Origin of the sequence: Candidatus Thiodiazotropha endoloripes (assembly GCF_001708965.1) — a bacterium.
GTDB classification, from domain to species: domain Bacteria; phylum Pseudomonadota; class Gammaproteobacteria; order Chromatiales; family Chromatiaceae; genus Thiodiazotropha; species Thiodiazotropha endoloripes.
Map to the genome: position 1 here is coordinate 115,344 of NZ_LVJW01000007.1, position 115,343 is coordinate 230,686.

A 115,343-nucleotide genomic window follows, 5' to 3' on the forward strand; every position below is an offset into this window, starting at 1 on the left:
TCTGCTCATCGCCATGGCAGGTCAGGCAGCGTTCGTTGGAGATGATACGTTCACCGGTAACCGGATCAAATCCTTCCGGGGGTTCTTCACCGAGGATGTTGATGGCGGGCTCTGTGGCCCCGTGAACGGAGTGTACAACCAGAATCAGAAAGAATGGAATGAGCCAGGTAGCAAGCCTGGAAACAGTGTTAGGCATGTCGCCTTCCCCCTTTTTTAAATTCTTTTTCAAACACACAACCGATCCATCGACGACGGGGCGTGTACTGTTTGTGCTACTACTTGATTGATCGCATGCCGGGTTGATTCTAGTTAGGGCCTATTGGATTAGTGTTAACAGGCCCTAGTAAAAGGTGAGCGATCCGTTCCACCCAGGGAATCGTTTGTTCGGCATTTATACCATGCCTGAACCTCATAATCGCCAAAGAATAACAATGCAGTTGACGATTATCAATGAAATCAGTGTTGTTATTTCTGAAGCATTATTCGGGCTCTTTTTGCATTTTCAGTTATTGCACTGCAACAATCGATTCGGCACCAACTGCTGGGAATTCCCCTTATCCCGACTCGCTGAATTGTTCTCATAAACACCTCAAGTTTGTTCAATTTATTCTCTGCCCGGATTGAAAATCCTTGCTATCCAGTGATCTGTTTTCAGGGGAACAATCAGTCCCGGTTATGGAGATGTTATATTCCTCCGGGAGTGGGTCTCCTTCCAGGGTGAAGGTCTATGTTGAGCTTGAACGAGCGGCAACTGTCAATCGATATGTGAGGGAGATGATTTGAAGCAACAACTTCTCGGTGTGGATCTGGCCTGGCATAGCGACAGCAATCCAACGGCTTTGGCCAGTGGAGAGTTGGTTGAAGGTGTGCTCAAGCTGCGGACAATCGAGGTCGGCCTGTTTCCTGTCAATCAACTGATGAGACATCTGAGCGCTATTGACGGTTTGTCGGGAGTCGCCATCGATGCCTCGCTGATCATCCCCAATCAACATGGCCAGCGGCCATGTGAAAAAGCCCTTTCCAGAGTCTACGGATCCAGAGGGGCAGCCTGCCATGCCTCCAATACCACCCTCTATCCCCAAGCGGATAGCGTGGCGTTGTCCAGTCAGCTCAGTAGAGAGGGTTTTCAACATTTAGGGCAGGCCAAGTGGCAGATTGAATGCTACCCCCATCCTGCGATGATCGAGTTCTTCGGGCTCGACCGTAGACTGCTCTATAAGAAAGGTCCTGTGGCACAAAAACGGGCCGGTCAGAAACAGCTGGCGGAACTGATAGGTCGCCTGATCAGCAGCCCGGTGTTGCCACTCGAAATCGATCCGGATCTGCACAACTATTTCGATCCGGCAGAGATCGATCAGCTTGCAGGCAGGTCATTGAAGTCCAATGAGGATGCTTTGGATGCGGTGATCTGTCTCTATATTGCCGGTCTCTATGCGCTCAACACCCCAGGCTTGGTTTTCGGTGATGTGGAAACGGGCTATATCTGGGTACCTCAGGGAAGCAAGCTTGCGGATCAATCCGCTTTGTAACCCCATGCGGCATAGACAGGGTCGGAGCAGGGCGTCTGACCTGCATAGATGTCATTGGCAGGTCGTGGCCAGCCTTGGGCTGAGAAGGTATTGAGATTGTTATAGCCGGCCTGGCGCAACCACTGGGTTACCATTCCAAGCCGTTCAAACGCATGCAATTCGCTCCATATCCTGATCGCCTTGGTGGGAAACCATCGGTTGCTGAAGCTGACCAGCAGAATGCCACCGGGTCGTAATACCCTCAGGGTTTCCGCCAGTATTTCGGTGGGTTTTGTCAGATATTCGATGGCTGCTGTGCAGAGGATGGCATCAAGGCTGTCGCTGTCAAACGGCAGATATGGCTTCCGGTTCAGATCCTGTGCGATTCGGGTCTCTGCAAGCCGGTTCTGCGACAACTCCTGTTCGTTCATCCCCAGCAGGTGCAACTTGCTCAGATCGGCTCCCTGCAGATGGGAATCAAAGCTTGCCATCAGGTCGAGTACCTCGGCCCGGGGCGGGATAAGTCTCCGGTAGAGTGCATTGAGATGCTGACGCGCCAGGGAGTCAAGATGTTGGATCAGGCGGGGTGTGGCGTAGAATGCTTCATCCGCTCTCTCATCCATGCGTGTCAGGCCGTTGGCATCATCTCCGAAATCAATATCCTTTCCACGCTCCAGTGGTGTTGTCAGACCCGGATATTTCAGTAACTCATCCAGGAGGCTGTCACAGCGACCGCTCCGTTTGTCGTACCCCGGCTGGACCCTGTCGATACTAAGTTGCAGTTTGATGCGGGTTCTGGCCAGAGGGTGGTTGAGATCCAGCTTCATCTGCTCTTTGCTCAGTTCGATGATCCTGGCTGGTTCGGCCGCTTCACTGTAGATACCGGCGACCCCCTTGAAAAAACCTTGCGGGTAGAAGCGTCCCAGTCTGGGTGTGACCTCGAGTCCCGGGCAATGGTGGCGATCGAAATAGGCTGGATTGGTGACAATCTGGCGTGTTAATTGCCAATTCTCCACGACATCGCCGGGGTGGATAGGGGCTTCAAGGCGGTCTCCCTGCTGCAGCCCGCAAAGATTCCAGGCGATTGCCGGCGGTAGCCTATCCACCTCACGCCAGATACTGAACTTCTCAACATGAAACCTCTCCACATGGGATGCCTGCTCATCAGACCAGTGGGCTGTCAGAGTGACTGAGGCCAATCCCTGACCTTCCAGGACCCGGGGTGGCTCTGTTTGTTTGGTCTGCTGGTTCATGGTTCTCCACCGGTAATACCTTGATTTCCGATGGTACAAATATTAGGTCAAATACTTGTACAAAACAAACTAAAATGTACAATTATTGTCATAGCCTGAAAGAGAACAACGCCTGTGCCAAGTGCAGGAGGGTATTTTCAATGAATGGTTTGGATCCCTATGCCGATCTACAACAGGTATGCAAACAACTCGACTCAATAACCGAGCCTCTGCAGATCGAGAGGGTTGAGCATGGAATTGGCTATCTGTTGGAGGTGATTGCGTCTGAATCTCTGCATCTTGCGGAACCATTTTCGAAGAGTTACACAGGAATTTGGCAGAATGCCAATGATCGGTAACTCATCAGTCAGTTGCTACGGGTTACGTCGTTTGAATCCGTTTCTGGGTGTTCTGCAGATCATCGAACTGGATGGTGGACGGGCCTCAACGACCAACGGCAGGGTGTGGCATATCGAGTTACAGGTTGTCCGACATGGCGGTTGGGGAAGTCTCAATGCCCATGCATCGATCAATAACTGGCAATTGGTCGGTCTCTGGTCTGAAAAGGAGGGTTTGATCAAAGCACCGATGATAACCGGCGATTGGCATGACGATCTGTGTAATCTGCTGATAAAACAGATCCTGCAACACCATCATGAACTACCCTTTCCTTTAACAGACCGGCGTGAGTTATGGTTACTGGATCAGACAGATCTCAAACCGCTGGCGCTGCTGATGTCAATGCTGCCAGGACCCAGACACAGCAATCACAAACCCCGCTTCTGGCGAGGCTGTCTGGAGCGTTCCAGGGTTGGCGGAGACCACCACTTTACGGAAATCGATCGGTTGGAGAGGCTGGTCAGGAAAAGAGCGGGTTTTCATGTCAATCACCTCTGGGTGACCTGGGATGTGGATCGTCAGTATGCCGAGACCGACCAGGGTGAGCGGATCGACCGGGCCGGTTTACCAAGCTTTGGTCTGACAGAAGATTGGCCGGACGATCAGAGTCGTGCCCTGGTGCAACGATATGTGGATTGGATCGCCCCCGCGCTGCTGACCCTGCCAACCCTGCAGGAGGCAGAGCGGCGTCGGCTGGAATCGAATCTGGGACGGCGAGCTTCCCAGATTGAGTACTATTGGCGACTCTATCCGGAAATACTGGATCAGGATAAAATCATGACTCCCAGGGTGCAGACCAGATTGACAACAGATAACAGTGGGATAACACGATGATCGAGCTTGGCCATGTGGCGCTCTATGTGAAAAATCTGCAGGCTTCAGTAAACTTCTATTCAGCAGCGCTGGGCCTGCAGGTACAGGGTCAGATCTTTGGTGGCAAAGGAGTCATGTTCAGTGGTGGACGTACCCATCACGAGTTATTGCTGATTGAGGTGGGAGAGGCGCCCGGTCCACTTCAGGGTCGCCGAACCGGTCTTTATCATATTGGCTGGAAAGTGGGTGATCAACTGGCTGCGCTGAAACAGGCCCTCGACCGACTCAACGAAGCCGGTATTCAGATAGCCGGTCTTTCTGACCATACGGTCAGTCAGAGTATCTATCTTGTAGATCCGGATGGTAATGAGATCGAACTCTATGTGGATGATCCGTCCATCGATTGGCAGCAGGACAAAAGCTGGATCGATGACCCGGTCAAACCCCTCGACCTCTCCTCATGAACCGACTGTTGGTGACTAGCCTGATTGTTCTGTTATCGGTCGCGTCGATGGGCTGTGCACAGAATCCATCACAGTTGATGACTGTTTCCAGTGTGGATTTGCAACGCTACCTTGGCAACTGGTATGAAGTTGCCAGACTACCCAATCGCTTTCAGAATCATTGTGCCGGTGAGGTAACGGCAAACTACAGACAGCTTGAGACTGGCGATATTCAGGTCATCAATCGCTGTCGGGATCAACAGGGCGGGATGGATGAGGCGAAGGGTATCGGACGTATCGTGGATAGTCGTTCGAATGCGAAACTGGAGGTCAGTTTCGTTTCCCTGTTTGGCTGGAATCTGTTCTGGGGTGACTATTGGATCCTGGGACTTGGCAATGATTACGACTACGCCGTGGTTGGCATGCCGAGCAGAAAGTATTTGTGGGTATTGTCGCGGCAACCCAAAATCACCACAGATAAATGGCAACTGGTTGAGCGTATTGTTCAAGCTTCCGGCTATGATCCGGCCAAACTGTTAAAAACGAAGCAATAGACGCCAAATCCTCCACACGCCCCAGCCCAAGCAGCACCCCAGGGACACTCCAGCTTGTGTCAGAAAGTCCTTCTTACTGAACTCTTCCGCTGTTTTATAGATCAGTAATTTGTCACAAAGTAGCAGTGTCAAAGATCACTTCAGAGATTATTTAAACGACTATTATTTAATTAACTTACTGAATAAAGCAGGCTTACAGTTTGGTAAGTCACCGGTTTCGGTGGAGGAATCCCAGGTTGGTCAGGGTGGAGTCTGTAGAGATTAGAGTGGCTGTGATCGTTTCAGACAGGGTTAAAAAGTCCAAACAAGAATGGATTGCAAACAGAGCGGGGGAAGTGACATGTTGACTGATAATGAACTGCTTCCAGGCATGGATGATACCAGGCCGAAACAGAAAGGCTTCCGGCATATGGTCAAACAGACCTCTGTTCGTGAGTTGGAGGTAATGGCCGTTCGCTTGCGGGATGCGGGTGATGAGAAGGGGGCCGAATATCTCGAACGTCAGGCCGTGGCCCTTCTGGATAAAAAAATATGCCGTAGGGTTTTGACTCAGAGTCGCCAGTCAAAAGCCGGAATTGACGGTAAGGAGATACCTCTGATTGAAAGCCTGGCCTAGCTCCTTTTGGATTTGTGTTTAAGGATTCCAATAACCCGGTGAGTCTCGCCTTGATCAAAGGTCTGTTTTAAGCCCTTAACACGATTGACTCGGTCACTGGGATAATAAAGCCTGAAAACTCTAAAGTATCTATTCAGCAGGCCGCTGTGTGAGAGCAACAAGGATTCTATGACGGACTCCATATGACAATGGATTGATAGTTAGAATTTATGTACTTGGGATAGTTTTAAGTTGTAATAACTACGTAGCAGTAGAACGTGGTGGTAATGGAAGAGTTAATACAGCAGTATGTAGACCACGCCAAGAACGGTTTCTATTCCGTTCACTTGTCAGAGATCTCTAGTAAGGGAAACCAGGCGTTTACCACATCCGATATCCACAATGATAAGGGTGTACTGCTGGCGCCTAAGGGCGTCAATATCGACCAGGGTGTACGACAGCAACTGATCAAGCACAAGTTGCTGAAACCTCTGGACAATCATATCGGTTTGGAACATCAGGCGGATACTCAGAGCCTGATCAGTGAATACAGGCTTCTGTTAGATAAGTATCCTGATCTGCGTCGGATGAACGAGGCCCTGAATTATGGCCCTGAGTTCGAGAAACTGCTTCAACTGGAAAGACTTCATCCTCTATTGACTCAAAAACTGACCGTGCTTGAGGCTCAGATGCATACGGAGTTTGAAAAGAGCATTTTTGCTGCCTGGTTGTCTACCATGATTGCACGGGAGATGGGGCTGAGCATGGATCAGAGGCGTGACACCCTCGTCGCGGCCCTGATACACGATATTGGTCTGCTTCATTTGGATCCTGAAATTGTCTGCAGCAACAGAAAACTCTCCGCTGAGGAGTGGAGGACCGTACGTGCTCATGTCATTATTGGTAAGATTATCGCTGACTCTGTGCCATGTATCTATCCAGAAGTTTCCCGTGCTGTGATAGAACACCATGAGGACTGCTTTGGAGCTGGTTATCCATTTGCTTTGAATGAGGAGCAATTAGGCATACCTGGAAAGATCTTAAACATGACCGACAGCATCCATTCCATCCGCGTCAAATCCTTTCGAAACAGTCAACGGACCCTTGGTGATATCAAACCCTATCTGCAACTTAATCCTACCACCAATGGTTATGAAGTATATCGAGCGACGATGTCTATTATCAAAAAGTCAGGCCTGCAGCCGGTCAGACTGAAAGCTGAAGACTGCCCGCAGGATTATGCCAAGAATCTGGGGAAACAGATCGATATTCTTGGAGAGGCAAAGCAGGCCCTTGATGATATTCACGAGAATCTCTTGGAGCTCAGTGACAGAATAGACCAGCATGATGCCAAGCAACTATCCGCATTAGCCGCAGTCACCCATAGAATACGTTCCACTCTGCATGAATCCGGGCTGTTGAGTAATGAAATTGCTGCTTGGCTGCATAAGGAAAGCGAGTTGTCCGGTGTTGATCAACAGATCATGGGGGAATTCAATGAGATTGAGTTGCTGATCAAAGAGCTAACCTGGCAGATTCGTAATACTGTCCGGATGTTTCATAGTTACAGCGATTCAAAGGCAACTCGTGACACTATGATGCTGGAACACATTGAGACATCGATACAATCGATTCAGGAAATCTTTGATCGGCTGAGTTAGGAGAGGCTGCAAATGGGTGTGGTTGCTGCTCAGATCCTGTGTATGGAAATGTTATTAAACTCACGTTGATGAAAGATCTACACTCAGCATCAATATGCGCTCAGTGATTTTTGGCTTGGTTTCATCTTCTGCTGTATATCACGTAGAGGGTGTAATCAATCTTATCTAAAGCAGAACAACTCTCGCTTAACTGAGCTTTTTATATCAATTGTCGGTAATTCCAAGCCGCTATCGAATGGTACTGTTATGAGAGACGACGCTCGTAATCGTGATAGCTGAACTGTTTGATGATTTCGATGTTACCCTGTTCATGACGAATCGCGATGGCCGGATGTGGGACACCGTTAAACTGGGTGGTCTTGACCATTGTGTAGTGAATCATATCTTCAAAGATCACCCGCTCACCCAACTGCAGTGGTTGATCAAAGGCGTAATCCCCGATGATATCGCCGGCCAGACAGGTAGGGCCGGTGAGTCGATAGGTATAAGGCCGGCTGCCCGCTTCAGCACCATGGCGAACTTCTGCCCGGTAGGGCATCTCCAATACATCGGGCATATGCGCGGTAGCAGAGACATCCAGCAATGCGATGGCGACACCGCCCCGCTCGATCAGATCCAGTACCGTTGCGACCAGCGGGCCTGTATCCCAGGCGATGGCTGAGCCGGGTTCAAGCACAATATCCAAATGTGGATGGCGTTGCCGAAAACCTTTTAACATCTCGATCAGAGCCGCTACATCGTAACCCTTGCGAGTCATCAGATGGCCACCACCCAGATTGCACCACTTCAGCTTCGGCAGCCAGTGAGCAAACTTCTCTTCCACCGCCTGGATCAGTCTGAAAGTCGCATTGGAGTCGGATTCGCACAAGGCGTGTACATGCAGGCCTTCAATACCGGGTGGTACCCCCGCTGCGGCCTGTTCCACTGAGATACCCAGCCTGGATTGATTATCACACGGATTGTAGAGGTCGGTTGCCACCTCATTAATGGTTGGATTGACTCGCAAACCGCAGGACTTTTCTGCGGCCAGTGCCTGATCACCGAATCGTTGCCATTGGGAGAGGGAGTTGAAACTGATCCGTTCGGCCAGTGGCAGCAACTCGGGAAACTCCGTTTCAGAGTAGGCTGGGGCGTAGAGATGAACATGCCCGCCGAAGTGGGTTTTGGCCAGCCGCGCCTCATTGTAGGAACTGGCGGAACAGCCCGACAGATACTCACGCACCATGGGGAAGGTCGACCACATGGCAAAGCCCTTCAGTGCCAGAATGATATGGCAGCCAGATGCCTTCTGTACCCGATCGATCAGTTGGAGATTTTGTCTCAGTTTGGCAGCTTCGAGCAGGTAGCAGGGCGAGGGCAGTGATTCAAATTCACTACTCATCAACAGGCAACGTGTCGATATCGATGTCAAATTCCTGGTCCTGCCAGGGCAGGCCATAACGGTTGAGATCTGCCATGAAGGGATCCGGATCGTACTGCTCCATATTCCACACACCGGGCTTGCGCCACTTGCCTTGCAGAATCATCTTGGCGCCGATCATTGCCGGTACACCGGTGGTATAGGAGACACCCTGGGCCCGGGTCTCCCGATAACAGGCCTGATGGTCACAGACATTGTAGATATAGCGGCTGACAGGCTGGCCCGCCTTTTCACCCTTGATGATGCAGCCGATATTGGTTTTTCCTTTGGTGCGGGGCCCCAGGGTAGCCGGATCCGGCAGCAGTGCCTTGAGAAACTGCAAGGGTACGATCTGCTGTCCCTGAAACTCGATCGGCTGGATGCTGTCCAGTCCAAGGTTCTGGATCACTTCGAGATGTTTCAGATAGCTTTCACCGAAGGTCATCCAGAAGCGCATCCGCTCTACCGGAATATGTTTGGTCAGAGATTCCATCTCTTCATGGTAGAGCAGGAACATCTTGCGCGGGCCGATCTGCGGGAAATCGAATACCCGGGAGATCTCCATCGGTCTGGTTTCAACCCATTGACCGTTTTCATAGAAGCGACCGTTGGCGGTGACCTCCCGGATGTTGATCTCCGGATTGAAATTGGTGGCGAACGGATAGCCGTGATCGCCTGCATTGCAGTCGAGAATATCCACCTGATGTATGCGGTCGAAATGGTGTTTCAGCGCATACGCAATGAACACGTTGGTGACGCCGGGATCGAAACCGGAACCGAGCAGGGCGGTCAGCCCCGCCGCCTGGAATCTCTGCTGGTAGGCCCATTGCCATTTGTACTCGAACTTCGCTTCGTCCGGTGGCTCGTAGTTGGCCGTATCGAGATAGTGCATGCCGGTCTCGAGACAGGCATCCATGATGGTCAGATCCTGATAGGGCAGAGCGACATTGATGACAAGCTGGGGCTCAACCCGTTTGATCAGTTCGACCAGCTCCGGCACATTGTCCGCGTCCACCTGGGCGGTCTGTATCGTCGTGGAATCGATCTCACTGGCTATCTGATCACACTTGGAAAGGGTTCGGCTGGCCAGCCAGATTTCACTGAAAACCTCAGTGACCTGGGCACACTTGTGAGTGACGACTCTGCCAACGCCGCCTGCACCGATTATCAAGACTCGACTCATGGTTCAACTTCCCGGAGAGATTAGGAATATGTGCGGATTTTAGTCCCAGATTATGGGTTTTGTCTTGTGCTTTTTTTCAGCCTGCAGAGTTTAATAAAACTAGAACTATCTGAATATTCCATTGGCCGCGAATGAACGCCAATCACCGCAAATGGAAACAAAAAAATGCAATTGACCTCTGCTGTTCCGTTAACTTTGATCGATATGATACAACGAGTTAATTTCAGTAGGTTTCACTAGTCTATAGAGGTTTGTGACATGAAAAGAGATAACCAAGCAGAAGATTAAGACTAGAAAATGCACCAATCATCAGTGTACCTCTCAGGGAGAGAATAGCTCCCCTCTCACCTTGCGGGAGAGAGGCTGGGGGAGAGGAACTTTTATGCATCTCCTTGGATGATTTTGAGTTAACGGTACAGTAGTGATCGCCTGTGATTGTTTTGCTGCAATTGGTGTCCATTCGCGGACAGAAAACTAAGGCACCCGTCGGAACATCCACCAGGCCAATCCCATGAAGAACAGCAGCGGTAAAGCGGTGGCGAACAGGGCATTAAACGAGTAAACCACAGCCATATAGGAGAAGGCCCGGTTGAGCAGGTAGAACACAATCCCCAGCATCGCTCCGACGAATACCCGCTGTCCCACACTGACACTGCGTAGAGATCCGAACACGAAAGGGATGCTCAGCAACAGCATCACCAGGGTGACCAGAGGTGCGGCGAGCTTGCCCCAGAAGGCAACTTCATAACTGACCGATGCCTGCCCATTGTTTCGCAGATAGTCGATGTAGCGCCACAGGTCCCAGGCAGCGAGCATATGGGGTTTCACCGTCAATACATCAAGAGAAGCCGGTTCCAGTTGGGTCTGCCAGGTGAGCTTTTTTTGCTGGCTGACCTGGATGCGTTGATCGCTAAACCGACTTACCGAGACAGCATGCAAGACCCAGCCGTCAGACTCATAGCTTGCCCGTTCAGCATAGATCGCACGGAGTAGGCGGGAAGCACCGTCGTATTCATACAGAGAGACATCGGCCAGTTGCGCATCCGGCAACACCTGACGGATGTTGATGAAGGTGTTGTCGTCACGGGACCAGAACCCGTAGCGGGTCTTCAGACTGATTTGATCGGAGAGCGCCTCCATCTTCATGCGTTGCGCTTGCTGTTCCGTGAGTGGGGCCAGATACTCGCCAACCCAGATCACCGCGGCAAGAATCAGCAATCCTGCCTTCAATACCGATGAGACGATCCTGGCGATGGAGATCCCGGCGGCGCGCATCGCCATCAACTCCGAATTACCCGCCAGAATTCCCAGCCCGATCAGGCTGCCGAGCAGGGTCGCCACCGGAAACAACTCATAGATGTATCGGGGTAGTCCCAGAAACACATAGCTGTAGGCCTTGCCGGTGGTATAACCACGCTCAACATCCTCCAGCTCGGCCACTACCTCAAAAAAGCCGATCAGCACCAGCAGCAGTAACATCACCGCCAGCACACCGGTGAGTACCGATCTTCCGATGTAGCGATCCAGGGTAGTGATCATCCTAGAATCCGTAGTTGGACAGGGTGAAGTGTGCGCTTGTGGGGGGGGAGGGCTAGGCGCAGCGACGCGCAATAACCCGCTAGTGCAAGGAGTTGCAATGCCGCCATACGCCGCCATAAGCGCGCAATTCGCACTGTAGCGTGACTCACCCGGTTAGGGATACCCTCTATCGAAACTTTTTTCATCTCATTCAATAACTTAGCAACATAATGGAGCGGTCAACTGCGGAATCTAGGATCATGCCGGCTGACTCCTAAGACGGCGCCGCAAACGGCGAATCGGCGGCGTATCGGGCAACAGCATCAGCAGGCCGACGACCGCCAGAGTCAGATGGACCCACCAGATACCCAGCCACTCCGGTGTGCGGGCATGGATCATCCAGTTTTCCGCAGCGCCCTGCAGGCTCAGGTAGACGGTGTAGAGCACAAAGGCGAACACCAGCCGGCCAAAGGGGCCCTGTCTTGGCAGAGTCCGGCTCAGGGGGAGGCTCAACAGGGCAAACACCAACAGACCCAGCACCTGGGAGAGGCGAACCTGGAATTCAGCCCGATCCTTGATTGAATCCGAGAGGAGCAGATCGTAACTGGAGAGGGATCTGCGGGTCACTTTCGCCTCTCCACCGGATGAGGCCTTGATCAGCAGTGCATACTCATCAAACTCACTGACCTGATAGTCAGCCTGTCCAGGTATGCCGGCATAGCGCAGCCCATCCTCCAGCACCAGATAGCGGTCACCGGTATTATTGTCGATCCGTTGATATCCCCGTTTCGCGCTCACCAGGGTCAATGCACCCTCCCGGCGCTGTTGTACGAAAACCTTCTGCATGCGGCGCTCATCACTGTCCAGGGATTCCACATAGAGCACCAGATCTCCCTGACTGTATTCGTTGAAACGACCGGCACTGATCCCGGCCAGCTCCATCGCCTGCCCCTGCTGGCTGCTGAGCAGTTCGGCGCTCAGGCGGCCGGCCCAGGGAGTGACATAGAGCGAGAGCCAGCCGGTGATCAGTGCCACCGGCACGACCACCAGGACCATGGATCGGTAGATCCGCATGCCACCGATGCCACAGGACTCCAAGGCCACCATCTCGCTGTCCCGGTACATTCTGCCCACCACATAGAGCACGGCAAAAAAGAATGCCGGCGGGATCAGTCGGGAGAAGTAGACCACCATTTGCAGTGCCAGGGCCTGAGCAAGCAGTTCCGCATGCAGCTCGCCTGTGGCGACCTCCTTGAGCAGCTTGATGAAGCTGTTACTGGAGAGGATCAGGGTCAACACCAGCAGGATCGCCGACATCGCCTTCAATACCTCGCGCAGCAGATAGCGATCGATCAGTGTGATCAAGGTGACTTCCCGTCGGTGGTGTGTATTTCAGAAATCATTCATTCAATTCAGGCTGTTCCGCCGCAAATCCTCGCAAATCAGGCTTAAGTCCGCAAATGGAAACAGCTTTTAACTGACAGCAGAGAGCTCTGGATGGCTGTTTGGCTGGTTGTTATCTGTTCGGACCGGCTAACGGGATCAAATTCCACATGGCCTTATTGAAATACGATCCCCACTGGATAGAACAGATCAGACACTTTTCTATCCCTTCGATTTTCAGGTTGTCGGCTTCTCTTGCCTCCCATAAGATGTGTCACTATAAGTGAGAAACGACTAGAAGAGGCCTTTGACTTCATGGAATACAGCATCAAAACCGGTGACCTGACCAAACAACGCACTGCCTGTTTGATTCTGGGGGTATTTGCCAAGCGGCAACTCTCGCCTTCAGCACTGCTGGTGGATAGAGCCAGCAAAGGCCATCTCAAGGAGATTCTCAAGCGGGGAGACATGAATGGTGAGAGCGGTCAGCAGTTGATGCTTTATGATGTACCGGGGATTCAAGCGGAGCGGGTACTGCTGCTCGGGCTGGGTAAAGCATCCGAGTTGAATCGCAAGCGCTATATGAAGGCTCTCACAGCCAGTATAAAAAGTCTCAATGATGGGCATGCCATCGAGGCTGTCTGGGGTCTGTGCGACGTTGCGGTGAGTAATATCCCCGAGGCCGGTATCGTGCGCGAAACCATCATCCAGTCTGAAGAGAGTCTGTATCAGTTCGCAGAGACCAAAAGCACCGTCAAAAAGCGCCAGAGGCCACTCAAACGGCTGGCTGTCTGGCTCGCTGACAGACGTCAGCTGAAAACGGCGCAGAAGGGCCTGCAGCAGGGTAAAGCCATTGCCAAAGGCATCAAACTGACCAAGGATCTGGGCAATCTGCCCGGCAACTACTGCACTCCCACATACCTGGCGGATCAGGCGAAAAAACTGGGCCGCTCCCATGCCAAGCTGAAGGTGCAGGTGCTGGAAGAGAAACAGATGGAGAAACTCGGTATGGGAGCCCTGCTTTCCGTCTCTCGGGGCAGCCGTCAGCCTGCGAAACTGATCATCATGAACTACCAGGGCGGTAAAGCGGATGCCAAGCCGGTGGTACTGGTCGGCAAGGGACTCACCTTCGATGCTGGTGGCATCTCGCTCAAGCCGGCAGCGGCGATGGATGAGATGAAGTATGACATGTGTGGTGGTGCATCCGTCTTCGGCACCATGATGGCCTGCCTTGAGATGGATCTGCCGATCAACCTGATCGGGGTGGTTCCCAGTTCCGAAAATCTGCCGGATGGGGATGCCAACAAACCGGGGGATGTGGTTACCAGTATGTCCGGACAGACCATCGAAGTGCTCAATACAGATGCGGAAGGACGGCTGATCCTCTGCGATGCTCTGACCTACAGTGAGCGTTTCAATCCGGCCACAGTCGTCGATATCGCCACCCTGACCGGTGCCTGTATCGTTGCCCTGGGCAATCAGGCCTCCGGTTTGATGGCGAATAACGAGGCGCTGGCGGAGGAGTTGCTGGATGCCGGCTCATCCTGTGGTGACCGGGCCTGGCAACTGCCTCTCTGGGATGAATACCAGGAGCAGCTCGACAGCAACTTTGCCGACATGGCCAATATCGGCGGCAAGGGTGCCGGTACCATTACCGCAGCCTGTTTTCTCTCCCGCTACACCAAGAAGTTCAAGTGGGCTCATCTGGATATCGCCGGTACTGCCTGGCGTTCAGGTGCAGCGAAAGGGGCCACGGGTCGTCCGGTTCCCCTGCTGACACGCTTTCTGATGGGGCGTTGCGGATTATGAGTCCGATCTTGAGTTCCGGCTTGACCGGTGTGCTGGATAGTATCCATGACACAGATTGACTTTTATGTACTTGATGAAGGCTCCAGGGGTAATCGTTTCACCTTGACCTGCCGGTTGTGTGAAAAGATCTATCACCAGGGACGCCGTATTCTCATCCATACTGAAAGTGAAGATGAGACAAGACACATGGAGCGTCTGCTCTGGACCTTTCGCCAGGGCAGTTTCGTGCCCCATGGAATTGCCGAGCATTGTGATCACCGTGTCACTCCGGTCATTATCAGTCATCAGCAGGAAGCTGGAGAAGAGCAGGATGTATTGATAAATTTAGGCCGAGAGGTGCCAAACTTTTTCAGCCGCTTCCAGCGGGTTGCTGAAATCATCGACCAGGAGCCACCCGTAGTGACGGCGGGCCGGGAGAGATTCAAATTCTACCGCGACCGGGGTTATCCGTTGAACAAACACGATATCAGATAGATGAGCGACGAAGAGAAAAAGCCGGAAGTTGATGAAGCCATACCTCTGCTGGAGGATGTCGTCGAACCTGATGAGCTCGCTTCAGAATTTCACACCTTCACCAAGCTGCCTGAAGCCTCGGAGGATAGTGGGATTCCCGAGTACGATGAAGTTCTGCTGGCGATGCGTGATGAGATTGCAAAGCAGCTGCAGGATGACCTCAGCAAGATGCTGTCAGAGGTACTCGAACGTGCCATCGAGGAAGCCGGGGAACAGATTACAAGAGCCCTGCACGATGAACTGGATACGACCCTCGAGCAGAAGATCCGGTATCACATCGACCAACGCCTCGATATGGAGTTCGGTCCAAGGGGACAACTCGACCCTGAGCAGGATTGAGCGCCAAAGGATTCTATCCCGATTCAATTTAACTAGCCTTGCCTGTCGGTCATGAAAATCATCCAACTCGACCATCTGGTACTGACCGTCAGAGATATCCAAATGAGTTGCGACTTTTACACGCGCATATTGGGTATGCAGCTGGTGGAGTTTGCCGGTGGCAGAAAAGCCCTCAGGTTTGGATCACAGAAAATCAATCTGCATCAGCATCATAAAGAGTTCGAACCCAAAGCGGCCTTACCAACACCAGGCTCAGCCGATCTCTGTTTTCTGACCGATGTGCCATTGAATGAAGTGGCTGCTCATCTGAAGCAGAATCAGGTTGAGATCATCGAAGGGCCGGTGGAACGAACCGGCGCTGAATGGCCAATTCTATCAATCTACCTGAGTGATCCTGATGGCAATCTTCTGGAGATTGCGAACCGGAAATGATACTGCTGCCTGGTAGTGCGTGTATATTCTCAGGGACCGGGGGTTATTCTCAATTTGGTATGAGTCTTGAGTGGTTGCTAATCAGCATGAAAACGTCACTACGGGATAAGGCTGCGAATTCTGCAAATGAAGGAGAATTTAGCTGTTAAATGGAAGAAGTGTTCTGATTACTATTCGATCAGTCTGTTGGGGCAAGCAAACTTCTGCAGTTTGAATGAGATCAAACAAACGAAGGTTCTGCATCTATCCAGGTTTTTTTTTCTAAGTAAGCCTCCATCTCACTGACCGGGATGGGCTTGGAATAGAAGAATCCCTGGAAAACCTCACAACCGTTTTCTACCAAGAACTCTATCTGGTCTATGGTCTCGACGCCCTCGGCAAGTATTTCCAGGTCAAGACTTTTAGCTAAGGCAATCACCGCTTTAGAAATCGCTTTATCCTCCGTGTCATTAGGCAAGTCTTTGATAAATGAGCGGTCGATTTTGAGTTTGGTGATTGGAAGTCTCTTTAGATACGAGAGGGACGAGTAGCCTGTACCGAAGTCGTCCAGTGCCAACTTGATGCCGATGCTATCGATTTTACTTAGAACTTTTATGGCCTCTTCCGGATTTTCCATTACATGACCTTCGGTGATTTCCATTTCCAACCATTCGGGACTACAATCGGCTCCCTCTAAACTCGCCAGGAGAAACTCCACCAGATCTTTTCTTTGGAGTTGTCGCATGCTCAGATTGAGCGACAGCGTGCCAGGCTGCAGACCTTTACGATACCATTCTGAGAATTGCGCTACGGCCTTTTTCATGACCAGTCGGTCGATTTCCACGATCAATCCAGTCGATTCAGCAATCGGGATGAACTGAGATGGGAAAATCAGGCCCAGGGAGGGGTCTTGCCAGCGCACCAACGCCTCCATGCCTACAAGTCTGTTGCTCACGCCGTTAAACTGGGGTTGATAAAAGACCACGAATTCATCGTTCTCTATTGCCATGCGCAATCTGGTCTCCATTTGTACTCTCTCGAAGGCCTGCGCAGTCATCTCGGCACTGTAATATTGAAAATTATTCCGCCCTTCGCTTTTTGCCTTATACATGGCGGCATCGGCATTCTTCAGTAGGTCCTTGGATGTCTTTCCATTGTCGGGATAGATACTGATACCGATACTGATGGTGATGTAGAGTTCATGGTTATCCACGATTATTGGATTTGACAGCTTGTGTTGAATCTTTTCAGCTAGCCTGGAAGCGTCCTGATCTTGTTTAAGGTCTTCAATTAGAATAGTAAATTCATCTCCACCGAGCCTTGCGATTGCATCCTTAGCACGAACTGTCTGTTTAAGGCGAAGCGTAACTGTTTTCAGGACTTCATCGCCTGTCCTATGCCCTAATGAGTCATTGATTTCCTTGAAATGGTCGAGGTCGATAAACAACAGAGCAAGCTTGGAGTTGTCACGAACCGCCTTATCAATACCCTGCTCAAGCTGGTAGGTAAATAAGGTACGGTTAGCGAGGTCTGTCAAGGCATCATGGCTTGCCTGAAATTGTAGAGTATCTCTTTGATGCCGCAGTTCTTTTTGCTGCATTATGAGTTTGGTGATATCCGTGTTGAATCCAACAAAGCGTACGGCAGTTCCTGTCTCATCAAACAGCGCTTTTCCGCGTCCTGTAATCCAACGCCAATCACCACTTTTTGTTCGCATACGAAATGTGTTTTCGTATCTTCCTTCTCCTTTAGTGCCAAGGTACTCTTTAACCCGGCGATGAGCCTGTTCGGTATCTTCAGGATGCAGTAACTCTGACCAGCACTCAATTGAATTGGGCAGTTCGCCGACCTGATATCCAAGCATGGTCTCGAAACGGGGTGAATGGTATACCTCATTGGTCTTGAGGTTCCAGTCCCATAGGCCATCATTGGCACCATCAATTGCCAATTTGAACCGCTCTTTCTCTTCTTCCAGTTCAGTTTGCTTGGTTATAAGTTCCGATCTCGAATTTCTGATCGTATCGATCATTCTATTCATTGTCTTCGACAATGTTGTGATCTCCTGAGGGCCTGCACAGGGAACGTTTTCATGCGGTATACCCTCTTTGTCTGCATGACTGATGACCTCTGCAATCTCAGCTATCGGCTTTAGCAAGCGGAGTCGAATGGATACAAATAACGAAATGATCAGCAGAAGGGAAATTGAGATTGTATTGACTAGATTGCCGACTACGATTTCACGCAGTTCCATCCTTAATTCATGATCGGAAATGTAGATGGTTATCGCTCCCAGCTCTTCGCCTCCCGGGCTGACAATGGATTGCCGAAATGAGTAATAAGCTTGTTCAAGCTTTCTGTTCTGTTGTGTGCTGTTCGGATTGAAGTCAGTAGGCCGCCACTGGTCATCTCGTATTTTACCGCTTACATAGGCTTTCACCCCCATGATGGTGCCCATATTGTAATCTTCAACGACTATCGCGAAGCTGTTACGCCGTTCAAGCTCATTTGTGACGAGCTTCTGGTACTCGTTTACAGCATAGGATGAGAGATAGGTGGCGATATTCTTATTCAGGGAGATGATACTGCGCTCAACACTCTCTCTCATTTCGTTCTCAATTCGATGCTTGGTCGAGAGATAAGAGTAAGTTGATTGCAAAACCGATATGATAGCTACGGCTGAAATAATAATGATGCCAAGCGTTACATAAATTGGATGCTTGTTGATCAGCGCTTTCATTTAATCCATGCTAATGACTTTCTATTCCCAGTACATTCCGCCGAATAGTCGGCAGTTTTTCGCTTATGTTTTCCTTTGATATTGCTAGAACAGGAAGCTGCTTCTCCTTTTCGACCATCTCGCCATTGAGGTGTCTGTGCATTGTAGTGACCGCTTCTTCTCCCATCAGATAGGGCTGTTGCATGGCGGCACCAATGAGAATCCCTTGGGGAATCAGATCCAGGAAAACAGGTTCTGCATCAAATGTGGTCAGCAGAATTTCTTCTGTCTTTCCCGTATCGGCAATCGCATCGAGTGCACCCTTGTACCGGTCAGATCCCTGTAGCCAGATCGCTCGCAAGTCTGGGTATTTCTCGATCATCTGTTTGCTGTAATCGTAGGTCTCCCGGTAGGAGAAGGTGACCTGCTGTTTAATGTCAGCGCCTTTGATGCCCGCCTCACTCAGGGCTTGCATGAATCCCGCAGTCCTGGCCCGACCGTTTTCCCTCATTTGTGGGATAGCGATTATCCCAACGCGGCCACTCTGCCATCCTGCACCGGCTAACTTCCTGGTCAATATCTGCCCGATTTGGTACGCTCCATCATGATTGTTGGATGAAATATATGAGACGTATTCGCCTCCATCCGTACCGATATCTGAAATTACAACTGGAATACCTGCCTGCTTGGAAAATTTCAAAATGGTTTCACAGGCCGATGAATTAGTGGGTGATACAATGATCCCAGATACATTATCTTTCAACACCCTGACTGTGAATTCCAGTTCCCGTTTGGCATTGTTCTCTGCACTATAAACCTCTACGGCATAGCCTAAAGAAGTGGCGCGACTCTTTATTCCACGCCACATGATGTCCCAGAAGGGAATTCTGAGATCTGAAACGAGGTAGACAAGTTTTTTGTTGCTCATCTGGACTGTGCTGTTTGCATCTGCTGCTTCAATGTTGTCTGTGCAGCAAAGGCAGCCCAGGAAGACCAGACTGAGGAGGGAAAACAGTCTGGAGAGGTGTTGGTAGCGTATCGTATGGCTATTCATATTTATACAGTAGCACCAGTATTAACTCATTGTTAACAGGTGCTGATTTGAACTTTGTCAGAACACGCACGATTCCGATCTGAATCACTCCGGACCACACACAGCATTTGGTGTGAGGTATAGCTCCCTAAACCTGTTGTATATAGCGGACTTACGGTACGATAGTTTAGTACCCATGCCGTTGCTCTCTCAGTCAATATCAACACTCAGAAACCAAAGGCGTCTATTTCGGCTTATTAATGTGTCGGTCTAAAAATAACCGGGTGGAAGTAGACAACTATCGCCAGTGAACCGTTAGCTGTAATCCGAGATAGTCGTTGACCAGGGGGTCGATACGTTGTCGGTAGGGGCTGTTCCAGTCAGTATCGTCGTAGATGCCGAAGCTGGGGCTGCGGTAGAAGGAGCGTAGCTCAAGTTCACTGTCGGTCTCGATCCAGCCATCCACGATGGTGTTGAGGGTGCCCAGAGGATCGGTAAGGACGAGCACGGTCTTGTCCCAGAAACTATAGCTCGACTGACTTTTGATCTCTCGGCGGGTGTCTTCGAAATACCAGCCGAGTAGCGAGCCGAGGCCGGGTGTGAAGATCATGTCCTGAATCGAGACAGGTTCGAACAGGGCTTCCAGGCCGAACTCATAGATCGAGGAGAGGGTGAATGAGTACCAGAATGCGCCGGTCTCACTCAGGCCCCGCTCTCTACCCCTTGTGTAGTAGGTCATGCCCCAGTAAGGGTGAAGAATGTAGTTGATGTACCACTCGTCGGGATCCCAGCGGGGATGGGTGACATTATCCCACCACTTATTGACCGTGTACTCCTCTTTCTGCTCGTCGGTCCAGGCGGAGATCTCTTCCGGAAGCACATACAGCAGACCGACAATAAAGAACTGGTAACCGAAAAAGTATCCCGCATCCTTGCGCAGTCCAGGATAGTCTGCCGGGCTGGTGTCTCCAAGCTCTCTGCCGAAACCGTAGGGACGTTCAACTGCCGGTTCGCTGCTATCGAGGACAACACTGCCGGTCAGCGTGGATAGGCGAGTGGAATTGAACAGCGTACTGCGTTGCAGTTCAGTCTCATAGAACGAAACCGGGCTCTCTGAAAGCCATTCTGAACTGTTTGCCACACCCCAGGAGAGCAGGCTAATGATCAGGATAATCAGTCGACTCATGGCACCATTCATGTCCGCTTGTCTGATTGCACTCTGCATAGATGCCAGAAATCCTTGTAACACCCGGAAAATCTAATACAACCTGGATCCACACCAATCACCCGGCTCAACCGTGGATGTCATTGGCTGTTTTTGGCGACCAGTCCATGCAGTCCAGCCAGTCTGTCTCAAAAAATGACTATCCGCACCTACGAGCAACTATTCATCGGCGGCCACTCCGATTTCTAAACCACCAGCCCTGAAATCCGGATTTGAGAGGGTGATGGAAAGGATCCCAGAGAGCGGCGCCTGGATCGTCAAAGCGCGCGATTATAGCGGATTGGTGGGCGGTCGCCCACTGCTATTGCAGGGTTTTGAGGGTCAGTTGGTTTTGCGCAGGTTTTCCAGGTTGTTCAATACCCGTTGGGCGCGTTGAATCTTCTCCCGTGCCCGCAGATCCTGGGGATCGAGGGCGAGTGCTGCCCGCCAGGTCGCCTTGGCGCTTTCGATTTCACCATCCCGGTAGAGCCGGTCCCCGGCGCTCAGCAGATTGTCGATATATCGCTGCAGCTGCCGGTTGACCTTCGCCAGCATCTCACTGGCCCGGCTGTTTTTCGGCACATCCTTGAGAATTTTCTGCAGCGCGTGTTTGGCATCCCGCAGCTGGCCGCTCTCCAAGAGTCGGTTGGCTTCCGCCAAACGCTTGTCCAGTTTCTCTTTCCAGCGTTTCTGGCGGGCGGATTTCTCTTTTTTCTCCAGCGCCTGCTTGTTTTTGCTCTGCTCTTTAAGCAGGTGGTCCATCAGGTTTTGATCAGATTCGTCCAGCTTCAGTGAGAGGGCGATACTGAGACAATCCTTGGCCAGCGCATTGTTCCGCTTGTAGTGTCGCCAGCCGCAGTCTGACAAGGCAAGACGCATGCTTTGCAGCTGTGCCTGGGTCTGTTCCAGTAGCTGCAGGTATTGGGGGTTGTCGCTGGATTTGGTCAGTTTCACCAGGATTGGCAGCTGGTTTTTGAGTGCCGAGGTGTTACTGATCAGCAGCTGGTCATTCAGCTCCTCCTCGACGATTTTCTGCTGTCCCCGCAGACTCTTCAGTTCCTGGATATAGGTTTGATTATTGTTTTTACCCACACTGGCCTGATTGAGTAGATGGATGGCTTCGCTGTAGCGCCCTTTGGCGACCAGCTGTCGGCTGTATTCGAGGGAATCGTCTTTGACAGGCGCGGGGGTCTCTCTGGTTTGCAGCAATTGACATCCGCTCAGCAGTAACTGACAGATACAGACTGTTATAAGGGTCAGAGAAGACTTCATCCAGGGTGTTTGTTCAGAATATAGGCCATGGTGCGCATCAACCATTGACCAAATTCTCGCGACGGTGTTCCCGCGATGGAGGGAGAAACCCGATTTTTTTTGCCTCTGATTTTCAATTCCGGCTGTCGGTGCAGCTCTACCATCTCCTTGACTCCAGGAAACTCCGCAGTGGTCTCACTCATCATAATGCCATCAGCCGGTGCGGCACCACAGAGTCGGGAGGCCAGATTGACACTGTCTCCGACCACGGTGTACTCCAACCGGTCGGGGATGCCGATATTGCCGGCCAGCATGACGCCACTGTTGATTCCGATACGAAGCATGATCGGCTCTTTACCCTCTTGCCGGCGCTGTTTGTTGATGTGGCGGACCAGGGCCTGGATCAGCCAGGCGCAACGAACCGCCTGTTGACCGTGCTCGTTGTCCGCTTCGGGGACGCCAAATAGGATCATAGCACTGTCACCGATGAATTTATCGACCACACCCCGGCATCGATGAGCCGCATCGGCAATCGCACCAAGATAGAGGTTGAGCAGTGAGGCAACCTCATCCGCCGGCAGATCTTCCGACAGCTGGGTGAAGCCTACGATGTCACAGAACAATACACTGCCTTCCATCTCCTGATTGGCGAGTCGGGGCTGGGAGAGATTGGAGAGGATCTTGTCCGCGACCACCGGTGAGACATAGCGGGAGAGGGCATCCTCCACCTGACGCTTTTCCAGCATCCCGGCCGACATGCGCTCAAAGTGGGCGTAGACCTGTCCGATCTCATCCTTTCGGTCTTCATCCCCCTGAGAGATCAGCATCCCCGCTTCCGGTTGATGGCCGGCCTGGGCCAGCAGAGTAATCGGCCGGCTAAGTCGTTTGCTCAGCACGTAGGAGAGAATTGCGGCGATCAGGATCAGGCCGATGGTGGCGAAACTGATAATACGAATGGTCCGTTTCTGGTTGCGGTCGAGAAAGGCCCGATCCAGGGTGATCACGGCGTGACCGGCGATAACATCCCGGAAATGGATCGGGCTGAAGAAGGTAATCGCCGGATACCGTCTGTTATCCTCATCCCGCCAGGACCAGATCATCGGGGTGAGCTCATCCGTGGTTGGCAGCTGATGGGGTACATTGCCCGAGATCACCCAGGGCTTTTCTGATGGTACGATGGCCGCACCCACCACATTGTTGTTCTGCGTCTGACGACTGACCAGACCCTGCAGGTTGAACTGGTCATCCGCCAGCAGGGGTTCACTGGCCGAGTGGGCCAGCTGTTCAACCAGTACCTCTCCAAATCCCCGGACTTCGCGCATATGAAAGCTGGTCTGCTGGGTGATCAGAAACCAGCCGAGAATGCCCATGACCATGGTGATCAGGGTACCGATATAGATCGTCCACTTGATGGAGATCGGAACAGGTGCTTTACGAAATAGTTGAACCAGCCAGTTTAACAAGACGATAATCCAATATAGTCAATGGAATGGGGGTGTTTATATTGGTTTTTATATCAGGATTTCAGGGCAATCCGGGAGCGAGATTATAACCCTATTTCCGCACGCTGTCGTAGACTCTGTCGATATTCTCTATATGGCCCGGTAGCGGCGCCGGAATATTCGGTCAGGCGACCCGTTTGATGTGTTGAATCAGTCTCGCCGAGATCTCCTCGATCGACATGGAGGTGGTCTCGAGATAGGGGATGTTATAGTGCTTGAACAGGCCCTCAGCCAGTTTGACCTCCATTTTACACTGTTCAAGAGAGGAGTAGCGCCGGTCAGGGCGTCTCTCCTGGCGGATACGTTGCAATTGATGTGGGTCGATGGTCAGACCGTACAGCTTATCCTTGTAGCCGTTGAGGATCTTCGGCAATAGATCACTGTGCAGATCGTCATCGGTGAGTGGGTAGTTGGCAGCCAGGACACTGTGTTGCAGGCCAAGAAAGAGGCAGGTAGGGGTTTTGCCACTACGGGAGACACCGATCAGAATCAGGTCAGCTGTCTCATAGTTCTTGGTAATTGCACCATCGTCATTGTTGAGGGCGAAATTGACCGCGTGGATACGCTGGTCATAGGCACGACCGTTCTTGGTGGTATGGAATTGCCCCAGGGCATGGGAGGAGGGAAGACCCAGCTCCTGTTCCAGGCGGGTCGTGAAAGTTTCGAAGAAATCCATGACCGGCACATCCAGGGTTTTGAAATAGTCCCGGATCGAGGGATCCACCAGGGTGGTGAAGACAATTGGTTTCTGTCCCGACTCCATGGTTGTCTGGTTGATCCGCTCAGCCACCCGGCGGGCCTTTTCCAGACCGTCTATGAAAGGCCAATGCACGGTCTCATATTCAAAGCTGTCGAACTGGCTCAGCAGGGAGCGCCCCATCGCTTCGACAGTGATACCGGTATGGTCAGCCAGAAAATAGACAGTACGTTTCATTGGGATTTCAGTTGACTCTAACTTGTGTCCGAAGGGCGGCGGGGAGACCGGTAGTCTCCCCGCGACACTTTAGTCACTCAAGCCGGTCAACAGCCTCCAGGTATCGACAACCGTGTCAGGGTTCAGGGATACACTGGTGATCTTCTGTTCTACCAGCCATTCGGCAAGATCGGGATAATCGGATGGCCCCTGGCCACAGATACCGACATACTTACCCGCCTTGTTACAGGCCTGTATGGCCATGCTGAGCATCCGTTTGACGGCCGGATTTCGCTCATCGAAGCTATTGGCAACCAGCCCGGAATCCCGGTCCAGCCCCAGGGTTAACTGAGTCATGTCGTTGGAGCCGATGGAGAAGCCGTCAAAGTACTCAAGGAACTCTTCCGCCAAAACGGCATTGGATGGCAGTTCGCACATCATGATCACACGCAGATCTTTTTCACCCCGTTTCAGACCATTCTGTTCCAGCAGGCTGATCACGCCGGAGGCTTCGTCCAGGGTGCGGACAAAGGGGATCATGATCTCCACATTGCTGAAGCCCATCTCTTCCCGAACCCGTTTCAGGGCGCGGCACTCCAACTCAAAGCAGGGTCTGAAGCTCTCGGAGATATAGCGCGAAGCACCACGGAAACCGATCATCGGATTCTCTTCGGAGGGCTCATAGAGCTTGCCACCGATCAGGTTGGCGTACTCATTCGACTTGAAGTCGGACATGCGTACGATGACCGGCTTGCCCTCGAATGCGGCCGCCAGGGTGGAGATACCTTCCACCAGCTTCTCCACATAGAACTCCACCGGATCGTCGTAACCGTTCATCTGGCTCTGTGCGGCCGCCTTGATATCCTCAGGCAGCTTATCGAACTCCATCAGTGCGCGGGGATGAACACCGATGGTGGTGTTGATGATGAACTCCAGTCGGGCCAGGCCGATACCCCCATTCGGGATCCGGCTGAAGGCGAAGGCGCGACTCGGATTGGCCACATTCATCATGATCTTGGCCGGTGCTTCCGGCAGACTGGTGACATCACCCTGGGTGACTGAGTACTTCAGCAGGCCCTCATAGATGAAACCGTCATCACCTTCCGCACAGGAGACCGTCACCTCCTGGCCTTCCTGAAGTTTTTCAGTCGCGTCATGACAACCGACCACGGCCGGGATACCCAGTTCCCGGGCGATGATCGCCGCGTGGCAGGTACGGCCGCCCCGGTTGGTGACAATCGCCGAAGCTTTTTTCATCACCGGCTCCCAGTCGGGATCGGTCATGTCGGTGACCAGCACATCGCCGGCCTCAACTTTGGCCATCTCACTGGCATCGGCAATCACCTTCGCGACACCACTGCCGATCCGCTGACCGATGGCACGGCCCTGAACCAGCACGTTGCCGTCTTTCTGTTCCAGCTTGAAACGCTCGACGGAGGTGGTATCGACCCGGCTCTCAACGGTTTCTGGACGCGCCTGCAGGATGTAGAGCTGACCGTCGGTGCCGTCCAGACCCCATTCGATATCCATTGGACGCTGGTAGTGTTTCTCGATGGTAATCGCCATTTGGGCCAGGCTCTCGACCTGCTCACTGGTGAGTGAGAATTTGGCTTGATCCTGTGGCTCTACATCGACCGTCTTGACCCGATCCTCACCTTCCTGGCCGTAGACCATCTTGATCGCCTTGCTGCCCAGGTTGCGGCGCAGAATGGCTGGTCTGCCAGCTTCCACATTGCCTTTGTGGACATAGAATTCATCGGGATTGACAGCACCCTGTACCACAGTCTCACCCAGACCATAGGAGCTGGTGATGAATACCGCATCTTTGAAACCGGATTCGGTGTCGAGAGTGAACATGACCCCGGCTGAACCTACATCGGAGCGCACCATCCGTTGGATGCCTGCAGAGAGTGCCACATCCTCATGGGCAAATCCCTGGTGAACACGGTAGGAGATGGCCCGGTCGTTATACAGAGAGGCGAATACCTCTTTGATCGCGATCAGAACGTCTTCCAGACCCTGCACGTTGAGAAAGGTCTCCTGCTGACCGGCAAAAGAGGCATCGGGGAGATCTTCCGCAGTCGCTGAGGAGCGCACAGCCACGGAGGGCACTTCTGCGGCATCGCCTACCAGCTTTCTGTAAGCGGCGGTAACCGCGTTCTCCAACTCTTCCGGAAACTCGGCTTCGACCACCCATTCACGGACTGTCTTGCCCGCTTCCGCAAGTGCCGTGACATCACTCACATCGAGTTGCTGTAACAGCGGGTCGATTCGCTCTGCAAGGCGGTTGTGTCGCAGAAACTCACGATAGGCGTGGGCTGTGGTGGCAAAGCCGCCGGGAACGGAGACGCCCGCATCGGCAAGACCACTGATCATCTCGCCAAGCGATGCGTTCTTGCCGCCGACCTGATCGACATCATGCATTTTCAGGTTTTCAAACCAGATTATTTGTTCATTCACCGCTTGCCCTCGGCTTTTGGATTGATTGGATGGATCAGTCATTGTTTTAACCTCTGAGGTGGTCTCCTTGACGTTGGCAGCTGTTTCCGCTGCACAGACAGCTTTTACCACAGCCTGTGCCCTCTTCCTTATGAGGACCAAACTCAGGATGTAGTTTAGAAAAGCGTCGGGTGATGGACTGGATGATCAACCAGCCCAACAACAGAATCGGTATCACGGTCATGGCGATGAGAAAGTCGAGCATCGAATCAACCTCCGAGTCCGGCAAAGCCCATGAACGAGAGTGAAAGCAGACCACCCAGCATCAGACTCACTGCGGCACCCTGGGTGATGCTCGGCATGGTCGAAAGCTCCAGCTTCTCCCGCAGACCGGCCATCAGCAGGATTGCCAGGATAAAACCAACGCCGGCGCCCAGTGCATAGACCAGGGATTGCAGGAAACTGTACTCTTTGAATGTCTGGAACAGGGCCAGACCGAGGATTGCACAGTTGGTGGTGATCAACGGCAGAAAGATGCCCAATGAGCGAAACAGGGCAGGGGTAAATTTTTTCAGGGCCATTTCCACCAATTGTACGGCACTGGCGATCACGGCGATATAGGCGATCAGGCGCAGGAATTCGATCTCAAAGGCCACCAGGACCTCATTGATCAGAAACGCGCAGACTGAACTGACCAACATCACAAACAGGGTTGCCAGGCCCATTGGCAGGGCCGTATTGATCTTTCCCGAGACACCGAGGAACGGGCACAGGCCGAGAAACAGGGCAAGTACAAAGTTATTTGCCAGTACAGCGTTGAGAAATATAAAGCTTAGGGTTTCTGTCGCCATCGTGGTCACTTTATGATGTTTAAGGAGAACAGGCTGCAACGACCTGTGGGGATCCGAACGAAATTCACCTGTGAGATCCTGATGTTCATGATTCTGCCGCCGGATCCAGTTCAGTCTCGGATTTCCGCTGCTTCAGCCACTCAAACAGCAGCAGCCAGGCACCCAGGACCAGAAAGCCGCCGGCAGGCAGTACCATCACTACCCAGGGTTCGAATCTGGGGCCGAACAGGTCGATGCCGAACAGGCTGCCGGCACCCAGGATCTCGCGCACCACACCGAGACAGAGCAGGGCCAGGGTAAATCCCAGTCCCATGCCGGTGGCGTTGATGATCGACTTCAATGGCGGATTCCTGGAAGAGTAGGCCTCGGCCCGACCCAGTATCATGCAGTTGGCAACGATCAGCTGGATAAAAGCACCCAGCGCATTGTAGAGGTCCAGGGAGATCGCCTGGATGGTGTAGTCGACAATGGTGACGAAGGTGGCGATGATGACGATATAGGTGGCGATGCGCACCTGCTTGGGTATGCTGTTGCGAAGCAGCGAGATTAAAGTTCCCGAGGCGAGCAGTACGAAAAGTGTGGCAACACCCATCGCCAGGGCATTGATCGCCGAGTTGGTCACTGCCAGTACCGGGCACATGCCCAGCAGCATGACAAACACAGGGTTTTCACGCCACAAACCTTCACTGAAGGTATCCCAGGTGATGGTGTTGTCTTGTTTTTTCGCCATGGTTATCTGTTAGGGTCTGTTAACATGAATCCAATTGGCCCTGCTGTGACTATTTTTTCGCCCAGCAAGGCAGAATGAGCGAAGTGTCGTCACTCGACATGAGCGAATGATAACGCCGCTGGGCGGAAAAACAGCCTCAGCCCTTCGGGTTGCCCCTGAAAAAGCGCCACTCGGCGTTGCTCGTCGTTCATTTGGAATCACCAAACCTCTCTCCTCGCGCCTTGATTGGCGCTTTTTCAGGGGCAACAGGGCCAATTGGATTCGTGTTAACAGGCCCTAGTTCAAATCAGTTATTGTCAATCAATTGGACGCTGTCTTACTTTGCGCATGATCAATTAAATCAGGCATTATTCACTGTGTCCCGCTGTCCGGAGTTTCAGGCTCGCTTGGCGGCGGTGGCGCATTGCGTATTACATCGATGTGCGGCATCAGCTGGGGCAGCAAGAGCTGAGTAGATTGATTCAGCGCTTTGCCGACTGCCTGTGAGGAGATGGTCGCACCGGATATGGCGTCGATCTCCCAGGGGTGCTGTTTGGTGCCCGCTTTGACGGTCACGATCGCGTTTGCCAGTTTATCCCCGCTTGCATTCAGCTTTGCCTCCAGTGCATCGAAGTTGGCGACAAAATTGGCATCAGTGATGATCTTGTCACCCAGTCCCGGGGTTTCGGCCAGTTTCAGCACTTTGATACCACGGATGCATTCACAATCCGGATCATAGCCATACAGCAGGTGGATCATATCCGCATAGCCCTGAGCTCCGGCCTTGGCGGCGACACCTTTCAGGTTGCCCTGCTGATCGTAACCCGCATAGACCAGTATGCCCTCTGTGGGAGCATCCGGGGTGACTGCCGTCACGGCCGATTCAGTGACCAGGAAGTCACGCCGGGCAACCGCACCGGGGATTACCTGAAACACCGCAGCCTCGATGGCACGTCGTTGGTTTTCAGCAATGATCGGTTTGGTCAGCTGGTAGGTGAGTACCACCAGAAAACCCGACAGCATGGCGATTCCCATCAGGGTGCGGATCATCGGGCCCGTCGGGGTGGACGGTTGGATGGCTTGAGCTTCCGGTGTACTCATTTGCCTGCCCTCTGCTCTCCGAAAACCCTGGGTTGGGTGATCTGATCGATCAATGGTGTGGCGGCATTGCCCAGCAGAATGGCATACATTACCCCCTCGGTAAGGCCGCCGAAGAGTCGGATGATCACCGTGATCACGCCAATCATCAAGGCATAGATCACCACCCCCAGGGGGGTAACCGGTGAACCGACCATGTCACTGGCCATGAACCAGGCGCCGAGCATCAGGCCGCCGGACAGCACCACGAACAGCGGGTCCGGATATTTGACCGGATCGATCATGTAGAAGATTCCGGCGGTCACCGCGGCACCGACCAGGACCAGTACCGGAATGCGCCAATCGAGCATCCGTCTTGCCGCCAGATAGAGACCGCCGGCCAGAATCAGCAATGCGGATGTTTCACCGGCGGAACCGGCGGTGGTGCCGAGCAGCATATCCAGGTGATCGGTGACCACCCCTTCGAATTTCTGCAATGCCAACGGTGTGGCGCCGGAAAAGGCGTCCACGGTGACTTCCGAGACCCAGTCCGTAACCCCAGGGGGTTGCAGAAACGGCGGGGTAAGTGTGGTGGGGATGAACTGGCTGAAGCGGCCATCGAAAAATGCCGGGGTCCAGGTGGTGATGGCAACCGGAAAGGCCGCTTGTACGAACGCCCGCCCGATCAGTGCGGGATTCATGGCGTTCATGCCCAGACCGCCGAACATCGCCTTGCCCAACGCCACACCGACGAAGGCGGCTACCGCACCCATCCAGAGGGGAAAACCCGGTGGCAGGGTCATCGCCAGCAGCAGTCCGGTGATGGTGGCAGACCAGTCTCCCAGGGAGCTGGACTTGCCGCTGAGTGCATTGAACAGGCGTTCACTCAACAGACAGGTGAGGGTGACGACCACCAGCAGTGCCAGTGCACTGATGCCGAATTGCCAGACAGTGAATGCACAGATCGGTAGCAGGGCGTAGACCACATTGCGCATGATAACGACCACATCCTCCCCGGCATGGGCATGAGGTGAGGTACGCAGTTCAATGGTGGATTTTTTACTCATGTTTGTTTTTCAGCTATACAACATAGGCCTTGGGATTAAGCAGCCTGTTCCCGATTGATCGCTTTGGCGATCCGAAAATACTGCACCAGGGGAATATTCGAGGGGCAGACATAGGAGCAGCAGCCACACTCGAAACAGTCGGTCAGATGATAGTCTTCAGCCATCTCCTCATATTTACGCTTCGCTGCCAGTTGTCCGAGCATCGAGGGATTGAGATGCATGGGGCAGGCACTGACACAACGGGCACAACGGATACAGGGCCAGATCTTATGGCTCTCATCCTCAATGGAGGGTTCATTGAGTACCAGTAGTCCGGAGGTTCCCTTGGTAATCGGAGTATCCAGTGCGGAGACGGCTGGCCCCATCATCGGACCACCCAATATAAACTCAGTACGGGCACCCTCGTAACCCACATAGTCGAGAATATATCGGATCGGGGTACCCAGAGGCACCAGGTAGTTGGCCGGTTTGGCGATGCCGGGTCCTGCGACGGTGATTACCCGCTCGATCAACCCCCGTCCTTTCGGCAGCAGATCCCCCAGGCCGGCCAGGGTGCCCACATTATTGACCACCACGCCCACATCGGCGGGCAGGCCTCCGGTGGGTACCTCCCGATCCAGGGCCGATTTGATCAGCATCTTTTCAGAGCCTTGAGGGTACTTGGTCTCTACCGCCTTGACCTCAACCGGGCTGCCATTGGAGAGGTGGCTCTTAAGCAGTTCCACCGCATCCATTTTGTTGTCTTCGATGCCGATGATCGCCTTTTCCGTACCGGTAGCGCGCATCGCATAGCGAATTCCACGCAGCAGGGCTTTGGGGTGTTCCAGCATGATCCTGTGATCACAGGTCAGGTAGGGCTCACATTCACAACCATTGACGATCAGTGTATCGACCTGCTTGTCTTCCGGGATGGCGAGCTTCATATGTGACGGGAAGGCCGCGCCGCCAAGTCCAACCATGCCGCTATCCTGGATCGCCTGGATGATCTCCTGCGGCGATAGTTCACTCATATCCCGTGGCTGTTCCCACAGCACTTCCTGGGTCGAGCCCTCATAGACATCGATAAGGATGGCATTGGTCTTCGGACCCTTGGGAGTCGGCATCAATTCGATACCTGCAATTCTGCCTGTGGCAGGGGCATGCAGAGGAACTGAAAAGTTACCGTCCGCCTTGGCGATCGGTTCACCCCGAACCACCTCCTGGCCTTTGACGACCAGGGGTATCGCCGGTTTACCGATATGCTGGTCCAGCGGCAATACCAATTGCGGGGGGAAGGGGAGACGGCGGATCGGTTTGTCCGCCGTATCCTTGTGATAGGGCGGATGGATGCCGTGTGTAAAGCCTTTCTGCCCAAACAGCAGGTTGAACAATCCCATAGTCTCTCTGATCTCGTTTAACCTTAAGTTCGCAATTGAACACGGTGTTGTGGGAAATCCATTATCGGGTTTGCCATAACAGGATCCATGCGCCGGATCGTAGCCATAAATTGCAGAATCGAGATTTAACCGGCGGAGCCGAAGCTCCGCACACTGTTAGCCTCATCGACCATGCTGGTTGAGCCAGATGGTCGCCGTGGATTTACTGAAATTTCGCTGCACGTTTGACAAACTTTTCCAGGTCTTTTTCAGTAGCGTTCCAGGGTGTTCCAGGATGGATGCAGGCAGCCGTACACTTCTCTGCAGCCTTCACGATATCCTTGAACTGACCACCCTTTGGATCGGCGATAATCGCTTTCTTTTCGTCGTTGTAGGCGAAAATTTTCGGATTGATCTCGATACATTCATCACAGGCTGTACATTCCGGGGTTTCGATCCACACCGGTTCGTAGTCCCCTGCGGCAGCACCATTGCCTCCTGCCGGGGCATTGCTGCCATTGGCAGAGATCGAACCTGCCAGGGCGTCTGCATTGCCGCTGGCGGCCATTGAGAGCAGGGTGGAACTGAGGCGGTTGGCCATATCGACTTTGGCCTGATCGACCAGGGCATCCACATCCACTTTGTTCATCTCGCCGGCGACACCCTTCAGCTGACGCCAGAACTGTCGGCGCTCTTGACAGGATTTGGCGATCTCCTGTGCACAGATGATACGCATAAGACGGTTCTTGCTGTCCACACCCCAGATGTAGGGGAATTTGCCTTCCCGGTCATCTTCATCCATCTCCAGGAACTCATCCATGGCGACCATGTCATCGTTCCAGGTCTCCGGAGGCGCCATGCGGAACTGCTTACGGAAACGCCCTTCGGTGACGGCAAAGTCGGCGAAGGTCATGGGCACTTCCAATTTACACGCTTCACCTTTGTCGTCCAGATAGTCGATGGTGTAGGTTGGCCAGTCATCGTCCAGTGAAGGATTGCCATCCAGATCGATACAATCTTCGATGGTCTCACCGGCATCCGGATCGTATTTCATCAGTGGGTAGGCTCTCGATTCCACAGCCATTTTCGACTGTTTGAAAGCGATGTCGTCGCCAACTCCATGCTCCGGAGGACAGACCGCATAGATGTTGAACAGTGCCGGATGGCGGCTGTTCAGGCCATCGATGTAGCCTTCCAACAGGTGGGTGGTGTTACTGATGGTGCCCTGCAGGACGTAGGTTGTTCGATGGGCGATGCCGATCAGTGAGACCTCTTTACGAATCTCTTCCTTACCTTTCCAAGCCTTACCGTAGGGACTCATATCCGCAACCTGGCCGATGTAGCCGGAGGTACAGGCCTGACCACCGGTGTTGGAGTAGACCTGGGTATCGAGTACCAGGACTTTCACCGGCATGCCGGAGGCGAGGACACGGGAGAGGTTTTGGAAACCGATGTCATACATCGCGCCGTCACCACCGACCGATACGACCGGCGGACAGAGCAGCCACTCCTCTTCGCTGAACTGCTTCCAGTTGAACTGTTGGAAGAAGGCGCCGTGCTCGACGGCATTGTACTTGCCCGCCAGTTCCAGTTCCGCTTTACGGATGGTGGCGAAGCCGTTCGCCATCTTACGCATGTGACCTTCGAAAAGCCCCATCGCAACGGATGGGCTGTCCTGGAACAGGTGACTGGCCCAGGGGAACGGATAGGGATTGAAGGGGTAAGTGGAGCCCCATACAGAGGTACAACCGGTGGCGTTGACGATACCCATCTCTGCACGACCGTTATTGGTCTCACCCTCGGTGTAACGCCATTTCAGATCTCTCAGTTCATCCAGTAACCGGGTTGTGGACTGCAGCCACTCACGATCGATGACCGTCTTCTCGTGATCACTGTCCAGATTCTCGCTCAGTCCGGAGAGGGTCAGATCACTCTCTTCACTTCCGGACATCGCTTCCGAGATGGCTTTCGAGCTGCTCAGATCCACACCTTCGGCCAGTTTCAGTCGGATGTGCTGTTCCAGCTGTTCGATCAGTTTGTCGATCTTCTCGATCTGCTGTTTCACCCGTGGCTGCATCAGGGCCGTGACGGTTGAGGTGAACAGATGGATGATCGTCTTCTCACCACAACCCAGGCAGGCACCGTCGCCACAGGAGAGGGAGTTGTAGTTCTCCTTGTCCATCAGCAGGGTCTGCAGTGCGCCGATCTTTTCATCCAGGTCGTCGATGCGGTTGAAGGAAGGATCGCTGGTTGGCAGATCCAGCCAGAATTTCCAGTCGTCGCGCAGACGGGCAATGGCCGCTTCATCCTGATGGGTAGCCACCAGTGCGTCGTCTTCACAGATGGTGACACACTCCATACAGCCCTTACAGGTGTATGGATTGACGGTAATGGAGAAGAGGCCACCGCTGTTTTTGCTCTTCTTCTCCATGTTGTTCCAGTAGGGCTTGGTCACGGAGAACTCGAATTCACCCAAAGCCTGCAGAAACAGACCGAACTCCTCTTCCAGGGTAGCCCGCGCATCCTCTTCAATCTCGGCGGCACCGATGGTCTCGAGTACGGCCTGATCCAGTACGCTGCGCACATTGGCCGCTTCGCCGGCCTCTTCGAGCAGTTCACGCAGGCGTTTCTCCACGTTGCGGCTCTCTCTGCGCAGGTATTGGGTCGGACGGCCAGCGGTTTCGATGCGATTGATCGCAGTGGCGAAAACATCGCTGACCTTGTTGACCAGGCCGGGGATCGCGCTGTCGGGACAGATGGTGTAGCAGTCGCCACAGGCGGTACAGTTTTCTGCGACCCATTTCGGGTAGTCGAAGCGGATCTGGGTCATGTCGCGGAAGACACCGGTGGAGGCCGGCATCAGTGACAGAGCCTGGTAGGGGTCGGCCAGATTCTCATTGCCCTTACCGGTGGCATAGAAGCTGCCGGTCTGTTCCCAGAAACGGTGTACATCGGAGATGCCGCCTTCCGCTTCAGGCAGTTGCTTGAGCATCACCGGCATGCCGATCTCTTTCTTCACCGGCAGCTGAGCGCTGCTGCCGATGACTTTGTTGGTGATCTCATGGATCTCATCGAAACCACGGCGAACAACCCGCAGGTTGTCTTCAACCACCCGGCGGCCCTTGCTGCCGAACTTGGCTTCGAGCTGACTCTCGATGGCACTGAACAGTTTCTTCTCGTCCAGCCCTGCCATCTCCATCAGCGGAGAGCCGGCAAAGAAGGCGCCCTGGAAAGCGTTACCCTGCATACGCAGTTGCAATTCAGCGTCGGAGGCCTCCTCTTTGGCGATCTTGAAACCATCCACATAGAAGACATGGATCTCGTTGTCGATGATCTGCTGCTGCATCCAGCGGGGGAAGGATTCCCATACCTCATCCGCCGAATCCAGGTACGACTGGATGATCAGGGTACCGCCCTGTTTCAGACCGGCCAATGGGTTGGAGTGACTGAATACGTTCGGGTCCGGGCTCAAGACCACATCCACATAGTGATACTCACAGTTCAGCGGAATCGGTGTCGGTGCTGCAGAGAGGTAGTAGGTGGTGGGCTGACCCTTCTTTTCGGAACCATATTTCGGATTCGCTTTGATCTCGTAACCGAGCAGATCATAGAGGGTCATGACCAGGTTCTTGCCGGTGGTGATGGCGCCCCAGCCACCTACCGAGTGCATTCTTACGGTAATCGAGCCTTCCGGCATCAGGTTCGGGTTTTCGGAACCACGCAGTGCCATATCACCGATGTTCGGATAGGCTTCGAGCAGTTTCTGGATATGGATCTCCTGCTTGGGCGTATCCGCATCGCGTACGAAATCGATACCCAGGTAGAAGAACTTACGCTGACTGCCGTCAGGCAGCATATTCTCAACTGCGGCGATCAGCGCCTCAGGTTGCAGGTCACGGGAACCCAGGCCATAGGCGCCGGAATAGAGGTGAGGGGCATCGGCAAAGCTGCTGTAGCATTCATATTTTGCATAGGGCAGTTCCAGTTTGCCCGCTTTTGCCTGACCGTTTTCGATACATTTGGAGACCACCGAGCGGACTTCACGCATCAGTGGCAGATCTTCCGCCAGCGGCTGGTCGGTACGCTCCAGTACGCAGACACCCTTTTTACCCTTCAGGATCTGACCCAGCAGATCGCCCGGGAAGGGACGGAACATGGTGATATCGACCACGCCGATCTTCAGTTTACGGGTCTTTTCCAGATAGTCGGCCAGACCGTGTGCCTGTACGATCATTGAGCCCATACCGACGATCAGATAGTCTGCCTTCTCTGTTTTATAGGAGCCGATACGCTCGTAGCGGCGACCGGTCAGCTGGTAATACTCTTCCATCGCCTGATCCGCGATCTCCGGGATATGCTGGAAGAAGTAGGGCCGTTGCGCAGCGGTGGTCTGCATATAGGCATCCTGGTTCTGCACCGAGCCTGAGAGCATGGGATTGTCCACATCCCAGATGGCCGGTACCCGGCGACGGGTCTCACCGAACAGCAGCTTCTGTGCCGGGGTGGGGCATTCGATTTCATCATCCGGACGACCCAGATACTCAGCGATCAGCTCCCGTTCAGGCACCTGCAGGGGTTCGATCAGATGGGTTGTCAGAAAGCCGTCCTGGGCTACAGCCGCTGGAGTCAGCGACAGCTCAGCGATCTTGCGGCCGATCAGGTTCAGGTCGGCGGCACCCTGAGCGTTGTTGGCGAATACTTGGAAAAAGCCGGTATCGTCAATACAGTGGAAATCGTCATGGCCGCAGTGTACGTTGAGCGACGCCTTGGTGATTGCCCGGCAGCCAATATTCAGCACATAGGGGAGGCGCTTACCAACTGCCGCATAGAGGGATTCATGCATGAATGCGATGCCCTGGGCAGAGGAGAAGTTGGTGGCGCGCAAGCCGGTCATGGACATACCTGCGGTAACCGCGGCGGCCGCATGCTCCGACTCCGGTTCGATAAAGATCAGTGACCGATCAGAAACATTGACATGCCCTTTGGCGGTCTCTTCGGCCCAATATTCACCCATTTGGGTAGATGGGGTGATGGGATATGCACCAGCGGCGTCAGAGGCTTCCCTCTCACACATAATGACTGCCCCGTTACCGTCCATTGCCATACGGATACCAGGGTATTTGAAGCTCTTCTCTTCTTTCTTACCGAACATGGAAACTTCTCTTTGCTAGGTTTGCAATTTACTTTCCGCCACTATATCAATGATGATCTGTATAGAGGAAACAGAAAGCGTAGGCTTATGGTTTTCACTGCCAACATCAGATAGGCAGTGCTTCTTTACGTACTATGCGCTTGGCTTGTTGTCCTTTGAGGACTCCCAGTGTTTCATCAAGCCAAACAATTGCCCCGGTCGGGCAACGCTCAGTAGCAATAGGGGAGGCTAAACTAATCTTGTTATAGTCGATCACAGCCAAATTGTCTTGAATACTAATCAATCCTTCCGGGGAGTCCTTGACACATCTTTCGCAGGCGGTGCAGGCGACTTCGCAATCGTTTTCTGCGGTATCACCGTGCTCCAGATTTTTACAGGCCACCCACAATCGATGGGCAGCGTCCTGAATTGAGAACAGATCCTTGGGACAGATATCGACGCAATCGCCACAGGCTGTGCATTTTGCGTTGTCCACGATGGGCAATCCGTTGAGGTCCATGGTGATCGCCTCGAAATCGCACACATCGGCGCAATCGGCCAGACCGATACAGCCCCATGTACAGCTTTTTGGGCCACCGGAGACAACGGCGGCTGCACGACAGCTCTCCAACCCTTTATACTGGGCACGCATACGGGCGACATGATTGCCTCCGGCACAGGCCAGACGGGCTACCCGTTTCACCACGTCACCACTCTCCACGCCCAGGTAGTCGGCGATGTCCTCGATCGCCTCGGCATTGCTGACGGTACATTGTGCGGGGGTAACCTCGCCGGAGATCAGTGCCTCGGCGAAGGGTCGGCATCCGGCACTGCCACAGGCGCCGCAATTGGTGGCGGGCAGCATGCCTTCGAGATCATCGATTCGGGGGTCTTCAAAGACCCAGAGTTTTTTGTTGGCGATTACCAGCATGGATGAGAGCAACAGTCCAAGAATGCCCATGAAGAGGATAGCGGTCGTGACGTTTAGTGCGATCTCAATATCCATTTCCAATACCCGATGTCATGCGTGTGAAACCTAACTGAAACCCTTTAGAAACCTTACATAGTTTAATGTTGGGGTTAGTATTGGTCTATGGAATGGGTTAAATAGAAAGTATTAATTTTTATAAATACTCTAATTGCATTGAAAAAATTAATGATCACATAAGTGCCCCGATTGATTGATGCCAATCTCTACACTCAACTCTATACCCAAGGCATAGGATTTCAACCATGCTGGCCTATCAGAAAAAGTATCGGCAGAGTGGGCTGAAATTTAACCTGACAAAAGTGGTGTTATAGCAATCCCAACCTCTGATGCAAGTATCCCTCACATTGACTGGCCTGAGTGCTTCGGTGATTGGCTTGGTGAATCGCGTCGAGGACTCAAAATGGCCACCATCCGGAGCCGCTTTCCAGTTTGCTCCGGCAGCTCGCAATCTGTTGACGATAACGTTTGGCATTACTCTCGACCCGGCGGGCTACCTTGGTCAGCCAGGGTTTTTTCTTATAGCTGCCTTTTGCGTAACCGCCATGCCCCTCATGGTAGGCCAGATATTGCCGGTATGGATCCCATTTCGAGATACCGAGTTTGCTGTGAGTCGTTTTCACATACCAGCCGATGAAATCCACCGCATCATCGTAATCATCCCTGTCCGCCCAGCGGTTACCCGTCTTTTCCCGGTACCAGTCCCAGGTGGAGTCTTTGACCTGGGCATAACCATAGGCGGAGGATTTACGAAACCAGGGGATAAACCAGAACAGCTTCTCTCTGGGTGGTTTGGCATCATGTCTGAACCTGGATTCCTGATGGATGAATGCCAGTTGTAAATGAATCGGTACACCCCATTTTTCAAACGACGATTGGGAGGCTTCGTACCAGTCGCTCTTTTCCTCAAAGATATGGCATGCGTCAGCGGTGTTTTTAGGAGGCGAGCTCGAGCAGCTGTTAAGCAGTAAGAGGGAGGCCGAAAAAGCTACTGTAAGTCTTTCTTTTTGCTTAAAAATAACTTAGTTCCTCAGGTTCTGCGTGAGTTGCTGGCCTATCCTGCAGGACTGCCGGGTTGTTGTCACGTATAATAGCGCCGGTTTTGACCATGGGCCGAGTGTAAATATCCCGTTATCGGGTGTTTTTGTGCCGGCCTTAACAACAAAAACACAATTTTAGAAAAACAACTTTCAGGAGCGATCAAATTATGAAGCTGATACTTTTAGGTGCGCCCGGTGCGGGCAAGGGCACAGTTGCCAAGGAATTGACCAAGCTGGACGGTTCAGTACAGATTTCTACCGGTGACATCTTACGTGGTGCGGTCCAGGCCGGTACAGATCTGGGCAAGCAGGCAGAGGCCTTCATGAAGGCGGGTGATCTGGTCCCTGATGATCTGATCATGGGTATCATGGAGCAGCGTCTGCAGGAGCCGGATTGTGAGAAGGGATTTCTGTTGGACGGTTTTCCCCGGACTATTCCTCAGGCTGAGGCCCTGGGCGAACTGCTGAAGAAAATCGATGTGGATCTCGACTTCGCTGTAGAGATCGATGTGCCCAGGGAGGTGATCCTGGATCGTCTGACCACCCGCAGAACCTGCGAAGACTGCGGTGCCATCTACAATGTCAAAAGCATGCCGACAAAAGTTGAGGGTGTCTGCGACAAATGTGGTGGCAAAGTCGTACAGCGGGATGACGAGACGGAAGAGGCGATCTCAAACCGTCTCGACGTCTATCAGGAAAAGACCGCGCCGCTGGTCGGTTACTACAGTAATGAAGAGATGTTGCTGACCGTCAGCGCGACCTCCAGTGAGGCGGTAGTGAATGCCATTCAGGAGAGATTGAACGGCTGAAACTGATAAAATGCCCGTCTAACAGGCAACCCGCTCTGAGAGCGGGTTGCCTGTTTTGGGCGGCACTCGGAGTGAATCCTGGCTATTATCTTTTTGACAATAATGAGGAGAGGTTTTGATGCCTGAGTTTGGTGATCCCTACATGCTCGAAGAGTATACGCTGGAAGATCTGAAGCAGTGCCCGATTCTGGTCTGGGTATCGCATGAAACAGACAGTGGCGAGAAGCCGTTTCTCACTCCGCTTCTCAATACCCGGAATCTCAGCCCTGAATTCAACCACGCCAAAATTTTGCTCAGTGTGGTTGGTGCTGAGGTGTATGCCGAGGCCAGCTACAATACGGTGGATCGTTCGATCTACTCGATATTGATCTGGGATGGAGACAACACGGTAGAAGTTGAAGACTGTGAGCTGGAATCACCAATCAGCTTTCAGACAGTCCCCGAGATTGACGGCGAAGCCAATGTGGTGTTCGTACTTGAATCTAAGCAGGACTACTACGCCTATCGAGATGAAACTGCCGCCGGTAGTTAAAAATAGCATTTCAGGACAGCATTCCTCAGCAGAAATTGTTATGCTTGGCGGGGTAACCGACTTCCAGGCCAATGGCCTAGGCCCTGTCATCAGGCCCTAGTGTGTCAACTGAAGGATAATGTAGAATTCGACGGATTGGATTTCTGATGCAAATCAGATGACGTCTGTTAGTACCATCGAGAGATAGCAATAGCTAAGCCATGATCAAGCTTTTTGGAATCTATATCTCTAAGGCAGTAGTACTGCTGGCTGTTGCGGAGGTATTGATATTTTTCTCCTCGATGCATGGCGCCATACTCCTCTTCCATCATATCATCAATGAACCGGTCTCCAGTTTGGAGAGCAATATGCCAGTGATTTACTCGCTGGTGATGTTTTCTGCAATGACAGCCCTGGGTCTCTACCAAAAGGGGTCAATGGCAACCTCATCAGGCTTCCTGCTGCGGATTATCCTGGCGTTTCTTGTCGGTGGCGTGGCAATGCTGTTGTTATTGGCTATCGCGCCCATGTTCGTCAATCATGGCCAATCGGTACTCAGTTACGGTTCGGCCCTCTCTCTGCTGGGTATTCTGGTGGCACGGACGATTTTTGTTCGGGTAACTTCGGATAAGATCCTCAAGCGCCGAGTGCTGGTCCTGGGTGTGGGAATCAATGCGGATCGCATTGAGGAGTCGATGAAGGATAAAGACACACTGGGTATCGTGGTGGTGGCCTATGTGAATCTCGGTGACAGAATTGAACTGATCGATAAGGATCGGCAGATCGTCAAGGATCAGTCACTGCTGGAGATATCCAACCGCCTGGCGGTGGATGAGATTGTGGTGGCTGTGGATGATCGGCGCAAGAAACTGCCTAACCATGAGTTGCTCGAGTGTAAAATCAAGGGGATCAGAATACTCGATCTACTGACCTTCTTTGAAAAAGAGCTTTCGATTATCAATATCGATCTGCTCTATCCCAGCTGGATGCTCTATACCGATGGCTATCGGCAGCGGGCATTGAACCGGACGATCAAAAAAGCCTTTGATATGTCAGTAGGCATCATTATCTTTCTGTTTGCCGCACCACTGATGGTTCTGGTTACCATCGCCAGTTTGATCGAATCCGGGGGGCGGGATCCGATTCTCTACAGTCAGGTTCGTGTAGGCAAGAACGGCAAACTTTTCAAAGTCTACAAATTCCGCAGTATGCGCACTGATGCCGAGGCGGATGGTGTTGCCAGGTGGGCTACCAAAAATGACTCCCGTATCACCAAGCTGGGTGGTTTTCTTCGTAAGACCCGGCTGGATGAGTTACCGCAGATCTACAACATACTGAACGGGGATATGAGCCTGGTTGGACCGCGACCGGAGCGGCCGGAATTCGTCATGCAGCTGTCAAACGACATTCCCTACTATCCTCAACGGCATTGGGTCAAACCCGGTCTGACCGGCTGGGCGCAGATGCTCTACCCCTATGGCGCGTCTGAAGAGGATGCCAAGCGAAAACTTGAATACGACCTCTACTACGTCAAAAACGCCAGCACCATGCTCGACTTCATCATCCTCCTGCAAACCATTGAGGTGGTATTGCTTGGCAAGGGTGCCCAGTAAACTCCCCAATCTGACACGAAACCTATAGATTTCAAGATATTGAATATTGAGCTATCAATTTGGCCGCGGAATCTGGAGCCTGCTGTTCAATAGCCTTGTCCAATAGAAACCATGGTATATCATCAATAGAAGATATGGATTTCTATCGGAATCAGAATTTCGGAGCTGCCACAGCATTGGATCGCTGATCCCCGGGTGATGTTGCACCCTTTAATAAGAATTGTTACAAGCGATCCTATCCAATGAAGCGAATCGATATCTTCCCCTGGGACAATAATTTCAATACCGGTCTTCCCACTGTCGATGAGCAGCACCGTCAATTGGTACGGATGTTGAACGAACTGGCATCCCAGTTCGCATTCGAATCGGAGCAGATCGACCTCAGCAAGATATTTGATGGGCTATTGGAGTACACGGTCTACCACTTCGAGACAGAAGAGGCCATCTGGCGTAAATATCTGCCGGATGAATCACTGGAGGCGAGTCATCGGGATTCCCATCAGGCCTTTATCGATCAGTTACAGACGTTGATCAGTCAGACAGAGCAGGGAGCCAAGCATCAGGTCGCTGAAGAGACCCTGGAATTTCTGGTTCGTTGGCTGGCCTCCCACATTCTTGAATCCGATCGACATCTCTCCTATATCATTTTGGGCCTGCGACAGGGGCTTGCACTGGAAGAGGCCAAACAATACGCTCTGAAAGAGATGAGCGGGTTTACCCGCAAGATGATCGATATCATCCTATCCAGCTACGGGATTCTCTCCAGCAACACACTGCGACTGATGCAGGAGCTGGTGCAGCAGAAACAACTGGAGACAAAACTGCTGCGTCAGAGCGGTTTTCTCAAAGTTCTGATACAGACCTTGCCCGATCTGATTTGGTTGAAAGATCCTGATGGGATCTATCTGGCCTGCAACCCTAGATTTGAGGATTATATCGGTGCTTCTGAGGATGAAATCCTGGGAAAGTCAGACCGTGATTTCATGCCGGCGGAAAAGGCGGCATCTTATCGAGAGCATGATCTGACAGCCATCGAACAGGGTGGACCGAAGGTCTATGAAGAGTGGGTTACTTTTGCCGACAGTCATTGTGAGCTGCTGGAGACTACCAAGACACCGATGTTTGACGAACAAGGGAGCCTGATCGGAACCCTGGGCATTGGGCACGATATTACAGAGCGTAGAGAGACCGAAGATCAATTGCGCCAGGCCGCCAGCGTTTTCGCCTCAGCCCGTGAAGGCATCATGATAACCGATCCTGACGGCGCCATTCTGGATGTCAACAGTGCGTTCAGCCGTATCACCGATTACAGCCGTGAGGAGGTGCTGGGGAAGAATCCCAGACTGCTGGCTTCCGGACGTCACGATAGCGCCTTCTACGCCGGCATGTGGCAGGAATTACTGAAGCACGGACATTGGTCGGGAGAGATCTGGAACCGGCGAAAGAGCGGTGAGGTCTACGCTGAAATGCTCACCATCAGCAATGTCTATGATGAGCAGGGCAGTCTTAAATACTACGTGGGACTCTTCTCCGACATAACACCGCTGAAAGAGCAACAGAGAAAACTGGAACGTATCGCCCACTACGATGTGCTTACCGGGTTGCCGAACCGGGTTTTGCTGGCTGATCGACTCTATCAGGCGATGCTTCAGGCGCAGCGTCGCAACACACTGGTGGGTATCGTCTATCTGGATCTGGATGGTTTCAAGCAGATCAATGATGCGCATGGCCACGATGTGGGGGATCTGTTTCTGATTCAGCTTGCAGAGCGAATGAAGCATGCCTTACGCGAGGGCGATACCCTGTCACGCCTGGGAGGGGATGAGTTTGTCGCTGTGCTGATGGATCTTGTGGATCATGCCGCGAGCGTCAATATCATCGAGCGGCTGATGGCATCGGCAGCCGAACCGATACATACCAAAGGCATGGAGTTGAAAGTCTCGGCCAGCCTCGGTGTTACCTTTTTTCCTCAGGCAGAAGTGCTTGATGCGGATCAACTGCTGCGTCAGGCGGACCAGGCCATGTATCAGGCCAAGCAGGCGGGAAAGAATCGCTACCATATCTTCGATGCTGAACATGATCGGACGGTTCGTGGTTATCACGAGAGTCTGGAGCGGATCCGTATTGCCCTGAAAAGTGGTGAGATGGTGCTCTACTATCAACCCAAGGTGAATATGCAGAGCGGTGACATATTGGGCATGGAGGCACTGATTCGCTGGCAGCATCCACAGCGAGGGTTGCTGTTACCCGGTGCTTTTATGTCTGTCATAGAGCAGCATCCGTTCGCTGTGCAGTTGGGTGAGTGGGTGCTGGATACCGCGCTCGGACAGATCGCTGAGTGGCAACGGGCCGGGGTGCCGTTGCAGATCAGTGTGAACATCGATGCCATGCATCTGCAGCAACCCAATTTTGTCACCCGCCTGCGTTATCTGCTGGCAAAGCATCCCAATGTGAAGCCCGGGGATCTGGAACTCGAGGTGCTCGAAACCAGCGCATTGGATGAGATCGATCAGGTCTCTGAAATCATTCGTGAGTGTCGTAATCTGGGGGTTGGCTTTGCCCTGGATGATTTTGGCACCGGATACTCCTCGCTGACCTATCTGAAGCGACTGCCCGCAGGGCTGCTTAAGATCGATCAGAGTTTTGTGCGGGACATGCTGGATGATCCGGATGATCTGGCGATACTGGAAGGGGTGCTCGGACTGGCATCCGCCTTCAGTCGCAACGCCATCGCCGAGGGTGTTGAAACCCTGGCGCATGGTGAGATGCTGCTGAAACTGGGATGCCAGCTTGGGCAGGGGTATGCGATTGCCCGACCCATGCCATCCGAAGAGGTTTTGCCGTGGTTAAGTGATTGGCAGCCCGATCATCTTTGGAGCGAAACAGTCCGACTCAGCCGGGATAATCAGCCACTGCTGTTTGCTGCTGTGGAACATCGGGCCTGGATTGCCCATCTGTTGCAATATATTCAGGGTGAGAAGATAGCCCCACCGGTGCTCGATAAACATCAGTGCCGATTTGGCCAATGGCTGGATGGGCAGGCCAATACCGGATTGGCCGATTCTCCAATGTTACAGAAGATCATCACCATTCATGATGCGATTCATGATTCTGCCGAGCAGCTTGTTAATCATAAAAGCGGTATTCAGGTGAAGGATTTCTTTAGTGAAATCGAGATTTTTGAATCTCATCGTGATGAGTTGTTGTTGATGTTGGACGAGCTGATGGAGCAGTCCAAACAGGGTTAGCAACACGACATTCCAAGATGTCGGTTTTATCGATAATCCTGACCCTTGTCTTCGCTTTAAACCACAGCGACCGCTAACAGTTGATCCGATACTTCGGCACTCTGGAGTTTGCGGGAAAACCTCAACTTCTGGGGATAGGGAAAGACATCTGCCTGTCGACCGGCTGCCAGGCCCTCCTGGGCATTCTGCCAACTGCTGATATCAAACAGATCCGGATGCAATTCCATCAGCATTTTACGGATTTTCGGATCGGTGCTGATGAAAGTGATGAACTCTTCCGGAAAGATGTCATTGGGATTGACACTATACCAGGGCTCATCTCTGAACAGATCAAGAGAGCTTCTTGGCGGTGGGATTCTGCGGAAGTTACATTCACTGAGATAACAGATCTCATCATAGTCGTAGAACACCACTTTACGCTGGTCGTTAACCCCAAAATTTTTGAACAACAGGTCACCGGGAAAGATGTTCACACCCATCAGCTGTTTCAGCGCCAGCCCCCAGTCGCCGAGGATCTCACGTGCCATCTCGTCATCGCTCTCTTCCAGATAGAGATTGAGCGGTCTCATGCGGCGTTCGATATAGAGATGCTTGATCACCAGTTTGTCATCGTCGATTTCGAGTTGATTGGCGATGGTGTTGTGCAGCTCCTGGAGTAGTTTCGGTTCGATCCTATCCAGGGGCAGTGCCACTTCGGCGAAATCGAGGGTGTCAGCCATACGTCCGATACGGTCATGTTTCTTGACCTGCAGATAACGCTCTTTGATCAGCTTGTGTGTAACCTCTTTCTGTGGTGGAAATTGGTCACGTATCACTTTGAATACATAGGGAAAGGATGGCAGGGTAAATACCTGCATCACAAGCCCGGGTGTGCCGGCGGCAAGCACGAACTTATCCGTACTGTCGTCGAGATGGTTGAGCAGATCCCGATAGAACTCATTCTTCGCCTGTTTATGTAACCCAATGCTCATATAGAGCTCAGACAGGGTTTTGTCGGGCATGATGCTTTTCAAAAAAGCGACAGTGGCGGTGGGGACCGGGGTTTTCGCCATGAAGTAGGCCCGGGCAAAACTGAACAGGGCTTCCACATGACGTCCGCGGATCAACAGGGCATCGACGAAGAGCCCACCCTCCTCATTGTTGATCAGTGGGATGATGAACGGACAGATCTTATCCCCGTAGACCATTCTGCCGATCAGATAGGCCGCCTTGTTGCGATAGAAGGGGGATTCGAGGATATCGAAGCGCAGATCTTTGGGCAGGCGATCGAATCCGGCCTGCTCAATCAGCGAGTCGGCCAGCAGTTTGCAGTCCCTGTCGATGTTCTCGTAGGGCAGGGAGAAGTAGAAGGCGGAGAGCATGTCCCAGATACAGCCCTGCAGATCCCCCTCATCCAGATGGAAAGACATGTAGACCTGATAGCGTTCGGAGAGGCCCTGACGATCCACCTGAGATTCAATGAAGATCTTGTCGTTATCGTAGTAACGCCTGTCAAAGAGCCTGCAAAAGACTGAATTATAAAAAGTTTCAGCCAGCTCGGGACGGCTGTGGGTACGCAGCAGTTTGCTGTAAATCTGCTTCACATCCTGCCAAAGCCCCTCATCCAGAACCTCAATATCGAAGCTGGATTTGAGTCGTTCAATCGCCTCTTTGACTCGCAGGTCATAGAAGTTGATGCGCTTTGCCGACGCCTCACGCACGGCCTGCCAGTCCGCATGTTCAAAGCGTTGGCGGGCAGCACTGCTGATCTCCTGGAAAAAGGAGAAGTGTCTCTCGAATCCGGTCAGGATCGAGCGGGCGATCTGTTGAGGCTGGTTCTGCATTGTTTTGGTGCGTCGTTTTTTCGTTTGGTCGTTATATCTGAGTGTTTAAGTAAGGTTTAGCAGATTTTTATTGCAGTGCACTATTTTTTTTGTCAAAGCTAACTATTGAGATTTTTTTGAAAATAATGTTGACCTTTTCACTATGCTTTAACGCAGTGCACAAAAAATTGAACACGCCTCAGAAATTGGCAGTGTGATTTTTCCGCCGTTACGACCGCACCAACCAAGTGCGCGGCGAAGAATATGAGGAGATTGAAAATTATGTCTAGTACCACATCAACCCTCTGGCATCAGGCACAAGAGGTCAGAATCACCGGCGAGATGAAGCCGCAGTATCAGGAGATACTGTCACCGGAGGCACTTCACTTCGTTGCTGAGCTGGAGCGCCTGTTTGGCGACACCAGGCGGGAGCTGCTGAAGAGCCGTTCGCGACGTCAGCAACAACTCAACCAGGGTCAGCACCCCGATTTTCTCGAAGGGACCAGCGGGATCCGGCAGTCTGAGTGGAAGGTTCGCCCGGCGCCAAAGGATCTGCAGGATCGACGGGTGGAGATCACCGGCCCCGTTGATCGCAAGATGTTGATCAATGCCCTCAATTCCGGGGCAAAGTGTTTTATGGCAGACCTCGAGGACGCCCACTCGCCTCATTGGGATACCACCGTGGAAGGGCAGATCAATCTGCGTGAGGCGGTAAACCGCACACTCAGTTTCACCAGTCCTGAAGGCAAGCAGTACCAACTCGATGACCAACTCGCTACTCTGATCGTGCGCCCTCGTGGCTGGCATCTGGAAGAGAAGCACATGCGTGTGGACGGCCGGCGGATCAGTGGCGCCTTTTTCGATTTCGGGCTCTATCTTTTCCATAACGCCAAAACCCTGCTGGAGATGGGCAGTGGTCCCTATTTCTACCTGCCGAAGATGGAGAGTTATCTCGAGGCTCGCCTGTGGCGTGATGTGTTTGCCTGGGCAGAGCAGGAGCTTGGTCTCGATCAGGGCACCATTCGCTGTACCGTACTGATCGAAACCATCACCGCCGTTTTCGAGATGGATGAGATCCTCTACGAGTTGCGAGATTACATCTGCGGTCTCAACTGTGGCCGCTGGGACTATATATTCAGTTTCATCAAACGTTTTCACGCCAATCCGGAATTCGTTCTGCCGGACCGCAGCCAGGTCACCATGACCGTGCCTTTCCTCAGATCCTATTCGAAGCTGCTGATCAACACCTGCCATCGTCGTGGTGCCCACGCGATGGGGGGTATGGCAGCACAGATCCCGATTCGCGACGACCCGCAAGCTGATGCAGCGGCCAAAGAGAAGGTCAGACAGGATAAGGAGCGGGAGGCCACAGACGGCCATGACGGTACCTGGGTGGCGCATCCCGGACTGGTTCCTGTGGCGATGGAGATTTTCAATCACCACATGCCTGAGGCCAATCAGCTCGATCGGATCGATGACTCACTGTCAGTCAAGGCGGCCGATCTGCTGGCGGTGCCTGAAGGTGAAATCACCGAAGCCGGATTACTCAACAACGTCAGTGCCGCATTGCGCTATACCGCCGCCTGGATCGGTGGTCGCGGTGCTGTACCGATTCACCACCTGATGGAAGACGCGGCCACGGCAGAAATCGCCAGATCCCAGATCTGGCAGTGGATCCGCTATCCGAAAGGTGTTCTGAGTGATGGCCGCAAGGTCACCTATCAGCTTTTCGAGCAGGCCGTTAAAGACGAACTTCATGAGATCAGGCAGGAGTTTGGAGAACTGGCCTATGAGTCAGGCAATTTCGAGCAGGCAGCTGAGCTGTTGCGACAGATCGTTGCCAACGATGAGTTTGAGGAGTTCCTCACCTTACCGGCTTACGAGCAACTTACTTGATTGGTCGTAGCGATACCACCAAAACAATATTGAGACATGACTGGAGATGACACAAATGACACGTAAAGAACAGATCGAAGCGTTGAACAAGGATTGGGCAGAAAATCCCCGTTGGACAGACGTCAAACGTGGTTACAGCGCTGAGGATGTAGTCCGCCTGCGCGGCTCGGTTCAACCCGAATACACCTATGCAAAGAAAGGTGCCGAAAAACTCTGGGACCTGGTTCGCGGCGATGCCAAGAAAGGCTATGTGAACTGCATGGGCGCTATCACCGGCGGTCAGGCGATGCAGCAGGCGAAGGCCGGAATCGAGGCGATCTATCTGTCGGGCTGGCAGGTTGCCGCCGACGGTAATACTTCCGAAACCATGTATCCTGATCAGTCTCTCTACGCCTATGACTCAGTACCGACCATGGTGCGTCGTATCAACAGTGCCTTCAAACGTGCTGACGAGATCCAGTGGTCGAGAGATATCAATCCGGGTGATGAAGATCATGTGGACTATTTTCTTCCCATCGTGGCCGATGCGGAAGCCGGTTTCGGTGGTGTACTCAACGCCTTCGAACTGATGAAAAACATGATCGCTGCCGGTGCTGCCGGGGTTCACTATGAAGATCAGCTGGCGGCGGTGAAGAAGTGTGGTCACATGGGTGGCAAGGTGCTGGTACCGACTCAGGAAGCGGTGCAGAAACTGATCGCCGCCCGTCTGGCAGCGGATGTGATGGATGTGCCCACCCTGGTACTGGCCAGAACCGATTCTGAGGCGGCTAATCTGCTGACCTCCGATGTGGACGCCAACGATCAGCCGTTCCTTACCGGTGAGCGTACTGCCGAAGGCTTCTACCGGGTGAAGAACGGTCTGGAGCAGGCCATCTCCCGCGGACTTGCCTATGCGCCATATGCGGATCTGGTGTGGTGTGAAACCGGTACACCGGATCTCGGCTTTGCCCGTGAATTCGCTCAGGCGGTACTGGCTGAAAATCCAAACAAGCTGCTGGCATACAACTGCTCACCCTCTTTCAACTGGAAGAAAAACCTGGATGACAGCACCATCGCAAAATTCCAGGATGAGCTTTCCGACATGGGTTACAAATACCAGTTCATTACCCTGGCGGGTATCCACAACATGTGGTTCAACATGTTCGACCTGGCCTATGACTATGCCCGCGGTGAAGGCATGAAGCACTATGTCGAGAAGGTTCAGGAGCCTGAATTCGAAGCCCGCGACAAAGGCTACACCTTTGTTTCTCACCAGCAGGAAGTCGGCGCCGGCTACTTCGACGATGTCACTACCGTGATTCAGGGTGGTGCCTCATCAGTGACCGCACTGACCGGTTCCACTGAAGAAGAGCAATTCGACAGTGCGGCAAGCATGTAGTCTTCCCAGCGTGTGATCCAGCGCTGAATCATCCATTCAGCCGCTGCCTTCACACAGCTACCCAGTTTTCTGCCCTTCGGCCGTGCCTCCTGGCACGGCTTTTTTTTCTTTTCAGACAGGGGCGTTCGGGCTGGCGTTGTTGGACACGAGTAAGTGCTATAACTTGATATAACACAACAAAAAATCAGATTGGAGAGCGGAGATGACTACCACTGAAAGCACCCTGAAGACAGCTGATCTCTATGACATACATGAAGAGTCATTACAGATCTGCTATCCCGGATTTCGCCACTATGGGGGGCAACATGCCTTCAGTGGTCCGATCGCAACCCTGAAGTGCTTTGAAGACAACTCGCTGGTACGGGAGCAGTTGGATCAGGCGGGACAGGGAAGGATTCTGGTGGTGGATGCCGGGGGCTCACTGCGTTGTGCCATGTTGGGTGACATCCTGGCGCAGATGGCGGTGGACAACGGATGGGCAGGAATCATCATGAATGGCTGCATTCGGGATGCGGCTGAAATCGGTGAGATGCCTCTGGGGGTTATGGCGCTCGCCACCAATCCCCGTAAGAGTGTCAAAAAGGGTGTTGGAGAAGTGGGCGGTGAGGTCTATTTCGCGGGGGTAAGTTTCACGCCCGGTGAGTGGCTCTATGCGGATGAAGACGGTATCGTGGTGCTTGACCATCAGGCGACTTGAGTCAGGACTTATTGAATCGTCAATCCATTCGGTCCGGATTTATTCATAAGTTGCCTAGTGAATTCCCCGTCGGATCACGGTATAACCTGCACTCAATATCCAACCAAACGATGGTGTCTGTATGGTTTTGCTGATTGTCTATGTCTCCATAGCCTTGGGTTTTTCCTTTCTCTGCTCGGTAGCCGAGGCGGTGATATTGAGTGTCACCCACCCCTATATCTCTGTGTTGGAGAAGGAGGGGCACAATGCCTCATATCTACTGCGCAAGATGAAGCAGAACATCAATGATCCCCTGGCGGCGATTCTGACCCTCAATACCACCGCCCATACCATCGGTGCCGCCGGTGCCGGTGCCCAGGCTGCTGTGGTATTCGGCAACGCCTATGTGGGGGTTGCCTCTGCGGTACTGACCCTGATGATCCTGATCTTTTCCGAGATCATTCCGAAGACCCTGGGGGCCCACTACTGGCGTCAGCTGGCACCGATTACCGCCTATGTGTTGCAGTTCCTGATCTGGATACTCTATCCCTTCATCTGGATGTCCGCGATACTGACAAAGCTGCTTTCCGGCGGCCACAGTCATGGACAGTTCAGAAGGGATGAGTTTGCCGCCATGGCTCAGGCCGGTGCCGACGAGGGTAAACTGGAACAGCATGAATCCCTGATCCTGAAAAACCTACTGCTGTTAAGGGAGACCCGGGTGAGTGATGTAATGACCCCGCGGACAGTGGTCTTTTCATTGGATGAAGATATGCTGGTCAGTGACTATCTGGAGCACCACAACAGCAGCCGTTTCTCGCGGATTCCGGTTTATAAGGATAACCGTGACCACGTCACCGGATTTGTACTGCGCAGTGACCTGTTGCTCTCCCATGCCCGGGGCAATTCTGAAAATCCACTCACTGTCTATCGAAGAGAGATCACTGCCGTACCCAACAGCAGTTCACTTCAAGCGAGTTTCGAAACCTTCATGGAGAAGCGCAGCCATATCATGCTGGTAGTGGATGAGTACGGCAGTATGGAAGGCATTCTCACCCTGGAGGATATTGTTGAGACCCTACTCGGCATTGAGATCGTCGATGAGGGTGACAAGATCGAGGATATGCGCAAACTGGCCAGGCGGTTATGGAAAAAACGAGCCGCGAATATGGGTATTGAAATTGAAGATCAGGGGTAGTGAGTCCCTGCTTGAATCTGTTTCATCACCCATCAATTAACACACTGTAGGCCATCCGGTGGTGGCCAACTGACGTCTGGGCAGTATTCAATGGAGCTGGGATAGCAGCCAGTAGCCTGTAGAGGTTTGTGCGATTGGTTGCATATTGACGCCATTCAACGCAAACACTTGCTAAATACTCAATCTGGCCTTTCCGATAATCTGATCGTTTACTTTCAGGGGACGCTTGATGTACCTGACGATATTATTAATGTTAGGCTGGCTCACTAAACCTGAGAGTGGACGGATTAATCACAGGATTATTCGTTAGTTTGTCAAAAACAGTAAAAAGGATGAGAGTAATGTATCGAATAGCGTCTATTGGAATCATGTTGATCGTTATGATGAGTGGCTGTGGCGGTACCACAGGTGGCACAAAGCCTGAAGCAAGTACCAAGCCGCAAACAGCAGTGACCTCCGCGCCAAGCGGGCCTGCGGTCAGTGTGGCCAAGCGTATCAACTATGGTAAGCACTCCAATGTGCCCGACAAGGTTAAGGCGGAGTGTACGCTAGATACACAATTGCCTGCCTACATAAAAACTTTCGCCGGTGAAAGTGATATCGCCGTCAAGCTGAAAGATGGTGCGGTGAATAAAAAAGCCAAGGGCAGGGTGCTGAATGTTGAGTTCAGTAATGTGGTTGGTTCGGGTGGCGGCGCCTGGAGCGGTGCCAAGTTTGTTGCCGTTAAAGGTGAGTTGTTTGAGAACGGTAAAAAAATCGGCAGTTTTAACGGGCGACGTACATCCGGTGGTGGTTTCTTCGGTGCCTACAAGGGTACCTGCAAGATTCTGGATCGTTGTGTAAAAGCGCTCGGTAAGGATATCGCATTGTGGATGATCGATCCGTCAATGGATGCGATGATCGGAGAGTTTTGAATTGTCGTTGGACAGGGTTTGATCCGGTCAACGACTGGTTCACTTGCAACCCCAGTGAGCCTGCCTGCAGACCGTTTTTTATAACCGAGTCTGCAGGCAGGCTCAACAGAGACTACCTCTATTAAATTTTAGTCGGGGCCATCAGGCCTCATACCAGCCTCTAGTGCTGTTGACGATCTTTACGACAGAAAGCATCACGGGAACCTCAACTAAAACACCTACCACCGTTGCAAGCGCGGCGCCTGAATCAAAGCCGAAAAGAACAATTGCAGTGGCAACTGCCAACTCAAAAAAGTTACTTGCCCCGATCAGGGCGGAAGGCGCAGCAACACAATGGGCAACACCGAGCTTTTTATTGAGCAAATAGGCTAATCCTGAGTTGAAATAGACCTGAATCAAGATCGGGATAGCCAGTAGAACTATGATCAAAGGTTGAGAGAGTATCTGTTCTCCCTGAAAACCGAAAAGAAGAACCAGAGTTGCCAGCAGGGCAGTCAATGATGGTATATGCAGAGAATCAAGTCTTCTCTGGAGCAGACTCTCACCGCCGGAAGCGAGTAACCGCTTTCTCCAGATCTGCCCTAAAGCAACAGGTAGAACGATATAAAGCACTACCGAGAGTAGCAAGGTGTCCCAGGGAACGGTGATCGCGGATAGACCCAGTAACAGGCCGACTACGGGTGCAAAGGCAAAAATCATAATGGTGTCATTCAGAGCAACCTGACTCAGGGTGAAATTTGCATCGCCTCCGGATAGTCGACTCCAGACAAAAACCATTGCCGTACAAGGTGCTGCCGCCAACAGAATCAGGCCGGCGATATAGCTGTCGAGCTGGTCAGCCGGCAGATAGGCTGCAAACAGGTTATGAATGAAAACCCAGCCAAGCAAGGCCATGGAAAATGGTTTCACCGCCCAATTGATAAAAAGCGTTACACCGATACCTTTCCAGTGCTCTCTGACATGGTGTAGTGAGGTGAAATCCACTTTGATCAGCATCGGTATGATCATCAACCAGATCAATATCGCAACCGGAATATTGACGTGGGAAAACTCCATTTTTCCAATCATCTGGAACTGCTCGGGAAAATAGTTTCCAAGTATGATGCCGGTGACGATGCACAGCCCCACCCAGACGGTCAGGTAACGCTCAAAAATCCCCATCTCACTGCCTGTCACACGTTTGGCAGTAACTTCACATTGGGCTGTCATTTCTGTTCTCGGTTCAGTTGTAGATAACGGATGTCACGCTGCAGTGTCTTTGGATGTTTTAGGTGTGCTATTGCCAATCAGATCAAGTTGTTCCTGAAGCTTTAGTTTATCCAGTGAGGCTATTGGCAGGTTTACAAAGATTGAAATCCTGTTTTGCAGTTCATTGAAGGCTTTGACAAAGGCTGCTTTCTTCTCAATCTCGCTACCTTCAACACCGGCAGGATCCTTTATGCCCCAGTGTGCGGTCATCGGCTGTCCGGGCCAAACTGGACACATTTCTGCGGCTGCCTTGTCACAAACAGTGAACACAAAATCCATTTCTGGTGCATCTTCAGCGGAAAACTCACTCCAGTCCTTACTGCGTAAATCGTCAACTATGTAGTTGTTACGTTTCAGCTCGAGAATGGTGAAAGGATTCACCTCGCCTCTCGGGTGGCTACCGGCGCTGAAACCGCGAAACTTGCCCCGTCCAAAACGGTTGATGAGACTTTCAGCAAAAATACTGCGGGCTGAGTTTCCAGTGCAAAGGAACAGTACGTTGTAGATTTTCTCAGTCATAATTCAGATTCCAGGTTGTTTCTTAGGGCCTGTTAACACTAATCCACTATGCCCGTTGGGACTTTTTTTTGTGTCCAGCAAGGCACAACAGCGCCTATTGGATTAGTGTTAACAGGCCCTAGCTCAGGTACGGCATTTCGATTCTGTGCCATTGGTTATTTCCTTCAGTTTGATCAGATCGGATTTATAGGGTTCATGACCAATGGCACCCGTTTTAGCGGCCTGCAGGATTTCGCTTACCCACTCAGGTAGTTCAGGATTGATACGATAGTAGATCCACTGTCCCTCTCGTCGATCAATGACCAGTCCTGAGTCGCGCAACAGCCCCAGGTTTCTGGAAATGTTGGGTTGCGCTCCACCAATCACATCATTCAATTCGCAAACACAAAGTTCATCCTGTTCAAGCAGCAGAAGAACAGAGCGCATCCTTGTGGTGTTGGATAACGCGCTAATGACAGATTCAGTATTTATGTTCTTCATGGCACATATACTATAAATGATATATATCAAAAAACAAATATATATTAAGGCTAAATTACAGAGTGAATCGTATTTGTCTAACTTTTGTACAAATCAATCCTGGATGGGACTATTGATACCAGGGACAGATATCCTGTGCCGGGGTAAAGGTTGCTCTGCAGACTTCCGATCAGAAGCATAGGTTGATTTGTGGCTGTCGGGTTACCGCCTGTCAGCCTGTTGTTCTTTGCAATAGGCTTTGGATTTCATATTTGCAGCAACTGGATCGATTCCCTGATCGATATACTCTGCTGTCATTTTTTTACGGCAATCCTGGTAGTTAAAGAACTCAACATCGACTGAATCTGAGCAGCCGGATATGAGGATCGGGATTGCAAGAAATGCTGACTTCATCAGACTCCCTCCCTATACAGAGACACCAGTGTTTAATCGGAGTAAACGGAGTCTTTCATTCAGACAGTGCATTGATCTTTTGTAACATATGTCTGGTGCTTGCATCTGTCTGTTTGACAATACCTGTGAGAACTCTTGTCGGTGCGATCTTATCCTTCTGATCACCATAACAAGGTGACCCTCTGAAATAGACTCTAAACGTATGTGCAACCAGTTTTTCCGAAGCAGAAAATCTTGGCCGGTTTGCGTTGATCGCCTGGATAAATGCACTGTCACAGTCACAATTCATATCTCCGTTTGCCAGATAACAGTAGTCGTGCTCTCTGCAGATTGAATCCAATGTATCGATGGGCGGTGGGGCAGTGAGTGGATCACTCGGATGGTTCAAACCGCACCAGTTACCATATTTTGGCAAAAAGGATGAGGACTCCTCTGTTCTGTCAACTCTGTTTCTATCAATTTCATCCGCGGCTGCATTGAACAGGTTAGCCAGAGTCAGGAGGAGGGTAAGAAAAAAAATTATGCTGTTATTCACATGAATTCCTTTCTATGAATAAAACACTGCATGCTGGATTGTTGTAATGATCAATACCAATCCGATGGAGCTTACAAGCTCTATAGATAGGAACCCGGGGCGACCACTTTCATACCATGGATCACCAGGTCCTCGTAGAGCGGACTGTCGATGCGTCCCAGCGAAAAGATCAGGGTCGAGTCCTCTGGTGCCTTGACTGCGGCCTGGTGTCCCACCAGTTGTGTGCCGGCAATGTCGAGTCGACTGTTGTTGGCCTCGATTGCCACTTCGCCTTCAAGGTGTCCGCCGGTGATATGGACATTGGAATTACGTGTCTTCAGAGCGGTACCCATGGCAATCACCCGGGTATTGCGCAGACTGACGCTGGAATCGAAGATGACGATGTTGTTGATTTCCGCATCGAGTACCTTCACATCTTCACAGCCCTGTATCAGCAGACTGCCAATGCGTCCGCTGATCACATGGCCGGATTCACTGTTGCACTGCACCGTCTGACGGAAAGGCTGACTGGCCGGTTTGGTGCTTGATTTGGCTTTGGTCTTATAGCTTTGGCTGAGATGGGGCCTGAGCATATCGTGGAACAGTTCAGGCTGATCGATAAAGGCCACATGGCCGCCATTTGGAATCAGTTCCAGACGGGCGTTGGGCATCAGTGATTCGAGCACATAACCGGTGCGCACCGGGGCGATCTTATCCTGGTCACCCCAGACAATCAGGGTCGGTTGGTGAATGGTCTCCGGAATCCGGCTGAAATCATTTTGCACCAGCGCCAGTCCGGCGATGGCTGAGGGATCACCGCGCAATACCTTGTTGCGAAATGGTTCCAGATTGATCAACAGGTCCATATTCACCGGGTAGCGCTTCTCCAGGGCGCTCATCAGGGCACCTGCCAGATCGGTGACCTTACGCTCATTGAAAACGTTGTACTGGTTGAGCACCTTATCGACGCCCAGCGGAGCCAGATACTTGGTGTAGGCCTGGCGGTGCAGGATGCCAGCCGCATCGATCAGGGTCAGTGTTTTCACCGCTGCAGGGTAGCTGTGGGTGAATTGCAGACTGATTGCGCCACCCATCGAGTGACCAACCAGGTGAAATGGCTTGCCGACATGTTTGTCGGTCAGCTGATGGATCAGCCGGGCGTAGTTGACCGGTGAGTAGAGGGCGTTCTGCTTAGTCGAGCGGCCGAACCCCGGCAGATCGAAGGTGAAGATGAAATAGTCCTTTTTCAGCCGTTGCAGGATATCCTCCCAGCAGGTGGAGGCCTCATCCCCAAGACCGTGAACCATCACAACAGGCGGTTTGTTCGGGTTTCCGGCGGTTCTCAGGTAGACCTGGCCACCGAAGACCCTCTCCTGCTCATACCACTCCCGTTCATGGGGTTTGGCATTGACATTCAGGCTGACGAACAGCAGCGAGAGCAGAAACAGCAGTGCAGTTGGTTTTCTCATCATAGGGCAGTGCTCAGAAGCTTTGCTTCACTCCAGGGCAAGATGATAGCAGGGTGAGTAGTCCCCTTGTAGTTTCATTCTGTTCTGTTCGGCAAAGGCGATCAGCAGCCGGTCCATGGCATCCACCACCTGCTGCTCGCCATGTAGCATGAATGGCCCATGCCGCTCCACGGCACGGATGCCATCCTCTTTGACGTTGCCGGCGACAATGCCTGAAAAGGCTTTGCGCAGGTTGGCGGCTGCCAGATGGGCCTGCTGTTGTCGGTTGAGCTGCAATTTCGCCATCGCCTCATGGGTTGGGATGAAGGGGTGTTGCAGGTCGGTCTCGATATGCAGTTGCCAATTGAAATAGAAGGCGTCATTGCCGTCATACCGGTAACTTCTTACCCGCTCCATGTCCTCAGCCATGGCTTTTGCCACGGCTTCCGAATCATCGATGATGACCTGGTAGTATTGGCGTGCCTGATCGCCCAGTGCGATACCGATGAAGCGGTCGATTTCATCGAAATAGTCAGCACACTCGGCAGGCCCGGTCAGGATCAGCGGAAAGGCGTGCTCCCGATTGTCGTGGTGCATCAGGATGCCGAGCAGATAGAGCAGCTCTTCCATGGTTCCCGCGCCACCGGGAAAGATCACCACCCCATGACCGGTGCGGACGAAGGCTTCGAGGCGCTTTTCGATATCCGGCATGATCACCAGTTCGTTGACGATGGGGTTCGGTGGTTCCGAGGCAATGATGCCGGGTTCGGTGATACCCAGATAACGACCATTGCCAATACGTTGTTTGGCATGGCCCAGTGCCGCTCCTTTCATTGGGCCTTTCATCGCCCCGGGGCCGCATCCCGTGCAGATATTCAAGCCCCTCAGGCCGAGCTGGTAGCCTACCTCTTTGGAGTAGTCGTATTCGGATCTGCCGATCGAGTGTCCACCCCAGCAGACGATCAGATTGGGATCCATGCCGGTGTGTAAAACCCTGGCATTACGCAGGATATGGAATACTGCCGAGGTGATGTGTACCGGATCGTCCAGATCGTAAGCGGGATTGTTCTGAATCTCATTGTGGACATAGATGATGTCCCTTAATACTGCAAACAGATGCTCCTGGATACCACGGATCATCCTACCATCCACGAAGGCGCTGCCCGGGGCATTTTCCAGGCGTAACTGGATTCCCCGGTTACTCTGTATCAAGTGGATGCCAAAGTCCCGGTAGCTGTCGAAGATATCCTTCGCATTATCGGTTTCACTGCCGCAATTGAGTACCGCCAGTGCGCAGCGGCGGAACAGTCCATACAGACCCCGTGCACTGGTATCCAGCAGGTCGCTGACTTCAAGGTGAGAGAGTACTTCCAGGCTGCCGCCCGGCCTGACGGTGGCACTGAGACGGGTGATTGGCGGTTTATCTTCGTTGTGGGTCGCTGTAGAGAGCTTTTTCTGGCTTGCTTTACTCATGGTGATACTGGTTCGAGTCCGTTACACATTATCGTGAGCCTGTGGGCTCAGCAATAGACTATCCAAAAATCAATAGACCGAGTAGCAGCCTGAGAGTTCGAGGATGTGACCCAGTCACATCCTCGATGCGATTTCATCGCCGGGTTGATGAGGGTGACAATATCAGCGATTTGGCAGCAGATCCTCGATGATTTTTCGCTCTTCCAGCAGCTCTTTTTCCGAGGCTTTCAGACGGGCGATACTGAAATCATCCGGTTCCAGGCCCTGGACTATCTCATATTCACCATTTTTACATTTCACCGGAAATGAGAAAACGACGCCCTCATCAATCCCGTAACTGCCATCGGAGTGGACCGCCATACTGACCCAGTCATCATCCCTTGTACCCAGTGCCCAATCGTGCACATGGTCAACGACCGCGTCAGCCGCAGAGGCCGCAGAGGAGAGGCCGCGGGCCTCGATGATTTCCGCACCGCGTCGCTGAATTCTGGGAATGAAGTGATCGATCGCCCAATCCTGATTGACCAGATCGAATACCGGCTTGCCGTTGATCTGGCAGTTATCGATATGGGGATACTGGGTCATGGAGTGGTTGCCCCAAATGGTCATTCTGGTGATATCGGACACCAGAGAATTAGTCTTGTTGGCCAGCTGTCCCAGGGCCCGGTTGTGGTCCAGGCGGGTCATTGCGGTAAACTGACTCAGTTTCAGGTTCGGTGCATTGGCCGCTGCGATCAAGGCATTGGTATTGGCCGGATTGCCGACCACCAGTACCCGTACATCCGGGGAGGCGTGATCATTGATTGACTTGCCCTGATTGGAGAAGATCTTCGCGTTTTCAGTAATCAGATCTTTACGCTCCATGCCCTTGCTACGGGGTTTTGCGCCAATCAGGATCGCGTAATCGGTACCTCGAAAACCGATACTTGGGTCATCGGTGAGGACGATATCGTGCAACAGGGGAAAGGCACAATCCTCTAACTCCATACCAACACCGTTGAGTGAGGAGATGGCTTGGGGGATCTCGAGCAGACGAAGAATGACCGGTTGGTCCTGACCGAACATATCGCCTGAAGCGACTCGAAATGCCAGCGCGTATCCGATATGTCCAGCAGCGCCGGTTATGGTGACTTTTACAGCGGGTTTCATTTCAGTTGGATCCTCCCATTAAATTATTAGATGCCCGGATAAGTATAGTTAGTTACGCTCTTTTGGCATAGTCAATTCTGAAGCTAAAAGCGATATATTTATCAATCCTTTTTATTGGGCTGCGCTAGGGCCTATTGGATTAGTGTTAACAGGCCCTAGTTGGCTTTGGCAGATTCAGCCTCAATGATCACTTCATGCATTTCGATGGCGCCTTCACCTGCGAAAGCCTCTTTCGGCATCGGGTTGGCGTGTGCCTGTCGAAAGTCATCGCTACCGACCCAGTTTTCGAAGGCGGCTTTGTCCTGCCAGCTGGTCAACACAATATAGGGCGTATCCGGGTCGCTCGGTTTCAAGACCTGCATTCGTACGAAGCCGGGTTGTTTTTCAATCTGACCGCTGCGGGCCTGAAAGCGGGCCTCGAACATCTCCTCGAAGGCCTCAGCGACTGGAACTCGGTTGGCAACAATAAACATTTTTGACTCCTTGGATTCTGATTTCTTGGGTGCTATAGCGGCTATCTACCTAAATGGCGGTAGGCGGGGAGTGTCTGCAGCCTGTTGTCGGGTTTTGCCTCACCAACGGTAAAGTGATAGAGGCTTTGCAATCCGCTATCTTTCACGCCCGCAATCTGGTGAACCGCATCATCGAAAAAACAGCCGATGCCCGTGCCTCTGACACCATGGGCCTCCGCTTGCAGGTAGAGTACCTGACCGATCAGTCCGGCCTCCCAGAATAGCTCCGGATAGGCTAGTGGGCCTGAAGCCTGCAACGCTGTGTCGAACTCCGCCAGCATGCCAAGGCTGAAAAAGCTGCTGGCAGCGATATCCTGATGGCAACTTAGGGCTCGCGCGGCTTTTTTTACCTCAGTACTGACCAGTTGATGGAGCGGAATATGGGCAGGACAGGCTTCAATGGCCTGCCAGCTGAAATCCTCATCCAGATTCTGTTTCAGCCAGGGAAGCGCCTGCTGTGATCGGGGCAACAGATAGAGGCCGGGTGACAGACCCTCCACCCGGTGGACAAACAGCAGCAGATGTATTCGGGGCTGGTAGGGCCAGCTTTTCCACGGCTGCTCGATTGCTCGGGGCAGGCAGTGGTCGAGTATTTGATAGAAATGGCTCTGCTGCAGGATCGATTTACCATTGAAGGCCTGTGCGCTTCGTCGCTGCAGAATGATCTGGTGGATTGGCTGGTCCGGTACGCTTGCAGGTGCCGGGATCGATTCCTCCAGGGGTGCTTGCCGGCAGGGTGGGCACGCCATGAGAGGTTGTTCCAACTCATCGATCAGTGGCCAATGGTGGCTCGGCTGCTGGCTGAGCCGATTGGCATTGCCATGCCACTGGCTGGTTGTGGGGAGTTCTATCTCATCAGCACGGCTCGAGTCCGCTGTCGGATCCGGCTGCTCCTGGAGGCGGAATATCAGATCCGGGTATTCATCCTCGGCATCCTTGAAATCCTCCTGCCTGTCGAGTCCCAGTAGTTTTGCCAGCTCACCGCGGCTGACCGGTAGACGTTGCAGGCAACATCCAAGTGCTGCGGCCGAGTAGGCGAGGGCACCGATTGCATGACCGATGTCGAGCTGCACATAGCGGTAGGCCCGTTCACCATATTTCCAGGCTTCACGCCAGGCAATGCTGCTGAAGGCCAGCAGGATCTGTGGTTGGCTTTGCACAGCCGATCCGGTTTCCCCACGCAATTCCAGGGCGTGGGGATAGGGGGCATAGTGATAAACCCCATCCTTTAGTGACTTCAAGCCACTGACCAGCAGATAGGTCTCTGTTGGATGCAGATTGCCACTGGAGGGATTGCAGCGCAGTGACCATCGATCAGGTCCGTAGACCTTCCAGGCGGCCAGCCCCATGCTGAAGCGCAGCAGGCTGGAGATTTCTGTCAATCCCCAGTCCTTTATTGCAAGCTGAGGTTGCAGTTTGCTGAGGCTATTCAGCCCCGGTTCGGGCAGTTTTTCAAACTCCAGGGGAAGTTTGATCTGCGGTGCAGATTCAAACTGCCTGAATGGATTGGGCTGCTGCTCCCAGTCGAGAAAGTCCGGACCTGAGGCGTATCTGTCGAAGTGGTGCTTGGTCCGCTCGTGATAGGCGCGTACCAGCTCCAGGGTTGAAGTCGAGTGGTTTGCAATCATAGGGGGGGAAGACTGTCTTTCACTCTGGTTTGGTGATGCTCATTCGCTCGGTCTTGATACAAGTCGGAATCACCCCGCACCTCATGCAGATCCTTCTGCTCTCTACGAGGCGGCCACTTCATCGGGAGTTTTGGCCCGTATGGTAAGGGCATGCAGTTCCCCGGAGGCAATCTCCTGATTGAAAAGGGTTAAGATGGAGCGTTGTCGCTGCAGGCTTTTCATATCGGCAAACGCCGGCGTGGTGACATTGACCTCAAAGCTGCAACTCTCCCCGGCAACGCTGATTTCCGCATCCGGATAGATCTCTTTAATGCGCTGCATCAAATCTTGTTCATTCATGTCGATATCCCGTTGCTCATTAGGAGCGGCCCATTTTCTCACGGTTTCGCATCCCAGGGGCAGACTGATTCGATGAGAAATTTGTGGAAATCCGGTCGGAAATGGATGAGTAAAGCCTATTCGAGCCACTATACGGACTGGTCCCCCTTGCTACAACCGCTTGATGAGTCGGTGGATAACCGTGGTAATCGGCATAGTCAATGACACGGCCAACTGTGGAGGCTTGTCCACTTGATATCTACCTATTGAGAGATATTTGACAGTCTGCAACAGTTGGTGCAACGTTCTGTTTATCCGCTGAGCCAGGCCTGAGTCGAAGGCATGCTGAAAATCACTGAAAAGTGACTTGCAGGTTCGTCGGTTGATAATAATATTCCGGCAGGAAGGTGACCATGGATATCCATAATAAACCGATTCAAGAACGTATTGACTGGTTGTTCAACCACGCCCACAACCACTCCTGTAACTACACCAATCCGGAAAGCTGGTTAGCCCGCACCCGCTATCTGGCAGAGCACCCAACAGCAATTGCGGTACTGAAGTGTATGGATGGGCGAATCAATATCCCGATTGCCACCAATACTCCGAAAGGTATCATTCAGCCTTTCCGCAATCTGGGTGGTATGTTCGATCTGGGCTGGCCCCATCTGGGTGAAGTGCTGGCCAGCTATGTACAGAACATAATCTCCGAAGGCCGCCACACCATGATTCTGATCACCTACCACTTTTCCAAAGGTGATCCGCAAAGGGGGTGTGCCGGATTCAATTACGATACGGAGGCGGCAAAAGCTCATACTTTTGAGATCAAACGTCAGGTTGAAGCGGTATTCGGTGGAGGACACCAGACCGTCTATCCCATCGTCTGTGGTTTCGAGACCGACGAGGACGCGCTGATTCTGCATGGCAGCAACGGGGAGCTGCTGAACATGGCCGATATCAAGCCATTTGAGAGAGATACCCTCAGACCAAGGCTGGAAGCCCTGTTTCCGGATATGTCTCAGCAGATGTGTGAGGATCTACTGCCGCTGATTGCAGGCAATCTCGATCACATCGAAGCGGCCAGGAAGATCGACCGTGAACTGAATATCGAGCATCGGGAGTGGATGATCTGCATCGGTCGTGGTTTCGACTTTCTGCACATGCCGAATATTGCACTGATCATCGGTCCATACAGCCCCAGCCTGGCCGATCCGATTCATAAAGCAGCCGGTATCATTGAGAGCAACATGAAGGCTGGCCGGATACCGGATGATGGCTTTCTGCTGTTTGCCTCGGTACCTTTTCAGGATGTGGGAGTGGATCAGGCCAGGGCAAAGATGAAATCCAATTTTTTGTGTGAATTCGCTGCCAAAGAGATTCGCCAAAGCAATCCGCAACTGGCTGAGAAGATGCATGTGAAATCTGCTGTGTTGAATTGGCAGTCACGGGCGCTTGAGATAATGAATGAAGGGCCCTGATCCCGATAGAGCGGGTTAATAACTCGGTGAATGTGTAACTGTCCACCTGATCGAGTGCCAGGACCCGTTTATTGTTCCCGGGGCGGCATCAGGGTTACATTCTCATCCTGCTGGGAGATGAGCAGGGAGTGGGCCTGCTCGGCGGTCATCGGTCTGCCCAGCAGGTAACCCTGTCCAATACGACATTTGGTTGATCTGACGAAGCCGTGCTCCTGATTTGTCTCTATGCCTTCAGCGATCGCTTCCATACCCATATTCTCGGCGAGCTCCAACATACTTTGAACGATGGCTTGCCCGGTCTTGTTGCGTTCAATGTCACGTATGAAAGTCCGATCGATTTTAATCACTTTTGCAGGAAGGTTATGCAGGTAGGCCATCGATGAGTAGCCGGTTCCAAAGTCATCGATCGCTAATGGTATGCCGATGTGGCCCAGCTGTTTGAACACCTCTTTGGTGTGGTTGATATCATGCAGCATTGCCGATTCGGTTAACTCAAGTTCCAGTTCATGGCCGCTAAGGCAAAACTCGGTAATGTTGCTGGAGACTATTTTGGCTATGTCGGATTGTGAGAACAGCATGGCAGAGATATTGACTGCCATTTTACCTGGCTTCAATCCCTGTTTTAACCACTGCTGTTGTTGTTGACAGGCCATTTTCAAAACCATCAGGTCGATCTCGGCAATCTGCCCGGAATACTCAGCAATCTGGATAAATTCGCCAGGCAGCATTAGACCTTCAGTGGGATGTTGCCAGCGTACCAGAGCTTCGAAACCACAAATGGTATCGTTGTGCAGATCCCATTGTGGTTGAAAGTAGACAGTAAACTGTTGTTCACGAATCGCCGTACGCAGATCGTGTTCAACCTGTAGTGTCCGTTTCACTCGCTTGTTGATCTCATCGGAATAGAAGAGAAAACTGTCCCGGGTGTTTTTTTTCGCCTCGTACATGGCATGGTCGGCATTGATTACCAGTTCATCCGCTTCCTGTGCATCGTATGGATAGATGGCGATGCCGATACTTGCCGAGAGTTCTACCTGATGGCCATTGATGTTATAGGATTTTGCCAACTCATGAGTGATGTTCTCTGCAACGGATTGGGCCGCTGCAGTGGCTTGATCCCGATCGTCCAGGTCCGCCAGAATAACCGTGAACTCATCTCCTCCCAAACGGGCCACTGAATCATCTTCACGAAGACTCTGTTGGATACGTTTGGCTACGAACGTCAACAGCTTATCCCCGTTATCATGGCCCAGACGATCGTTGACACTCTTAAAGCGGTCGAGATCGATGAATAACATGGCGACGCAGTTCAACTTTCTTTTGGCATGAGTGATTGCGGTTTCGAGTCTGTCAATGAACAGTGTTCGGTTGGGTAGACCGCAAAGACTGTCGAAGTGGGCAAGGTAGTCGAGTCGGTTGTTCTGGGATTCGATCTCTTTATTTCGCTGCTCAATTGTCAAAAGATTGTAGGTTCTTTGACCTTCCAGACGAAAAAGGCTTACCGCAACAATGATGCCTGTGGTGAGCAGCATAACCACCAGAATGACGGTGATTTGCTCGAACCTTTTCATTTCAGCATTGATGGATGCTTGCAGCAGGCTCTTGACCTGGTCCGCCTGGTCGATAAAGCCGGCAAACACCTGGTCAAATTTCTGATCGATGCCGGAACCCGGCAGGGAGGCTGCGTAGTTGCCATAACGCTCTTCAGCAATACGGCGGAATTGATCAAGTGCTTTGCGTACTGACTCAATCTGCTGACGCATCGATTTCGATTGCAGTGGTACGAAGGTTCCCTCCTGATTGCTGCCCCCCTCAAGCAGGGCGCGTGCATACCAGTCGGACTCATCCAGATAGTGCCAGACATCCTCGATCAGTTCATTACGGTCGCCGGAGATGATCTCCTCGAACCAGAGGTGTGCCATGGTGGCATTGTGCTTGATTTCCATCGCCGCATCGATCTGTGGTGCATGGCGACGGGCCATTTGATCACCAGTGAACGACAGATAACCGACAATGCCGAGTGAGATCAGCAGGGTCACGCCAAAGCCTATGGAGAGATGTCCGATCTTCGGTGGTTTCATTTTGTTGTCATCCCAATTCCATTTCCTCTCTAAGGATTATCGGGTTGAGGTCATTACTTACCGTACACGCAGCGAGGATATCAGTGCGTCTGAATGGTTAATCCTTGTAGGAATCTAAGGGTATTGAGTGTCATTCTGCGATCAGGATCTGTGGATATCAACTCCCATATAATTAGGTTTTTACTTGAAATCACCTGATGAGTGTTAACAGGCCCTAGCAGTCTCCAGGCCACTTACAGCAATGCATGACATTTCAATAATATCCTGCCTGCCCAGTCCGAACATCGCAAATATTTGGAAAATAAATAAAAAGATTGGGTAATGGAATTGCAATCCTAGCGTCAATTGAGCGTTATATTCGACTGTTAGGGTAGCGCCACCTAACAGGAGATATCTAGATGTCTGTACAGATGGTGCGTAGAGGAAGCGGTGGGCTTCCCATCTATCGGCAGATCAGTGATCTGTTGCGAAGAGAGATACAGGATCTCTATAAGGCGGGTGATGCTTTGCCCCCGGAAGGGGAGCTGGCGATACGATTCAATGTCAACCGCCATACCCTGAGAAGAGCGATTGATGAACTCGTCAATGAAGGACTGGTAATACGCCGGCACGGATCAGGTGTTTTCGTTTTGTCGCCAACAATTGATTACTGTATCAATGCAGAAACCCGCTTCACTGCCACACTGGAGAGCAAAGGCAAGACAACCCAGAGCAGAGTATTACGTAAACAGATCATCCTGGCCAAGGGTGGCGTTGCCTCACGCTTGCAGGTGCCGGTAGGGGAGGAGGTGATCTTTCTTGAGACCCTGCGTGAAGTAGACAGCAAGCCATTCTGTGTAATCTCCCACTTTCTGCCATTACAACAGGTACCCCAGGTCCTGGCCGATTACAACAGCGGTTCACTGCATGCCTTTCTCGAACAGCAGAGCAATATCAAGGTACTGCGAAGTGAGAGTCTGATCAGCGCTGTGATTCCTGAAGCTGATGATGCAGTTCTGTTGAATATGCCCCGCAATCTACCGGTACTGCGGGTTAAGAGCGTCAATTTGGCGGTCCACAACAAGAGACCGGTGGAATATGTGGTAACGCGATTTAGAGGCGATGCCACACAACTCTCTGTTAATCCCTAGCAACATTACCCAACTGTCGAGGAAAAGTAATGAAACTGAAGAAACTGTTAGCTGCGGGCATCGCCGCAGTCATTTTATCCACTCCTGTGTTTGCAGCCAAGCTGCCGGATGGTACTAAAGAAAACCCACTGCGTGTGTTGATGATTCCAGCGGATACCGGTACCAATGATATCACCCAGGACTATGCCCCTGTGTTCAATGGCATCACCAAGCACTACGGGATTCATTTCAAACTGGCGGCCGGTGAGAGTTATGCGGCTGTAGTCGAAGGTATGTGCAATAATCAGGCTGATATCGCCTGGTATGGCGCTGTGACTTATGGACAGGCCAACAAGAAGTGTGGTGTTGATTTGCTGGCAGTGGATGTGAAGAAAGGTGACGCATCTTACTACTCCGGTATCTTTGTCGCCAAAGACAGCGGTATCGACACCATTTCCGATCTGAAGGGTAAAGGTGTAGCCTTCGGCAGCCCCAACTCCACCTCTTCTTTTAATTTTCCAGTGGCGATGCTGATTGCCGGTGAAATCGATCCGGTGAAAGATCTGAGCAAAGTGATCATCGCGGGCTCCCACTCGGCCTCTCTGGCTGCATTGGCTGAGGGAAAGGTTGATGCGGCGGCTGCCTCATACAACTCCTTCGGCAAGGCGGTAAAGAAGGGCGCCATTGATCCTGCCAAATTCAAACCGCTGGTTAAATCCCAGCCGATCCCAAATCCACCTCTGGCCATGAACAAGGGTATCTCTGATGACCTGAAAGCGAAGCTGCGTAAAGCCTTCAGTGAGATTCACACCAAGATTGCAGCGGATAAGATCCGTGGCTATGGCGGTAAGAAGGTGGACCGTTATGACACTCAGTTCGAAGAGCAGAAAATCTTCGAGGCACTGGCGAAACTGGCTGCTGTTACCAAGCAGGTCAAAGCCGAGATGATCGATAAAGCCGGTCAGCGATAAGCGACTGGTATGTATGCGGCCGTAAGGCCGCAGCCAGGGGACGGTAGCACCGTCCCCATCACTGCTTTTTCGAGGTATCGCTATGTTGAAATTCGAATCTGTCAGTCGTATCTACGACGATGGTACACGAGCGGTCGATGATGTCTCCCTGCATGTAAAGAAAGGCGAGTTCTGCGTGCTGCTCGGGCCCTCGGGAGCCGGTAAGAGTACCCTGATGAATATGGTCAACGGTGTGGTGGTTCCCAGCAGTGGCAACCTCATAATCGGCGGAGAGATCCTCTCCAAAAGAACCCGCTCCAGCATCCAGCGGCGGGTCGGCATGATCCACCAGCAGCTACACCTGGTGCCCAGATTGTCTGTACTGCACAACGTGCTCTCCGGTCTGTTGCCGGGTACCGGATTCTGGCGCAGTCTGCTGAAGTGGTTTCCCCTTGATGATCAGCTCAATGCCTGTCAACTGCTTCATGAGGTCGGGATGGAGGAGAAGCATCTCTACCGCCGTGCATCGGAACTTTCCGGTGGCCAGCAACAGCGGGTGGCAATCGCCCGTGCCTTCATCTCCAAACCTGAAGTGGTATTGGCTGATGAACCTGTGGCCAGTCTGGATCCGGCGATGAGTCGTAGTGTCCTTGAGAGTTTGAAAAGCGCCGCCAGAAACCACGCTGCCACCGTCATCTGTACCTTGCATCAGCTTGAGTACGCACTTGAATTCGCCGACCGTATCGTCGCCTTGCGTAAGGGTAAGGTGTTCTTCGATGGTCATCCAGCGGAACTGGATGAGGCAACCCAGTCAGAACTCTACGAGCTGGCGAAGCCAGTCGCTGAAGTTGCCCAGGAGGCAGCATGAATACTGATACCGTTCACTCAAGTTGGCAGCAGTGGCAGCTGCACCGGAGTATCACACCACGCAATCTGTTGATTGCTTTTGTGGCCTTTGCACTGCTCTCCATTTCAGCTCATAACACTGAGATGGACAAGGCATTTATGCAGACCTCACAGGCGCTGCTGTCGGCTGTGGGGATTGGTGAATCACCGGTATTGGATGGTGCGATCCGTTTTGGCAGTCAAGCCTTTCCTTTGGTCATCTCGCAACGGACTCCGGTTAATAGACTGGATGAATTCGATCGGGACAATCTGCCCCTTTTTGCCTACATAGAGGTAGCTGAAGATCGGGATTATGACGCCCTGACCGATAGCTGGGAAGTGGAAACCACAGAGTTTCTGGTAGAACCCGTTGGTTATCTGGTGAAGGTGTCATGGAAGATGTGGGAGACCATCGAGATGGGTTTCTGGGGAACCTTTATCTCCATCATGATCTCCTTGCCCCTGGGTATCCTCTCCAGCCGTAACTACACGCCTCACCGAATTGTCTACAGTATCGCCCGTGGCTGGTTGAGTCTGCACCGGGCCATGCCCGAGTTGATTATCGCTCTGTTTCTGGTGCTGATGTATGGCTTCGGTCCGATTGCCGGTGTGTTGGCCCTGGCTATTCACACCAGTGGCGTACTGGGAAAATTTTTTGCGGACGAGATCGAGAATGCTCCTCCCGGCCCTCAGTTGGCACTCAAGGCTTCCGGCGCCAGTTCATTGAAAGTGCTGCGCTATGCGGTATTCCCCCATGTTTTTCCCGCCTGGATCGCATATGTGCAGTACATCTTTGAGCGCAACATCCGTACCGCTACTGTATTGGGGATCGTTGGTGCGGGTGGTATCGGCATGGAGTTAAAGGGCCGCTGGGATCTGTTCGACTACGGTCACGTCACCACGATCCTGCTGGCGATTTTTATCACTGTCCTGCTACTCGAATATTTCTCACAGAAGATGCGTAACAAGACCCTTTAAAAGGCTAGTTCTGTCCAATAAAACCATTGTGAACAGCAACCGATCCATCCAGTTGAGGAATCAGTGAAATGACAAGAGAAGAGTGGGTAAGTGCATTGACAGCACTGCCCGAGGAGCGCTTGAGGGAGCTGGTCAACGGCTTTCCTGCAGATTGGAAAGTCCAACCCACTACCTTGCCACAGGTTGGTCTCGGCATGATGAAGATGAAAGAGAGTGCATTCAACGAATCTTTCTATCTTGGTGAGTTTCCCCTTGCCAGTTGTACGGTCACAGTCACCACCGAATCTGGTGATCGTGCTGAAGGTGGTGCATTGGTAATGGATGATCGGATGGAGCGTGCTGAACAACTGGCACTCTGCGACGCGGTACTGGCTGGCAGACTGCCTGGTTGGCAAAAGGTCGAAGCGCTATTGCATGAGGGTCGTGTCAGGCGTGAACAGATCAGTCTGGTGCGAAAGGCGATGCTGGCACGCACCAAGGTGGATTTTTCTCTGCTAGAGGATGTGGGAGGTGAGGATGTTTGAAGTTGCACCCATCTGGCAATCGCACATCCAGCAGCAGAACTATCGTCTACTGCTGGAAGCCATGTCCCGACCCGGCAGTGTGCACTCGATACAGGGTCTGAACACATCATCGAATTCTATGCTGGCGGTATTGGCTGCTCTGCTTGATAGTTCAGTGCGTTTCTGTGACTCGAGTGAGCTGCTTGAGACCTCAGACATCGCCTTGCTGCAAGCCATTCAAACACTACCGGAGGAGGCGGACTATCTGCTCTGTTCTGGTATTGACGTACCTGACTTTCAACCCAGGCTTGGCTCATTGGCCAGTCCGGAGCAATCGGCCACACTGCTGGTTCACGTGTCGGCACTGATAGCGGGCGATCTGCAGCTGGATCTGACTGGACCCGGTATCAAGGAGAAACGGATCTGCAACATCCAGGGCCTCGATCCTGATTGGCTGGTCAAACGTGAGTCCTGGGTGTGTGGCTTTCCGTTGGGTGTCGATCTGATTCTGATTGATCAACAGCAGTTGATGGCACTGCCCCGTACCACCCGTGTGGAGGTGCACTGATGGCTTATGTGGCAATCAAGGGTGGTGCTAAGGCCATCGAAGGAAGCAAGCTGGCGTATGATTTTCTGCGTAGCCGTCAGGGTGAGGGTAGTCAGCCACTGGATACGTCTACGATTGAAAACCAGTTGCGGCTGTTGCACAGCCGGGTGATATCAGAGGGGGGTGTCTACCATCCAAAGTTGGCATCCCTGGCCATTAAACAGGCTCAGGGAGACACCCTGGAGGCAGCCTTCGCATTGAGGGCGTACCGTTCCACCATGCCGCGTCTTGCTGAGACCGAGGCAATGGACACCAGTCGCATGCGGATTACCCGACGCATCTCATCCGCCTTCAAGGATATTCCAGGAGGGCAGATGCTGGGTGCCACCACGGACTACCATTTACGGCTGATGCGAATGGAGTTACTCGATGAATCAGCGGAAGCCTTTATGGCGATCTCCAGAAGCTGGTTCGATGGACTTGATGTGGCACAGATTCCTGATACCTTCCCCAAGGTTCTGGAGGGACTTCGTCAGCAGGGATTGTTGGCTGAAGCACCACACAATCCTCATCAGGATCTACCCTTCGACATCACCCGGGAGCCGCTGATCTTCCCGGTGCCCCGGTCAGCTGCTCTGGCGACCATGACGCGCAGTGAACAGGGTTCTCTGTTGGCGCTGGCCTACTCGAACATGCGCGGCTATGGGGATATCCATCCAACGGTGGCCGAATTGCGGGTAGGTTTCGTGCCAGTGATGCTGCCGCATCCGATCAGCGGAAAGCCGATGGAGATTGGTGAGGTGGAGATCACCGAATGTGAGGTGGTTGCGATGTATGAGAGTGATGAGCAGGGGGGCAAGCCGAGTTTCACGCTTGGCTACGGTGCCTGCTTTGGTCACAACGAAGTGAAAGCGATCAGTATGGCGATTCTGGATCGTTCACTGCAAAAGGGTATGCAGGGTACCCCATCCAATCCTTCAGAAGATCCGGAGTTCGTGCTCCTGCACATTGACGGTATCGACTCGATGGGGTTCTGCACTCATTACAAAATGCCCCATTACGTGACTTTTCAATCGGACATGGATCGGCTGCGTGCCACCCAGAGTAAACAGGCTGCTGAGGATCAGAAATCATGAACGATGAGCACTTCGGTTTTCTCGATGAGTACGCCAAGAAGGAGGTGCGTCGAGCAACCCTCAAGGCCGTGGCGATCCCCGGTTATCAGGTACCTTACTCAAGCCGCGAAATGCCGATGGGTCGAGGCTTCGGTACCGGGGGGTTGCAGCTTACCCTGGCGTTGATCGGTCGTGGTGAGACCTTGAAGGTGATCGACCAGGGTTCCGATGACTCGGTGAACGCAGTCAATCTGCGTAGCTTCATTGAGATGACCTGTCCAGGTATCCATACAACATGCAGAACCGAGCAGGCGGATCTGATCCAGTCACGTCATCGGATCCCTGAGAAACCTCTGCGTGAGGATCAGTTGCTGGTTCTGCAGGTTCCATATCCGGATGCTCTGGTGGTTGTGGAAGCCTCTGAAGACAAGCGCAAACTGCTGCATGGTGAGGCCGATTACTCCCGCCTGTTGGTCAAACTCTATGAAGATATTGTCAAATTCAGTGAGATCACCATATCCCACCGCTATCCAACCCGCATCAATAACCACTATGTGATCGATCCGTCACCCATTCCCCGATGGGATGTGCCCAAGTTACATCAGTCGCCTGCCTTGATTCTGCTGGGAGCCGGTCGGGAGAAAAAGATCTACGCAGTACCACCCTATACCCAGGCTATACCTCTGGCTTTCGAGGATGTGCCGTTCCGGGTGGAGGATTTCAGTGACGAACAGGGGCAACGCAGAAGCTGTGTGCGCTGTGGATGCAACAGCAGCTTCCTGGATGAGTATGTGGACTCCGCCACTGGTGAACAGGTCTACCGCTGTTCCGATTCGGATTGGTGCAATCAACAGCTTGAACTTCAGCGACGGGTGGAAGAAGTTGTGGAGGTGGCCAATGGATGAGGTGCTCAGTGTCAGTGGGCTCTCAAAACGCTATGGGCGAGGTTGTCCGGCATGTTATGCGATGACCGGTCCGCAATTTGAAACCAATATTTGCCCCCAGTGTGGCAGTGTGGTAGCTGCTCATGATGTCTCCTTCAATCTCTATCAGGGAGAGATACTCGGCATCATGGGTGAATCGGGTTCCGGTAAGTCCACTGCTGTGAAATGTCTCTATTTCGATGAAGAACCGAGCATGGGTAGTGCGCAGTTTTTCGACCAGGGGATGGCCTACCAGTTGTTCGATCTGAATAAGGCACAGCAGCGACGTTTGGCTAATCAGCGCTTTGGTATGGTCTATCAAAATCCCCACCTCGGTTTGAATTTCGATATTTCGGCCGGTGGCAATATCGCCGAACGGTTGCTGATGTCCAATGCGGACAACTATAAACAGATCCGACAACGGGCTGTCAGTCTGCTCTCCCGGACTGAGGTATTGACAGAACGGATGGATGAGATGCCGCGCAACTTCTCAGGGGGCATGCAACAGCGGGTTCAGATTGCCAAGGCTCTGGCTACCAATCCGCCACTGCTGTTTCTCGACGAAGTTACTACCGGTCTTGATCTTTCGGTGCAGGCGGCAATCCTCGATCTGATCCTGGAGATTCAGCAGCAGTCCCGTACCTCGATGATAGTAGTGACCCACGACCTGGGTGTGATTCGTCTGCTGGCAGACAGAACTCTGGTGATGAAGTACGGACGTGTCATAGAAAGTGGACTCACAGATCAGATTCTCGAGGATCCACAACACGCCTATACGCAACGTCTGGTTGCCTCAGCCCTGTAAGGAATTGATTCATGAAGCAGCAGTTGGTCCTGTCTGTTGAAGGTTATACCAAAGCGTTTTCCCTGCATGAACAGGGTACGGTGATCCCCTCTGCCAAGGATGTGGATCTGCAGGTTTACAGCGCTAGTCTCACCGCGCTTGTCGGTCCTACGGGAGCAGGTAAGTCGAGCATCTTGAAGGGTATATACCGCACATATCTGGCGACCTCGGGACAGCTTTTTTACACCATGCAGTCAGGGCAACAGGTCGATCTGGTGCAGGCGGATGAACACCTGATCCTGACACTACGGCGTAACGAAATTGGCTTTGTCACCCAGTTTCTTCACTTTCTGCCTCGTCAATCCACCGAGTTGGTGGTGGCCCAGCCATTGATCCAACGGGGGCGTCCTGTGGAAGAGGCGCTGGCTGTGGCACGGGATATGTTGGCCGCCATGAACCTGCCGCGTCGTTTGTGGAGTATCTCACCCGCTACATTCTCAGGTGGAGAAAAGCAGCGGGTCAATCTGGCTCGAGGGCTGGTTGCCAGACCACGCTTGCTGCTGCTCGATGAGCCAACCGCCAGCCTTGATCCCATCACCTGCGAACGGGTGATAAGACAGATCGAAGAGCTGAAAAAGGAGGGGATAGCCATGCTGGCCATCTTCCACCAGCCAGAGCTGGTTAAACGTATCGCTGATCGTGTGGTGGAACTCGAACCACCGTTGAATGGGCAAACACAACTTGAGGATATCGCCTGATGAAGACCTATCTGACACATGCCCGCATCGTACTTGCTGATGAGGTGCTCGACGATGCTTCTCTGTTGATGGAGGAGGGTGTCATTAGCGGGATCAATCCCCTCTCCTGCGGTGATGCAATAGAGATTGATCTACAGGGAGAGTTGCTGATGCCCGGAATGATCGACCTGCATTGCGATGCCCTGGAGAAGGAGGTTGAGCCCAGACCCAATGTCCATTTTCCATTGGATTTCGCTTGCGCCCAAGCGGATAAACGCAATGCGTCCGCTGGTATTACCACGGTCTATCATGCCCTCTCATTTGCCAATGACGAACTGGGTGTACGCAACAATGGTTTTGCCGCCGAAGTGGCCAGGGCAGTACACGACTGGCGTCCCCATGGTCTGGTCGACAATCGGGTGCATTGCCGTTATGAGATTACCGATGAGAGTGGACTGCCGATTCTTCAGCAACTGCTGGCGGATGATGCCATGCACATGGTCTCGATGATGGATCACACCCCTGGACAGGGTCAGTTCAAGGATATGGCCGCCTACCGGGACTACCTGACTCGCACTTATAAAAAAACCGCAGACGAAGTGGAAGTGATTGTGGAGCGCAAACTGGCGGCCGCCAGCGGCGCTTTTGCGCGGATGCAGACCCTGGCTGAGGCTGCTCACAGTGCAGGTATCTCAGTGGCCAGTCATGATGACGACTCGACAGAACGGGTGGATACCATGCTCGGCATAGGCGCCGATATCTCCGAATTTCCGATCAACATGGTTGCAGCTGCCGCTGCCAAGGCAGCCGGCATGTCTACCATATTCGGCGCACCGAATATCATTCGCGGTAAGAGTCAATCCGGTTCCATGCGGGCGATCGATGCCATTCATCAGGGGCTGGCCGACTGTCTTTGTGCGGATTATGCTCCGGCCACCCTGATAGTGGCGGTGATGCGTATTCCACAGATGTCAGATCTCAGCCTGCCCGAGGCGATGCGCCTGGTTACCGTGAATCCGGCCAAGGCCGCGCAACTCGATGACCGGGGTATGATTGAAGTCGGCAAACGTGCTGATCTGATTGCGGTGGGAGAACCGGGTGGTGTACCTCAGGTAACCGATTGCTGGGTTCACGGCAAGTTGGCTTACCGGGCGCGCTACGATCATGGCTGAACTGTTCTATATCATTGGTGCGTCCGGTGTCGGCAAGGATAGCCTGATCAATTACCTGCGACAGCATCTACTGCCCGGTGCACCGGTGGCAATTGCCCATCGCTATATCACACGGCCTATCGATGCTAACGGTGAAAACCACATTGAGCTGAGTGAGACAGAGTTTGCCAATCGTATGTATTGGGGATGTTTTGCACTCGAGTGGTACAGCCATAAAACCTGGTATGGTATCGGTGTTGAAATTGATCAGTGGCTATCGTGCGGTCTGAGTGTTGTGGTCAATGGTTCACGGGCCTATCTTGATGAGGCAACTCATCTCTATCCCGATATCATACCGGTGTTGATTAAATCGGATTATGATCAGTTACGTCAGCGATTGATAAAGCGGGGTCGGGAGAGTGCAGAACAGATCGAACATCGACTCGAGACAGCCCGCTTGCTCGACCAGCAACTTCAACATCCCCAATTGCAACAGATCAACAACAACGGCCCCATCGAGCTTGCTGGTGAACAGCTGCTGAAACTGGTGCAAAGAGAGGCGTCCAGGACATGCGCCTGAAGTTGCTTGGTAGTGGCAACGCTGCTGGTATGCCACTCTATGGTTGTCGTTGCGAGGCTTGTGATGAAGCCACTGCCAACCACCTGTTACAACGCACACCTTGCAGTGCTCAGCTCGATATCGGCGGCCGTACCTATCTGCTGGATGCCGGACAGATGAATCTGACTCAAAGGTTCCCGGCTGGCAGCTTGGATGGGATACTGTTAACCCACTTCCATGTGGACCATGTACAGGGACTGTTTCATCTGCGTTGGGGAGTTGGTGAAGAAATTCCGGTCTATTGTCCTGAAGATGATGAGGGCTGTGCGGACCTCTATAAACATCCGGGAAACCTGCGTTTCCATCACCAGCAAGCGTTTGTGCCATTCATGCTGAACGAGTTGCGGGTAACTCCTTTGTCTCTCAACCACTCCAAGCCAACATTCGGTTATCTGTTTACAGGGCATAACGTGCAGATTGCCTATCTGACCGATACCAAAGGGTTGCCACCGACAACGGCTGAGTTGTTGAGAAGACAGCAGATCGATCTGATGGTCATCGACTGCAGTCTGGTACCCGGTTGCGATCGCCAGGGTCACAACAACCTGGATGATGCGCTGGATCTGCATGAAACCATCGGGTCAAGTCATACCGTACTGACCCACATTGGTCATGATCTGGATATCTGGTTGAAGGCAAATCCTCAGGCGCTACCGGAAAATATCCTGGTGGGATCTGACGACCAAATTGTCTACCCGGTCGATTGATCATGCATAACGCCTATATGATGATCGGCGCCTCGGTGCTGATGCATGTGGCCTGGAACCTGTTGGCCCGCCACGTGGACCCCAGGGCCAACTATCTCTGGTGGGGATTGTTGGCGCACCTGCTGTTGCTTGGTCCCTGGGCTCTGTGGAATTTGCTGGAAAATGCCGACTGGAATCAACGACTGCTGTTGGCGATGTCAGTCACGGCACTCTCCAACACCCTCTATTTCATTGCGCTCAGACGCGCCTACCACTATGCACCGGTAGCCCTGGTCTACCCATTGGCTCGAAGTTCACCACTTCTGATTGTGGTTTGGTCATGGCTTTTCTTTGCTGATGAGTTGTCTATGTCCGAAGTTTCAGCCATTGGTGTCAGTGTATTCGGTTTGTGGATATTGTCCGCCTCATCCGGAGATGGTGATACCAGACATGCACTTCCATGGACACTGCTTGCAGCTCTCTGCACCAGTCTTTACTCATTGAGCGACAAGCTGGCGGTCGCCTATCTACCAGGATTTGCCGAACAACTTGGTTTTATAACTGTTGGTTATGCAGCGTCCTTCTTTGGCTTAACCTTGATGCAGAAAAAACAGACCGGCAGTTGGATACCTCCGCTAAAGCCTTCCTGGTCACAGATGTTGGTTGGGGGGTTATGTATCGGTGTTGCCTATGCTCTGGTGGTGGGAGCCATGCGTGAATTGCCAGCAGCCCATGCGGTTGCTTTCACCAATGGGGGTATTGTTTTGGCAGTACTGCTCTCTGTTTTTCTGTTCCATGAAAAAGCTCATTGGCGGCAACGTTTAGTCGGTGCAGGTGTGGTCAGCACCGGCCTGCTCCTGTTGGGATGGGTGAGATGAGCTGACAATCATGGGTGTTCTGCTAATGCAGCCTGGACAACCAGGCATCAGTCGTTGCCTGTGTCATCTCCAGAACTTCTCCCGGAAACAGTCCGAACATCAGCACCAGCAGGGAAAACACCAGCATGGTCAGCAGTTCTCTGGGCTTCAGATCCTGAGCGGTGCGAATCTGACTGTCGGTAATCGGTCCGTAAAAACTTTGTCGATAGCTGTTGAGCAGATAGCCGGCTCCGATGATGATGCCGAACAACGCAGCCAACCCTGCACCAGTATGGGTAGTCAGGGCGCTGATGAGGATCAGAAACTCAGCCGGGAATCCACTGGTACCGGGTATCCCCAGTGAGGCGAGACCGAGAAACATGAAGAAGGCAGCCAGCAGCGGCATGGATTGGGCCACACCTCCGAGATGGATCAGGTCTGTTGAGCCCAGGCGATGGTGCAGATAACCGGTGAGTAGAAAGAGGCCGCCGGCAATCAGCACAAAGTTGTAGAGCTGGAACATCGCGCCCTGCAGGCCCTGCTGATTGAAAGCGGCGACACCCAGCACAACCAGACCGACATGGCTCATCGATGAATAAGCGAGCATACGGCGCAGATTGGTCTGATTCAGTGCGGCCAGTGCACCATACAGGATGCCCACCACGCCAAGTCCAGCCAACAACCAGTGCAACTCCTGGGCAGCGGTGGGCGCCAGGGGGATGGCAAAACGGATTAGTCCATAGGCGCCCAGTTTCAACCCGACCAACAGTGCGGCAATCGGCACCGGCCCCTCCAGGGCTACGATCGGTAGCCAGGTGTGTAGAGGGAACAGAGGGGTTTTGATGGCAAAACCGATCAGCAGGAAAACAAAGACGATGGTCTCCATGCCTGGGGGCAGGGGTGTGTCGAGCAGAGTCAGATAGTCGAATGAGAGTCCCGCCGGGGGAGTCGCACCGATGATCTCAGCATGGTTGATCGCCAGTACGGTAAAAGCCAGCAACAGGGGGATACCGCCTGCCAGCATGAACAGGGTGTACTTGGTTGCGGCGTAGCGCCGGTGTGGGCCGATGCCCCATAAGCTGATCAGAAAATAGAGTGGCGCCAGGGTCAGTTCCCAAAACAGGAAAAAGGCCAGGGTATCGATACTGATAAAGACACCCAGAGTAGCGGTGGCGAACATCAGCAGCAGACTGTAGTAGATACGCGGCATGTTCTGGATCCGCTTCCATGACGCCAGGGTTACGGCGATAAACAGCAAGATCGTCAGCGGCAGAAAAGGGGCGGAAAATCCATCGATGCCGAATCTGAAATGGGCATCCAGCGCCGGTATCCAGGGATAGGTCTCCACCATCTGGAAGTCACTGCTGGCACTATCCAGCAGAATCAGCGCAGCGAGGGCCGGGATCAGGGCCAGGACCAGTGTGACCAGGCTGATCATCCTGGCTCTAACCTGGGGGATCAGCCAGATCATGGCGATACCGAGCAGTGGCAACAACAGCAGGGTTGAGAGCAGCGGCATGTTGGTGAGTGTTTCGATTCGGCCCATGGTGATTAACTTCTCAATGGGATGTGTAGAGGGCACTCAGTGCCGACAGGGGCTGGTCGATCAGTTTCAGCCAGGGTTCGATATAGAAGCCGGCACTCAGCAGCACGACCACCAGGCTGCTGACCACGAACACTTCCGCTTTGGTGATTGCAATGTTCTGATAGGGTTGCGCACCAGCGGGTCTGGGGGCCAGAAATGCCCGCTGGAAGGCCCACAGCAGAAAGCCGGCGGCTGCCACATTACCCAGAGCGGATGCGATGGTCACCAGGGCACCGAACTTGTGGATTGCCGATTCCAGAATCAGATGTACCGCATCGAACCCCGGGGTGCCGGGCATGCCGATGATCGCCAGGCCACCGATCAGAAAAGTGATGCCAAGAAACGGCAGATTGTCGAACAGTCCCCCCAGATTGGGTAGCAGGGTGGTGTGGGTGCGACGATAGAGCAGGCCGGTAGTGAAGACCAGGGCGGCCAGTGCGAGACCGAAGGTGAGCGACAGAATCACACTGCCCATGAAAGCGGCATGTTCCAGGCTGAACACCCCGAGTATCAAGATTCCGGTATGGGAGATCACCGCATAGGCCAGCAGACGCCGCAGGTTATCCTGCATCATGGCCAGGAAGGCGGCGTAGAAAATGCCGCACAGGGCAAAGGTGACCACATAATTGTGCCACTCGATCACGGCCGTAGGCAGCAGCGGCAATACGAATCGAAACAGCCCATAGATGCCGATCTTCAAACCGAGCAACAGGGTAGGTCCAACAGCTACGTTGCCATGCTCGGCAACCAGTGGCAACCAACCGTGCAACGGGAACAGCGGGGTACGGATGGCCAGACCGTAGAACAGCAGAAAGAATGCCACTGAACGGAAAGTCTCGGAGACTGGCGCTTTGGCCAGTTGAATCAGATCGAATGCCCAAACCCCCTGGTGACTGTCAGCGTAGTTCCAGCCTAGCAGCAGGGTGCCGGTCAACAGCAACAGAATGCTGATCGACATGAACTGATAAAAACGCCGCATCGCCATACCTTTGTCCGGGGAGTTACCCCAGCGCCAAAGTATGTAACCCACGATACCGATCTGGACAGCCGAGATCAGCACAAACAGCAGCAGGTTGAGGGTAACGAACATACCCATCAGGCAGGCCTCTACCGCGAAGGTGGCCATGAAGAGGTGGTTGTAAGGTTTGAGCTCGCGAACCTTGCCATAGAGTATCAACAGCAACGTCAGCAGACCGGTCAGCAGGATAAATACCACCGAGAGACCATCCACGGCGGTCTGGTAATTGAGGACGGAGAAGAGCTGTGCGGTTTCACTGAACTGCATGCTGCTGACACTGCTGTCGTAGTGGCGCCAAAGATCGATGCCCAGCAGCAGTTCAATTGAGGCGGCGGTGATAGCAGCCGGCACCAGCAGAGGATGGCGCTTCAGCAGCCAGATGGCAAACAGAGAGAGCAGCGGCAGCAGTTGCAGCAGCGAGAGTATGGGGTAGCCGATTTGAGTCGACCAGTGGATGGTATCTATGGTCATCAGGCCCCCCTAGAGAATCACCGCAAAGGTCGCCATGACCAGCAGAATCAGATAACGGGGCTCAGTCAACAACTGCTCGACCCGTTCCACCAGTGTGCCGATACGACGCATCGAATCCCACAGACTGGCGCCGCCCTCCCGTAACACCAGGTGGGACTCGAACCAATAGAGCAGGTTGGCCAGCCAGGCCATCAGTCGACCGGCCACACCGGTGGCCTGATTGACATCCACCGGGCCGCCCGGTTTCTGCTGTTGGATCGCTTCCCACTGGCTCAGCGAGGAGACACTGCGGGAGTAGATCGGCAGGCCGACCAGACGGGTCACCACCTGTTCGTCGAAATACTGCACATCCTTGGCCAGGGAGTTGGTCGGTCTGACCAGTAGCACATCGGCCAGTGGATCGAGCCAGAAGCGTTGCAGTGAGGCCCGATGCAGCCAGCGTTGGCGGGACAGCCACTCAGGCACCGCTGGGGTGGGCTTGTCGATCTGGTTGACCAGGCCGGGGGAGGCGAGAAACTGGAAAACCCGCCAGATGGCGTGTAGCGCCAAGTGCCAGGCTGCCAGGGTGAACCAGCCCATGCCGCACCAGAAAAACATCCAACCCACTTGCGTGGTGGTGGCGAACATCAATGAACTCTTGATGTCGGTCTGACTCAGTCCGGAGAGCCAGCCGTAGGCCACGGTCAATAAACCCAGCAGGGCAATGATCACCATGATAGCCGGTGCCTGCTGCAGCAATGGGGCGAGGCGAATCATCAGGATCACACCCGCATGCACCATCAATGAACCGTAGAAGATGGCCGAGGTCGGTGTCGGTCCTTCCAGAGCCCTGGAGATCCATGGAGAGAATGGGATCTGAGCCGATTTTGCCAATGCAGCGATGACAAAGCCCATAATCACCACGCCGGCAGCCAGGGTCTCCAGCTCACTGCCATGGCGGGCGATCTCCGGCCACTCCACACTTCCCAGCCAGTAGAGGGAGAGGGCGATTCCGAGGATGAATCCTGCATCGCCGATGCGGTTGGTGACGAATACCCGCACCGCATTTCTGGTGGCTGTGGTTCGTTCGATCGCATAACCGATCAACAGATAGGATGTGACACCGGCAATCTCCCAGCCGACAAAAGCCAACACCGCATTGCCGGCAATAACGATCAGCGACATGGCACCGGAAAAGAGGCTGAGCAGTAAGAAGGCGCGCTGAAATCCTGCCTCCCGATGCAGGTAGTTGACCGAGAACCTGAGGGTCAGCAAGGCGATCAGGGTTATCACCGGCAGCAGTGACAGGCCGATAACATCCAGACTGAAACTGATCGACAGTTCGATCATGCCACTGCTGAACCACTCTCCCAGGATGATCTGCCCGGGAGGGCCCTGCCAGAGACCCATGATAGCCAGAGCCAGACTCAACAGAAATGCAATCGCAGCAGCCGATAGTGCGATATGAGCGGTCAGCTGTTCACCCGCTTCCCCTCTGTTGAAGTTGAGGATGTAGCCAAGTGCGATAAAGGCGGCTGCCAGCCAATAGACGAAGGGGACCAGCCACACACTCTGTTCAATCATCAGCGGTATCCTCCATCGGCGTTTTGATCAATGCGGTAGGCAGTGCGCCTGATGAGCCCAGATACCAGGCTTCCGATCTATCCACCTTGGTCAGGGGTCGCTCATCCGCTGCCTGCCAGGCTATCCACCCCTGGCGGGGATTGAACAGCTTCAACTCACCGCTCTGTGGGTCGATGGCCACCAACTGTACCCAGTCGTTGCCAACCAGTTGCTGCAATGGCGGTTGACGTTGGTAGATGGTGGTGAGGATCTCTGTGCTGGCTTCAACCACCACCAGCAGACGCATCGCTTCATGGATCTCGATCATCTGGCGGGGCAGGCCGGTTCGAAGATCCGAACTGGCACCCTCCATGACCCCGAGAAAACCGGTCACATTGTGGGTGACCTTGGATCCGCTGCCATAGTTTTCGTTGTCCACCGTGGAGAAGTAGTACTCGAGGCTGATACCGGCACCCACCGCACCATTGATCAGCAGGTGACGCTCCAGCACCTCTCCTTGCGGATCGGTGCTGGCATCGTAAGAGATCAGAAACGCCCGTCGGTCGAAGAATGCACCCCGGCTGAGACTGCGCCGACCGATGAAGGCGCAGGCGTTGGTGGCATGACCCAGCTCAGGCCGGGCCTGTGAGAAGTCATTGGCACGGCCTGACACATGATCCATCGCCTGTTGATCGGTCAGATTGTGCGGTGCGGAGGCAAAGCGTCTGCAGCGCTCCCGGGCGTGACGTTGACTGGCCTGTATCAGGGCCTGGTCAAGTTGGCCTGCGGCCGCTTTCAGCGAGTCGGGTATCAGGTCCAGGTCATAGCAGATGATCTGATCGCTGCAGGTGTCGTGCTCTGCACCGATGAACCAGCTCCCAGCCGGGATTTCGATGCCCCGTTCACTCAGCAGTTTACGCACCTCGTTGCGGTTGGCCATGGCTGCGGCCAGTCGGGCATTGGGGCCACTGAAACGACCAGAGCAGGCACCGCAGTTGTAGGCGGAGGTGTGTGGATTGTTCTGATTTCTGGAGCCATGTCCAAGGATCATCACCAGCGGGCTGAAGCCACTGGTGAGGCCGGTAGCCTTCAGCAGGGTCTGCACCCGGTCGGCTTGCTCTATATCGGTAAATCCCAGACGTGGCGCCTGCAGTGTTGCTTCCGGACTCTCATTGGGTGCTGTGAAATCGATGCGGGTCTGCAGATCCTTTTCAAAGCCGGTTTTAAGTCGTTGCTGCAAACGGCCAAACAGACCGGGTACGAGGACCTTGCCAATCAGCACCGGCAGGGTCAGCGGAGCAGCCAGTGCTGAAAGCAGACCGGGCAAAACAATACCCTGGCGGGTCATCTGCAGAAGTCTCTGGTGGCCCTGATTGAGCAACGTGTGACGTTTTCTGTGTTGCGCACCCAGGGTGGCCAGATCAGCAGCCGGTTGTTCGCATACCTGATGAACCGGAATCACCGGTGCCGGGATTACCGGCGCCAGCGGGGTGGCGGTTGTATCGTCCAGTCCCTGCCAATTGTGGGGCACATTGAAGTGGGCGGCAGCACCCAGGGTCTCAACTTCCGGGTAGATCTCTTCCAGATGACGCCGGATACCCTCCTCACGATCATCCATGCAGAAGATCAGTTGTGCAGCAGGTGCACCATCACGATCGGTCCAGGCTCCGCGACCATGATTCTGCGCCAGGGCCTTGAGAATGTTGTCCCGATAGTGTTTCTCGTAGGCTTTCAGCCAGATATAGCCCTGACGGTCCTCATCCAGTTCATCCAGTGCGGTGAATATCGCACCGATCTGATTGAAAGTGAGTTGGCTCACTTGGCTGCCACACCAGCCCAGGTGCTGAGCAAGCTGGAACAGGGGCCAGGCACCGTCGCACAGGGTTGGCCGATCCTGACCTTGCGACTGGCCACTGCTCAGACGCCAGGTCCAGATCAGTTGTGCCAGGTGGTTCCAGCGTTTCGCACTGGCCAGGGCATCCCCCTGTTCAGGGGCGTGCAGGGCCCGTTGTGCGCGACTGGCGAGATATTCCGGCAGACGGCTGTTGAACAGCGCCTCCCTGACGGTGAACTCATCAAACTGATGGCGGAAATACCAGCGCAGCATGTCGAGACTCGACTCGATATTGAAGTGCTGGGCACAGAGATTGTGGGCATGGATCCGTTCCAGGACCAGGCGAACCGCAAGGTAGTCGAGCATCTCCACCGGTGCGGCGAGGGATTCATAGTTCGGATTGTTATGCCGCCAGAGCACCATGCCTGACCAGCCAGGCAGTTCGAGTGCCAGCCGTTCAAGATAGCCACTCCACTGCTCCTGTGCCAGCCCCATGCGATGCAGTTCGCTGATGATGGTCTCCAGGGGATCGTTGTCCAGCAGTTCAAAGTGCTGCTGCCAGCCTTCGATGCCGGCCAACTGCCAGGCAGGGTCGGTAGCGGCCTGGGATCGCCAGAAGTGATAGAAACCACCCTCGGTAAACTCCGCTTGCCAGCTCGATACCCCCTGGTCGAGAAAATTGCCCAGTCCCCTGATCAGCTGGGGTCTGATGCCTTCAAGCAGGTCCTCACCTGTCAGCGAAAGTAGCAGGTCGCGCATGGTCTTACTCTGGCCAAGCTGCGCCATCATCTCATCCAGTCGCAGATGAGCTGAATGCTCCATCAATTGGCTGCTGCTTTGTGAACTGGTCAGGTTGTCGCGGCCATCCAACAGATCATGGAGCAGGGTTTCAGCCAGATCGGGAGCCAGGTCGAACAGCTCCTCCGGATGGGTTGGATCATAGGAGAGGTTGAGGACTGCAAGGCAGGCTTGCCAAAGATGCTCAACTGCCGCTGACTCAGTGCCCTGGCCTGCAGTTTCCGCGTCCGCCAGCAGTTGTCTGCGGGCTGTGACAGGCAGTTCGGGATTGAGTTTTTGCAGTGCACCGTTCTCCTCGATCTGCCAGTTGAGCTGACAGCCGGAGACAATCGTGGCGGGCATCATCATTGCCGCCAGGTAGACATCGCTGCGCTTCAGTTGGTATTGATCGGTTTCCGCCAACAGCAGTTCGGGCTGTAACGCTGTTTCCTCATCAATCTCGTGTCGAAGTTCATCCCGGGTAATCCTTCCCTGACGGAGGAATGCCTGATAGCGCTCAAGCGGAAGATAACCCCGGGCCCCGGTCAGACGGCGGGCCGTTGCCAGGGCTTCAGGAAAGGGGAGATGCTGATAACCGTGCAGTGTATTGTGATGCACGAAATCCCGGATCGGTGCCTGACTGGGCAGAGTGTGTGCAAGATGATCGATCGCCGCTCTGATCTGTTCTCGGATCTCCTGGCTTGGTGAATGGGTTTGCTGCATAACCTGCCTCACAACCTGAACAGCTCAGCGAGCTGGTATGCGGAGGCGTTGACCAGACTCAATACCGGCCCCGGCAGGAAACCAAGCAGCAGGGTAAAGGCTGCCAGAGTAGCTGCCGCGATCAGTTCCGAAGGGCGCAGATCCTCTACATTCTGCATCCCCGGACGAACTGGCCCGGTAAACAACTGGTTGATGGTGCGGACCGCATAGGCGGCACTGAGCAGCACTCCAAGAGTCAGTAGAGCGGCCGCCCAGCCCCAACGGGAGAATCCTCCGATCAGGGTATTCAGTTCCGCGATAAAGCCCGCCGTACCCGGCAGAGATACTGCAGCGATAAAGGCCAGGGTGGTAAAGAAGGCAAATCTGGGCATTACCCGCACCAGGGAGCTGTAGTCCATCACATTGCGGGTGTGGGTCCTTTCATAGAGCAATCCGATCAGCAGAAACAGCGAACCGGCTACCAGGCCGTGTGCCACCATCTGCATCAGTGCACCGTGCAGACCCGCCAGATTGAGGGCGGCAATGCCCAGTAACACCACACCCATGTGGCTGATCGAGGAGTAAGCGATCATCGCTTTGAGATCGCTGTGCCGCCAGGCGAGCAAGCCACCGTAGATCAGACTGATGAAGGCGAGTATGGCGAGTACCTCCTGGAGTGCCATCACCGCATCCGGCAGCATACTCGCCGCCCGCAGCAGACCATAGGAGCCCATCTTCAACAGAATGCCCGAGAGCAGTATCGATACCGGACTGGGTGCCTCCACGTGAGCCAGTGGCAACCAGCCATGGAGTGGAAAGATCGGCATTTTCACCCCAAAACCGATCAGCAGGCCGAGAAAGATCAATATCTGGGTCTGTTGGGGCAGCAGTCGGCTCGTCTCGGTCATCGCATCCATGGCGAAGCTGTGACCCGGCACGGAATCGAACAGTACCAGGATGCTGATCAGCATGAATACCGATCCACCCATGGTGTAGAGGACAAAATTGAGCGCTGCCCCGTGGCGATTACTGCCACCCCATCGGTCGATCAGGAAAAACAGGGGGATCAGGGTCAATTCCCAGAACACATAGAAAAGGGACCAGTCCTGGGCCAGGAATACACCCAGCATGGCTGATTCAAGCAGCAGCACCAGCATGTAGTACCCCTTGACCCCTTGACGGATGGCGCTGGAAGCGAGCAGAGCGACCAAACTCAATAGGGTGGCAAGCAGCACCATCGGGTAGGAGAAGCCGTCCAGTCCAAGTGTGAAGGTGGTGCCGAGACGGGTATTCCACTCGGTCTGATGGACAAACTGCAACCCGGCCTGGTTTTGATCGAATGCCCCCAGGTAGGACCAGGCGAGCAGCAGGGTCGCTGCAGAGGCAAACAGTGCGGTGTAGCGGATCAGGCGTACCCCGTCTCTGGGCAGAAACAGCATTGCCAGGACACCGGCAAAGGGTGTCAGCATCAGGTAGATCAGACTAGGCATGGAAGCCTGCCAGCGAAAATGGCACTCGAGATAAGTGCCATTCGCATAACCTGCTCATCGGTATCAAGCTCGGTTGCTGGCGAGGGGTGACCTGAGTGGGCAGTTGTCCCGGTCATAGCTGTCGCCCAGCTGATCCCACACATAATTGAGCGCCAGACCGATCCGGGAGTAGAAGATCTCATCACCCATTTTGTCTTTCAGACCGGTACGACGGATGGTATCCATGAACTGCTTTTTCATTCTGGCGACCACCAGGGTGATTCCCTGAGCCTGCAGTCGCTCCCAGAGATGGTGCAGAACCTCTTCGCCGGTGGCATCGATCTGATTGATGCCCTCACCATCCAGAATGATGTATTTGAGATCCGGATTGGCGGCCACTACACCGAGCATTTTGGTCTCGAAATAACCGGCACTGGCGAAATAGAGCGAGCCATCGAAGCGGACCACCGAGATCTGCGGGCTGGTTTGCAGCTTACGCACCCGGATATCCCGCATGGTGCCGTCTTTGTAGCGGGAGAGCTGAGCAAAACGTGGACGCATGGTGCGCCATAGAAACAGTCCCAGAGAGAGCAGTACGCCGATGATGATGCCTTTGTCGAGGTGGGGGGCGAATGCCAGGGTCAGTACAAAGGTGACCACCGAAACCACCGCGTCGTGGGGTTGAGCCTTCCAGGCATGGATGATCGGGTCGATCTTGATCAGATTGATGACCGCCATGATGATCACCGCGGCCAGGGTTGCCTGGGGCAGATGATAGAGCAGCGGGGTCAAAAAGATCAGGGTGATCATCACCACCACACCAGTGACGATGGAAGAGAATCCGGTAATCGCACCAGCATTGATGTTGACCGCAGAGCGGGAGAAGGAACCCGATACCGGGTAGCCGGAAAACATGCCTGAGAAGACATTCGACAGGCCCTGTCCAATCAGCTCCTGATTGGCATTGAGACGCTGTCGGGTTCTGGCTGCCATCGCTTTAGCGATGGAGATCGCCTCCATGAAACCGATCAGGGATATGGTGATCGCGGCTGGAATCAGGGACCAGATGGTGGTTACCTCGAAGGTCGGAATGGAGAAGCTTGGCAGACCATCCGGGATGGTGCCTACCACTTTACCGCCGGCATCGGCAAAACCGGTTGTCCAGGCCAGTACCGTGGTCACTACCACGGCGATCAGTACACCGGGCATTGCCGGATAGAAGCGCTTGACTCCCCACATGATGCCAAACGCGATCAACGCCATCAGCAGGGTTGGAGCATGGGTCCCCTCGGCGGCGGCAAGCAGGGTGTTCCAGACAGTCTCATAGTGGTGCTCCGCCCGTTCCGCAAAGACGCCGAAGACCTTGCCCAGTTGTGAGGTGGCAATGATCAGTGCGCCGGCGTTGGTAAAACCGACCACCACAGGGTGGGAGAGGAAGTCCACCAGCACACCGAGTTTGAACAGACCGAGAAACATCTGGAAGATACCGACCATCAGTGCCAGCAGCATGGCGTAGGCTAAATAGGTGTCCGGTGAAGTGGCCAGGGGTTCCAGTGCAGCGGCGGTCATCAGGGAGACCACGGCAACCGGGCCGGTTGCGAGTTGCCTCGACGAACCGAACAGAGCGGCGATCATCGGCGGCAGGAAGGAGGCGTAGAGACCGTAGTAGACCGGCAGACCGGCCAGTTGCGCGTAGGCCATGGATTGGGGGACAAGCACCAGGGCAACGGTTATACCCGCGATGAGGTCGGCCCGAATTGTCTTTTTGTCCTTGAGTTCGCCGATCCATTGCAGATAAGGGATAAAAGCGTTTTTCCAGCCCGCCATCAAACTTCTAATATGATCCCACATTATTGCATTCACCCACTTTTTGCTGCCTACACCTACATCTTCATCGATGTACAGCACCTGGGGCCTGATAAGGGGGGGCAGGTCGTTTCCTGGCGTCCCTAAATTGTCACGCTTTATTGTTTTTTTGGTTTTGCGGAGGCGCGGTCGTACTGCTTCGTAAGCTGTTGTTATACCTTTTTTGTCTAGAAAGCCCGTTCCTAGAACAGATCAAGGGTAAAGGAATCACAGTTAAATTGAAAGAAAAAATGGGATTTTGCTCCCGAGGGAAGCGGCAAATACCGCAGTGGAATAGTCGGAAAATTCACTGCCAGGAGGGCCCCTGGATGTTGAGATCGATACCAATGGCGAGGATTTTTCAGTCGGTGTAAGGGAGGTAATTAGAATTTAAATTAACGAGATTTAAAACCTGATGAATCTGACTTATCCTTCTTGCCTTTAATTTGACCGACTTAACAGTCTGACAAAGTAATTGAACTGTAAAACTCAATAAACAATGTTAAGTTTCCGATAGTTGTGAAGCCGTTGTTTGATGTGCGGTCTTTTTGTGATTAGCAAAACTCAGAGGTATTCAGTGAAAGTCTTCTCTTGGAAAAATGTGGCAAGCGGGATCCTGGCCATTCTGTCGATATCAATTTTCAGTCAGGCCCAGGCAGCCAAGCCGTTGCTGGAAGGTGGGAATGAAGTGGGTTTCGTGGTACGTGCCTCGGACGGTACAGCCTGGGGTTGGGGTGACAACCGCAATGGTGAACTGGGAGACAGCACCGGAGAGGATAGTACGATACCTGTCAAAGCGATGGATATTGCCGATATCGTCGACATTTCCATGGATGACTTCTACTCATGGTCAGCTGCGGCACTGTCTGACGGCACGGTCTGGGTATGGGGTGACGTTCTCGGTCGCATGACACACTACATGCCGTTCCAGATTCGGGGATTCAGCAATATCGTGGATGTCGCGGCAGGTCCATGGCCGATGGCGGCTGTAGGCGCTGACGGTTCGCTTTGGGAATATGCCCTGAACAGTGTCTTCAACGATGACGAACCGCGGCAGATCATGGGGGTTTACAATGCGGTGTCGGTTGCAGTATCCCTCAATAACCCCTATGTATTGCGCAATGACGGTACGGTCTGGACCTGGGAGCAGGTGAGTCTCTATGACGAGACTCTGGGCTACTCTGTGGTCGTTGATCAACTGACCCAGATCGAAGGTCTGACCGATATCGTGCAGATCGATGGCGGTTACGATCATGCCTTGGCCTTGCGTGCTGACGGTACCATCTGGGCCTGGGGTAAAAATGGCTACGGCCAACTTGGCGATGGCAGTTTCGAGAACAGTAATAGTGCAACCCAGGTACATGGGTTGACTGGTGCCTATGACATCTCAGCTGGATATCGGCAAAGTGCCGCTGTCCTCTCTGACGGCAGTGTCTGGACCTGGGGTCGTTGGAAAAGCAGTATCACCGATTTCGTCTCCATTCCTGAACAGGTCGGCGGTTTCACCAATGCGGTTCAGGTCTCCACTGGTAGGGGGCTTGGTGGTTTGGTGATGGACAGGGATGGTGATGTGGTCACCTACAATGTCAATACAATCAGTTCCATCCCCAATGAGGATGACAGCGCCTCTTTGAGAGTCGGTCCGGTTCTGGAGTCCCAGATCCCAACCGCCTGCAGACCAACCTATTTCATGAACGGCAACCTGCATCTGCCTTGTGTCTCACTGGGTGGGAGTACGCTTTTCGATGTGGAACTCAGTCTGCAAGCCGATGGCAATTTAAGGTTTGCTGTGGATGCGGCAGTTGAATTCACACCCACTACCCAGTTACAGCAACGCAATTGCATGACGAATTTCACCAATGGCGAGGCAAATATCGCCTGTCTGGTTGCCATGGATGTAACCCTGGGGCTGGATAATCTGCTGAATGTGGTTTTAACCCACTCAGCCGATTCTGATACGACCACCCTGTTGGATCTCACTCAGATCACTTCCTACTGATCGCGAATAACCCGGCGACCAATAGTTCGCTTGCCGTCGCCGGGTTGACATCAAGCCTTAACCTGACCCTCTGGGGATCTTCTCTACCACTCGTCAGGTAGATCCATTTCAATCCTGCTGCTGTTGATTATTCTGCCTTACCTTTTTCAGGCCAGCTGTCGGCAGGCAATCCGCCCATCCCGGCATCTGTTGTTGACTATCATTTCATTGGTCAGTTTTAAGCATAACCATGGCATTGATCTGTAATCTCTATGATTGACTCTGCTTTTTCGATTTTTCCCATCAATACAGTAAGATGGCGTGCTTAAGATATGATGCAGCATGCCGTTAGAGTGCCATAGACATTGACTTGTCTAAGATCGTTTTTTTACTTGGAGGTGTTATGCCATGATCGGCGCTGGTCTTTCTATTCGTGCAAAACTGATGGCAGTGACAGGCATCACGTCAGCACTCTTTATATTTGCTCTCTACTACACACTTACCGGAACTGATCAGGTCAGTCAGCACTTCACCAGCTTTATTGAACAAGATCAAAAACGCATTGAGCTACTGCGTACCATGCAGGCTGAGGGCTCCCAGGCAGTCATTGCCGCAGCGAAAAAAGTGATGGTCCCCAGCCTGGTTCCACCTGCAAAAGTTGCAGCCAAGGCTGGTGAACAGTTCGATCAGGCGCTGGATGCCGTGAAAACGCTCTATGGGGATGACCCGACTGGCTACGCGAAGGTCAAAGAGATCTCAGAACTCTGGGCGCAATGTCTGCCGAATGCCCTGGCAGTCATCAACTATATCGACGAGGGCAGGCGTGATGAGGCAAAGCAGCTGTTTACCTCTAAGGTGCAGAAGAGCTGGGGTAATATCCGCAAACGCCTGCAACCTTTGATCATTGCTGAAACTGAACGTACCGCGATTACCCAGCAAGCCGTCAAGACGGAGGTAGCGGATATCTTTATGGCCGGTACCGGTCTTGGGGTGATAGCGCTGGTGATTGGGTTGCTGCTGAATTTTCTGATCAGCCGTAACATTATATGCAGTATCAACCGAGTTGCTGATGGCCTGGAGTTGATTGGTGCCGGAGATGGAGATCTTACGCAGCGTCTGCCGTTGGCGGGTGGGGTTGAGCTGGAGAGGTTGGCGAGCGGTTTCAATCAGTTTGCCTCGGAAACCCAAAGCCTGGTACGCGAGGTTGCAAACTCCTCCCGACAGATGAACACATTTTCAGCGGAGCTGGCTGAAGTCTCGCAAGCTTCCAAAGCCACGGCTGATCAACAGGATGAGGCGATGAGACAGGTGGCAACCGCCATGACGGAGATGACAGCGACCGTGAAAAGTGTTGCAGAGAGTGCAGCGGGTGCCGCGACAGCGGCTGAAAACGCCGATGATCAGGCAAAACATGGCAGTCAGGTAGTCGATCAGACGCTGCAGGCGATCGAAACTCTATCTCAGGGTGTTGAGCAGGCGAGTAACGATATGAAAGCGCTTGAGGAGGAGACCGCCCAGGTTGGTGTTGTGGTGTCTGTCATCAAGGGAATTGCCGAGCAGACCAATCTGCTGGCCTTGAATGCGGCCATCGAAGCAGCGCGCGCCGGTGAAATGGGCAGAGGCTTCGCTGTGGTTGCCGATGAGGTCCGAACCCTGGCCAGCCGTACCCAATCTTCTACCCGTGAAATCAACGATATCATTGAACGCCTGCAGGAGGGTGCACGCAATACAGCCGGTATGATGGAGGAACGTCGGGACGATGCGGTAGAGACACTTAACCAGGCGGCTCAGGCGGGTACCGCACTGGAAGAGATTACCCGGGTGGTCGCAGACATCAGGGATATGAACGTTGAAATTGCCAGTGCGGCCGAGGAGCAGGAAGCGGTGTCGCTGGAGATCGAAAGAAATACCGCCAGTGTTGGGGCGTTGTCACAGCAGAATAAAAGCTCTACATCGCAGACCGAAGCGACCGGATTGGAGATGCAGGCAATATCCAAGCAGATTTCACAGCTGGTGGGGCGCTTTAAGATCGATTGATCCTGAACTCATCCAATACCTCCTGTTACGACTGCAAAAAGCGCCTATCAAGGCGCTTTTTGCACCTCATAGCAGACCCTCTTTATCGTGAAACCATGCGCTGGGACTATAAGCATGCCTGTCTATTGCGGTCTCACTGCAGAGATGTGGATGACATTGTGATGAAATCTTAGAATCGATTCCCGATTCTCACGCAGATTCATCGGTCATTTCACCTACGCTTAAATCCCTCGAATAATGAGTTGATAATTCCCCTATCATGAAAGGTAAATTGGTGCTTGGATGAAGGATGATTAATGCCAAAACCGAAATCTGGCTCATTTACTTTTCGCTATTGTGATGAGTTGTTTGCCAATATCTCTTCAAAAAAACAAATAAATAGGGGAATCCATATGGCTAAAGGAGCAGGGCATACCGCTGTTGGTTACACGAAACGGTCATTGCATCGTTTGACTGTTTTACTCTTGGCTTTTCTGTCTGCTGTTGTCTTAGCGCAAACGCCACCCCCCGCCGTAGTCCAGTCGAGCCAGACGCCATTGCAGCTAGTGGTTGAAAACAGGACCGGCTACGAGGTCGATGTGCTCTATAAGCAGAACGACCAGTATACATTTCACACCAGCATCCCCGATGGTCAGGATATGGTGCAGCAGGTCACCCCTGGTTTCGTCTGGTTCTTCGGTGCTGGCGGTGAAACCATCATCGCCCAGTATCAGACCAACTCGGCACAGCAACAGCAGATGGTGCTTACCCCGGAGATGATCGTCTCTGCAGGCTTAGCCCCGGCTGCGTCATCAGGCCGTGTTGCCGCTGAGCAGCAGGGCTCGGTACTGCCGGCCGAACTGCCGCCACCGAAGTTCATCAAAGGGCCAGAAGTCGAGAACGATATTCCGGCGAAACAGGACTTCAGTGAAGATGCGGCAATCGAAGAGCTGGAACCGATCCGTGCGCCCCTGGTTGAGTGGTACAACATCAGTGATAAAGCGTTTGCGATTCTTACCTCTGACACGGCCTTTCTAACCGCTACGGAGTCGGGTGATCTGACTGTTTTCAAACAGCCAAAAGGCACTGCCGCTGATACAAAGTCCGGCTGGATGGCTACGGAAGTGGAAGGTAAAAAGGGTATCTATCGAATCAACAATCTCTATATGAATGACAGCTATCTCTATATCGATGAACTGGCGGTTCAGGGTTCACCAGTCAAACTGGGTACCGAAGGTATGACCTCAGCCACCGGTGAGTGGCGTATCGACAAGGGCCAGACCTTTACCTTTCTGAGTAATGTGGTGCGTCCCAACCTTAAGATTGGTGTGCGCGATGGCAAAGTGGGCTTAAGCTCTCAGCCTTACAATCGATCCGAATACATCGATGAGATCAAAGCCCACCAAGCGGGGGATGCCTTTGCCTTATACAGCGCCGAGGCTTACCGGGCCCTCATCGGTCTGGTGCCTGCCTTGGCGCAGATGGCGGAAAACGTACGAATCCTCGAAGAGCAGGAAGCCAAACGTCAGGCCGCCATCGAAGAGAAGAAGCGCCAGGCGGAGGCGGCAGAGCTGGAGCGACGCAGAATCGCGGCGATACCCCAAGTGAATCGCACTCGGGGTAACGTCACCAGCAGAATGGGGGTCGGTGATGTCTATGATGGTGAGAATGGCGAGAAGGCCATCAAGTATAAGTTCAACAAGACAGATTCCACCGAGGTATTGTCGGTAAACCTGCGTACCTCCAAGGATCCGGCTAAAACTCAATATCTGGATCTGGCCATCAAGCCTGAGGTCAGCGCCTGGGTGAAGGATGGGGATCTCTATGTGGCGGTAAAGACAGACAAGCAGACCACCCTAAGTCTGCGCCATGGCCAGACCCCGAGTAAGGATTTTCCAACGGATGGCAACTTCTACGTCGGACACGTTCGGGCCAACTTGAGATTCGATGCCGGTCGGGAAGTGCTGTGGAAACCCTCGGTGAAGAACAAAGAGATCGGCTTTGGTTCAAGTTCGGATGTCTCCAAGGGTATCAACGTATCGGCGGAAGAGATCATCGGCGCCGACATGTCGGAGAGCAGCGGCACCAATGTGAATTTCCAGTCCCGGGAGTTCGAGGTTTCCGGTGTGCGGGGACCCGGACCGCAGATGATCGGTTCGTTGCAGTATGAGTGGGACAGCTGTGCGCTGGCGGATAAACCAAAATCCACCGAACCCTGTACCTATGAGAAGCCGGTGGATCTTTATGATTCGGAGACTCTGAGTCTGCGTAAGATACCTTTGATTGCACACTCGCTTACCGGCATGGAGACAGTCACTGTCTTCAAAAATCGATTTCCAAGGGAAGGCCTCTGGTCGAATGTGCCGATCTATCTGAATATCGATGTACAACTGCATGCAGTGAAGGTGGTCCGCTCATCCAAGAAGAATACCAAGAACAAGGATTGGGAGGATTTCAAAGCGGGATTTACCTATGTTTGGCGCCCCGATTTATGGGATACGGACAAATCATTCAATGACCAGCACATCATCAAAGAGGCGATGCAGAAGCCGGTCGGCTCAACCTTCAATGCCTCATTTAAAGTCTACATGCACGCCAATGTGGATGATCTGAAGCCCTTTATGAAGTCCTCTCTGTAGGCGAGCAACAGGAGTGAACTTCGATGCTTAATGCTACGAGAGTACTATTACTATTCCTTTTCTCTCTGTTGTCGACGACTGCTACGGCAAAGCTGTCAGCGGATCATCGCCATCTCAAGATTGATTTGAGTGGTGCATCCAGTCTGTTGCATCAGGCTGAGCGAAGAGAGCCATCAGCCGATCAACCAAGCTCCCTGTTCAACAGGGTATTGGTAGCCAACAGTAACAGTGGTGTCCCGCAATCGGTCAAAAACAATCGTCGCAGAGACAACGATAACGACAACCGGGGTAACTTCGGCAACAATAACAACAATGCTGACAGAGCAGATGACAATAGCGATACGGGTGACTTCAATGGGGAGCCTGCTGTTCCCATTCCGGCAAAGCCGACACGGAAGATCGGTCCACCACCGGTGGTATCACAACCCGATGCAGATGATGGGGCGGTAGAAGCGGATGCTCCACCGGTCGATCAGAGACCAGGCTGGGGGGACAATCCGCAGAGTGTATGGGGAGATGATCCTCAGCAGGGTAATCAGCCCAAACCGGATCCCAGGTTTCCATTTGGCATCCCACCCGGGGTCGACCCCAACAAACCCTTTCCGGCAAACGATGGTAAAGCGAAAGGCTACAATAACGCACAACAGGCAAAGCCAGATCCAAGGTTTCCTTTCGGCATACCGCCTGGCGTCGATCCCAATAAGCCATTTCCAGCGAATGCTGACAAGGCAAAAGGCTATAACAACGCTAAACCGGTTCAGCCGATCCAGCAACCACAGCCAAACCCAAAACCGCCGGTGGCTGTCGCTCCCGGCAATGTGGGTAAGCAGCCCGCACCGGCTACCGGCGGTAAAGCGCAGGGTTACAATAAAGCCAAGCAAAACGCTGGCGCCATAGCGACAACTCAACCACCTCTGAATACTCTGCCAAATGCCAAACGAGTCTATAACGGAGCTATCACTGAATTCTTTAACGGGTCACGTCAGGCCGATGTTGAATATGCCGGACGCGTTGAATGGGTCAATCTCAAGGGTCCGGATGGAAAAACCCTGCGCGATGACTTTGGCCAACCGGTGGCCGAACCTATGCTGATATCCGGTGACCAGCCAGGGGAGCTCGGCAAGAGGCTTGGTGGGGGTGCCAATTCAGTTGTCTATCTGAGTAAATCGAGGCCAAAAGAGCTGGTCAACAAATTTGTCAGAATAACCGATAACAACGGAAACCTCAGAGCCTCGAAAGAGCGGACAATTACCGATCAAGCCGTCGGCCGACAAATATTGAAGGACCTGAAAAAACTCAAACCCAGGAGTCCGTTTCGTATTGCCAAACAGGAGGGTAAGGTCAAGATCTGGAAAAAAACCGATAAGTTTGGGATCACCCATCGCTTTGCCTTGACGCGGGATGAAAACATATCCTCCCCCATCTATCACAGTAACGGTGCACCATTCGTCAACAAGGATGGATCGCCTGTGACAGTGACCAATGCGGCAGACCGGATTGCAGAACGTGGTCGATATCTATCGCTCAAAGAGGAGCTGACCATCAACATGGTGATCAGAGAACTCAACCAGAATGGTATTGTCTGGACTGACCACAAGCTTGAGAATCTCGATATCGTAAAAGACAACAGTTCCGTTACCGGATACCGGGCCATCTTTTTCGATTTTGATGCTTTCAGGCCGGTGGTGGGAGATTCGAGAAGACATCGCTATAAAGTCGCCCGGGATATGCAAAAGTTTTTTGACAACATCGAGAAGCATGAACGGGCGGGACAGAAGGCGGGAGTCGATATCCATAACTATATGGACTGGACCGTGTTCGCCAACGATAGCTCCTTCAGCTACCTCTATACACCTGGGGCGAATACTTACAGAAAAGAGTACAAGGATTTTGATCGGCTCGATGCGAGAACCTTTAACAAGGCGCTGTTTACCAGTACCGGGAATAACACCATTGGCGTCGAGTTTGAGTAACGCCTAGCGCTGATGGTCGATAGGTGATTGTTGCATACATAACTGTCCCAGTATGAGTCGCAACGATTGATCCGGTGCCTGGCAATCAGCTTACAGGTCAAACGGATTTTTCGTTTTCGAGGTTTGCATCGATTTCGTTTATATCAATTGGCAGCTCTTCAGGTTCATCATCTGCTTGTCCCAGTAGATCGAAATCATCGAGAATGCAGTAGACAGCCGGAACCAGGAACAGGGCTACCAGGGTGGCAGCAGTCAAGCCGAAGGCTATGCTCGCGGCCAACGGGATCAGAATCTGTGCCTGCAGACTCTTCTCCAGCAACAGAGGTGTCAGCCCCGCGATGGTACTGATCGAGGTCAGCAGAATCGGCCGGAAGCGGGCTCTGGCGGCATCTTTGGCCGCCTTCATAACGGCGGTTCCCCTGGCGGATGCCTGCCGGATGAAGACCACCAGCAGGATTGAGTCGTTGACCACAACACCGAACAGGGAAGCCATACCAACCATGCTGGGCATGGTCAGATCGAGACCCAGGGCGAGGTGGCCGAACATCACTCCAATCAAGGCGGCGGGGATCACCAGCATCACTGTCAGTGGTGCCATATAGCCTTTGAACTGCAATGCCAGCAACATATAGACCCCAATCAGACCCAGCAACACATTGCGGCCGATGGACTGGCCGGTTTTGGCTGACTCCTTACTCTCGCCCTGAATATCGAAATGGATATCCGGATAGCGTTCGAGCAGTCCCGGAATGAACTCGGTCTGTGCCAGCGCCAGCAACTCCTGGGCATTGGCCTGGGTGCGATCCACATCCCCCTGTACAGTGACCGTACGCTGTCTGTCCACCCGGTTGATTCTCGCCCAGCCACGTACCTCTTCAATCTCTGCAACGGCAGAGAGGGGGATCAGTCTGCCTTCACTGCCGGCGATGCTCAGGTTGTAGAGATCCTCCGCATCGACCCGGTCACTGGCGATCAACCGCAGATTGACTTCATAACTTTCAGGACCGATCTGAAACTCATCGATCTTCATACCCTGGTAGGCGGTTCTGACCTGTTCGGAGACCTGCTGGGCATCCAACCCGAGGACACCGGCACCCGGTTTGAGATGCAGTCTGAACTCCCGTTTTCCCGGGCGAAGGTCATCGCTCAGGTCATTCACCCCCTGGTAACCGTTGAGCCAGGCCTGAAGTTCGTTCGAGGCTCTTTTCAATCGCTCCAGATCATATCCCATCAACCTCAGGTCAATCGGGCGCCCGCCAGGGCCGAATGCAGGTTCCGTGTATTTGATACTGATCACATCGGTGAGTTGGCCTGTCTCTTCGCGCCACTTGTTGACCACATCATCGAGTCGGGCATCCCTGACCTCTGCGCTGAGCAGATCGGCGACAACACGGGCTACATGTGGACCCGACTCGTAGGCATCCGGATTCTGTCCATAGATGACGGTGACATTGCTGACCAGCGGCTGACTGTCGGGCTGGCTGGGTATGAAGGCCTGGTTGGTCCTTTGCAGGGCCTGGGTGAGATTTTCAACCACTTCCTCGGTTCTCGACAGGGGGGTGCCCTGGGGCAACAGAATACGCGCTTCGAGCACATCCCCATCCAGGTCTGGAAAGCCGACAAACTTCAAGGCGCCACCGGCGGGCAGGGCGATGGAGAGAATCAGCATCATGAAGACGATGCCCAGGGTCAGGTAACGGTAGTCCACGGCCCGGTCGACGAGGGGGCCGAACCAGTTGTCCCGGAAGCTGCTGAAACGGGTTTCGAATCCCTGTCTGAAGCGGGAGAGCTTTTTACTTTTCATGTGAGCCAGCGAGTGGCTCAAATGGTGCGGCAGTATGAGAAAGGCTTCCAGCAGACTGACGCTGATTACAATGATCAGCACAATCGGCATGATCCGCAGTATCTGGCCGATATCTCCGGAAATAAACGCCAGCGATCCGAATACCATCAGGGTGGTGGCAAATGAGGATGCGATGCCGGGAAGTACCTGTTTCACACCGGTGATGGCGGCATGCAAGGGTTTGTCCCCTTTGCTCATGCGTGAGGCGATGTTTTCTGCGATCACGATGGCATCGTCCATCAGCAGACCGATACCGATCAGCAATCCGACCATGGAGATCATATTGATGGTGACATCAAACAGGGGCAGTACAAACAGCGCGCCAAGAAAAGAGACCGGTAACCCCATAGTGACCCAGAAACTGTAGCGCAGACTGAAAAACAGCCACAGCACCAGGAATACCATGATCAATCCCTGGATGCCGTTTTTCACCAGCATGTTCAGACGATCCTGTACCACCGAGGCCCGATCCTGGGTCAGGGTCAGAACGATCCCCTGAGGCGCCTGAAGGCTCTCCTGCTCAACGAATGTCTCCACAGTTGAGAGAACCTCGAGAATATCCTGAGAGCGGGTCTTGGCAATATTCAGTACAGCTGCCCGTTCCCCATTGAAGAGAATTTTGTCTTCATCACGATCGAACCGGTCCGTGATCCTGGCAATGTCGCCCAGTCGAATGGTAGCGCCGGTTGAGCTGGCGATCACCGGCAGGTCGAAGAACTCATCCGCATGTTTCCGCTGATCATCGAAGCGGATCAGGATATCCTCCTGATCACTCTCCAGTCTGCCCGCCGGGGTGCTGATGCTGTGCCGGCGTACCGCATTGGCGATGTCCTGTGCGGAGAGACCGAACTGGCGCAGACGCCAATCGGCAATCTCGATGCGGATATGGTGGTCGGAGAAACCGGATATGGTGACCTCCGCCAGATCGGCCTGGGTCAACAGCTGCGATTTCAGATTTTCCGCGTAGGCTTTCAGGGCAACCGGATCCCGGGGGCCGGTAACCGCCACCGAGATCACCGGTTCGGTTCGTCCCAGCTCTTTGATGATCGGTGGCTCTGTCTGCTCGGGCAGGTCATCGACGGCGTCGATCTCCGCCTTCACATCGTCGAGAAAGCGCGCCATCTCCGCCCCTTCGACCATGCTTGCGGTTGCCACGCCAACCCCTTCACTGGCCTCACAACCCATCTCGTCGAGATCGCTTATGCCTTCCAGCGCATCTTCCAGGCGGCGACAGATGGCATCTTCCACATCTTCGGCAGTGGCGCCTTTGTAGATGACTCTGACCTCAACCTCATCATTCTCGATTTCTGGCAGGGTTTCACGCTGCAGGCCGGGCAGTGCGGTCAGGCCCAACAGCATGATCGCTGCCATCAACAGGTTGGCGGCATTGGGATGACGGGCGAACCAGCTGATCATAGCTGACCCCGGGCGCGTTCCTGCAGCAGCGCTTCCATCTGCTGATCCGGAACCGTTTGCAGCAGCATACCGCTGACAGCCGGTACCAGGTCGGAAATGACAACCCTTTGACCGGGCTGGATGCCGTTCTCGATGACACTGATATCACCCTGGTTGTAGAGAATCTCTACCGGTTGCCGCTGTAACCGATTGTTCTCGTCCGCCAGATAGACGACACCGTTCTTGATGGTGGAGCGGGGCAGGATGATACGGTCTGCCTGGGTTTTGCCTTTCAGCAGTACCTGCACGAACATCCCCTTGGATAGGGGCGGGCGTTGTCCCGGTATGACTTTTTCGAACGGTCGATCCACCGCCACCACGACACCCATGGTGCGGGTGTCCGGATCGACCTTGTCACTGAAGCGGACAAACTCCGCCTGCCATTCGGCTATGGTGGTTCCCAGGTCGAGCCTCAGCAATGGCTCAAAGGCCACCGCTTCGGCCAGATTGCCCCCCAGCATCTCAAACTCAGAGACGTCCCGTCCAATGAACAGACGACGCAGGGACGACATGGGAAAACGGGCCACCACCTCCACCCGATCCACCTCGTCACCCGCCAGCAACAGACCGCCCTTGCTGACAAACTGGTCGATTTCGATTCCCATGTCAGCGACTCGCATATTGAAGGGGGCGTAGACGCTGGTATTTTCCAGATCCCGTTCCGCCTGGCGCTTTTTCGCTTCGAGTACCTTAAGTTTTGTGGGCAGCAGGGCCAGGTTGTTTTTCACATTCTGGACTGCGTTGCGGTTGTTCAGAAGATTCCGTTCCGCGTTATCCAGATCACTCTGTGAGGCGGTCCCTTTTGCGGTCAGTTTGGTGATGCGCTGCAGCTCCCGCTGGGCGATCTTCAGACTGCGTTCCTCAATTGAAAGTGAGGCTTTGACGTTGTTCTCTTCAATCTTCAGTTCAGCCAGCTCTGCGGAGACCTGAGCCAGATTGAGTTCATAGTCCACCGGATCGATCTTCAGCAGCAAGGTCTCCTTGGCGATGATCTCACCATTCCTCAACCTCGGGTGGAGTTCCACGATACGACCGGAGACCTGAGCCACGCCCGACCAGACTCTGGCTGGCTGAATGGTGCCGTAGCCTTCGGCGACCGGGGTCAATGCCAACTGCGGAGCCTCAATTACCCGTACCCGCTTTGTCGGTTCACCCGCCTCACTGGTCACGGGTGGCTGCTTGTTGCCAACCATCACCATCAATACTCCGATCCCAAGCAGGATCGGGGGGATGACCAGGAGTTTGCGCCAAATTGATTTATGATCAGTCATGGTGTTCAGTGACTCTCTCTATCTGTGGGACGGTTAATGATTACTATGGTTGGTGATCGGCTGAGTGTCGAGAATAGCTCGGCACTGAGCTCCAAGCTGGCGTTTGATGGCGTTGATGTTTTCCCCGCTGTAGCGTTTCCGTTTAAGAATTTTCAGCAGGGTGGTCTGGGCAATTCTGAAGATGACAGTCTGACCCAGCAGGCTGTGAACCATATACAGAACCTGGGGATCCTGTGCAGATTGCCCACGGTATTTGGCGACCAGTTGAGCCAGGGATTTGTGCATCGGGCCGAGCAGATTTTCAAACAGAATCTGATACGCTTCGGTTGGCCGGTTCTGTTCGCGGAAGATAATCCCCGGTGCATGTTTTCCGACCTCTCCCAGCAGAATATGCTCGAAAAAATGGCCTAAAAACTGACAGGCCTTTTCTCCACAATCCTCCGCTGAAGCCTGCTTCAGCCAGGGCTCCAGTGAATCCAGCTGCTCTGCCATACCGGCTTTGAGAATCTCACAAAGGTAGGCGACAGTGGCGTGGTAGAGACCCTGCTTGTGCTCGAAATGGTAGGAGATGGCGGAGATGTTGGCGTCAGCCATCTCTACGATCTCCCGGGTGCTGACCCCATCATAATCCCGACTGCCGAAGGCCTGCAACGCCGCATTCAACAGGCGGGTTCGGGTGTCATTCTGGCTTTCAGCGGGGGCGGTGGACATGGGAGTCGGGGCCTGTTCGATGGAGCAGGAAGTATAGTTCCGAATAAGTATTAAATCAAACGTTTGATTTAATTGTCAATCAGCCATAACCCGATTCTGATTGTTGGCAGGCGTGGGGGTTCGCAGCCGTGGATCAGTCCATCGTGTGGCCGGCCAGTTGCAGCATATCGGGGAAGTGTGAAATCAATACCCCGATGACCATCAGTACCACCATCAGGGTGATGCCGCCAACAAAATTCACCAGCATGTTTTTACCGGAACTGTGGTCCGCGAGGGCATGGGCCACATCGGAGATATTCACCAGACCCTGTAATTCATCGTTTTTATAGATCAGCAGGCGCCGGCATTTGTTGCTGCGCATCAGTTTGATGGCATTGGCGCAGGAGCTGTCGTAGTGGACGGATACCAGGTTTTTTGTACAGACATCGCTCAATTTTAGTGCGGACGGATCTTGGTCTGCACCAATAACGCGCACCAGCAGGTCCCGCTCGGTAAACAGACCGGAAATCTGCTGTTTATCCATCACCACCAGCGAGCCGAGGTTTTTATCCGCCATGAAGCGGGAAGCGGTCAATATGTCAGTATCACTGTCCAGTGATGAGACTGGCTCTGAGATAAGTTTGCCTACACGACATGCCATCTGAGTATCCTTTGATTGGTATATATTAATGTTAAAAGTCAAAATAATTGTTGTTTTATTATGCTTGGAGCAATACCCGTGCCACAGCGGAAAATGTCTCGCCTTAGACTCCGCCTGTCCGAGTGTTCAGGGTCTTTATCTGTGCGACGATTTTACTGAAACGATATGTTTTGATTGTTGATCTTATTGTGACTCTGAGATGAAACTGTTCGGAGCTGGTAATACGAACCCATTATCTCCTTTTGGGTTGCAACAGAAAGAGCGCCAATCGTCATTGCCGTCCATCTGATTGGCTAGCTAAAACATATACCCTAATCTGGAAATAGCCAATGTGTGAATCCATACAGTGATTAATTGAGTATAGGATTTGAGTAGACGGTAGTTGTCAGCAATCGATGTCAATTGAATTGGCTCTATGAGTCCTGCACAGATAATTGCAGTTGGCATGGTATCTGCGAATCTTTGATCTACAGCAGATGACTCTCAATGTCGACCGCTTAACTCTACGCCATCAGAAGTAGAGGGTGAGCAACTTGTGCATGCTATTGTTGTATAGAGACTACTGCCGTCTACGGGGAATGGTACCAGGGCCTATTGGATTAGCGTTAACAGGCCCTATATGGTTATAACAACAAACAAAGCGTGGCAAATTCATGAAAGCATCTGACCTTATCGTAAAATGCCTGGAGGAAGAGGGTATCGAGTATATCTTCGGTGTACCTGGAGAGGAGAACGCCGACTTCATGCTCTCTCTTGAAAAATCTGAAAAGATCAAATTCATTCTGACTCGCCATGAACAGGGTGCGGCATTCATGGCTGAGATCTATGGTCGTTTGACCGGAAACCCCGCCGTCTGCCTGGGGACACTTGGCCCTGGTGCGACCAACCTGATCACCGGTGTTGCCGATGCCAACATGGACCGTGCACCGATGCTGGTGCTTACCGGGCAGGGATCCACTGAACGTTTACATAAAGAGTCTCATCAGATTATGGATGTGGTGGATATGTTCAATCCGGTCACCAAGTGGGCCACCAGTATCTACAATGCGGTTACCATTCCGGAAGTGGTACGCAAAGCGGTGCGTATTGCGCGTACGGAAAAACCCGGTGCGGTGCTGATTGAGTTACCGGAAGACATCGCCAAACATGAAGTCGATTCGCAGCCATTGGAGCCGCGCCGATTCAGACGCTCTGTCGCTGACGATAAGATTGTCGACCGGGCATTCGAACTACTCAAAAATGCCAAACGACCGGTGATCATCGCCGGTAACGGTGCGATTCGCCGCCGCGCTGCCAAACAGTTGAGAATTTTTTGTGAGAAGACCGGTATCGGTGTACTGACAACGTTCATGGCCAAAGGTGCTGTGGATTTTGATTCGGACTACTGTCTCTATACCATCGGGCTCGGTAGCAAAGACTATCCCACCTTTGCCATTGATGAGGCTGATCTGGTGGTGACACTCGGTTTTGACATGGTGGAATACCATCCCAGATTGTGGAATCCGCATAAGAACAAGCCGATCATTCACGCTGATTTTCTGCCTGCGGAAGTGGATGAATACTATCATCCCCAGGTCGAATTGGTGGGTGACCTGGCCCATACCCTGTGGATGATCAATGAACGATTGGAACAGCGGGGAGTACCCGATCTCGATCTCACCAGACAACAGGAACTGCGGCGGCTGATGCAGGAAGAGTTGGCAATGCATGCGGATGATGAAACAGAGGGGACGCTGCGTCCGCAGAAGATGTTGTGGGATGTTCGAAAGGTACTGGGCCCGGACGATATTCTGTTGTCCGATGTGGGCGCCCATAAGATGTGGATTGCCCGACACTACCATTGCCATCAACCCAATACCTGCCTGATACCCAATGGTTTCTGTTCCATGGGAGCAGCATTGCCCGGCGCCATAGCCGCCAGTCTGGTCGCCCCGGAGAGACGCATCGTCGGTATTTCCGGCGACGGTGGATTCATGATGAATATTCAGGAGATGGAGACGGCCAAGCGACTCAACTGCAATCTGGTGATGTTGATATGGGAGGATCACGCCTATGGATTGATCGCCTGGAAGCAGGAGAGTCAGTTCGGACGCCATACCGATCTGGCATTCAACAATCCGGATTGGCTGCAGTTGGCGGAATCCTTTGGCTGGCATGGATATCAGGTGACCGAAAGCAAAGCGTTTGCCGATACCCTGGAGGCAGCTTTTTCAAAAGCCGGTCCAAGTTTGATTGTTGCACCGGTCGACTACAGGGAGAATATGAAGTTGACCCGAAGACTTGGTGAAATCACCCAGCCCTGCCCATTGTCCAGTTGAGGAAAAAATATATGACCACCAGCCTTAAGGTAACTTCCCCCTATGATGGCTCTCTGCTTGAAGAGATACCTTTTAGTGATGGTACAGTGATTGAGCAGGCGCTGGAGACGGCCTACGGCTGCTATCGGAATCGTCAGGCCTGGGTACCACTGCATGAGCGGGTAGCGATACTGGAAAGACTTACCCAGTTGATGACCGAGCGATGTGATGCACTGGCACTGCAGGCTGCCCGGGAAGGTGGTAAGCCATTGGTCGACTCGATTGTGGAAGCGAAACGGGCGGCTGACGGCATCAAGCTGGCGATTGAAACCATACGTACGGAAGCCGGGGAGGTTGTGCCGATCAATGGTACTCCGGCCGGTGCCCAGAGAGTGGCCTTTACCCAAAAGGAACCGATTGGTGTGGTCGTGGCGGTGAGTGCCTTCAATCATCCGTTGAATCTGATTGTGCATCAGGTGGCAGCCGCCGTGGCGGCTGGATGTCCGGTTATCGTAAAACCGGCCGAGGATACGCCGATCTCATGCAAAGCCTTTGTCGAGATGCTGCATGAAGCGGGCTTGCCCAAGCCCTGGTGTCAATTTGTACTGCCTGAAAGCCTGCAGCTGGCGGAGCGTCTGGTGACCGATCAACGGGTTGGTTTTTTCAGTTTCATCGGCAGTGCAAAGGTGGGTTGGATGTTACGTTCCAAGCTTGCCCCGGGCACCCGGTGCGCCCTCGAACATGGTGGGGTGGCGCCACTGATTCTGGCTGAGGATGCGGACATCGATAAAGCCCTCGCATCGGTACTGAAAGCGGGTTTCTACCATGCCGGACAGGTTTGTGTCTCTGTACAGCGGGTCCTTGCAGAGGGGAGTATCGCTGAGGAGTTCAGTCAGCGTCTGGCGCAACTCGCGGATGGCTTGAAGGTTGGTGATCCTGCTTCACTGGAGACCGAAGTTGGGCCATTGATCAGACCGGCTGAGATGGAGCGGGTTGCAAGCTGGGTGGATGAGGCGGTGACAGAGGGTGGTCAACGCTTGAACGATGGAGGCAGGCTGGATAACAACTGTTACAGCCCAACCGTGATCTATAACCCATCCCATAGCTCTAAAGTCTCTCAACAGGAGATCTTCGGACCGGTGGTCTGTGTCTACCAAAGCGACTCCCTGGAGAGTGCCCTGCAGCAGGCCAATGGATTGCCCTATGCCTTCCAGGCGGCGGTGTTCACCCGGGATATCGACAAAGCGATGATGGTCTATCGCAATATCGACGCCTCAGCAGTAATGGTCAATGATCATACGGCTTTCAGGGTGGACGGTATGCCCTTTGCAGGATTACGCCAGTCCGGACTGGGGGTTGGTGGCATACCCCATACAATCCGTGATATGCAGATCGAGAAAATGCTGGTATTGAATTCTGCGCAGTTGTAGCAGGGATAGCGGAAGTTTAAACGGAATTCAGAGTTATTCCCGATCAAACCGGCATTCCGGTGAATGCCCAAGTCAGAGATTGCTTGAGGAGGCGGAGGGCAGGTGATTCAGGTGCGGGGTTAATAACAACAAACAGAAACACTATTGACGGAGCAGATCATGACGATCCATGACTATTTACTGAAACGGCCGATTCTGACTTTCCTGCTGTTAATAGTCTCTGCTTTGGCCTTCGGCTTTTTGAGCATCAACATCTTTCGACTGCTTGCAGCGAATTGGGAGTTCATCGTTACTTACGGCCTGGTTGCGCTGCGTGAGGGCGCCTTGTGGCAGACCTTTGAATTAATTCTCACCGGCATCGTGGCGATGCTGTTCTTCCTGTTGTTCAGGTTTTCCGAGGATATTCTGATCAGCTGGTTGGGCAACCGCAAAATCGGTCGGAAAAAGTAATCCTGTTCCTTCTCAGTTCAGGGTATGGATGCATGGATCCATACCCTGAAACATACGATCAGCCGATCAGTTTACAGATTCTCTTCAATGATCATGGGCTGAAACTTGAAGACCTGTTTCGATTTCGGGTTTACACTGATTTTGACCCAGTGAACCCGACTCGAGCCGAAGTTTTCCACCCGGGTGAAATTACCGATAAAGCCATTTTCAACCAGCCCCGGTTTGTCCACCCGGAAGTAGTGGGAGTCACCGTGTGCCAGAACAACCGGCTTGGCATACTCCAATGTACGTTGTTCCATGGTGGTTAAGATTTCATTGAAACCTTCTCTGGCTGCAGTAAGGGCATCCCCTTGTGGTAGGGTATAACCGACTTCCAGAATGGGATTGGCCTGCATCATGAACAGTAGTCCTGGAGCATCCTCTTCAATCGCCTTGTCGAAGCTGTCATTGATCCAATGTACCGCCGCGTCGATCCGACGATAGGCTTCAGCATCATCCTCATCACCGCGGACTACTGAGGAGGCAGGGTCAAAGTCTTTCAGACCATTGTTGCTGCCAACTACATGAAGGGCTGCGAAGATTACGCCATTTTTACTCCAGCGTACATTTTCCGGAAACTCCTCGTAGCCTGGGGTCCAAGCCTGGGTCTCGACAGACATGGTCTTACCGCCGATGGTTTTGCCGGGATTGGAGAAGAATACCTCTCTCAGTTTTGCGAGTCTTTCAAGCGGCTGGTATTCACCGGCGTTGACCCGATGACAGTCGGTCCACTCATTGTCACCAGGGGTGTAGATGAAAGGCTTTTTGAATGCGTTGTAGCGGTCCAGCCGATCGTAGAAAAGATCATCGGAACATTCGGTGCCACCGCTTTTGATATCACCGGTATGGATAACCCACTTCAGCTTTTTCTGGCGGTTGACCTTGTTGACCAGATTGTCGAACGCAGGATAGTCACTATAGGGTGCTACACCATAGGGAACGTCACCGATCATGGCGAAAGCAAAACTGTCGCCACTCTCTCGTTCGGATCTGTCATCACGATCATCACCTGCTATCGCTGAGCAGGAGATCAATAGAGCTGCAAAGCTGGTAGCGATTTTGGTAAGTGTTGAGTTCACTGGCTTATCTCCGGAATAGATTGATTCTGTTATATCAGGATGCTCACAAGTCGATGTTCGGCGATGTGATTTGGCTTTGCCGTTTCTCTGTCATAGGCTTATCGCTTTCCAACACTAGTCAAACATCGGTCGGTGAGTGTAGAGCCGAAGCCTTTCAGGATGATTGCAATTGTATGGTTAATATATTTCAGGCAGACGAAAACGCGCTAAGGTGCTGGTGTAATCGCTGCCATGTTAGAATCTGATTCAGATAGGTGAATCACACATGGTTACCACAAGAAGTTCGCCCTGATGAGTTGTTTTTTTTACAAATCATGCAGCGAATCGGGCCTTGAATAGCAAAGATTCGATCAGTCAGGGATTGACAGTGACAACGTTTGCAAGCGAGGAAAAAGCATAGATGTTCAGACCCTTGTCGGTAGTGTTTATGACAGTTCTGATTACCCTGGCCGGAGGGAGTGTGACGGCTGAGGGATTGAAGAGCTATAATTTCAAACCACTTGATGAATCGGCCAGATGGACTGATTGGAATCCCGCTTCACCCTGGAAGTTGCCTCGGGGCTACACACAATGGATTGTGGCTGGCGAGCGACAACTGAATATCTATGACAAGGGTCGAAATGACTGGCATGACATGAACACAGTCAACGAGACCGGACCCCGGCATGGCCGTTTCCTGTATCGTACCCACGAAGTACAACTGCCGGAGAGTTTGCCGGAAGGTGGATCTGTCAGTGTGGTCGATTTAAAAACCGGAGAGGCGACTCTGCTGGTGCAGGATTCCAGCTATAACTCACTCGATGGCATTCGCTGGACACCGTGGGGAACCCTGCTGTTTGCTGAAGAGATTGAAGGTGGAAGACTGTTTGAGATACTTCTCGACGAAGATCTGGTAACGGCCCGGGATGTGATCGACAGACCGGCAGTGGGGCGTCTCGCACACGAAGGAATAGAGCTTGACAGGGCAGGGAACCTCTATCTGGTTGATGAATACCGTGGTCGTACCTCCGGGTGTCGAGGGGTAGTGCCCTGTGGTGGCGGTATCTATAAATTTGTCCCCGATGTGGCAGGGGATCTCTCATCCGGAAAGCTTTATAGCCTGAAGGTTACGGGTGCGGATGGTGTCGGTCAGGGTGAGTGGGTTGGCCCAATCGATCCTCAATCGGCGCGGATTTCCGCCAGTCAGGCTGGTGGTCAAAGTTATCAACGACCGGAAGATCTGGAGGTGATTGGCAATACCCTCTATGTGGCTATTACGGAAGGGCCTCGGGATACGGCGGCTGTACCGACTTCAGGTCAACTGGTTTATACAGAAGAGTTGTACGAAGGGCGTGTGATTGCAATCGATCTGAAGTCAATGCAAGTGAGTAACTTTGTGAAACCCGGAATCAATGTCCCGGTGGAAATCGGCTACCCTGGGGATGAGGGACATCAGACAGGCTTTGACAGTGTCGACAATCTGGCTGAAGCGCCAACAGGTGATCTGCTGATGATTGAAGATAACTCGCCGTCGGATATCTGGATCGCCAGCCAGCATACCAACGAGTTTGGTGCTTCGCGCAAAGTCTCACTGTTTGCCTCTTTGAGTGATCCACAAGCAGAGGGTTCAGGTATCTATTTCAATCCTCATGATCCCAGTGTACTCTATGTCAATGTTCAACACTCTGCTGCAGAGGATGGGGATGCTACCTGGGCAATCAGTCGACATGCCGGAGAATCGAAGTAGAGAGAGATGGATCCATAGACAGTAAAGAAAAATAACTGAAACCGGTAGGGAGACCGGTGCAAAACAAGCAAGGGATTGAGTACGTCTGTGGTGGCTAATGGCCACCTTTTTTTTGTCCAGAATCCAAGCTTCAGTTGAGCATATCAATACCACCACATACTTAATCTCCGGGTTATTTAGTGAAATCCGGTGATAAGAAATTGGTTGTCATAAAACGCACATATCGATCTGTAGAAAAAAGATAAAAAAAGCGTCATCAAATGCTCAAATCCACGAAATGGAACAAGTATAGGGTTGTGAGCCAGTTTGAGATGAGCTGACCCTATCAATGTAAGGATATAAACAGATGTTAAACGATAAGCGCCTGGCGGCGGCTCTATTTGCGGCCTCATGCCAACCGGTTTTTGCCGATACAACCGTCTTTATAAACGAGATCCACTATGATAATACCGGTAGTGATACCGGCGAGTTTGTAGAGATCACAGGTCCAACAGGTACAGATCTGAGCGGTTGGCAACTGGTGCTCTATAACGGTTCAGCTTCAGTACGCAGTCCTTATGCAAACATCGATCTGTCCGGTGTGCTAACAGATGACACGGGCAGTGGTTATGGTTTCACAGTAATCAGCCACAGTGGTATCCAGAATGGTTCCCCGGACGGTCTGGCACTGATCGACAGTGCGGGTACAGTCGTACAGTTCATCAGTTACGAGGGCAGCTTTGTTGCCAGTTCCGGTCCAGCTGCCGGCATCACCAGTATGGATATCGGCGTCGCCGAAACCTCTTCAACCGCTGTTGGCCAGTCGATGCAGATGCAGGGCAGTGGAGTCATGGATACAGACTTCATCTGGGTGGCTGATCTTACACAAACCGTCTCTGCTCTGAACCTGGGTCAGAGTCTCAACGGTTCTGTGATTGGCGATGGTGGTGATTCAGGTGACGGTGGAAATGATAACAACGACACTGTCGCCATCTATGATATCCAGGGAGCTGGCCACAGCTCACCTTATGAAGGACAGAACGTCACCACCACAGGTGTGGTCACCGCTACCGACTCCAATGCAGTCTTTATCCAGGACGTGCTGGGAGACGGGGATAATTCAACCTCCGATGCCATCTATCTCTACACCGGTAGCGGCCATGGTCTGCAAGTGGGTGATGCGGTTCAGGTAAGCGGCACGGTAAGCGAGTACTTTCCGGGTGGTGCAGGTACAGGCAATCTCTCCAGTACCCAGTTTTATCGCCCTGATGTGACAGTCGAATCACAGAATAATATGCTGCCGGATCCGGTGATAATCGGGCGTGGTGGCCGGATCGCGCCAAACCAGATTATCGATGACGATATGCTGGCAAACTTCGATCCGCAGAATGATGGTATCGACTTCTATGAGAGTCTGGAAGCCATGCGGGTGACGATCGAGGATGCGGTCGCCGTATCGCCAACCAACCGGTATGGTGAGATCTTCACCTTGGCCAACAATGGTGAGGATGCATCGGGTCGTAACCTTCGCGGTGGTATCACGATCAAACCGGACGACTTCAATCCTGAAAGAGTCCAGATCGATTTTGACAGCGGAATACATGATTTCCATGTCAATGTGAATAGCGGTGATCAACTCGGTGACGTTACCGGGGTGGTGGGCTATTCATACGGTAATTTTGAGGTCTATCCCACAGAAGACTTCTTGCGTACGGATAATTATCTGCAGGCTGAGCAGACCCGTCTGGTAACCGAGGGTGAACGTCAGTTGACCGTGGCAAGCTACAATGTTCTGAATCTTGACCCGAATGATGAAGATGGTGATCAGGATCTGGCCGATGGCCGTTTTGATCGTCTGGCCGAGCAGATTGTCAACCAACTGCAATCTCCCGATATCATTGGCTTGCAGGAGATACAGGACAGTTCGGGATCCGCCGATGATGGAATTGTGGATGCTGATGAGACACTGAGGCTGCTGGTGGCCGCGATTCGAACTGCCGGCGGACCCAACTATGATTACATCGATAATCCACCTGAAAATAATCAGGATGGGGGACAGCCCGGTGGCAATATTCGGGTAGCCTTTCTCTATAATCCGGAAACTGTCGAAGCAGACAGGGAGTCGGTCAGCAGGCTGACGGATCAGGATCTATCCGATGGAGACGCCTTTGCCAACAGTCGTAAACCGCTCTATACACGTTTTGAAGCTGCGGATCATGAAATCCATCTGATCAACAATCACTTCTCTTCCAAGGGGGGCAGTACACCACTGTTCGGTTCCGTACAGCCTCCGGTTAACGGCAGTGAGGATGAACGGCTGGCCCAGGCAAGAGTTGTCAATGGTTTTGTTGCCGCACTGCAGGAAGAGGATCCACAAGCCAGAGTGATCGTGCTGGGTGATCTGAATGAATTTGAATTCATGGATCCGATCCGTGCACTGAAAGGGGATGAGAGTCCCCTATTGGCCAATCTGACGGAGACTCTGCCGGTTGAGGAGCGTTACAGTTACAACTACCAGGGTAATGCCCAGGCACTCGACCATATTCTGTTGACACACAATCTGGCACAACATGCCGAGTACGATCTGGTTCATCTGAATACAGAATTCCATGATGCGGCCAGTGATCATGATCCAGTGGTTTTGCGGTTGGAATTGTCTGAAAAGAAGCGTGTGCGGTTTGCCACTTTCAACGCCTCATTGAATCGTTCCAATCCAGGTGAACTGATCGCGGATCTCTCCACACCTGATAATCCACAGGCCAAAACCATTGCGGAGATCATCCAGCGTGTACGGCCGGATGTGTTGCTGCTGAACGAGTTTGATTTCGATGACGAGCATGAAGCGATCGAGCTCTTCCGGAAGAACTATCTGATGAAACGTCAGAATGGTCAGAAGCGGATACGCTACAAACATGTCTATGTGGCCGAGTCCAATACCGGCATTCCCACAGGTTTTGATATGGATAACGACGGTAGTGTGGATGGACCGGGTGATGCCCAGGGTTTTGGTTTCTTTCCAGGTCAGTACGGCATGGTGCTGCTATCCCGTTATCCAATCAAATACAGTAAAGTCCGTCTGTTCCAGAAGTTTCTGTGGAAAGACATGCCGGATTCAATGCTGCCTGAAGCGTGGTACAGCGAGGATGAGAAATCGGTGTTGAGACTCTCATCAAAGAGCCACTGGGATATTCCGGTGAAGGTGAAAGGCAAGCTGATCCATGTCCTGGCAAGCCACCCGACGCCTCCGGTATTCGATGGTCCGGAAGACAGAAACGGTCGCCGCAACCATGATGAGATCCGCTTCTGGAGCGATTACATCTCCGGTGCGGAATATATCTATGACGATGAGGGGGTGGCTGGAGGGCTGCCGGCCAACGAGCGGTTTGTCATCATGGGTGACCTGAATGCCGATCCGCACGATGGGGACAGCACTGCAAACCCAACCGCAAAGTTGCTGGCCAATCCATTGGTCAATACAGCCATTACACCGGTCAGTGCTGGTGGGGCGGATGCCCTGCTCAGACAGGCAGGTGCCAATCTGAGCCATATCGGCGGTGCGGATTTCGATACCGCCGATTTTGCCGACGGTTCGCCTGGCAACCTGCGGGTCGACTATGTTCTGCCTTCACATAACCTGAAGATGCTGGGTGCCGGCGTGTTCTGGCCCGCCGCATCGGATCCCTTGTTCGATCTGGTCGGCGACTGGCCCTTTCCCGGCTCCGATCATCGTCTGGTGTGGATCGATCTGGTGAAAAAATCCAGATAATCGACTACACCTGGCAGGACCTGATGGGTGGTTCTGACACAGATAAGCGGATAACAGGGATGTTATCCGCTTTTTCTTTTCGGGTCTTTCTGATTCCTTTCATCCGAACAGATAAAAAAATCAGTCCGTAATTCAACGCGAATTATTGCATATAGTTTCAGGGCGACTAGGCTGGGATGCGCTCTTAATAGTGGTTCCATTCGTAGATGGTTTGAAACTGCAATAAAGTGATCAATCAGAATACAGCGCCCCAATGAGATTATTCCGCACCCCAGTGGGCTTGGGCTGGAATGGTGTCGCGTGAAAATTCAGAGGTTCTTTATTTATTGAAAGCCATTAGTATGTCTTGTATACAATCACCGAATGAGTGTTAAAGAGCCGTGAGAAAACCTAACTATCAGTTTGTATTCAGCAAAGTGCCATGGTTTGCGCTGATTTTGCTGTTGATCTCCGGGTGCAGCTCCGTGCAGCGACAGTTTCCCGCTCCGGCGGAACATCATTATGAGAGTGTCCAGGTTTCAGGTTACAAAAATATAAGATTCTGGGGGGATAAACCGGCCCCCTATCTTGATGAAGCGATCGAAAATCTGCGTATCAGCATTGAGAGCAATCCAGAGTGGAAACAGCGGTTCGATCTGCTGG

The 115,343-nt window shown here is 53.0% G+C and carries 90 protein-coding genes (2 of these 90 cut by a window edge); 45 read left to right on the forward strand and 45 right to left on the reverse strand.

The window, feature by feature from the left end; translation table 11 throughout:
• Positions 1-196, reverse strand: partial view of a cytochrome C gene (locus A3193_RS18950; protein ID WP_069006441.1) — the beginning only. It extends 1,787 nt beyond the left edge of the window; the window shows 196 of its 1,983 coding nt (coding positions 1-196); its start codon is at positions 194-196; the stop codon falls past the left edge of the window.
• A gap of 583 nt (positions 197-779) precedes the next feature.
• Here A3193_RS18950 and A3193_RS18955 point away from each other — a divergent pair.
• Positions 780-1,529 (forward strand): DUF429 domain-containing protein, encoded by a 750-nt coding sequence (locus A3193_RS18955; RefSeq protein ID WP_069006440.1) that lies wholly within the window; start codon positions 780-782, stop codon positions 1,527-1,529.
• On the opposite strand, the gene A3193_RS18960 is transcribed toward A3193_RS18955, so the two are convergent.
• Entirely contained in the window at positions 1,514-2,761 is a 1,248-nt protein-coding gene (locus tag A3193_RS18960) for a class I SAM-dependent methyltransferase (protein WP_069015601.1), read from the reverse strand. The genes A3193_RS18955 and A3193_RS18960 overlap by 16 nt on opposite strands.
• A 140-nt stretch (positions 2,762-2,901) precedes the next feature.
• On the opposite strand from A3193_RS18960, the gene A3193_RS18965 reads away from it, so the two are divergent.
• The 6 genes from A3193_RS18965 to A3193_RS18990 all read left to right on the forward strand — a co-directional run bounded on the left by A3193_RS18965 (position 2,902) and on the right by A3193_RS18990 (position 7,205).
• On the forward strand, positions 2,902-3,099 hold the full coding sequence (locus tag A3193_RS18965; RefSeq protein WP_069015602.1) for a hypothetical protein: 198 nt from the start codon (positions 2,902-2,904) through the stop codon (positions 3,097-3,099).
• Positions 3,089-3,973 carry a hypothetical protein gene (locus tag A3193_RS18970; protein WP_069015603.1) on the forward strand — a complete coding sequence of 295 codons (885 nt, stop codon included), beginning with the start codon at positions 3,089-3,091 and terminating at the stop codon, positions 3,971-3,973. Before A3193_RS18965 ends, A3193_RS18970 begins: the two co-directional genes overlap by 11 nt.
• Entirely contained in the window at positions 3,970-4,416 is a 447-nt protein-coding gene (locus A3193_RS18975) for a VOC family protein (RefSeq protein ID WP_069006436.1), read from the forward strand. Before A3193_RS18970 ends, A3193_RS18975 begins: the two co-directional genes overlap by 4 nt.
• A 77-nt stretch (positions 4,417-4,493) precedes the next feature.
• Positions 4,494-4,949, forward strand: a complete 456-nt coding sequence (locus A3193_RS18980; RefSeq protein ID WP_235615052.1) for a lipocalin family protein — start codon at positions 4,494-4,496, stop codon at positions 4,947-4,949.
• 340 nt (positions 4,950-5,289) lie between these two features.
• A complete protein-coding gene (locus A3193_RS18985) occupies positions 5,290-5,565 on the forward strand; it encodes a hypothetical protein (RefSeq protein ID WP_139117075.1) in 276 nt (91 codons plus the stop codon).
• Between the two features lie 266 nt (positions 5,566-5,831).
• Entirely contained in the window at positions 5,832-7,205 is a 1,374-nt protein-coding gene (locus tag A3193_RS18990) for an HD-GYP domain-containing protein (protein ID WP_069015604.1), read from the forward strand.
• Between the two features lie 244 nt (positions 7,206-7,449).
• Here the strand turns inward: A3193_RS18990 and nspC are convergent, their stop codons facing one another.
• The 4 genes from nspC to lptF form a co-directional block, all read right to left on the reverse strand.
• A complete protein-coding gene (gene nspC, locus A3193_RS18995) occupies positions 7,450-8,586 on the reverse strand; it encodes a carboxynorspermidine decarboxylase (RefSeq protein ID WP_069015605.1) in 1,137 nt (378 codons plus the stop codon).
• Positions 8,579-9,787, reverse strand: coding sequence for a saccharopine dehydrogenase family protein (locus A3193_RS19000; protein WP_069015606.1), 1,209 nt, complete (start codon positions 9,785-9,787; stop codon positions 8,579-8,581). Before A3193_RS19000 ends, nspC begins: the two co-directional genes overlap by 8 nt.
• A 474-nt stretch (positions 9,788-10,261) precedes the next feature.
• The gene (gene lptG / locus A3193_RS19005) at positions 10,262-11,326 is read right to left on the reverse strand and encodes an LPS export ABC transporter permease LptG (RefSeq protein WP_069006430.1); all 1,065 of its coding nucleotides are present in this window, start codon (positions 11,324-11,326) and stop codon (positions 10,262-10,264) included.
• 237 nt (positions 11,327-11,563) lie between these two features.
• Positions 11,564-12,670: an LPS export ABC transporter permease LptF gene (lptF, locus tag A3193_RS19010; RefSeq protein ID WP_069006429.1), complete on the reverse strand. Its 1,107-nt coding sequence runs from the start codon at positions 12,668-12,670 to the stop codon at positions 11,564-11,566.
• 333 nt (positions 12,671-13,003) lie between these two features.
• Here lptF and A3193_RS19015 point away from each other — a divergent pair, with 333 nt between their 5' ends.
• From A3193_RS19015 to A3193_RS19030, 4 genes are read left to right on the forward strand one after another with little or no spacing between them, the layout of a single operon-like run.
• Positions 13,004-14,497, forward strand: coding sequence for a leucyl aminopeptidase (locus A3193_RS19015; protein ID WP_069015607.1), 1,494 nt, complete (start codon positions 13,004-13,006; stop codon positions 14,495-14,497).
• A gap of 45 nt (positions 14,498-14,542) precedes the next feature.
• Positions 14,543-14,971, forward strand: coding sequence for a DNA polymerase III subunit chi (locus A3193_RS19020; RefSeq protein WP_069006427.1), 429 nt, complete (start codon positions 14,543-14,545; stop codon positions 14,969-14,971).
• Positions 14,972-15,349 carry a hypothetical protein gene (locus A3193_RS19025; protein WP_069006426.1) on the forward strand — a complete coding sequence of 126 codons (378 nt, stop codon included), beginning with the start codon at positions 14,972-14,974 and terminating at the stop codon, positions 15,347-15,349.
• A 51-nt stretch (positions 15,350-15,400) separates the two neighbouring features.
• Entirely contained in the window at positions 15,401-15,781 is a 381-nt protein-coding gene (locus A3193_RS19030; RefSeq protein ID WP_069015608.1) for a VOC family protein, read from the forward strand.
• 220 nt (positions 15,782-16,001) lie between these two features.
• On the opposite strand, the gene A3193_RS19035 is transcribed toward A3193_RS19030, so the two are convergent.
• The 16 genes from A3193_RS19035 to A3193_RS19105 all read right to left on the reverse strand — a co-directional run bounded on the left by A3193_RS19035 (position 16,002) and on the right by A3193_RS19105 (position 39,015).
• Positions 16,002-18,497, reverse strand: a complete 2,496-nt coding sequence (locus A3193_RS19035; protein WP_083218868.1) for a putative bifunctional diguanylate cyclase/phosphodiesterase — start codon at positions 18,495-18,497, stop codon at positions 16,002-16,004.
• Positions 18,498-18,507: 10 nt separating this feature from the next.
• Positions 18,508-19,404 (reverse strand): substrate-binding domain-containing protein, encoded by an 897-nt coding sequence (locus A3193_RS19040; RefSeq protein WP_069015647.1) that lies wholly within the window; start codon positions 19,402-19,404, stop codon positions 18,508-18,510.
• A 403-nt stretch (positions 19,405-19,807) separates the two neighbouring features.
• A complete protein-coding gene (locus A3193_RS19045) occupies positions 19,808-20,734 on the reverse strand; it encodes a DUF3943 domain-containing protein (protein ID WP_069015609.1) in 927 nt (308 codons plus the stop codon).
• A 321-nt stretch (positions 20,735-21,055) separates the two neighbouring features.
• The gene (locus A3193_RS19050) at positions 21,056-21,922 is read right to left on the reverse strand and encodes a tetratricopeptide repeat protein (RefSeq protein ID WP_162272516.1); all 867 of its coding nucleotides are present in this window, start codon (positions 21,920-21,922) and stop codon (positions 21,056-21,058) included.
• Positions 21,923-21,981: 59 nt separating this feature from the next.
• The gene (locus tag A3193_RS19055; RefSeq protein WP_139117073.1) at positions 21,982-23,427 is read right to left on the reverse strand and encodes an adenylate/guanylate cyclase domain-containing protein; all 1,446 of its coding nucleotides are present in this window, start codon (positions 23,425-23,427) and stop codon (positions 21,982-21,984) included.
• Between the two features lie 163 nt (positions 23,428-23,590).
• On the reverse strand, positions 23,591-24,400 hold the full coding sequence (ppsR, locus tag A3193_RS19060; protein WP_069006422.1) for a posphoenolpyruvate synthetase regulatory kinase/phosphorylase PpsR: 810 nt from the start codon (positions 24,398-24,400) through the stop codon (positions 23,591-23,593).
• 69 nt (positions 24,401-24,469) lie between these two features.
• Positions 24,470-26,839, reverse strand: coding sequence for a phosphoenolpyruvate synthase (gene ppsA, locus A3193_RS19065; RefSeq protein WP_069006514.1), 2,370 nt, complete (start codon positions 26,837-26,839; stop codon positions 24,470-24,472).
• A 46-nt stretch (positions 26,840-26,885) separates the two neighbouring features.
• Positions 26,886-27,083: a chemotaxis protein gene (locus A3193_RS20205; protein WP_069006421.1), complete on the reverse strand. Its 198-nt coding sequence runs from the start codon at positions 27,081-27,083 to the stop codon at positions 26,886-26,888.
• Positions 27,084-27,087: 4 nt separating this feature from the next.
• On the reverse strand, positions 27,088-27,669 hold the full coding sequence (locus A3193_RS19070) for an electron transport complex protein RnfA (protein ID WP_069006420.1): 582 nt from the start codon (positions 27,667-27,669) through the stop codon (positions 27,088-27,090).
• A gap of 85 nt (positions 27,670-27,754) precedes the next feature.
• Complete coding sequence (rsxE, locus tag A3193_RS19075; protein WP_069006419.1) at positions 27,755-28,399, reverse strand: electron transport complex subunit RsxE; 645 nt, start codon at positions 28,397-28,399, stop codon at positions 27,755-27,757.
• 351 nt (positions 28,400-28,750) lie between these two features.
• Positions 28,751-29,479, reverse strand: a complete 729-nt coding sequence (locus A3193_RS19080) for an RnfABCDGE type electron transport complex subunit G (RefSeq protein ID WP_069006418.1) — start codon at positions 29,477-29,479, stop codon at positions 28,751-28,753.
• On the reverse strand, positions 29,476-30,522 hold the full coding sequence (locus tag A3193_RS19085) for an RnfABCDGE type electron transport complex subunit D (RefSeq protein ID WP_069015610.1): 1,047 nt from the start codon (positions 30,520-30,522) through the stop codon (positions 29,476-29,478). The genes A3193_RS19080 and A3193_RS19085 overlap by 4 nt, the downstream gene beginning before the upstream one ends.
• Positions 30,523-30,557: 35 nt before the next feature.
• Complete coding sequence (gene rsxC / locus A3193_RS19090; RefSeq protein WP_069006416.1) at positions 30,558-31,898, reverse strand: electron transport complex subunit RsxC; 1,341 nt, start codon at positions 31,896-31,898, stop codon at positions 30,558-30,560.
• 202 nt (positions 31,899-32,100) lie between these two features.
• Positions 32,101-37,029: a 2-oxoacid:acceptor oxidoreductase family protein gene (locus A3193_RS19095; protein ID WP_069015611.1), complete on the reverse strand. Its 4,929-nt coding sequence runs from the start codon at positions 37,027-37,029 to the stop codon at positions 32,101-32,103.
• Positions 37,030-37,135: 106 nt separating this feature from the next.
• Positions 37,136-38,014, reverse strand: a complete 879-nt coding sequence (locus tag A3193_RS19100) for an RnfABCDGE type electron transport complex subunit B (protein WP_069006414.1) — start codon at positions 38,012-38,014, stop codon at positions 37,136-37,138.
• 380 nt (positions 38,015-38,394) lie between these two features.
• The gene (locus A3193_RS19105) at positions 38,395-39,015 is read right to left on the reverse strand and encodes a transglycosylase SLT domain-containing protein (RefSeq protein ID WP_069006413.1); all 621 of its coding nucleotides are present in this window, start codon (positions 39,013-39,015) and stop codon (positions 38,395-38,397) included.
• Positions 39,016-39,203: 188 nt separating this feature from the next.
• On the opposite strand from A3193_RS19105, the gene A3193_RS19110 reads away from it, so the two are divergent.
• The 4 genes from A3193_RS19110 (at position 39,204) to A3193_RS19125 (ending at position 45,217) form a co-directional block, all read left to right on the forward strand.
• Positions 39,204-39,845 carry an adenylate kinase gene (locus A3193_RS19110; RefSeq protein ID WP_069006412.1) on the forward strand — a complete coding sequence of 214 codons (642 nt, stop codon included), beginning with the start codon at positions 39,204-39,206 and terminating at the stop codon, positions 39,843-39,845.
• A gap of 118 nt (positions 39,846-39,963) precedes the next feature.
• Entirely contained in the window at positions 39,964-40,377 is a 414-nt protein-coding gene (locus A3193_RS19115; protein WP_069006411.1) for a hypothetical protein, read from the forward strand.
• A 200-nt stretch (positions 40,378-40,577) separates the two neighbouring features.
• Complete coding sequence (locus tag A3193_RS19120; RefSeq protein WP_069015612.1) at positions 40,578-41,969, forward strand: TIGR03013 family XrtA/PEP-CTERM system glycosyltransferase; 1,392 nt, start codon at positions 40,578-40,580, stop codon at positions 41,967-41,969.
• A gap of 242 nt (positions 41,970-42,211) precedes the next feature.
• The gene (locus A3193_RS19125; protein WP_069015613.1) at positions 42,212-45,217 is read left to right on the forward strand and encodes a bacteriohemerythrin; all 3,006 of its coding nucleotides are present in this window, start codon (positions 42,212-42,214) and stop codon (positions 45,215-45,217) included.
• A 56-nt stretch (positions 45,218-45,273) separates the two neighbouring features.
• Here the strand turns inward: A3193_RS19125 and aceK are convergent, their stop codons facing one another.
• The gene (gene aceK / locus A3193_RS19130; protein WP_069006408.1) at positions 45,274-47,040 is read right to left on the reverse strand and encodes a bifunctional isocitrate dehydrogenase kinase/phosphatase; all 1,767 of its coding nucleotides are present in this window, start codon (positions 47,038-47,040) and stop codon (positions 45,274-45,276) included.
• A gap of 261 nt (positions 47,041-47,301) precedes the next feature.
• On the opposite strand from aceK, the gene aceB reads away from it, so the two are divergent.
• The 5 genes from aceB (at position 47,302) to A3193_RS19155 (ending at position 53,081) form a co-directional block, all read left to right on the forward strand.
• On the forward strand, positions 47,302-48,915 hold the full coding sequence (gene aceB, locus A3193_RS19135; RefSeq protein WP_139117071.1) for a malate synthase A: 1,614 nt from the start codon (positions 47,302-47,304) through the stop codon (positions 48,913-48,915).
• Positions 48,916-48,970: 55 nt separating this feature from the next.
• The gene (aceA, locus tag A3193_RS19140) at positions 48,971-50,293 is read left to right on the forward strand and encodes an isocitrate lyase (protein WP_069015614.1); all 1,323 of its coding nucleotides are present in this window, start codon (positions 48,971-48,973) and stop codon (positions 50,291-50,293) included.
• Positions 50,294-50,495: 202 nt separating this feature from the next.
• On the forward strand, positions 50,496-50,990 hold the full coding sequence (gene rraA / locus A3193_RS19145; protein WP_069006405.1) for a ribonuclease E activity regulator RraA: 495 nt from the start codon (positions 50,496-50,498) through the stop codon (positions 50,988-50,990).
• 121 nt (positions 50,991-51,111) lie between these two features.
• Positions 51,112-52,167: a CNNM domain-containing protein gene (locus A3193_RS19150; protein ID WP_069015615.1), complete on the forward strand. Its 1,056-nt coding sequence runs from the start codon at positions 51,112-51,114 to the stop codon at positions 52,165-52,167.
• A 341-nt stretch (positions 52,168-52,508) separates the two neighbouring features.
• Positions 52,509-53,081 (forward strand): hypothetical protein, encoded by a 573-nt coding sequence (locus A3193_RS19155; protein ID WP_139117070.1) that lies wholly within the window; start codon positions 52,509-52,511, stop codon positions 53,079-53,081.
• 141 nt (positions 53,082-53,222) lie between these two features.
• Here the strand turns inward: A3193_RS19155 and arsB are convergent, their stop codons facing one another.
• The 10 genes from arsB to A3193_RS19210 all read right to left on the reverse strand — a co-directional run bounded on the left by arsB (position 53,223) and on the right by A3193_RS19210 (position 62,784).
• The gene (gene arsB / locus A3193_RS19160; protein WP_069015616.1) at positions 53,223-54,290 is read right to left on the reverse strand and encodes an ACR3 family arsenite efflux transporter; all 1,068 of its coding nucleotides are present in this window, start codon (positions 54,288-54,290) and stop codon (positions 53,223-53,225) included.
• A 33-nt stretch (positions 54,291-54,323) separates the two neighbouring features.
• A complete protein-coding gene (locus tag A3193_RS19165) occupies positions 54,324-54,848 on the reverse strand; it encodes an arsenate reductase ArsC (RefSeq protein ID WP_069006401.1) in 525 nt (174 codons plus the stop codon).
• 123 nt (positions 54,849-54,971) lie between these two features.
• On the reverse strand, positions 54,972-55,274 hold the full coding sequence (locus tag A3193_RS19170) for a metalloregulator ArsR/SmtB family transcription factor (RefSeq protein ID WP_235615053.1): 303 nt from the start codon (positions 55,272-55,274) through the stop codon (positions 54,972-54,974).
• A 255-nt stretch (positions 55,275-55,529) separates the two neighbouring features.
• The gene (locus A3193_RS19175; protein WP_139117069.1) at positions 55,530-55,721 is read right to left on the reverse strand and encodes a hypothetical protein; all 192 of its coding nucleotides are present in this window, start codon (positions 55,719-55,721) and stop codon (positions 55,530-55,532) included.
• A 615-nt stretch (positions 55,722-56,336) separates the two neighbouring features.
• A complete protein-coding gene (locus tag A3193_RS19185; protein ID WP_069006397.1) occupies positions 56,337-57,707 on the reverse strand; it encodes an alpha/beta fold hydrolase in 1,371 nt (456 codons plus the stop codon).
• Positions 57,708-57,731: 24 nt separating this feature from the next.
• The gene (gene ppnN, locus A3193_RS19190) at positions 57,732-59,156 is read right to left on the reverse strand and encodes a nucleotide 5'-monophosphate nucleosidase PpnN (protein WP_083218872.1); all 1,425 of its coding nucleotides are present in this window, start codon (positions 59,154-59,156) and stop codon (positions 57,732-57,734) included.
• Positions 59,157-59,318: 162 nt separating this feature from the next.
• Entirely contained in the window at positions 59,319-60,305 is a 987-nt protein-coding gene (locus A3193_RS19195; RefSeq protein ID WP_069006396.1) for a malate dehydrogenase, read from the reverse strand.
• 155 nt (positions 60,306-60,460) lie between these two features.
• Positions 60,461-60,778: an antibiotic biosynthesis monooxygenase family protein gene (locus A3193_RS19200; protein ID WP_069006395.1), complete on the reverse strand. Its 318-nt coding sequence runs from the start codon at positions 60,776-60,778 to the stop codon at positions 60,461-60,463.
• Positions 60,779-60,819: 41 nt separating this feature from the next.
• A complete protein-coding gene (locus tag A3193_RS19205) occupies positions 60,820-62,445 on the reverse strand; it encodes a SagB family peptide dehydrogenase (RefSeq protein WP_069015618.1) in 1,626 nt (541 codons plus the stop codon).
• Positions 62,446-62,547: 102 nt separating this feature from the next.
• A complete protein-coding gene (locus A3193_RS19210) occupies positions 62,548-62,784 on the reverse strand; it encodes a BolA/IbaG family iron-sulfur metabolism protein (protein WP_069006393.1) in 237 nt (78 codons plus the stop codon).
• A 392-nt stretch (positions 62,785-63,176) separates the two neighbouring features.
• Between A3193_RS19210 and A3193_RS19215 the strand changes: the two genes are divergently transcribed.
• Complete coding sequence (locus A3193_RS19215; protein ID WP_201258748.1) at positions 63,177-64,241, forward strand: carboxysome shell carbonic anhydrase domain-containg protein; 1,065 nt, start codon at positions 63,177-63,179, stop codon at positions 64,239-64,241.
• 68 nt (positions 64,242-64,309) lie between these two features.
• Here A3193_RS19215 and A3193_RS19220 read toward each other — a convergent pair whose 3' ends face one another.
• On the reverse strand, positions 64,310-66,322 hold the full coding sequence (locus A3193_RS19220; protein ID WP_069015619.1) for a putative bifunctional diguanylate cyclase/phosphodiesterase: 2,013 nt from the start codon (positions 66,320-66,322) through the stop codon (positions 64,310-64,312).
• 398 nt (positions 66,323-66,720) lie between these two features.
• On the opposite strand from A3193_RS19220, the gene phnF reads away from it, so the two are divergent.
• From phnF to A3193_RS19290, 14 genes are all read left to right on the forward strand, one after another.
• Complete coding sequence (phnF, locus tag A3193_RS19225) at positions 66,721-67,452, forward strand: phosphonate metabolism transcriptional regulator PhnF (protein ID WP_083218876.1); 732 nt, start codon at positions 66,721-66,723, stop codon at positions 67,450-67,452.
• Positions 67,453-67,481: 29 nt separating this feature from the next.
• Positions 67,482-68,402, forward strand: a complete 921-nt coding sequence (locus tag A3193_RS19230; RefSeq protein WP_069006390.1) for a phosphate/phosphite/phosphonate ABC transporter substrate-binding protein — start codon at positions 67,482-67,484, stop codon at positions 68,400-68,402.
• An 82-nt stretch (positions 68,403-68,484) separates the two neighbouring features.
• Positions 68,485-69,249, forward strand: coding sequence for a phosphonate ABC transporter ATP-binding protein (gene phnC / locus A3193_RS19235; protein ID WP_069006389.1), 765 nt, complete (start codon positions 68,485-68,487; stop codon positions 69,247-69,249).
• On the forward strand, positions 69,246-70,244 hold the full coding sequence (phnE, locus tag A3193_RS19240) for a phosphonate ABC transporter, permease protein PhnE (protein WP_069006388.1): 999 nt from the start codon (positions 69,246-69,248) through the stop codon (positions 70,242-70,244). Before phnC ends, phnE begins: the two co-directional genes overlap by 4 nt.
• 68 nt (positions 70,245-70,312) lie before the next feature.
• Positions 70,313-70,768: a phosphonate C-P lyase system protein PhnG gene (gene phnG, locus A3193_RS19245; RefSeq protein WP_069006387.1), complete on the forward strand. Its 456-nt coding sequence runs from the start codon at positions 70,313-70,315 to the stop codon at positions 70,766-70,768.
• On the forward strand, positions 70,761-71,315 hold the full coding sequence (gene phnH / locus A3193_RS19250) for a phosphonate C-P lyase system protein PhnH (protein ID WP_069015620.1): 555 nt from the start codon (positions 70,761-70,763) through the stop codon (positions 71,313-71,315). Before phnG ends, phnH begins: the two co-directional genes overlap by 8 nt.
• Entirely contained in the window at positions 71,315-72,430 is a 1,116-nt protein-coding gene (locus A3193_RS19255) for a carbon-phosphorus lyase complex subunit PhnI (protein WP_069006385.1), read from the forward strand. Before phnH ends, A3193_RS19255 begins: the two co-directional genes overlap by 1 nt.
• Positions 72,427-73,314 (forward strand): alpha-D-ribose 1-methylphosphonate 5-phosphate C-P-lyase PhnJ, encoded by an 888-nt coding sequence (locus A3193_RS19260; RefSeq protein WP_069015621.1) that lies wholly within the window; start codon positions 72,427-72,429, stop codon positions 73,312-73,314. Before A3193_RS19255 ends, A3193_RS19260 begins: the two co-directional genes overlap by 4 nt.
• Positions 73,307-74,137 carry an ATP-binding cassette domain-containing protein gene (locus A3193_RS19265; RefSeq protein ID WP_069006383.1) on the forward strand — a complete coding sequence of 277 codons (831 nt, stop codon included), beginning with the start codon at positions 73,307-73,309 and terminating at the stop codon, positions 74,135-74,137. Before A3193_RS19260 ends, A3193_RS19265 begins: the two co-directional genes overlap by 8 nt.
• Before the next feature lie 11 nt (positions 74,138-74,148).
• Positions 74,149-74,874 carry a phosphonate C-P lyase system protein PhnL gene (locus A3193_RS19270; protein ID WP_069006382.1) on the forward strand — a complete coding sequence of 242 codons (726 nt, stop codon included), beginning with the start codon at positions 74,149-74,151 and terminating at the stop codon, positions 74,872-74,874.
• On the forward strand, positions 74,874-76,025 hold the full coding sequence (locus tag A3193_RS19275) for an alpha-D-ribose 1-methylphosphonate 5-triphosphate diphosphatase (protein ID WP_069015622.1): 1,152 nt from the start codon (positions 74,874-74,876) through the stop codon (positions 76,023-76,025). The genes A3193_RS19270 and A3193_RS19275 overlap by 1 nt, the downstream gene beginning before the upstream one ends.
• Positions 76,018-76,584 carry a phosphonate metabolism protein/1,5-bisphosphokinase (PRPP-forming) PhnN gene (gene phnN / locus A3193_RS19280; RefSeq protein ID WP_069006380.1) on the forward strand — a complete coding sequence of 189 codons (567 nt, stop codon included), beginning with the start codon at positions 76,018-76,020 and terminating at the stop codon, positions 76,582-76,584. The genes A3193_RS19275 and phnN overlap by 8 nt, the downstream gene beginning before the upstream one ends.
• Positions 76,575-77,330: a phosphonate metabolism protein PhnP gene (gene phnP, locus A3193_RS19285; RefSeq protein WP_069006379.1), complete on the forward strand. Its 756-nt coding sequence runs from the start codon at positions 76,575-76,577 to the stop codon at positions 77,328-77,330. Before phnN ends, phnP begins: the two co-directional genes overlap by 10 nt.
• Before the next feature lie 2 nt (positions 77,331-77,332).
• Entirely contained in the window at positions 77,333-78,187 is an 855-nt protein-coding gene (locus tag A3193_RS19290; protein ID WP_069006378.1) for an EamA family transporter, read from the forward strand.
• Positions 78,188-78,209: 22 nt separating this feature from the next.
• Here A3193_RS19290 and A3193_RS19295 read toward each other — a convergent pair whose 3' ends face one another.
• The 6 genes from A3193_RS19295 to A3193_RS19320 all read right to left on the reverse strand — a co-directional run bounded on the left by A3193_RS19295 (position 78,210) and on the right by A3193_RS19320 (position 89,415).
• Entirely contained in the window at positions 78,210-79,712 is a 1,503-nt protein-coding gene (locus tag A3193_RS19295) for a complex I subunit 4 family protein (protein ID WP_069015623.1), read from the reverse strand.
• 13 nt (positions 79,713-79,725) lie between these two features.
• Positions 79,726-81,240 (reverse strand): complex I subunit 4 family protein, encoded by a 1,515-nt coding sequence (locus tag A3193_RS19300; protein WP_069015624.1) that lies wholly within the window; start codon positions 81,238-81,240, stop codon positions 79,726-79,728.
• A 9-nt stretch (positions 81,241-81,249) separates the two neighbouring features.
• Entirely contained in the window at positions 81,250-82,803 is a 1,554-nt protein-coding gene (locus A3193_RS19305) for a proton-conducting transporter transmembrane domain-containing protein (RefSeq protein ID WP_069006375.1), read from the reverse strand.
• Positions 82,796-86,116 carry a DUF2309 domain-containing protein gene (locus tag A3193_RS19310; protein WP_069015625.1) on the reverse strand — a complete coding sequence of 1,107 codons (3,321 nt, stop codon included), beginning with the start codon at positions 86,114-86,116 and terminating at the stop codon, positions 82,796-82,798. Before A3193_RS19310 ends, A3193_RS19305 begins: the two co-directional genes overlap by 8 nt.
• Before the next feature lie 8 nt (positions 86,117-86,124).
• Positions 86,125-87,585, reverse strand: a complete 1,461-nt coding sequence (locus A3193_RS19315; RefSeq protein ID WP_068992280.1) for a complex I subunit 4 family protein — start codon at positions 87,583-87,585, stop codon at positions 86,125-86,127.
• A gap of 63 nt (positions 87,586-87,648) precedes the next feature.
• Complete coding sequence (locus A3193_RS19320) at positions 87,649-89,415, reverse strand: SulP family inorganic anion transporter (protein WP_235615054.1); 1,767 nt, start codon at positions 89,413-89,415, stop codon at positions 87,649-87,651.
• A 571-nt stretch (positions 89,416-89,986) separates the two neighbouring features.
• On the opposite strand from A3193_RS19320, the gene A3193_RS19325 reads away from it, so the two are divergent.
• From A3193_RS19325 to A3193_RS19340, 4 genes are all read left to right on the forward strand, one after another.
• The gene (locus A3193_RS19325) at positions 89,987-91,408 is read left to right on the forward strand and encodes an RCC1 domain-containing protein (RefSeq protein WP_069015626.1); all 1,422 of its coding nucleotides are present in this window, start codon (positions 89,987-89,989) and stop codon (positions 91,406-91,408) included.
• Positions 91,409-91,795: 387 nt separating this feature from the next.
• Complete coding sequence (locus tag A3193_RS19330) at positions 91,796-93,424, forward strand: methyl-accepting chemotaxis protein (protein WP_069006372.1); 1,629 nt, start codon at positions 91,796-91,798, stop codon at positions 93,422-93,424.
• 392 nt (positions 93,425-93,816) lie between these two features.
• Positions 93,817-96,042, forward strand: coding sequence for a hypothetical protein (locus A3193_RS19335; RefSeq protein ID WP_139117068.1), 2,226 nt, complete (start codon positions 93,817-93,819; stop codon positions 96,040-96,042).
• A 23-nt stretch (positions 96,043-96,065) separates the two neighbouring features.
• Positions 96,066-98,015, forward strand: a complete 1,950-nt coding sequence (locus A3193_RS19340) for a hypothetical protein (protein ID WP_141694806.1) — start codon at positions 96,066-96,068, stop codon at positions 98,013-98,015.
• Between the two features lie 97 nt (positions 98,016-98,112).
• Here the strand turns inward: A3193_RS19340 and A3193_RS19345 are convergent, their stop codons facing one another.
• The 4 genes from A3193_RS19345 to A3193_RS19360 all read right to left on the reverse strand — a co-directional run bounded on the left by A3193_RS19345 (position 98,113) and on the right by A3193_RS19360 (position 103,935).
• On the reverse strand, positions 98,113-101,274 hold the full coding sequence (locus A3193_RS19345) for an efflux RND transporter permease subunit (RefSeq protein WP_069006369.1): 3,162 nt from the start codon (positions 101,272-101,274) through the stop codon (positions 98,113-98,115).
• Positions 101,271-102,584, reverse strand: coding sequence for an efflux RND transporter periplasmic adaptor subunit (locus A3193_RS19350; protein ID WP_069006368.1), 1,314 nt, complete (start codon positions 102,582-102,584; stop codon positions 101,271-101,273). Before A3193_RS19350 ends, A3193_RS19345 begins: the two co-directional genes overlap by 4 nt.
• A 33-nt stretch (positions 102,585-102,617) precedes the next feature.
• Positions 102,618-103,295 carry a CerR family C-terminal domain-containing protein gene (locus A3193_RS19355; RefSeq protein WP_069015628.1) on the reverse strand — a complete coding sequence of 226 codons (678 nt, stop codon included), beginning with the start codon at positions 103,293-103,295 and terminating at the stop codon, positions 102,618-102,620.
• 133 nt (positions 103,296-103,428) lie between these two features.
• Complete coding sequence (locus A3193_RS19360) at positions 103,429-103,935, reverse strand: CBS domain-containing protein (protein ID WP_069006366.1); 507 nt, start codon at positions 103,933-103,935, stop codon at positions 103,429-103,431.
• A gap of 653 nt (positions 103,936-104,588) precedes the next feature.
• On the opposite strand from A3193_RS19360, the gene A3193_RS19365 reads away from it, so the two are divergent.
• From A3193_RS19365 to A3193_RS19375, 3 genes are all read left to right on the forward strand, one after another.
• Positions 104,589-106,253 (forward strand): acetolactate synthase large subunit, encoded by a 1,665-nt coding sequence (locus A3193_RS19365; RefSeq protein WP_069015629.1) that lies wholly within the window; start codon positions 104,589-104,591, stop codon positions 106,251-106,253.
• A gap of 11 nt (positions 106,254-106,264) precedes the next feature.
• Positions 106,265-107,662, forward strand: a complete 1,398-nt coding sequence (locus A3193_RS19370; RefSeq protein WP_069015630.1) for an aldehyde dehydrogenase family protein — start codon at positions 106,265-106,267, stop codon at positions 107,660-107,662.
• A 159-nt stretch (positions 107,663-107,821) separates the two neighbouring features.
• Entirely contained in the window at positions 107,822-108,112 is a 291-nt protein-coding gene (locus A3193_RS19375) for a hypothetical protein (protein ID WP_139117067.1), read from the forward strand.
• 71 nt (positions 108,113-108,183) lie between these two features.
• Here A3193_RS19375 and A3193_RS19380 read toward each other — a convergent pair whose 3' ends face one another.
• Entirely contained in the window at positions 108,184-109,230 is a 1,047-nt protein-coding gene (locus tag A3193_RS19380; RefSeq protein WP_069015631.1) for a metallophosphoesterase, read from the reverse strand.
• A gap of 427 nt (positions 109,231-109,657) precedes the next feature.
• On the opposite strand from A3193_RS19380, the gene A3193_RS19385 reads away from it, so the two are divergent.
• The 3 genes from A3193_RS19385 to A3193_RS19395 form a co-directional block, all read left to right on the forward strand.
• Positions 109,658-110,956: an alkaline phosphatase PhoX gene (locus tag A3193_RS19385; protein WP_162272515.1), complete on the forward strand. Its 1,299-nt coding sequence runs from the start codon at positions 109,658-109,660 to the stop codon at positions 110,954-110,956.
• Positions 110,957-111,302: 346 nt separating this feature from the next.
• A complete protein-coding gene (locus A3193_RS19390; RefSeq protein ID WP_069015632.1) occupies positions 111,303-114,701 on the forward strand; it encodes an endonuclease/exonuclease/phosphatase family protein in 3,399 nt (1,132 codons plus the stop codon).
• Between the two features lie 380 nt (positions 114,702-115,081).
• Positions 115,082-115,343, forward strand: the 5' end (the start) of a protein-coding gene (locus tag A3193_RS19395) for a patatin-like phospholipase family protein (RefSeq protein ID WP_068992233.1). It continues 962 nt past the right edge of the window; 262 of the gene's 1,224 nt are visible here — the first part of the coding sequence; it begins with the start codon at positions 115,082-115,084; its stop codon lies beyond the right edge, outside the window.

Excerpts from the sequence above, each read along its gene's own strand:
- A3193_RS19115 (WP_069006411.1), top strand. The coding sequence starts at position 39,964 with ATGCCTGAGTTTGGTGATCCCTACATGCTCGAAGAGTATACGCTGGAA.
- A3193_RS19220 (WP_069015619.1), bottom strand. The coding sequence starts at position 66,322 with ATGAAACCACCGAAGATCGGACATCTCTCCATAGGCTTTGGCGTGACC.
- aceK (WP_069006408.1), bottom strand. The coding sequence starts at position 47,040 with ATGCAGAACCAGCCTCAACAGATCGCCCGCTCGATCCTGACCGGATTC.
- A3193_RS19365 (WP_069015629.1), top strand. The coding sequence starts at position 104,589 with ATGAAAGCATCTGACCTTATCGTAAAATGCCTGGAGGAAGAGGGTATC.
- A3193_RS19370 (WP_069015630.1), top strand. The coding sequence starts at position 106,265 with ATGACCACCAGCCTTAAGGTAACTTCCCCCTATGATGGCTCTCTGCTT.
- A3193_RS19205 (WP_069015618.1), bottom strand. The coding sequence starts at position 62,445 with ATGATTGCAAACCACTCGACTTCAACCCTGGAGCTGGTACGCGCCTAT.
- A3193_RS19350 (WP_069006368.1), bottom strand. The coding sequence starts at position 102,584 with ATGACTGATCATAAATCAATTTGGCGCAAACTCCTGGTCATCCCCCCG.
- phnG (WP_069006387.1), top strand. The coding sequence starts at position 70,313 with ATGACAAGAGAAGAGTGGGTAAGTGCATTGACAGCACTGCCCGAGGAG.
- A3193_RS19335 (WP_139117068.1), top strand. The coding sequence starts at position 93,817 with ATGGCTAAAGGAGCAGGGCATACCGCTGTTGGTTACACGAAACGGTCA.
- A3193_RS19185 (WP_069006397.1), bottom strand. The coding sequence starts at position 57,707 with ATGATGAGAAAACCAACTGCACTGCTGTTTCTGCTCTCGCTGCTGTTC.
- A3193_RS19345 (WP_069006369.1), bottom strand. The coding sequence starts at position 101,274 with ATGATCAGCTGGTTCGCCCGTCATCCCAATGCCGCCAACCTGTTGATG.
- A3193_RS19045 (WP_069015609.1), bottom strand. The coding sequence starts at position 20,734 with ATGCAGAGTGCAATCAGACAAGCGGACATGAATGGTGCCATGAGTCGA.
- phnP (WP_069006379.1), top strand. The coding sequence starts at position 76,575 with ATGCGCCTGAAGTTGCTTGGTAGTGGCAACGCTGCTGGTATGCCACTC.
- aceA (WP_069015614.1), top strand. The coding sequence starts at position 48,971 with ATGACACGTAAAGAACAGATCGAAGCGTTGAACAAGGATTGGGCAGAA.
- ppsR (WP_069006422.1), bottom strand. The coding sequence starts at position 24,400 with ATGAAACGTACTGTCTATTTTCTGGCTGACCATACCGGTATCACTGTC.
- A3193_RS19315 (WP_068992280.1), bottom strand. The coding sequence starts at position 87,585 with ATGCCTAGTCTGATCTACCTGATGCTGACACCCTTTGCCGGTGTCCTG.
- A3193_RS19040 (WP_069015647.1), bottom strand. The coding sequence starts at position 19,404 with ATGAGCAACAAAAAACTTGTCTACCTCGTTTCAGATCTCAGAATTCCC.
- A3193_RS19000 (WP_069015606.1), bottom strand. The coding sequence starts at position 9,787 with ATGAGTCGAGTCTTGATAATCGGTGCAGGCGGCGTTGGCAGAGTCGTC.
- A3193_RS19275 (WP_069015622.1), top strand. The coding sequence starts at position 74,874 with ATGAAGACCTATCTGACACATGCCCGCATCGTACTTGCTGATGAGGTG.
- A3193_RS18960 (WP_069015601.1), bottom strand. The coding sequence starts at position 2,761 with ATGAACCAGCAGACCAAACAAACAGAGCCACCCCGGGTCCTGGAAGGT.
- A3193_RS19210 (WP_069006393.1), bottom strand. The coding sequence starts at position 62,784 with ATGAATGAACAAGATTTGATGCAGCGCATTAAAGAGATCTATCCGGAT.
- A3193_RS19150 (WP_069015615.1), top strand. The coding sequence starts at position 51,112 with ATGGTTTTGCTGATTGTCTATGTCTCCATAGCCTTGGGTTTTTCCTTT.
- nspC (WP_069015605.1), bottom strand. The coding sequence starts at position 8,586 with ATGAGTAGTGAATTTGAATCACTGCCCTCGCCCTGCTACCTGCTCGAA.
- A3193_RS19255 (WP_069006385.1), top strand. The coding sequence starts at position 71,315 with ATGGCTTATGTGGCAATCAAGGGTGGTGCTAAGGCCATCGAAGGAAGC.
- A3193_RS18990 (WP_069015604.1), top strand. The coding sequence starts at position 5,832 with ATGGAAGAGTTAATACAGCAGTATGTAGACCACGCCAAGAACGGTTTC.
- A3193_RS19170 (WP_235615053.1), bottom strand. The coding sequence starts at position 55,274 with ATGCGCTCTGTTCTTCTGCTGCTTGAACAGGATGAACTTTGTGTTTGC.
- phnC (WP_069006389.1), top strand. The coding sequence starts at position 68,485 with ATGTTGAAATTCGAATCTGTCAGTCGTATCTACGACGATGGTACACGA.
- phnF (WP_083218876.1), top strand. The coding sequence starts at position 66,721 with ATGTCTGTACAGATGGTGCGTAGAGGAAGCGGTGGGCTTCCCATCTAT.
- A3193_RS19330 (WP_069006372.1), top strand. The coding sequence starts at position 91,796 with ATGATCGGCGCTGGTCTTTCTATTCGTGCAAAACTGATGGCAGTGACA.
- A3193_RS19030 (WP_069015608.1), top strand. The coding sequence starts at position 15,401 with ATGAAAATCATCCAACTCGACCATCTGGTACTGACCGTCAGAGATATC.
- A3193_RS19295 (WP_069015623.1), bottom strand. The coding sequence starts at position 79,712 with ATGGGCCGAATCGAAACACTCACCAACATGCCGCTGCTCTCAACCCTG.
- A3193_RS19360 (WP_069006366.1), bottom strand. The coding sequence starts at position 103,935 with ATGGCATGTCGTGTAGGCAAACTTATCTCAGAGCCAGTCTCATCACTG.
- ppnN (WP_083218872.1), bottom strand. The coding sequence starts at position 59,156 with ATGAGTAAAGCAAGCCAGAAAAAGCTCTCTACAGCGACCCACAACGAA.
- A3193_RS19175 (WP_139117069.1), bottom strand. The coding sequence starts at position 55,721 with ATGAAGTCAGCATTTCTTGCAATCCCGATCCTCATATCCGGCTGCTCA.
- A3193_RS19320 (WP_235615054.1), bottom strand. The coding sequence starts at position 89,415 with ATGTGGGATCATATTAGAAGTTTGATGGCGGGCTGGAAAAACGCTTTT.
- A3193_RS19355 (WP_069015628.1), bottom strand. The coding sequence starts at position 103,295 with ATGTCCACCGCCCCCGCTGAAAGCCAGAATGACACCCGAACCCGCCTG.
- A3193_RS19265 (WP_069006383.1), top strand. The coding sequence starts at position 73,307 with ATGGATGAGGTGCTCAGTGTCAGTGGGCTCTCAAAACGCTATGGGCGA.
- arsB (WP_069015616.1), bottom strand. The coding sequence starts at position 54,290 with ATGACAGCCCAATGTGAAGTTACTGCCAAACGTGTGACAGGCAGTGAG.
- A3193_RS19310 (WP_069015625.1), bottom strand. The coding sequence starts at position 86,116 with ATGCAGCAAACCCATTCACCAAGCCAGGAGATCCGAGAACAGATCAGA.
- A3193_RS19270 (WP_069006382.1), top strand. The coding sequence starts at position 74,149 with ATGAAGCAGCAGTTGGTCCTGTCTGTTGAAGGTTATACCAAAGCGTTT.
- phnH (WP_069015620.1), top strand. The coding sequence starts at position 70,761 with ATGTTTGAAGTTGCACCCATCTGGCAATCGCACATCCAGCAGCAGAAC.
- A3193_RS19020 (WP_069006427.1), top strand. The coding sequence starts at position 14,543 with ATGACACAGATTGACTTTTATGTACTTGATGAAGGCTCCAGGGGTAAT.
- A3193_RS18975 (WP_069006436.1), top strand. The coding sequence starts at position 3,970 with ATGATCGAGCTTGGCCATGTGGCGCTCTATGTGAAAAATCTGCAGGCT.
- A3193_RS18985 (WP_139117075.1), top strand. The coding sequence starts at position 5,290 with ATGTTGACTGATAATGAACTGCTTCCAGGCATGGATGATACCAGGCCG.
- A3193_RS18965 (WP_069015602.1), top strand. The coding sequence starts at position 2,902 with ATGAATGGTTTGGATCCCTATGCCGATCTACAACAGGTATGCAAACAA.
- A3193_RS19305 (WP_069006375.1), bottom strand. The coding sequence starts at position 82,803 with ATGATTGAACAGAGTGTGTGGCTGGTCCCCTTCGTCTATTGGCTGGCA.
- A3193_RS19110 (WP_069006412.1), top strand. The coding sequence starts at position 39,204 with ATGAAGCTGATACTTTTAGGTGCGCCCGGTGCGGGCAAGGGCACAGTT.
- A3193_RS19095 (WP_069015611.1), bottom strand. The coding sequence starts at position 37,029 with ATGTTCGGTAAGAAAGAAGAGAAGAGCTTCAAATACCCTGGTATCCGT.
- A3193_RS19155 (WP_139117070.1), top strand. The coding sequence starts at position 52,509 with ATGTATCGAATAGCGTCTATTGGAATCATGTTGATCGTTATGATGAGT.
- A3193_RS19125 (WP_069015613.1), top strand. The coding sequence starts at position 42,212 with ATGAAGCGAATCGATATCTTCCCCTGGGACAATAATTTCAATACCGGT.
- A3193_RS18980 (WP_235615052.1), top strand. The coding sequence starts at position 4,494 with ATGACTGTTTCCAGTGTGGATTTGCAACGCTACCTTGGCAACTGGTAT.
- A3193_RS18970 (WP_069015603.1), top strand. The coding sequence starts at position 3,089 with ATGATCGGTAACTCATCAGTCAGTTGCTACGGGTTACGTCGTTTGAAT.
- A3193_RS19080 (WP_069006418.1), bottom strand. The coding sequence starts at position 29,479 with ATGAGTACACCGGAAGCTCAAGCCATCCAACCGTCCACCCCGACGGGC.
- A3193_RS19390 (WP_069015632.1), top strand. The coding sequence starts at position 111,303 with ATGTTAAACGATAAGCGCCTGGCGGCGGCTCTATTTGCGGCCTCATGC.
- A3193_RS19300 (WP_069015624.1), bottom strand. The coding sequence starts at position 81,240 with ATGACCATAGATACCATCCACTGGTCGACTCAAATCGGCTACCCCATA.
- A3193_RS19200 (WP_069006395.1), bottom strand. The coding sequence starts at position 60,778 with ATGTTTATTGTTGCCAACCGAGTTCCAGTCGCTGAGGCCTTCGAGGAG.
- A3193_RS19070 (WP_069006420.1), bottom strand. The coding sequence starts at position 27,669 with ATGGCGACAGAAACCCTAAGCTTTATATTTCTCAACGCTGTACTGGCA.
- lptG (WP_069006430.1), bottom strand. The coding sequence starts at position 11,326 with ATGATCACTACCCTGGATCGCTACATCGGAAGATCGGTACTCACCGGT.
- A3193_RS19230 (WP_069006390.1), top strand. The coding sequence starts at position 67,482 with ATGAAACTGAAGAAACTGTTAGCTGCGGGCATCGCCGCAGTCATTTTA.
- A3193_RS19120 (WP_069015612.1), top strand. The coding sequence starts at position 40,578 with ATGATCAAGCTTTTTGGAATCTATATCTCTAAGGCAGTAGTACTGCTG.
- A3193_RS19375 (WP_139117067.1), top strand. The coding sequence starts at position 107,822 with ATGACGATCCATGACTATTTACTGAAACGGCCGATTCTGACTTTCCTG.
- phnE (WP_069006388.1), top strand. The coding sequence starts at position 69,246 with ATGAATACTGATACCGTTCACTCAAGTTGGCAGCAGTGGCAGCTGCAC.
- A3193_RS19165 (WP_069006401.1), bottom strand. The coding sequence starts at position 54,848 with ATGACTGAGAAAATCTACAACGTACTGTTCCTTTGCACTGGAAACTCA.
- A3193_RS19025 (WP_069006426.1), top strand. The coding sequence starts at position 14,972 with ATGAGCGACGAAGAGAAAAAGCCGGAAGTTGATGAAGCCATACCTCTG.
- aceB (WP_139117071.1), top strand. The coding sequence starts at position 47,302 with ATGTCTAGTACCACATCAACCCTCTGGCATCAGGCACAAGAGGTCAGA.
- A3193_RS19260 (WP_069015621.1), top strand. The coding sequence starts at position 72,427 with ATGAACGATGAGCACTTCGGTTTTCTCGATGAGTACGCCAAGAAGGAG.
- rraA (WP_069006405.1), top strand. The coding sequence starts at position 50,496 with ATGACTACCACTGAAAGCACCCTGAAGACAGCTGATCTCTATGACATA.
- A3193_RS19085 (WP_069015610.1), bottom strand. The coding sequence starts at position 30,522 with ATGAGTAAAAAATCCACCATTGAACTGCGTACCTCACCTCATGCCCAT.
- A3193_RS19385 (WP_162272515.1), top strand. The coding sequence starts at position 109,658 with ATGACAGTTCTGATTACCCTGGCCGGAGGGAGTGTGACGGCTGAGGGA.
- A3193_RS19290 (WP_069006378.1), top strand. The coding sequence starts at position 77,333 with ATGCATAACGCCTATATGATGATCGGCGCCTCGGTGCTGATGCATGTG.
- A3193_RS19340 (WP_141694806.1), top strand. The coding sequence starts at position 96,066 with ATGCTTAATGCTACGAGAGTACTATTACTATTCCTTTTCTCTCTGTTG.
- rsxE (WP_069006419.1), bottom strand. The coding sequence starts at position 28,399 with ATGGCGAAAAAACAAGACAACACCATCACCTGGGATACCTTCAGTGAA.
- A3193_RS19100 (WP_069006414.1), bottom strand. The coding sequence starts at position 38,014 with ATGGATATTGAGATCGCACTAAACGTCACGACCGCTATCCTCTTCATG.
- A3193_RS20205 (WP_069006421.1), bottom strand. The coding sequence starts at position 27,083 with ATGCTCGACTTTCTCATCGCCATGACCGTGATACCGATTCTGTTGTTG.
- A3193_RS19215 (WP_201258748.1), top strand. The coding sequence starts at position 63,177 with ATGGATATCCATAATAAACCGATTCAAGAACGTATTGACTGGTTGTTC.
- A3193_RS19195 (WP_069006396.1), bottom strand. The coding sequence starts at position 60,305 with ATGAAACCCGCTGTAAAAGTCACCATAACCGGCGCTGCTGGACATATC.
- A3193_RS19015 (WP_069015607.1), top strand. The coding sequence starts at position 13,004 with ATGGAATACAGCATCAAAACCGGTGACCTGACCAAACAACGCACTGCC.
- rsxC (WP_069006416.1), bottom strand. The coding sequence starts at position 31,898 with ATGGGATTGTTCAACCTGCTGTTTGGGCAGAAAGGCTTTACACACGGC.
- phnN (WP_069006380.1), top strand. The coding sequence starts at position 76,018 with ATGGCTGAACTGTTCTATATCATTGGTGCGTCCGGTGTCGGCAAGGAT.
- A3193_RS19035 (WP_083218868.1), bottom strand. The coding sequence starts at position 18,497 with ATGAAAGCGCTGATCAACAAGCATCCAATTTATGTAACGCTTGGCATC.